This is a genomic window from Rhodohalobacter sp. 8-1, assembly GCF_038150125.1.
Lineage (GTDB): Bacteria > Bacteroidota > Rhodothermia > Balneolales > Balneolaceae > SW132.
The window spans coordinates 115,343-230,685 of record NZ_JBBVMF010000001.1 but is presented as its reverse complement, the minus strand read 5'-3'; the positions used below and the strand labels follow the sequence as shown (position 1 = coordinate 230,685).

General features: G+C 44.6%; 92 protein-coding genes and 1 pseudogene (1 of these 93 cut by a window edge). 50 read left to right on the top strand and 43 right to left on the bottom strand.

What is annotated here, in order from left to right; genetic code table 11:
* The 3 genes in view from AABW11_RS00995 to AABW11_RS00985 are tightly spaced (at most 12 nt apart) and all read right to left on the bottom strand, a layout consistent with a single transcriptional unit that may run on beyond the window.
* On the bottom strand, positions 1 to 1,689 hold the 5' portion of the coding sequence (locus AABW11_RS00995) for a transglycosylase domain-containing protein (protein ID WP_340102629.1). 651 nt of this gene lie to the left of the window's left edge; 1,689 of the gene's 2,340 nt are visible here — the first part of the coding sequence; it begins with the start codon at positions 1,687 to 1,689; the stop codon falls past the left edge of the window.
* Positions 1,686 to 2,459, bottom strand: a complete 774-nt coding sequence (locus AABW11_RS00990) for a UDP-2,3-diacylglucosamine diphosphatase (protein WP_340102628.1) — start codon at positions 2,457 to 2,459, stop codon at positions 1,686 to 1,688. Before AABW11_RS00990 ends, AABW11_RS00995 begins: the two co-directional genes overlap by 4 nt.
* A gap of 12 nt (positions 2,460 to 2,471) precedes the next feature.
* Positions 2,472 to 3,443 (bottom strand): polyprenyl synthetase family protein, encoded by a 972-nt coding sequence (locus tag AABW11_RS00985; RefSeq protein WP_340102627.1) that lies wholly within the window; start codon positions 3,441 to 3,443, stop codon positions 2,472 to 2,474.
* A gap of 175 nt (positions 3,444 to 3,618) precedes the next feature.
* Between AABW11_RS00985 and pfkA the strand changes: the two genes are divergently transcribed.
* The 15 genes from pfkA to AABW11_RS00915 all read left to right on the top strand — a co-directional run bounded on the left by pfkA (position 3,619) and on the right by AABW11_RS00915 (position 15,866).
* Positions 3,619 to 4,587, top strand: a complete 969-nt coding sequence (pfkA, locus tag AABW11_RS00980) for a 6-phosphofructokinase (RefSeq protein ID WP_340102626.1) — start codon at positions 3,619 to 3,621, stop codon at positions 4,585 to 4,587.
* 2 nt (positions 4,588 to 4,589) lie between these two features.
* Positions 4,590 to 5,876, top strand: a complete 1,287-nt coding sequence (locus tag AABW11_RS00975) for a glucose-6-phosphate isomerase (protein ID WP_340102625.1) — start codon at positions 4,590 to 4,592, stop codon at positions 5,874 to 5,876.
* Position 5,877: 1 nt separating this feature from the next.
* On the top strand, positions 5,878 to 6,519 hold the full coding sequence (locus AABW11_RS00970) for a deoxynucleoside kinase (RefSeq protein WP_340102624.1): 642 nt from the start codon (positions 5,878 to 5,880) through the stop codon (positions 6,517 to 6,519).
* A gap of 40 nt (positions 6,520 to 6,559) precedes the next feature.
* On the top strand, positions 6,560 to 7,084 hold the full coding sequence (locus tag AABW11_RS00965; RefSeq protein ID WP_340102623.1) for a YceD family protein: 525 nt from the start codon (positions 6,560 to 6,562) through the stop codon (positions 7,082 to 7,084).
* Positions 7,085 to 7,097: 13 nt separating this feature from the next.
* Positions 7,098 to 7,277, top strand: a complete 180-nt coding sequence (gene rpmF, locus AABW11_RS20055; RefSeq protein ID WP_445263726.1) for a 50S ribosomal protein L32 — start codon at positions 7,098 to 7,100, stop codon at positions 7,275 to 7,277.
* Between the two features lie 15 nt (positions 7,278 to 7,292).
* Positions 7,293 to 8,276, top strand: a complete 984-nt coding sequence (gene plsX / locus AABW11_RS00960; RefSeq protein WP_340102622.1) for a phosphate acyltransferase PlsX — start codon at positions 7,293 to 7,295, stop codon at positions 8,274 to 8,276.
* A gap of 9 nt (positions 8,277 to 8,285) precedes the next feature.
* Positions 8,286 to 9,275: a beta-ketoacyl-ACP synthase III gene (locus AABW11_RS00955; RefSeq protein ID WP_340102621.1), complete on the top strand. Its 990-nt coding sequence runs from the start codon at positions 8,286 to 8,288 to the stop codon at positions 9,273 to 9,275.
* Entirely contained in the window at positions 9,275 to 10,159 is an 885-nt protein-coding gene (gene fabD, locus AABW11_RS00950) for an ACP S-malonyltransferase (protein ID WP_340102620.1), read from the top strand. Before AABW11_RS00955 ends, fabD begins: the two co-directional genes overlap by 1 nt.
* Position 10,160: 1 nt before the next feature.
* Positions 10,161 to 10,904, top strand: coding sequence for a 3-oxoacyl-[acyl-carrier-protein] reductase (fabG, locus tag AABW11_RS00945; protein WP_340102619.1), 744 nt, complete (start codon positions 10,161 to 10,163; stop codon positions 10,902 to 10,904).
* 119 nt (positions 10,905 to 11,023) lie between these two features.
* Entirely contained in the window at positions 11,024 to 11,260 is a 237-nt protein-coding gene (locus AABW11_RS00940) for an acyl carrier protein (RefSeq protein WP_340102618.1), read from the top strand.
* A gap of 18 nt (positions 11,261 to 11,278) precedes the next feature.
* Positions 11,279 to 12,523 carry a beta-ketoacyl-ACP synthase II gene (gene fabF / locus AABW11_RS00935; RefSeq protein WP_340102617.1) on the top strand — a complete coding sequence of 415 codons (1,245 nt, stop codon included), beginning with the start codon at positions 11,279 to 11,281 and terminating at the stop codon, positions 12,521 to 12,523.
* Positions 12,524 to 12,526: 3 nt separating this feature from the next.
* Positions 12,527 to 13,303: a ribonuclease III gene (gene rnc / locus AABW11_RS00930; protein WP_340102616.1), complete on the top strand. Its 777-nt coding sequence runs from the start codon at positions 12,527 to 12,529 to the stop codon at positions 13,301 to 13,303.
* A gap of 42 nt (positions 13,304 to 13,345) precedes the next feature.
* Complete coding sequence (locus AABW11_RS00925) at positions 13,346 to 14,194, top strand: thymidylate synthase (protein ID WP_340102615.1); 849 nt, start codon at positions 13,346 to 13,348, stop codon at positions 14,192 to 14,194.
* Positions 14,191 to 14,670: a dihydrofolate reductase gene (locus AABW11_RS00920; protein ID WP_340102614.1), complete on the top strand. Its 480-nt coding sequence runs from the start codon at positions 14,191 to 14,193 to the stop codon at positions 14,668 to 14,670. Before AABW11_RS00925 ends, AABW11_RS00920 begins: the two co-directional genes overlap by 4 nt.
* 104 nt (positions 14,671 to 14,774) lie before the next feature.
* Positions 14,775 to 15,866 (top strand): response regulator, encoded by a 1,092-nt coding sequence (locus tag AABW11_RS00915; protein WP_340102612.1) that lies wholly within the window; start codon positions 14,775 to 14,777, stop codon positions 15,864 to 15,866.
* A gap of 915 nt (positions 15,867 to 16,781) precedes the next feature.
* On the opposite strand, the gene AABW11_RS00910 is transcribed toward AABW11_RS00915, so the two are convergent.
* The gene (locus AABW11_RS00910; RefSeq protein WP_340102611.1) at positions 16,782 to 18,035 is read right to left on the bottom strand and encodes an HD domain-containing protein; all 1,254 of its coding nucleotides are present in this window, start codon (positions 18,033 to 18,035) and stop codon (positions 16,782 to 16,784) included.
* Complete coding sequence (locus tag AABW11_RS00905) at positions 18,028 to 18,468, bottom strand: acyl-CoA thioesterase (protein ID WP_340102610.1); 441 nt, start codon at positions 18,466 to 18,468, stop codon at positions 18,028 to 18,030. The genes AABW11_RS00910 and AABW11_RS00905 overlap by 8 nt, the downstream gene beginning before the upstream one ends.
* Before the next feature lie 344 nt (positions 18,469 to 18,812).
* On the opposite strand from AABW11_RS00905, the gene AABW11_RS00900 reads away from it, so the two are divergent.
* Complete coding sequence (locus tag AABW11_RS00900) at positions 18,813 to 19,889, top strand: M20/M25/M40 family metallo-hydrolase (protein ID WP_340102609.1); 1,077 nt, start codon at positions 18,813 to 18,815, stop codon at positions 19,887 to 19,889.
* A 536-nt stretch (positions 19,890 to 20,425) separates the two neighbouring features.
* On the opposite strand, the gene AABW11_RS00895 is transcribed toward AABW11_RS00900, so the two are convergent.
* The 4 genes from AABW11_RS00895 to AABW11_RS00880 form a co-directional block, all read right to left on the bottom strand.
* Complete coding sequence (locus AABW11_RS00895) at positions 20,426 to 21,016, bottom strand: ECF-type sigma factor (RefSeq protein WP_340102608.1); 591 nt, start codon at positions 21,014 to 21,016, stop codon at positions 20,426 to 20,428.
* A gap of 102 nt (positions 21,017 to 21,118) precedes the next feature.
* Positions 21,119 to 22,129, bottom strand: coding sequence for a UDP-glucose 4-epimerase GalE (gene galE / locus AABW11_RS00890; RefSeq protein WP_340102607.1), 1,011 nt, complete (start codon positions 22,127 to 22,129; stop codon positions 21,119 to 21,121).
* A 69-nt stretch (positions 22,130 to 22,198) separates the two neighbouring features.
* A complete protein-coding gene (locus AABW11_RS00885) occupies positions 22,199 to 22,555 on the bottom strand; it encodes a taurine dioxygenase (RefSeq protein WP_340102606.1) in 357 nt (118 codons plus the stop codon).
* 3 nt (positions 22,556 to 22,558) lie between these two features.
* On the bottom strand, positions 22,559 to 22,930 hold the full coding sequence (locus AABW11_RS00880; protein WP_340102605.1) for an acyl-CoA thioesterase: 372 nt from the start codon (positions 22,928 to 22,930) through the stop codon (positions 22,559 to 22,561).
* 404 nt (positions 22,931 to 23,334) lie between these two features.
* Between AABW11_RS00880 and AABW11_RS00875 the strand changes: the two genes are divergently transcribed.
* Both AABW11_RS00875 and AABW11_RS00870 read left to right on the top strand, forming a co-directional pair.
* Positions 23,335 to 24,087, top strand: coding sequence for a ParA family protein (locus AABW11_RS00875; protein ID WP_340102604.1), 753 nt, complete (start codon positions 23,335 to 23,337; stop codon positions 24,085 to 24,087).
* Positions 24,088 to 24,462: a hypothetical protein gene (locus AABW11_RS00870; RefSeq protein ID WP_340102603.1), complete on the top strand. Its 375-nt coding sequence runs from the start codon at positions 24,088 to 24,090 to the stop codon at positions 24,460 to 24,462.
* Between the two features lie 24 nt (positions 24,463 to 24,486).
* On the opposite strand, the gene AABW11_RS00865 is transcribed toward AABW11_RS00870, so the two are convergent.
* The gene (locus AABW11_RS00865) at positions 24,487 to 25,833 is read right to left on the bottom strand and encodes a carboxypeptidase-like regulatory domain-containing protein (protein ID WP_340102602.1); all 1,347 of its coding nucleotides are present in this window, start codon (positions 25,831 to 25,833) and stop codon (positions 24,487 to 24,489) included.
* A 581-nt stretch (positions 25,834 to 26,414) separates the two neighbouring features.
* Here AABW11_RS00865 and AABW11_RS00860 point away from each other — a divergent pair.
* Genes AABW11_RS00860 through recD form a run of 3 tightly spaced genes read left to right on the top strand, consistent with a single transcriptional unit; the run spans position 26,415 to position 35,013 of the window.
* A complete protein-coding gene (locus tag AABW11_RS00860; RefSeq protein WP_340102601.1) occupies positions 26,415 to 29,570 on the top strand; it encodes an exodeoxyribonuclease V subunit gamma in 3,156 nt (1,051 codons plus the stop codon).
* Entirely contained in the window at positions 29,567 to 33,166 is a 3,600-nt protein-coding gene (gene recB / locus AABW11_RS00855) for an exodeoxyribonuclease V subunit beta (RefSeq protein ID WP_340102600.1), read from the top strand. The genes AABW11_RS00860 and recB overlap by 4 nt, the downstream gene beginning before the upstream one ends.
* Positions 33,163 to 35,013 (top strand): exodeoxyribonuclease V subunit alpha, encoded by a 1,851-nt coding sequence (recD, locus tag AABW11_RS00850; protein WP_340102599.1) that lies wholly within the window; start codon positions 33,163 to 33,165, stop codon positions 35,011 to 35,013. The genes recB and recD overlap by 4 nt, the downstream gene beginning before the upstream one ends.
* Before the next feature lie 140 nt (positions 35,014 to 35,153).
* Here recD and AABW11_RS00845 read toward each other — a convergent pair whose 3' ends face one another.
* The 13 genes from AABW11_RS00845 to AABW11_RS00785 all read right to left on the bottom strand — a co-directional run bounded on the left by AABW11_RS00845 (position 35,154) and on the right by AABW11_RS00785 (position 54,176).
* Complete coding sequence (locus tag AABW11_RS00845; RefSeq protein WP_340102598.1) at positions 35,154 to 36,221, bottom strand: SusE domain-containing protein; 1,068 nt, start codon at positions 36,219 to 36,221, stop codon at positions 35,154 to 35,156.
* 27 nt (positions 36,222 to 36,248) lie between these two features.
* Complete coding sequence (locus AABW11_RS00840; protein ID WP_340102597.1) at positions 36,249 to 38,192, bottom strand: RagB/SusD family nutrient uptake outer membrane protein; 1,944 nt, start codon at positions 38,190 to 38,192, stop codon at positions 36,249 to 36,251.
* A 26-nt stretch (positions 38,193 to 38,218) separates the two neighbouring features.
* Positions 38,219 to 41,242, bottom strand: a complete 3,024-nt coding sequence (locus AABW11_RS00835) for a SusC/RagA family TonB-linked outer membrane protein (RefSeq protein WP_340102596.1) — start codon at positions 41,240 to 41,242, stop codon at positions 38,219 to 38,221.
* Between the two features lie 537 nt (positions 41,243 to 41,779).
* Positions 41,780 to 42,745, bottom strand: a complete 966-nt coding sequence (locus tag AABW11_RS00830; RefSeq protein WP_340102595.1) for a threonine ammonia-lyase — start codon at positions 42,743 to 42,745, stop codon at positions 41,780 to 41,782.
* Positions 42,746 to 43,178: 433 nt separating this feature from the next.
* Positions 43,179 to 44,738, bottom strand: coding sequence for a DUF5723 family protein (locus AABW11_RS00825; RefSeq protein WP_340102594.1), 1,560 nt, complete (start codon positions 44,736 to 44,738; stop codon positions 43,179 to 43,181).
* Between the two features lie 23 nt (positions 44,739 to 44,761).
* Positions 44,762 to 47,011, bottom strand: coding sequence for a hypothetical protein (locus AABW11_RS00820; RefSeq protein ID WP_340102593.1), 2,250 nt, complete (start codon positions 47,009 to 47,011; stop codon positions 44,762 to 44,764).
* 717 nt (positions 47,012 to 47,728) lie between these two features.
* The gene (locus tag AABW11_RS00815; RefSeq protein ID WP_340102592.1) at positions 47,729 to 48,448 is read right to left on the bottom strand and encodes an SAM-dependent methyltransferase; all 720 of its coding nucleotides are present in this window, start codon (positions 48,446 to 48,448) and stop codon (positions 47,729 to 47,731) included.
* Positions 48,441 to 48,935: a hypothetical protein gene (locus AABW11_RS00810; protein ID WP_340102591.1), complete on the bottom strand. Its 495-nt coding sequence runs from the start codon at positions 48,933 to 48,935 to the stop codon at positions 48,441 to 48,443. The genes AABW11_RS00815 and AABW11_RS00810 overlap by 8 nt, the downstream gene beginning before the upstream one ends.
* 9 nt (positions 48,936 to 48,944) lie before the next feature.
* Positions 48,945 to 50,180, bottom strand: coding sequence for a hypothetical protein (locus AABW11_RS00805; RefSeq protein WP_340102590.1), 1,236 nt, complete (start codon positions 50,178 to 50,180; stop codon positions 48,945 to 48,947).
* An 8-nt stretch (positions 50,181 to 50,188) separates the two neighbouring features.
* Entirely contained in the window at positions 50,189 to 51,499 is a 1,311-nt protein-coding gene (locus AABW11_RS00800) for a type IX secretion system plug protein (protein WP_340102589.1), read from the bottom strand.
* Positions 51,480 to 52,310: a diaminopimelate epimerase gene (dapF, locus tag AABW11_RS00795; RefSeq protein ID WP_340102588.1), complete on the bottom strand. Its 831-nt coding sequence runs from the start codon at positions 52,308 to 52,310 to the stop codon at positions 51,480 to 51,482. Before dapF ends, AABW11_RS00800 begins: the two co-directional genes overlap by 20 nt.
* A gap of 1 nt (position 52,311) precedes the next feature.
* Positions 52,312 to 53,514 (bottom strand): DNA polymerase III subunit, encoded by a 1,203-nt coding sequence (locus AABW11_RS00790; protein ID WP_340102587.1) that lies wholly within the window; start codon positions 53,512 to 53,514, stop codon positions 52,312 to 52,314.
* On the bottom strand, positions 53,514 to 54,176 hold the full coding sequence (locus AABW11_RS00785; RefSeq protein ID WP_340102586.1) for a heme exporter protein CcmB: 663 nt from the start codon (positions 54,174 to 54,176) through the stop codon (positions 53,514 to 53,516). Before AABW11_RS00785 ends, AABW11_RS00790 begins: the two co-directional genes overlap by 1 nt.
* A 255-nt stretch (positions 54,177 to 54,431) precedes the next feature.
* Between AABW11_RS00785 and AABW11_RS00780 the strand changes: the two genes are divergently transcribed.
* The 6 genes from AABW11_RS00780 to AABW11_RS00755 all read left to right on the top strand — a co-directional run bounded on the left by AABW11_RS00780 (position 54,432) and on the right by AABW11_RS00755 (position 61,102).
* On the top strand, positions 54,432 to 54,902 hold the full coding sequence (locus AABW11_RS00780; protein WP_340102585.1) for a PTS sugar transporter subunit IIA: 471 nt from the start codon (positions 54,432 to 54,434) through the stop codon (positions 54,900 to 54,902).
* Positions 54,859 to 56,367 (top strand): D-alanyl-D-alanine carboxypeptidase/D-alanyl-D-alanine endopeptidase, encoded by a 1,509-nt coding sequence (gene dacB, locus AABW11_RS00775; protein WP_340102584.1) that lies wholly within the window; start codon positions 54,859 to 54,861, stop codon positions 56,365 to 56,367. The genes AABW11_RS00780 and dacB overlap by 44 nt, the downstream gene beginning before the upstream one ends.
* Before the next feature lie 9 nt (positions 56,368 to 56,376).
* Positions 56,377 to 57,753 (top strand): sigma-54-dependent transcriptional regulator, encoded by a 1,377-nt coding sequence (locus AABW11_RS00770; RefSeq protein WP_340102583.1) that lies wholly within the window; start codon positions 56,377 to 56,379, stop codon positions 57,751 to 57,753.
* Positions 57,754 to 57,761: 8 nt separating this feature from the next.
* Positions 57,762 to 58,652: a bifunctional methylenetetrahydrofolate dehydrogenase/methenyltetrahydrofolate cyclohydrolase FolD gene (folD, locus tag AABW11_RS00765; RefSeq protein WP_340102582.1), complete on the top strand. Its 891-nt coding sequence runs from the start codon at positions 57,762 to 57,764 to the stop codon at positions 58,650 to 58,652.
* A 163-nt stretch (positions 58,653 to 58,815) separates the two neighbouring features.
* Complete coding sequence (locus AABW11_RS00760) at positions 58,816 to 60,933, top strand: M3 family metallopeptidase (RefSeq protein WP_340102581.1); 2,118 nt, start codon at positions 58,816 to 58,818, stop codon at positions 60,931 to 60,933.
* A gap of 22 nt (positions 60,934 to 60,955) precedes the next feature.
* Positions 60,956 to 61,102 (top strand): hypothetical protein, encoded by a 147-nt coding sequence (locus AABW11_RS00755; RefSeq protein WP_340102580.1) that lies wholly within the window; start codon positions 60,956 to 60,958, stop codon positions 61,100 to 61,102.
* Between the two features lie 385 nt (positions 61,103 to 61,487).
* On the opposite strand, the gene AABW11_RS00750 is transcribed toward AABW11_RS00755, so the two are convergent.
* Positions 61,488 to 63,482, bottom strand: coding sequence for an alpha-ketoacid dehydrogenase subunit alpha/beta (locus tag AABW11_RS00750; protein ID WP_340102579.1), 1,995 nt, complete (start codon positions 63,480 to 63,482; stop codon positions 61,488 to 61,490).
* Between the two features lie 152 nt (positions 63,483 to 63,634).
* Here AABW11_RS00750 and speD point away from each other — a divergent pair, with 152 nt between their 5' ends.
* From speD to AABW11_RS00730, 4 genes are all read left to right on the top strand, one after another.
* Entirely contained in the window at positions 63,635 to 64,039 is a 405-nt protein-coding gene (gene speD / locus AABW11_RS00745) for an adenosylmethionine decarboxylase (RefSeq protein ID WP_340102578.1), read from the top strand.
* 18 nt (positions 64,040 to 64,057) lie between these two features.
* On the top strand, positions 64,058 to 64,534 hold the full coding sequence (locus AABW11_RS00740) for a pyruvoyl-dependent arginine decarboxylase (RefSeq protein WP_340102577.1): 477 nt from the start codon (positions 64,058 to 64,060) through the stop codon (positions 64,532 to 64,534).
* A 130-nt stretch (positions 64,535 to 64,664) separates the two neighbouring features.
* Positions 64,665 to 65,516, top strand: a complete 852-nt coding sequence (speE, locus tag AABW11_RS00735) for a polyamine aminopropyltransferase (protein ID WP_340102576.1) — start codon at positions 64,665 to 64,667, stop codon at positions 65,514 to 65,516.
* 79 nt (positions 65,517 to 65,595) lie between these two features.
* Positions 65,596 to 67,272 carry a BamA/TamA family outer membrane protein gene (locus AABW11_RS00730; RefSeq protein ID WP_340102575.1) on the top strand — a complete coding sequence of 559 codons (1,677 nt, stop codon included), beginning with the start codon at positions 65,596 to 65,598 and terminating at the stop codon, positions 67,270 to 67,272.
* Between the two features lie 493 nt (positions 67,273 to 67,765).
* On the opposite strand, the gene AABW11_RS00725 is transcribed toward AABW11_RS00730, so the two are convergent.
* The 14 genes and pseudogenes from AABW11_RS00725 to AABW11_RS00660 all read right to left on the bottom strand — a co-directional run bounded on the left by AABW11_RS00725 (position 67,766) and on the right by AABW11_RS00660 (position 85,984).
* Positions 67,766 to 68,893 (bottom strand): DUF445 family protein, encoded by a 1,128-nt coding sequence (locus AABW11_RS00725; protein WP_340102574.1) that lies wholly within the window; start codon positions 68,891 to 68,893, stop codon positions 67,766 to 67,768.
* Positions 68,894 to 69,189: 296 nt separating this feature from the next.
* Positions 69,190 to 69,642 (bottom strand): annotated as a pseudogene (gene tnpA / locus AABW11_RS00720) (IS200/IS605 family transposase).
* 298 nt (positions 69,643 to 69,940) lie between these two features.
* Positions 69,941 to 71,308 carry a DNA topoisomerase gene (locus tag AABW11_RS00715; protein WP_340102572.1) on the bottom strand — a complete coding sequence of 456 codons (1,368 nt, stop codon included), beginning with the start codon at positions 71,306 to 71,308 and terminating at the stop codon, positions 69,941 to 69,943.
* Entirely contained in the window at positions 71,305 to 71,775 is a 471-nt protein-coding gene (ybeY, locus tag AABW11_RS00710) for an rRNA maturation RNase YbeY (protein WP_340102571.1), read from the bottom strand. The genes AABW11_RS00715 and ybeY overlap by 4 nt, the downstream gene beginning before the upstream one ends.
* Positions 71,756 to 72,223 (bottom strand): hypothetical protein, encoded by a 468-nt coding sequence (locus AABW11_RS00705; protein WP_340102570.1) that lies wholly within the window; start codon positions 72,221 to 72,223, stop codon positions 71,756 to 71,758. Before AABW11_RS00705 ends, ybeY begins: the two co-directional genes overlap by 20 nt.
* 75 nt (positions 72,224 to 72,298) lie before the next feature.
* The gene (locus AABW11_RS00700; protein WP_340102569.1) at positions 72,299 to 75,295 is read right to left on the bottom strand and encodes a glycosyltransferase family 117 protein; all 2,997 of its coding nucleotides are present in this window, start codon (positions 75,293 to 75,295) and stop codon (positions 72,299 to 72,301) included.
* Positions 75,296 to 75,650: 355 nt separating this feature from the next.
* Positions 75,651 to 77,372: a gamma-glutamyltransferase gene (ggt, locus tag AABW11_RS00695; RefSeq protein ID WP_340102568.1), complete on the bottom strand. Its 1,722-nt coding sequence runs from the start codon at positions 77,370 to 77,372 to the stop codon at positions 75,651 to 75,653.
* Between the two features lie 253 nt (positions 77,373 to 77,625).
* On the bottom strand, positions 77,626 to 78,534 hold the full coding sequence (gene xerD / locus AABW11_RS00690) for a site-specific tyrosine recombinase XerD (RefSeq protein ID WP_340102567.1): 909 nt from the start codon (positions 78,532 to 78,534) through the stop codon (positions 77,626 to 77,628).
* Positions 78,534 to 81,023 carry an HD family phosphohydrolase gene (locus AABW11_RS00685; protein ID WP_340102566.1) on the bottom strand — a complete coding sequence of 830 codons (2,490 nt, stop codon included), beginning with the start codon at positions 81,021 to 81,023 and terminating at the stop codon, positions 78,534 to 78,536. The genes xerD and AABW11_RS00685 overlap by 1 nt, the downstream gene beginning before the upstream one ends.
* Positions 81,024 to 81,126: 103 nt before the next feature.
* On the bottom strand, positions 81,127 to 83,133 hold the full coding sequence (gene ligA / locus AABW11_RS00680) for an NAD-dependent DNA ligase LigA (protein ID WP_340102565.1): 2,007 nt from the start codon (positions 83,131 to 83,133) through the stop codon (positions 81,127 to 81,129).
* A 25-nt stretch (positions 83,134 to 83,158) separates the two neighbouring features.
* Positions 83,159 to 84,262 (bottom strand): helix-turn-helix domain-containing protein, encoded by a 1,104-nt coding sequence (locus AABW11_RS00675; RefSeq protein WP_340102564.1) that lies wholly within the window; start codon positions 84,260 to 84,262, stop codon positions 83,159 to 83,161.
* Positions 84,263 to 84,492: 230 nt separating this feature from the next.
* Positions 84,493 to 84,891, bottom strand: a complete 399-nt coding sequence (gene folK, locus AABW11_RS00670; RefSeq protein ID WP_340102563.1) for a 2-amino-4-hydroxy-6-hydroxymethyldihydropteridine diphosphokinase — start codon at positions 84,889 to 84,891, stop codon at positions 84,493 to 84,495.
* Positions 84,884 to 85,249, bottom strand: a complete 366-nt coding sequence (gene folB, locus AABW11_RS00665) for a dihydroneopterin aldolase (RefSeq protein ID WP_340102562.1) — start codon at positions 85,247 to 85,249, stop codon at positions 84,884 to 84,886. Before folB ends, folK begins: the two co-directional genes overlap by 8 nt.
* A gap of 21 nt (positions 85,250 to 85,270) precedes the next feature.
* Positions 85,271 to 85,984, bottom strand: coding sequence for an SDR family NAD(P)-dependent oxidoreductase (locus AABW11_RS00660; protein ID WP_340102561.1), 714 nt, complete (start codon positions 85,982 to 85,984; stop codon positions 85,271 to 85,273).
* 477 nt (positions 85,985 to 86,461) lie between these two features.
* On the opposite strand from AABW11_RS00660, the gene AABW11_RS00655 reads away from it, so the two are divergent.
* From AABW11_RS00655 to surE, 7 genes are all read left to right on the top strand, one after another.
* Positions 86,462 to 87,148, top strand: a complete 687-nt coding sequence (locus AABW11_RS00655) for a ComF family protein (RefSeq protein WP_340102560.1) — start codon at positions 86,462 to 86,464, stop codon at positions 87,146 to 87,148.
* A gap of 268 nt (positions 87,149 to 87,416) precedes the next feature.
* On the top strand, positions 87,417 to 88,055 hold the full coding sequence (locus AABW11_RS00650) for a hypothetical protein (protein ID WP_340102559.1): 639 nt from the start codon (positions 87,417 to 87,419) through the stop codon (positions 88,053 to 88,055).
* A complete protein-coding gene (locus AABW11_RS00645) occupies positions 88,052 to 88,675 on the top strand; it encodes a histidine phosphatase family protein (protein ID WP_340102558.1) in 624 nt (207 codons plus the stop codon). The genes AABW11_RS00650 and AABW11_RS00645 overlap by 4 nt, the downstream gene beginning before the upstream one ends.
* Positions 88,676 to 88,801: 126 nt before the next feature.
* Positions 88,802 to 89,491 (top strand): bifunctional demethylmenaquinone methyltransferase/2-methoxy-6-polyprenyl-1,4-benzoquinol methylase UbiE, encoded by a 690-nt coding sequence (gene ubiE / locus AABW11_RS00640; RefSeq protein ID WP_340102557.1) that lies wholly within the window; start codon positions 88,802 to 88,804, stop codon positions 89,489 to 89,491.
* Between the two features lie 142 nt (positions 89,492 to 89,633).
* Positions 89,634 to 90,074, top strand: a complete 441-nt coding sequence (gene fabZ / locus AABW11_RS00635; protein ID WP_340102556.1) for a 3-hydroxyacyl-ACP dehydratase FabZ — start codon at positions 89,634 to 89,636, stop codon at positions 90,072 to 90,074.
* Entirely contained in the window at positions 90,071 to 90,898 is an 828-nt protein-coding gene (gene panB, locus AABW11_RS00630; protein WP_340102555.1) for a 3-methyl-2-oxobutanoate hydroxymethyltransferase, read from the top strand. The genes fabZ and panB overlap by 4 nt, the downstream gene beginning before the upstream one ends.
* Positions 90,899 to 91,090: 192 nt before the next feature.
* Positions 91,091 to 91,855, top strand: a complete 765-nt coding sequence (gene surE, locus AABW11_RS00625; RefSeq protein WP_340102554.1) for a 5'/3'-nucleotidase SurE — start codon at positions 91,091 to 91,093, stop codon at positions 91,853 to 91,855.
* A 620-nt stretch (positions 91,856 to 92,475) separates the two neighbouring features.
* Here the strand turns inward: surE and AABW11_RS00620 are convergent.
* Together AABW11_RS00620 and AABW11_RS00615 are read right to left on the bottom strand one after the other, a co-directional pair.
* A complete protein-coding gene (locus AABW11_RS00620; RefSeq protein ID WP_340102553.1) occupies positions 92,476 to 93,333 on the bottom strand; it encodes an esterase/lipase family protein in 858 nt (285 codons plus the stop codon).
* 236 nt (positions 93,334 to 93,569) lie between these two features.
* Complete coding sequence (locus tag AABW11_RS00615; RefSeq protein ID WP_340102552.1) at positions 93,570 to 94,010, bottom strand: hypothetical protein; 441 nt, start codon at positions 94,008 to 94,010, stop codon at positions 93,570 to 93,572.
* Between the two features lie 252 nt (positions 94,011 to 94,262).
* On the opposite strand from AABW11_RS00615, the gene AABW11_RS00610 reads away from it, so the two are divergent.
* The 6 genes from AABW11_RS00610 (at position 94,263) to AABW11_RS00585 (ending at position 104,597) form a co-directional block, all read left to right on the top strand.
* Positions 94,263 to 95,408, top strand: a complete 1,146-nt coding sequence (locus tag AABW11_RS00610; protein ID WP_340102551.1) for a hypothetical protein — start codon at positions 94,263 to 94,265, stop codon at positions 95,406 to 95,408.
* An 866-nt stretch (positions 95,409 to 96,274) separates the two neighbouring features.
* Positions 96,275 to 98,716 (top strand): SLBB domain-containing protein, encoded by a 2,442-nt coding sequence (locus AABW11_RS00605; RefSeq protein WP_340102550.1) that lies wholly within the window; start codon positions 96,275 to 96,277, stop codon positions 98,714 to 98,716.
* Positions 98,717 to 99,583: 867 nt separating this feature from the next.
* Complete coding sequence (locus tag AABW11_RS00600) at positions 99,584 to 101,980, top strand: T9SS type A sorting domain-containing protein (RefSeq protein ID WP_340102549.1); 2,397 nt, start codon at positions 99,584 to 99,586, stop codon at positions 101,978 to 101,980.
* 185 nt (positions 101,981 to 102,165) lie between these two features.
* Positions 102,166 to 102,438 (top strand): four helix bundle protein, encoded by a 273-nt coding sequence (locus AABW11_RS00595; protein ID WP_340102548.1) that lies wholly within the window; start codon positions 102,166 to 102,168, stop codon positions 102,436 to 102,438.
* Between the two features lie 128 nt (positions 102,439 to 102,566).
* Complete coding sequence (locus AABW11_RS00590) at positions 102,567 to 102,767, top strand: four helix bundle protein (protein ID WP_340102547.1); 201 nt, start codon at positions 102,567 to 102,569, stop codon at positions 102,765 to 102,767.
* A 369-nt stretch (positions 102,768 to 103,136) separates the two neighbouring features.
* Entirely contained in the window at positions 103,137 to 104,597 is a 1,461-nt protein-coding gene (locus tag AABW11_RS00585; protein ID WP_340102546.1) for a glycoside hydrolase family 97 protein, read from the top strand.
* Positions 104,598 to 104,799: 202 nt separating this feature from the next.
* Here the strand turns inward: AABW11_RS00585 and AABW11_RS00580 are convergent, their stop codons facing one another.
* Complete coding sequence (locus tag AABW11_RS00580) at positions 104,800 to 105,456, bottom strand: HAD family hydrolase (protein ID WP_340102544.1); 657 nt, start codon at positions 105,454 to 105,456, stop codon at positions 104,800 to 104,802.
* A 459-nt stretch (positions 105,457 to 105,915) separates the two neighbouring features.
* Between AABW11_RS00580 and AABW11_RS00575 the strand changes: the two genes are divergently transcribed.
* From AABW11_RS00575 to AABW11_RS00550, 6 genes are all read left to right on the top strand, one after another.
* Complete coding sequence (locus AABW11_RS00575) at positions 105,916 to 108,897, top strand: PVC-type heme-binding CxxCH protein (RefSeq protein ID WP_340102543.1); 2,982 nt, start codon at positions 105,916 to 105,918, stop codon at positions 108,895 to 108,897.
* Positions 108,898 to 109,042: 145 nt separating this feature from the next.
* Positions 109,043 to 109,633, top strand: coding sequence for a plastocyanin/azurin family copper-binding protein (locus tag AABW11_RS00570; RefSeq protein ID WP_340102541.1), 591 nt, complete (start codon positions 109,043 to 109,045; stop codon positions 109,631 to 109,633).
* A gap of 29 nt (positions 109,634 to 109,662) precedes the next feature.
* Positions 109,663 to 110,511, top strand: coding sequence for a sugar phosphate isomerase/epimerase family protein (locus tag AABW11_RS00565; RefSeq protein ID WP_340102540.1), 849 nt, complete (start codon positions 109,663 to 109,665; stop codon positions 110,509 to 110,511).
* Between the two features lie 260 nt (positions 110,512 to 110,771).
* Entirely contained in the window at positions 110,772 to 111,899 is a 1,128-nt protein-coding gene (locus AABW11_RS00560) for a Gfo/Idh/MocA family protein (RefSeq protein ID WP_340102539.1), read from the top strand.
* A 340-nt stretch (positions 111,900 to 112,239) separates the two neighbouring features.
* Positions 112,240 to 112,449 (top strand): addiction module protein, encoded by a 210-nt coding sequence (locus tag AABW11_RS00555; RefSeq protein WP_340102538.1) that lies wholly within the window; start codon positions 112,240 to 112,242, stop codon positions 112,447 to 112,449.
* Positions 112,449 to 112,742 (top strand): type II toxin-antitoxin system RelE/ParE family toxin, encoded by a 294-nt coding sequence (locus AABW11_RS00550; protein WP_340102537.1) that lies wholly within the window; start codon positions 112,449 to 112,451, stop codon positions 112,740 to 112,742. The genes AABW11_RS00555 and AABW11_RS00550 overlap by 1 nt, the downstream gene beginning before the upstream one ends.
* A 132-nt stretch (positions 112,743 to 112,874) precedes the next feature.
* Here the strand turns inward: AABW11_RS00550 and AABW11_RS00545 are convergent, their stop codons facing one another.
* Both AABW11_RS00545 and eboC read right to left on the bottom strand, forming a co-directional pair.
* Positions 112,875 to 113,864: a Gfo/Idh/MocA family protein gene (locus tag AABW11_RS00545; RefSeq protein WP_340102536.1), complete on the bottom strand. Its 990-nt coding sequence runs from the start codon at positions 113,862 to 113,864 to the stop codon at positions 112,875 to 112,877.
* Between the two features lie 280 nt (positions 113,865 to 114,144).
* A complete protein-coding gene (gene eboC / locus AABW11_RS00540; RefSeq protein WP_340102535.1) occupies positions 114,145 to 115,059 on the bottom strand; it encodes a UbiA-like protein EboC in 915 nt (304 codons plus the stop codon).
* Positions 115,060 to 115,343: the final 284 nt, after the last annotated feature.

Sequence of the window (115,343 nt, the reverse complement as noted above, 5' to 3'; positions counted from 1 at the left end):
TTCTCTGATTTTTCGTGCCGCAGGAATCAAGTCTTTTGCCCTGTTTGTTCCCGGGGCCCCGGCGATTTCAGGAAGAAGTCTTACAGTTACATTATTGAGGCTGCGGGCGAGGGCATCTCGCAACGGGACCATTTCAGGTCCCGAGGGCACTGAGCTGTCTTTTGGATTCCATATCCGGCCGGATTGTTCAATAAAACTCGTGGGATACTTAGAAAATTTGTGGTAGGGCATGTACCCGTTATCCACGGCAATGGAATAAACAAAGGGTTTAAACGTAGATCCGGCTTGTCGGCGTGACTGGTACACGTGGTCATACTGTTTTTGGCCATAATCCAGGCCGCCTACCCAGGAAAGAACACTGCCGTTATTTGGATCGATGGCAACAAAGCTGCTTTGAAGTCTTGTTCGAGCGCGTTTCACCGAGTCAACATAGGCGGAATCGGCCGTGAGCTTTTCAAATACGACAGATTCCTGATCTGTATTATATTTGCTAAATCCGTTTTTGTAGCGGTCTGTTTCCCGCATAAACTCGCGCAAAAATGAAGGGTACTCCTCCCAGAAAAGGTCCATATATTCGCCATCCGGGCTTGTCCACTCTTGTTGAAACTCGACCTGGAATTCGGCTACATTTTCTTTAACGGCCTGTTCGGCGTGGCGCTGCATTCGCGAATCGATGGTGGTATAAATGGTTAGTCCGTCTGTATAGATATCGTACCCGTTTTCTTCTGTCCATTCCACAACTTTTTGCCGGACAAACTCGCCGAAATACCTGCTGTCGCGTCCTGAACGTGATGGTGGCTGGTAATTAAGTGCTACTTCTTCGGGTGATAAATTCTCATACATCTCATCGGTTATAAAATCACGCCGGAGCATTTGGCGAAGCACCACATTCCGTCGTTCTTTGGATCGCTCCGGGAAAAGTCTTGGGTTATAGGCGTGAGTTGCCCGCAGCATTCCCACCAGCATTGCCGCTTCGGGCACGGTAATATCATTGGCAGGCTTGTTAAAGTGTGTTTGCGATGCAGATTCAATTCCAAACGTACTATTGGCAAATTCTACAGTATTGAGGTACATCTCAATAATTTCCCGCTTGGTATAGTTTTGTTCAATTTGAATAGCGGTGAGCATCTCGCGGAGCTTTCGAGTTACCGAAACCTCTCGGCCGATTTTTTTATAGAGATTACGAGCAAGCTGCTGACTGATAGTTGAACCGCCTTGTAACCGTCCCTGGAGCCAGTAAACGGGCAGGCCAAGCAATCGTTTCATGTCAATTCCCCAGTGAGAATAGAATCGGTGATCTTCGGTAGCTACCAGTGCATCTACTATATTAGGAGAGATCTGCTCGATGGGGACATACGTTCTGTTTTCAGTAAAATACCTGTCCAGTACAACGCCATCCCGGCTTTTAACGACTGAGGCAATCGCTGTTTGCGGGTTTTCAAGTTCCTGTATAGACGGCAATCCCCGAGACAGATAGTACGTGTAACCAACTGCCATCAATAATAATATAGCAGCTGCTGATAGACCCCAGATTAAAAATTTCTTTCCGTTCGCCTGTTTTTCATCTGCAGGTGAACTATCCTGAGACTCCTCATCACGTTGCTTTTTGCGCTCAGCTAAAATCTTTTTTCGATAGACCGGGTCATTAAAGTATCGCTCGCGGTCAAAATTATTGGAATCGTTACTCATAAATTGGCAGCTTTTTTATAGCGGTGTTCAAATGGGTAGAGTGTTTTTTGTGTCGCATCCCACACAACGAGTTCTAACACGCCATTGTTGTAAATTGATACGGTTCTATCTTTAAAAAACGTCCCTAAATTAATATAAGTGCCATGCGTAAAATTAATGACACGGGGTTGATGGTCATGTCCCGAAATGACAATATTATAATCAGTTGTTTTCAGAAAATTGTCTGCCCAGTTATCTAAAACAGACGGATCGCAAAATGCCCTTCGTTTGCTATAGTCAGAAAAGGCTTTCATTACCCGCATACCTGCTTTAGGCGGCAGAATTGATTGATACAGCTTTACGAACATTTTGTTTCTCAATAAGCGATGCATCCATGGGCGAGGCAGGTTAAAGGTTTCATCTTTCAGCCCGTCGCCATGATGTAGAAACAACCGTTTACCATATAAAGAGAGATCAAAGAATTCGTTGCTTACGTTAAATCCAATCTCACTAAAATATCCATTTGTCCAGTTGTCGTGATTACCGGTGATGTAATTAACGGGCGCTACCTTTTTTGCATATCTGTGCAGGCAGTCCAGAACTTCCTGGCCCAACTGCGGCCGCCATGACGGGTATTCCATCCAATAGTCGAACAGATCTCCCAAAATGTGTATTTGAATATTCTGATCGGCGCAATGCTGAATAAGTGAAATAAGATCGCGCTGAACAATGCGATCTACATCGTCATCAAAAGCACCAATATGTACATCCGATAAGAAAAGGTGGCTCATTGTGCCGATTACTTATTTTTTGCGGTTTATGATATACGTAACAAGATTCTCAAAATCTTCGAGTCCGTTCTCAACAGGAAGCTCATGAAGTTGCGTCAGTGCTTTATCAGCAAATGCTTTCATGGAAATCGTTGCATTGTCGAGTCCGTTTTTATCGTGAACAAACTCGACAATTTTATTGATATCTTTATCGCTCTTCTTCCTCTTTTTCATAAGACGCCTGATTGATAATGTCTCAGTATAAGAGGCCTGTTCAAAAGCTTTGATTAGCGGAAGGGTAACTTTACGTTCCTGAATGTCGTTTCGCTTGGGTTTTCCAACATCATCGAGGCCATAATCAAATAGGTCATCTTTTATCTGAAATGCAATGCCAATATTCAGCCCGATCTGTTTCATAGCCGCGGAAATTTCCGGGTCATCGGTCGCTGCTGAAGCCCCGCACTCGCAACAAGCTGATATCAGACTCGCCGTCTTCTCCGAAATGATCTGAAAATACCGCTCTTCGGTCATATTGAACAGCTTTGCCGTTTTAAGCTGACGCAGCTCACCTTCACTCATTTCTTTTACGGCGTTTGAGAGTATCTGAAGCATGCTGTACTCCTCATTATCCAGGGCGATGAGCAGTCCTTTTGAGAGCAGGAAATCACCAAGGAGCACACCTGCTTTGTTCTTCCATAGTTTATTTATGCTCAGGAACCCGCGCCGTTTATCCGCCTCATCCACAACATCATCGTGAATAAGTGTAGCGGTGTGCAGCAGCTCAATCATGGTTGCTGCAATGTAGCTTCTGCGGTCAATCGGGCCAAACATCCGGGCACTCATAAACACAAGTGTAGGGCGGATCTCTTTACCTTTTTGGCGCAACAAATACCGCATGATCTTGTCGAGCAGATAGATATCCGTATCGGTTTGGTCCCTGAAAAAATCCCGGAATATCCGCAGGTCGTCTTGTATGGGGGTTGTAATATCGCTAAGTGAATTCAACGAATATATTTGTTCTAAAATTTAAGTCGGTTATTACCCGTCTGGGCGTAAAATGTAATCGATTGGAAGTTAATCAGATAATTTAATGATTGCAGACATTAAAAAGTTGCGATATGATGAATGTGTACTTAGTTTATCAGCTTATTTAATTTTACAACAAAATATCATAATTCCATTGAAAACAATAGGTGTTCTAACAAGTGGTGGTGATTCTCCTGGTATGAACGCTGCTTTTCGAGCGGTGGTTCGCACTGCATTTACTGAAGGATTTGAAATTGTGGCTTTCAGGCACGGATTTAAAGGCCTTATCGAAGGGAATTTTAAGAAAGTAGGGCCAACCGATGTATCCAATATTATTCAGCGTGGAGGAACAATATTAAAATCAGCGCGCTGCGACGAATTCCGCACTGAAGAAGGGCGGGCTAAAGCAGCTGAGGTGCTCAAGGATGAAGGAATTGAAAATCTTATTATTATTGGCGGCGATGGTTCTTTCCAGGGGGGCACACTCCTGGCAAATGAACACGATATTTCTGTCATTGGTATACCTGCAACAATTGATAACGATCTTGTGGGGTCTGATGAAACCATTGGATACGATACGGCCTTAAACACGGCTATGGACGCCATCGATAAAATCCGTGATACAGCCGATGCTCACGACCGTTTGTTCCTGGTTGAGGTGATGGGGCGTGATGCCGGATTCATCGCGCTGGAAACCGGTATCGCTGGTGGTGCCGAGCTTATTCTGTTGCCGGAATCTATGACGAATATTGATGAAGTTCGCTCCAGCTTGAACGATGTTCTGAAAGAACAGCGCAGAAGCAGCCTTGTTGTTGTAGCTGAAGGCGATGAGACCGGTGGCGCCCTGAAACTATCTGAAAAGCTTCGGGATGATTTTTCAAAATATGAGATGCGCGTTTGCATCCTTGGCCACGTACAGCGCGGAGGCGGCCCTACCGCACGAGACAGAGTTCTTGCCAGCAGACTGGGTGCGGCAGCCGTGAAAGCCATTAAAGACGGTCATAGTAAAGTTATGGTGGGAATCGTAAACAATCGCATTAAAATTACTCCCCTGAAAATGACGTTTGGTAAGCGAAAAGATATTAATTTTGAACTGCTTGAATTGTCAAAAACACTTCGATAAATATGATAGATGTAGATATTGACGGTACTAAAGAATTCATGTCAGACATAGAGCTTGAGCAGTCTGTATTAAATGCCAAAAAAGCTTTTCAGAAACTCAAAGAAGGAGCAGGTCCCGGCAGCGAATGGCTTGGGTGGCGACGGATTTTAAAAGCTCCCAATGACGCAGAGCTTGATAAAATTGAACAGCATGGTGCTGAAATCCGTAAAAATGCAGATATTTTCATCGTTTGTGGTATCGGGGGGTCTTATCAGGGAGCCCGGGCAATTATTGATGCACTGCAAAAGCCTTTTTCTGAATCTAAACCTGAAATCTACTTTGCGGGTCATCATCTGGGCGCTCGATATCATGAAGAACTAATTGATTATATCAGCCGTCCGAAGGAAGATGGAAGCCGTAAAAGTGTATACCTTAACGTGATATCAAAATCCGGATCCACACTTGAAACCGCTATTGCATTCCGGATGATCAGAAAGTGGATGCACGAGGTTTACGGAGACGAGGCTAAATCCAGGATTATCGCAACAACGGGTGCTGAAGGGGGGATCCTCAATAAAATTATTGAAGAGGAAGCATACTCGAAATACGTTATTCCTGACGATGTAGGCGGTCGTTTTTCCGTTATGACTCCGGTAGGACTCCTGCCCGTTGCAGTGAGTGGACTCGACATTAAGACACTATTTTATGGTGCAGTTGCTGAATTTGAAAGCAGGGAGAAGGAGGCCGGAAATATATTAGATTATGCAGCAGTTCGTCATCATCTCCATGAAAAAAATATCAAGCTTGATGTAATTAGTTCGTTTGAGCCGGAACTAAAAGAGTTCTGCAACTGGACTCAGCAATTGCTTGGTGAAAGTGAAGGAAAAGAGGGGAAGGGGTTATTTCCAGCTGTTGCATCTTACTCAACAGATTTACACAGTATCGGGCAGATGATACAGCAGGGCAGGCGCAATATAATGGAAACGATGATTACGGTTGAAAAACCTGTTTCTGATTTAAAGTTAACGCCATCAGAATCTAAAACGGACGGTTTGGATTACCTGGCCGGCAAGTCTCTTCACTATATTAATAAAAGTGCACAAGACGGAACGTTCCAGGCGCATTTAGAAGGTGGTGTGCCGGTGGTGAAAATTGGGCTTGGTAAACTTAATGAACAACAGCTTGGACGACTGATCTATTTCTATGAATTGTTAACAGGTATCTACGTTTACATGCTCAACGTAAATCCATTCAACCAGCCCGGCGTTGAAAATTATAAGAAGGCGATGTACAAACTTCTTGGAAAATAAGATGGCAGACATCACTACCGGAAACGGGCGGTACATTGCTGTAGCGGGAAATATTGGTGCCGGAAAATCTTCTCTTACTGGATTGCTGGCAAATAAATTCGGCTGGGATCCGCATTATGAATCAGTTGATAATAACCCCTATCTCTCAGATTTTTACGAGGATATGAGACGATGGAGTTTTAATCTTCAGATATATTTTCTTTCAAGCAGATTTCAGCACCAAAAAGAGATGCTCAGCAATAATACCGATATAATTCAGGATCGAACGATTTATGAAGATGTTGAGATTTTTGCCAAAAATTTACATAACATGAATTTGATGAGCGACAGAGATTTTAAAAATTACTCTGCTCTTTTTCATCAAATGAGCCACTATTTAAGGCCACCTGATTTATTGATTTACCTTCGGGCTGAAGTTCCCACTCTCGTTAAGCAGATTCAGCAGAGAGGCCGGGATTATGAGAACTCCATCCGGATTGACTATCTTGAAAAGCTGAATAAACTTTATGAAGATTGGATTGACCGTTATGGCCACGATAAACTCATTATCAATACGGATAACCTCGACTTTGTAAATAGTAATGAAGATTTAGGTAAGGTCATTGAGCTCATAGAACAGCGACTGTTTGGACTATTTAACTAATTGCTTTCGTAGGCTTAGTTCTGTATTTTAAGTGGCTATTGTGGATACGCAAAAATTAACATTCGACATACAAGAAATACCCGAAGGCCAGAGCCATAAAACAGCTCAACTACCGGAGGATTATTTCGACCTCAAAGATGGTGCCAGGCTGATTGAAGCTGACGTATCGATCTCTTTTTACAGAACAGATCACTTTGTAAAAGTATCTTTTGAGGTAAATAGTAAAGTGGAGTTAACTTGCGATCGCAGCCTTGATACATATATTGATACTATTGAAGGCTCTTTCGATATTCTTTTTGAACCCGGTGAGGTTGAAGAATCAGAAACAGTAAAGAGTGCCGTTCGGCAAATTCCTTCAAATGAATTGGTATTAGATATAGAGGAAGAGGTTAGAGATACAATAATTCTGAATATTCCGGCAAAAAAAATTCATCCGAGGTATTACGATGAAGAAGGAAAGCCTGAAGATTTTGGAGTTGCCCGATTTGGGGATATAGAAGACCCTGATGAAGAGCAAAAAATTGATCCCAGGTGGGAAGAACTTAAGAAACTAAAGAAGAAATAATACAACTTATTAAATGGCACATCCTAAGCGAAAGACATCCAAAGCACGCAAAAACAAACGTCGTGCACATCAAAGCCTGAATGATATTACATTGGCTGAGTGCTCCAATTGCGGAGCAATGCACAGGTATCACCATGTATGCATGGAATGTGGGTACTACAGAGGTCAGCAGGTAATACAAAAGTCTGAATAACATAAATTTAATTTCATGGTTATTGCTGTAGATGCAGTAGGGGGAGATCACTATCCCAAAAATCCAGTTTCAGGCGGTATTCAGGCACTCAATGAGATGCCAGAACTCAAGCTTTTGTTTGTTGGTCCGGAAAGCCTAATAAAAGAAGAGCTTGCCAGACATGAGTATGATTCGGCGCGTGTTGATATTCTTCACGCACCTGAAATCATATCTATGCAGGACTCTGCGTCAGCGGTACTGAAAGAGAAGAAAAATTCTTCCATTACACTTGGACTTCAGTCCCACAAAGCCGGCGATTGTCATGGATTTGTGAGCGCTGGACACACTGGTGCTCTTTTAACAGCTTCTACAGTGTTTCTCGGGAAAATTGAAGGCGTATATCGTCCTACAATTGCAGCAATATTTCCCACTATAAATGGCGTCAGGATTTTGATAGATGCCGGTGCAAATCTCACCCTGAAAGAGGAGATGTACTATCAGTTTGCCGTTATGGGAAAGATCTTTACCGAAGAGATTTTAAAAGTTGATAATCCCAAAATTGGCCTTCTTAATGTGGGTGAAGAGTCAGAAAAGGGCACAGAACTCTTGAAGGCTTCCTATCTGAAGTTAAAGGAACTGGATAATTTTGTAGGAAATATCGAAGGCAAAGATATACTTAATGCGAAAGCCGACGTCTTTCTTACAGATGGTTTTACCGGGAATATTCTGCTAAAATTTGGGGAATCCATTCCTGACGTGATGCAGAAAATGGTTAAGGAACAACTTGATCTCATATCTGCAGATTCTGACCTGCAAAAGCAGGTTTTTCAGATTCTTACTAAAGCCATGCACACGTTTGACTACGAGCAAATTGGCGGTGTGCCATTTTTAGGGGTCAATGGTGTCAGCTTCGTGGGGCATGGAAACAGCTCCGTTTTGGCCATTAAGAATATGATAAAAAGTGCGATGCAGTGTGTCGATCACGAAGTGAATAAAAAAATTAAAGCCTCTTTAAACTAATCCTATTTCATGTCCTCAGTTCATGCTAAGATTTCAGGTGTTGGTAAGTATTTGCCAGAATATGTACTTACCAATAAAGAACTTGAAACGATGGTTGATACCAACGACGAGTGGATCAAATCTCGGACAGGAATCTCTGAACGGAGAATTTTAAAAGGCGACAATTTAGGCACATCATATATGGCTGAACGTGCAGCCAATGCAGCTCTTGAAGATGCAGGCGTAGACGCCGACGAGATTGATGTGATTATTGTTGCCACTGTGACTCCGGACTATCTTTTTCCGGCAACTGCCTGCCTGGTACAAAAACGAATAGGGGCATCAAATGCCTATGCATTTGACTTATCGGCTGCATGTTCAGGATTTCTCTTTGCCCTCTCTACCGGTGGAAATTTTATTGAATCAGGCCGCGCAAAAAAAGTTCTTGTGATCGGAGCTGATAAAATGAGCTCCATTATTGATTATACCGATCGCACGACCTGTATACTTTTTGGCGATGCAGGTGCTGCCGTAGTTCTTGAAGAAACACAAGAAGAGACGGGCATCATTGATTATATTCATCACACTGAGGGCGATGAAGACTGTATGCTCTATCAGCCCGCGGGCGGAAGCGTTCGGCCAGCCACCAAGGAAACGGTTGAAAAAGATCTTCACTACATCCGCCAGGATGGACGGGCTGTGTTTAGAAAAGCAACTGAAGGAATGTCTGATGTGTCTCTCGAGATAATGAAGAAGAACGATCTTGCTCCCCAAGATGTCGCCTGGCTTGTACCCCATCAGGCCAACTTAAGAATTATTGACGCTACGGCTCGCCGCATGGGGATTGACAGAAATAAGGTGATGATCAATATTGATAAGTACGGAAACACAACCTCAGCGACGATTCCACTGTGCCTGGTAGATTGGAAAGATCAGTTGAATGAGGGCGATAATTTAGTACTTTCTGCCTTTGGCGGTGGTTTGACCTGGGGATCAATCTATTTAAAATGGGCAATGTAATGAAAGCATTTATTTTTCCGGGACAAGGCTCTCAGTCTGTTGGTATGGCTAAAGAGCACTTTGAGACCGACAGTGACATAAAACAACTTTTTCTCAAAGCGAATGATCAGCTTGGGTATAACCTGTCAGATATTATGTTTGAGGGCCCGACTGACAAGCTTATGCAGACAAAATATACGCAGCCAGCTATTTTTCTGCATTCAGTAGCACTCTTCATGCAAATGGACGAGGAGCCTGATGCAGTGGCCGGCCACAGCCTCGGCGAAATTTCGGCTCTTGTGGCCTCTTCCGTTATTGATTTTGAAACCGCTCTCGATCTTGTTAATCTGCGCGGAAATCTTATGCAGGAAGCCGGTGAGGTTCATCCCGGTGGAATGGCCGCTATCATTGGCATGGATGACGAGGTGGTGGATACTATCTGTGAGAAAGCAACGGCGGAGATTCAAAAACCTGTGGTAGCGGCTAACTATAACTGTCCGGGTCAACTTGTGATTTCCGGAGACGTTGATGCCGTTAAAAAAGCTGTTGATCTGGCAAAAGAAGAAGGGTGCCGTCTGGCTAAAATATTGCCTGTTAGCGGTGCATTTCATTCACCATTGATGAAACCTGCGCTTGAAGGGCTGCAAAAACGTCTGGAGGAGATTTCATTCAATGATCCTGAATGTCCTTTATACAGTAACGCCACAGCAGAACCTACGCAGGATGCTAACACAGTGAAAGAGAATCTGATTGCACAGCTAACCTCACCTGTAAAATGGACACAGACACTTCGCAATATGGGGAGCAACGGAATTACGGATTTTGTAGAGATTGGTCCCGGGAAAGTATTACAGGGACTCGTGAAACGCACCATTTCAAACGCAAATATATCAGGCCGTCAGTAATATGGATTTAAAAGGAAAAAACTGTTTAGTTACCGGTGGAAGCCGCGGAATTGGCCGCGTGATTGCAGAACATTTTGCCTCACTGGGAGCCAACGTCGCTATTACTTATTCAAGCTCTGCAGATGCTGCAAGAGCGGTGGTTGAGGCTATATCTGAGCATGATGTAAAAGGGAAGGAGTACCAGGCAGATGCAGTCGATTTTACCAAAGCTGAAGAGGTCATCGCCTCTGTTGTTGAAGAGTGGGGCTCGCTGGATGTGCTGGTCAATAATGCCGGTATCACGCGTGATAACTTAATCCTCCGAATGAATGAGCAACAGTGGGATGATGTGATTAACACTAATTTGAAGAGTGTATTTAATTATAGTAAAGCCGCGACAAAGCCGATGATGCGGGCCAAAGGAGGCTCAATAATTAATGTTGGTTCTGTGGTAGGTATATCAGGAAATGCCGGACAAAGCAATTATTCAGCCTCGAAAGCCGGGATTATCGGATTTACCAAATCTTTTGCCAAGGAACTTGCAAGCCGTAATATAAGGGCTAATGTTGTAGCACCCGGATATATTTTGACGGAAATGACCGGACAGCTTGATGAAAAAGTTTTAGAATCCATTGAAAAAGAAACACCACTGGGACGCGCAGGAGACCCTGAAGAAGTATCGAATATGGTGGTATTTTTAGCATCAGATCTTAGCAGCTACATTACAGGCGAGGTTATTCGCGTGGATGGCGGCATGGCAATGTAACGACCTTTTTATATATCTGATAATCAATAACGCAAAGCGTGTTATTTTTCGATTAGATGTTGTATTATAGCCACACAAATAATTTTCAATTAACACTAACTAATAAAACACAGATCGTAATGTCACAAGACGTAGAATCAAAAGTAAAAGCAATTATTGTAGATAAACTTGGCGTTGATGAATCAGAGGTAGTAACTGAGGCTAACTTTACTAACGACCTCGGCGCAGATTCTCTTGATACCGTTGAGTTGATCATGGAATTTGAAAAAGAATTTGATCTAAGTATCCCGGACGAGGATGCAGAAAACATTGCAACTGTAGGCGATGCAGTTACATATCTTCAAGAAAAATCATAAGCTGAATATTCAGATATAATGACTGGACGTAGAGTAGTTGTAACAGGTATCGGAGCTTTGACACCGGTAGGCGATACAGCCCCGGATTTTTGGAATGGGCTTGTCTCAGGAAAAAGCGGGGTCCGAACTATAGAGCACTTCGATACTACCGATTATCCTACAAAGTTTGCCGGGCAAATCGAAAATTACGACTCAAGTAATTATTTTGAGCGTAAAGAAGCCCGCAGGCTTGACAATGTTTCCCAGTACGGCCTCATAACTGCTGACGAAGCAATTGAGGACAGCGGTGTTGACCTGGAAAAAATCAACAAAGACAAAGTTGCCGTTATTGTTGGTACAGGTATAGGTGGGATGAAAACATTTTACGACCAGTCAGTGTCGCATCACGAGCATGGCCCTAGAGGGGTTAACCCATTCTTTATTCCAATGTTAATTCCCGATATGCCCGCTGGCCATATATCTATCAAATATGGATTTCGTGGCGCGAATTATTGTGCAGTTTCAGCCTGCGCAACCGGATCGCAAAACATTGGTCTTGCTTATGATACTATCAAGTATGGTCAGGCTGATATGGCGGTTTGCGGCGGTACTGAAGCACCTGTATGGCAGATAGGAGTGTCCGGATTTAGTTCAATGAAGGCACTTTCACGCCGTAATGATGAACCTGCAAAGGCATCCCGACCTTTTGATAAGGATCGGGATGGGTTTGTACTGGGCGAAGGTGCCGCTATGATGTTTATTGAATCTCTTGATTCGGCTATTGAACGGGGCGCTCGTATTTACGGAGAAATCGTAGGGTATGGTTTTTCTGCTGACGCTCATCATATTACTGCACCCGATCCTGATGGAAATGGTGTGACACTTGCTCTGAATGGAGCACTTGATATGGCGGGCATCAAGCCGGAGGACATCGATCACATCAATATGCATGGAACATCAACTCCTTTAGGGGATTTAGCTGAATCAAATACTATAAAAAAAGTATTTGGTGACCACGCTTATGAGATTAATCTGAACTCCACAAAATCAATGACAGGGCATATGCTGGGGGCGGCCGGGGCTGCGGAATCAATTGCCGCATTGCTTACGACCTATCACGGCATAATTCCTCCTACAATCAACCAGGAGACCCCGGACCCTGAGTGCGACCTGAACTACACACCTAACGAATCTGTAGCCAGAGACGTGAAGTATGCGATGAATAACGCATTTGGCTTTGGCGGCCATAATACTACTCTTATCTTTAAAAAATTCGATGATTAACAGATGCTGGGAAGATTAAAGAAGTGGTTTGCATCTTCAGAAGGTCAATTTCACGAATCATCTTCCCGCATTTCTAAACTCGAATCTTACCTTGGGTTCTCTATACCGGATGAGCACAGAGGTGTTTACCTGCGTGCCTTGCGTCACCGCTCAATCATTGACGGTAAAAAGGTACAGCCTCATGAGACGTACGAACGGCTTGAATTTCTTGGCGATGCAGTACTTGATCTTATCGTAACTGAGATTATTTTTGAACGATATCCGGTAGCCAACGAAGGTTTCTTAACGAAGCTTCGTGCCAAAATTGTCAGAGGAAAAACTCTTGCTCACCTCGCTAAAAAGATGAAAATCAACGAGGTGATGGAAATTGGTGAAAGGGCGTCTGGACAGGGAATAGATGTTTCAAAAAGCGTGCTGGCGGATCTGTTTGAAGCGATTGTTGCCGCGGTATATTTGACAAAAGGCTATCAATTTGCATATTCATTTGTTGAAGAACTGCTAATGACCCATATCGATTTGGAATCGATAGAACGTAAAGCTGATAATTATAAAAGCACTCTCATGGAGTATCTGCAGGGGCTTAATCAACCACTGCCGGAATATAAAGTGATTGATGAAGAGGGTCCGGCTCACGACAAAATTTTCACTGTCGGTGTATATCTTTCCGGTACATTTGAATCGCAGGGTAAAGGCAAAAGCAAAAAAGAAGCAGAGCAGATGGCTGCGGAAATCGCACTACAGAATCTGAGAGATCGAGAAGATCGAGAGGGTTCAGTTTGAGCTGAAGTGGCTGTAACATCAAAAAATTAATTCTATTTCTATATGAAACAGTATCTCGACTTGGTTGAAAATGTACTCACCAATGGTGTGAAAAAGGATAATCGAACGGGTACACCGACGATATCGTGTTTTGCCGAAAATTATAAGGTAGATTTGGCAGACGGATTTCCTCTTTTAACAACGAAGAAAGTTTATTTTCGGTCGGTTATTCTGGAACTACTTTGGTATCTGCGCGGAGAAGATCACATTCGATGGCTGCGTGACGAGAAAGACTGCCATATTTGGGATGCCTGGGCAGACAAAGATGGGTATGTGGGTCCGATTTATCCCACCCTCTGGCGAAGATTTCCAAATCTAAAGTCATCTGATGGGTTCTCTTACCCCGGAAAGGGAAGCAAAGAAAGTACGGAGTGGATGTATGATGAATTTGACCAGGTGCAGCGGGCGATAGATATGCTTAAAACAAATCCCAATAGCCGTCGGATTGTAGTAAGCGCCTGGCATCCGGGTGTGCTTGATGAAATGAGGCTTCCGCCTTGCCATGTAATGTACATTTTTAATGTTTCTGATGGAAAACTCAATTGTCATTTAACTCAGCGATCAGGTGATATAGCTCTTGGAATACCTTTTAACCTTGCCTGTTACTCGGCTCTGACTTCGACAATTGCACAAGAAACTAATTTGAAACCGGGAACTTTTGCTCATACAATTGTCGATGCGCATATTTATGAAAATCACATAGATGGTTTAAAAGAGCAGTTAAACCGGGAACCGCGGCCTTTACCACAGCTTGATATTGCAGATAAGCCGATAGACAAACTTCAGTTCGAAGATTTTTCTTTGAAAAACTATAATCCCCACGACCCAATAAAATTCCCGGTGGCTGTATGAGAATAGCCATAATAGCCGCCCACGATCCTAATTTAGTCATTGGCAAAGACGGAAGCTTACCATGGCATTATAAAGAAGACCTCTCGTTCTTCAAGAAAACGACCATGGGACATCCGCTGCTAATGGGGCGGATAGTGTTCGAGGAACTCAACGAAAAACCACTTCCCGGGCGAGAGGCTGTTGTTTTGTCGCGATCGAAATCGTATAGCCATGTCCCTACATTTACTACTATTTCGGATGCGCTGGATTATCTTAAAGATTTAGATAAAGAGAAGGTGTATGTGATTGGCGGCGGTGAGATTTACCGGCAGATGATGGATATGGCTGATGAACTTATTATTACAGAAATACATGAGTCATTCGAAGGAGATACTTTTTTTCCAGAATACAGAGACAAAATAGGTGATGTCTGGAAGGAAGTTTCGAGGGATGATTATAATAATTTATCCTTCGTAAAATATGAGAGAATAAAGTAGATAAGTCCTTTCTATCCTTTTAGTTATACAATTAAAAAAGACTAACTGAAAACACGTTTTAAAGCCTGTATGTTACGGAAAAATCACTCCGTAAATACAGAACTTTGGTTAGCGACATATTAAATTTTTTCTTATTAAATGAGATAGCACTGTATGGCTGGCCTGTCCAAATCATACTTATAGTTCTTGTTATTGCACTCTCACTAATACTGCTTTTCATTGTTCGCAAAAAGAATAAAACGGAAGATTTATATCTCACCCGAAGGGAACAGACAAACTTTCTAAAATCAATTCTGGATCACTCTGGCACAAGCAGTGCTATTATTGATTCGGAAGGTATAATTCGGTACGTAAATTTTGGATTTGAAGCCTTATTTAATCCAAATGAATTGCCGCTGATTGGAAAGAACATTAAAGACATACCTCAGCTAAACAAGCTTGAGAGATACTTCAATAAAGAGATGGCCTCAGTTGTACCTGTACAAGGACATGATGACGTTTCTTATATGGTCAAATATTTTACTGTAAAAGACAACGATCAACACATAATGGGGCGATTCTTGAAAATGTTACCGGATGTTCAAAACAGAGAAAATGCGCTGGATTATGATTTGTCTCATGAATTGAAGACTCCCCTGCACGCGGTTCTCGGTTTCTCTGAATTGCTTAAAAAGGATGACAACTTAACGTCTGAACAGGATAAGCTGCTGGATAAGATTATCTATCATTCAAAACAGCTGGACGACAAAATAAAGAGCATTGTGGGGTCTGAAGAAGAGTCTGCTGATGATGGTGATGAAATTTCATCACAAACAACCGGTAAAAAGATATTGGTAGTTGATGATGTCTCTATTAACAGGACTCTCCTAAAGCTGATGCTGAAGCGATATGGGCTTGATGTACAGGAAGCTTCAAATGGTGAGGCCGCACTGAATATCCTTGAGTCTTGGAAAGCAGACACAATTCTTATGGATTTAAGTATGCCTGTGATGGACGGCATAGAGACAGTTAAAGCAATCAGAGCTCAAAAAACCCAAAAAACGCAGCCGAAAATTATAGCAGTTACAGCGACCCAGCGGTATTCAAGAGGTGAGTTAAAAGATGTTGGATTCGACGACCTGATGCAAAAACCATTTAAAGAGGAAGATTTACTACCCCGCCTTGGAATCGAAATTGATGAAAACGAGTCAAATTAATATTCTATTCAAAAAGTTTGATCATAAATCGTTCGGGTCTATGATGATCGGTGTGGGTAATTTATTCTTATGATCTAATCACAATAGAGTAAAGTAGAGTAGAGCCAAAAAAATAGTAATTGAAGAATGCACCTTATTAGTACAGGACACCTTTGGCCTTGAAAGAATTGGCGGTCAAAGGAGCTGTAAGATATGCGGGGACCTTTTATCATATCGCTTCGCGTTCAAAAGATGAGCGGCGAGGAACCGGTTAACCATCAAGACGCGTGGCGGACCATTTATAAAGGTAGCAGTGAGATTGCGTGACCGCGTCTCCCGACAGCTGTCAGGATCACAGCCTTGATTTTTTCACCGCAGGTATCCCTTCGGGAGGTTCGGTTTGCCACGACTAGGGGCATCAGGCGAAATGAACAGAACTCTCTGTTGATCTGGATGCGTCAGTTAAAACTCAGATATAATTCACAGGAAACATTATGTCACCTAACGTATCAACTCAGACATTTGATCGATTATCAATATCAAGCAATCAAATCATAAGCTATTCATGTTTCCTTGATACTTTCCCTAGGGACAGGTGAACGGTCACCCCGCTAAAGCAGGACTAAAAGAAGAAAGTATCAAAAACCCGCGGCTAAAGATTTGCTCCGGCGGGCACATTTGATCACTTTGCCCCGTATAAGGGATCCCTTTGGGGCGATGCAAAAACGAAGGTCTGTATCGCTTTGTCACTGTAAATTATATTCGGCCGGTAAGTTTTTACACCCATCGCATGCGTGTTAGAATTTGCAGACACCACCTGCACAAATCAGAGGCCGGGTAGCTGAACAGCCTCAACACTTTTATCAGCAATTAATTACACGACCCATACAGATCAACATAGAGTCAATCTTTCTGAGACTCGTACAATAATCGGTATCAGGTTTTTACGCTTTTCAAATGCACGATGTAGGGTTTAACCACAGGTTGTGTTAAAGCGATGATATGTCTCGTATCGGCTGCTTTAGAAAACTCAACCGCTTTTTTTTTGCCTTCAAGAATCCATATGCTCTCACTCTCATACTTATAGGCTTCACTAAAACTCTTATCCACATCATAATAGTATGATGCCGAGAGGTCATCACTTGGCAAGCCATTTTTTTTCAGATGAGACTTGGTTTGCTTCTTCACGTTTTCAAGTTTAGCCGAAATATTTTTTTCGGACACAAATGTGGTTCTGTAGAGTTTACGCTGCAGAAAACGTGAGGATAGATCTCTAAGAATCGGATCGGATGACTCTGCCCAGCTTTTAATACTGATAAGCACATCATGATCGTCCAGCGCCATGTAATGAACCATCGTTGAATCAGATATTGATTTCAACGCGGATGGTTTTTTTGATAAAAAATACGCCAGGTGCCGGGAGGGTGTTTCTACTTTTTCACCACTATCTAACAGATATTCTACGCGTTTAAATATGTTTTTCAGTAAAGAATCGGCACTTAACACGGTTTTATGCAGATATACTTGCATGTACATTAGACGCCGAGACAGAATATAATTTTCAATTGCGTAGATACCCTTCTTTTCTATCACAACATTTCCATTAAAGACCCTCATTGTCTTTAATATCCTGTTAATACCAACGGAGCCTTCCGAAACACCCGTAAAGAAACTATCACGTTTCAGATAATCGAGGCGGTCAATATCGAGCTGGGAAGAGATAAGCTGATGGAGAAATTTCTTTGGATACTGATCAGTAAAAATTTGAATGGTTGTTTCTAGCTCTCCTTCAAACTGTTTATTGAGCTCTTGCATGATTTTCAAGCTCATCTGCTCATGCGTGAAATCGTCAATTAGTGTATGCTCAAGTGTATGAGAAAAAGGGCCATGCCCCACATCATGAAGTAAAATAGCGATGAGTGTTCCGCGAATTTCGGCATCACTTATTGTTGTGTCTTTTTCAATCAGATTTTTCAAAACTCGCTGACACAACTCAAGAGCGCCAAGTGCATGAGAAAAACGGGAGTGCTCCGCTGCGGGAAATACCAGGTATCCAAGTCCAAGTTGTCGTATTCGCCGAAGTCTCTGAACATATGGATGATCGATCAGGCGCAGAATGATACCTTTTGGAACGGTTATAAACCCGTGAATCGGATCACTGAAAATTTTGTACTGACTGCTTTTATCCATTTCTTGAACCTTTAAACAAATACCGCTCCGCGTTATCTATTTCAGGTAGTCGGGCTGGACGTTTACTGGACGTGTTGTACCATACACCTGTTGTTTTTGCGATTGCTTTTAATTTGTCGTTATTCGAGAATAGGGCCTGTATTCCAATAACGCTGCTATTACCTATTGATTCGAGCGAACTGCCAATAATCAGCGATTCTCCATATTCTACCGGATGAATGTACTTTAAGTCGAGATGGGCAAGCACAAAACTAAATCCTTGATTCATCGATTTTCTTAGTTCCGGAACAGCCTGAATAAAGCTAATCCTGGCTTCTTCGAAATAGGTGTTAAAAACTGCATTGTTTACGTGCTGCAGAGGATCAAGATCTCGGAAACGTATGTGAATGGATGTCTCGTGAAAGAAGTCATTTCGCTTGTAATTGTGCGTCATGTTCGAATATCAGGTTAAGTGAGTCCGGTGGAACATACAACTTTCTGGATTTAGATTTTAGTAGGCAAGACCATTAATCCGATAGCAAATTATCCGTTAATCATAAGTGGATTAATTCACCGACCCTCTGGGTCGGAATGGATAGAAGTCGCTCCGCCGGCTACGGTGGAACGACACTCCAGAATAAATTCCATTTGAATAAAAAGTTTGGGCTCTAAGTTAATACTTCGTGGGCTCCGCAATGAGGCAGTTTATTTTCGTAGTGAGTGCGATCGATATGCCTTCTCCATTGGTTATTGAAATCATTATATTAGACAAAAATTAATTAGCTCTAAAATAGTTTTATGTTTGATAATACCACCTCACAGTTCTTTGAAAAACTTCTTATCACCCCAAGTCCAACAGGTTATGAATCTGATGGCCAGAAAGTCTGGATGGAGTATATTTCTCAGTTTACTGATAAAGTTGAGTCTGATCCCTATGGCTCAGCCATTGCAAAACTAAATACGAGTGCAGATGTCATGACAGTTATGCTCGAGGCACATGCCGATGAGATCGGTATGGTTGTTCAGTATATTTCTGATGATGGATTTGTATATCTAAACAAGCTGGGCGGCAGTGACTCAACTATTGCCAGGGCCAAACGTGTATTTATTCATGGTAAGAATGGAAAAATTAGCGGAGTGACCGGCAATACGGCCATTCACCTTCAGGACAAGAAAAATGGTGGCGGCAAGGAACCATCATGGAAAGATATTTATGTAGATATTGGAGTTTCAAGCAGGGAAGAGGCACTTGAAGCCGTTCAAATTGGCGATCCTGTCACGTATTCTGATGATGTAGAATACCTGAATGATGATATTATTTCCGCACGAGCTCTTGATAACAGGATCGGAGGGTTTGCCATTGCGCAGGCGATGAAACAAATAAGTGAACAAAAGAAAAATCTGGCTGTAAATGTAATTGCTCTGAATTCTGTCCAGGAAGAAGTGGGCGGTTTCGGTGCACGGATGATGAGTTATCGGCATATGCCTGATGCAGCAATTGTAACGGATGTTACTCATGCCACCGACTCTCCGGGCATCGATCAAAAAGAACATGGGCAGATTAAGCTTGGCAGCGGTCCCACGGTACAGCATGGCGGAGCAAACCACCCCAAGCTGGTAGAGCTTATTGAAAAAGCTGCTGAAAGGAGTAAGATTGATGTTCAACACGAAGCCACAAGTGTTCGAACCGGTACGGATACCGATAGCATATTCTACCAGAGAACGGGAATACCCAGCGCACTGGTTTCAGTTCCGATCAGGTATATGCATTCACCCGTTGAAACAGCATCACTAAAGGATCTGCAGCAGCTTATCGATTTGATGGCGGAATCTGTGCTATCTATGGAGCCGGATCAAACGTTTAATGTACTCTAAATTGGACTATTTATTACTGAAGGGGATAGTAGTGCTAACTTCAGTTCGATTAAAAGGAGGAGATGCTACAAAAGGGCGCTGCATGAGGAATGCGGTATAGTAATTAATTTTTTAAAAAAACGTCAATTCGGAACTCCAGGAATCACCAAGAAATTGCAGAAATGACATATGCTTTGTGAACCTTAGAGTCCTTGAGTCTTGGTGGCCTGAACCGGTGTAGATTAGCTTAATTTTCGAAAATATTTAATCGTAAGTGGTTTAATTCCCCGACCCTCTGGGTCGGAAAGGATAAAAAGTCCCCCTTTGAAGGGGGAAGCGAACGGAGTGAGCTGGGGGATGACTTTCTGAGTTTCGAGGTGCCCTGAACTTGGTTCTGAAACATAACTGATCATCCCCCATTGCCCCCTTCAAAGGGGGACACTCTAAAATAAACTCTATTTAGACCAAAAAGTTATGAGTTCTAAGTTGATACCTCGCGGGCTCTGCCCCGAGGTAGTTCATTGGCCTTCAGCGATTTACAGAACTATAGTAGCAAATCAGCTGGCCTGAATCTCTTTTAATTTTATGAAAAGAAGAGTTTTGGCTTTTTTCCAGTCCCGGTTAACCGTGCTTTTTGAAACATCAAGTGCTTCAGCAACCTGCCGAATTGAGAGTCCACTGAAATATTTTAGCTGTACGATTTCGTAAAGCCGTTCATCAATTTTGCGAAGTTCATCGCAGGCTTGATTTAGCTCTAAAAACTGCTGTGCTTCTTCAATATTGAGCCGTTCATCCTGGAACTCAATTTTTACGGCTCCGTTACCTCGTTTATCAGCAAGCTTTTTGCGGGCATAGTCAACAAGAATTTGATGCATTGCCTTTGAAGCAAGTCTTAACAAGTGTTTTTTACTGTTGCATTCAAGATCTTCCTGGTTCAGCCATTTGATATAAACCTCATGCACAAGATCTGTGCGGTTAAGGGTGAGGTCATTTCTTTCCGAAGAAATTTGAATCGAAGCTATATCCTTGAGTTCATTATAGATCAGTGGGAAAAGTTTATTGTACGCCTCGGTCCCGTCACCATTGTCAAGATTGTTAAGAAGCTGCGTGACATCCTGCCCGCTTTTTGCTGTATCAATACTGGCCATATAAGTGATTTCTGATTTACATTAAGCTATACTTGTATGATACATTTTGTTGATTTCCCTTACAGAAAAAAATGAGATTCTAATATATTTTTCAAGCCGCGGTTAGTTATAGCCGTCCGGATTTTTTGTTTGCCATTTCCATGCATCCCGGCACATATCTTCGAGTGTTTTTTCCGTTTCCCAGCCGAGCCGTTTTTTGGCTTTAGACGCGTCGGCAAAGCAAATGGCTGCGTCGCCGGGACGTCTGTCTGTTAATTCATAGGGAATTTTTTTACCCGTAACTTTTTCAAAAGTTTTAATCACATCAAGCACACTTGAACCATTTCCGGTGCCAAGGTTGTAGGCTTCAGCTCCTGATTCCTGTTCAAGATGTTCCAGGGCTTTGAGATGGCCTTTGGCAAGATCTGTAACGTGAATATAATCTCTTACCCCGGTTCCGTCATGTGTAGGATAATCACTTCCAAACACCGAAAGACGTGCTCGTTTTCCTACAGCCACTTGTGTGACGTATGGCATCAGGTTATTGGGAATGCCCGTTGGATCTTCGCCAATCCTGCCGCTTTCATGAGCACCTACCGGGTTGAAGTATCGTAAAAGAGACACTTTCCAGTCTGAATCGGATCGGCATAAATCCCTGAATATATGCTCAATGGTCAGCTTTGTCTGGCCATAAGGATTGGTGGCAGATAATTCTGAATCTTCTGTTAAGGGCGATTCTGCCGGATTTCCATAAACCGTAGCAGAGGAGCTGAAGACCATTCGCTTAACATTGTGGTCGTTCATCACGTTACAGAGATTTATGGTGCCGGTTACATTATTTTCGTAGTAAAAGAGAGGTTTTTCAACAGACTCGCCAACAGCTTTCAGGCCTGCAAAATGAATAACTGAATCAATAGAATGTTCGCTAAAAAGCTTATCCATTCCATGAACATCAAGCAGATCTAACTCCCTGAAAGTGACGGACCGTCCGGTTAATTCTTCAACCCGTTCGAGCGCTGTAAGTTTGCTATTATAGAGATTGTCTAACACCACAACGTTGTGGCCTTCATTCAGAAGTTCAAGAATGGTGTGGCTTCCGATAAACCCCGCGCCGCCTGTGACAAGTATATTCATTTGTGTAGTTATTCGTTTTTGTCAGGATAAAATCAAACCGATGGCTTGATTAAACCGGTCTGGAATTAGTTATTTGTCAACCCGCTGATGGAGCTGATCTAAAATTTCTTCGCAATAGTCATCCATCTCTTTTACATATTGCTTCTTTTTTTCTCCCGGGTTGTCACTTTCCATCAATAATAGCTTTGATTTTTCGTAAATACTGAGAAGTGGATCAAGCTTCAGCATTTTAGCTACAGGCTTAATTTTGTGACCTGTTCTGCGAAGAGTATCAAGATCCTCTTCCATTAAATTTTTTCGAAAGTTTGATTTAAATTCAGAGAAGGAGATGACGGATGCGTCGCAAAATTCTTTTACATATGCATCATCGTTATACAACATATCTCTTATGATTTGAAAATCAATCGGTCCGTTTTTATCGCTCATATTCTAGTCGTTTGCTGGTTCTGTAATATTATGTGGAGATGGATTTCCTTCTTCATCCATATGTACAAATACAATTTTATCGATACTAATAATGGTTTGATGTGAGAACTTTTGCCGAACTACGCAGCGAACGGTAATGGATGATTTTCCAAACTTTACAGTTTCCATCCCTATTTCAATGATATCTCCAAGCTTAGCTGAACTGACAAAATCAATTTCGGACATAAACTTAGTGACAATGTTGCCCCTACCAAGCTGACAGGTCACATAAATGGCTGCCTCTTCATCAATCCAGGCTAAAACTGACCCGCCAAAAAGAGTGCCGTGTGCATTCAAATCCGTCGGTTTGATTAGCTTTCGGCTGAAGAATCTCATGGGTGGCAATTTTTCCGGCATTATGTATCAATTGATTTATGATGATATTTACATTGCCTGAAATCAAACGTTTCAGACCTCTTATTGCTGCCTAAGATATTGTAAATATGATTCACAGCATAACTCTTTTCTTAAATTAACAGCACGGCTTTACCTTTTTATTAGGAATTTATCAGATATAATAAATGGAAAGCCCCACACCTGTGACTTTCATTTGAAAACACCGGTAATTCCTAATGTTGAAGTGAAAATCAATTATAATTGAAGTTAATAGTCCATTTGGCCGATAAAATGATAACTGAAGATTAAGAGTGTCAAATATTAGAATTATTTAATAAACCTGTAACAAAGTCACTCTGAAATACTCCTGTTTATAGACCTTAAATAAAGCCTAACAGAATCTCATGAGAAAAATCGCATTTACCAATCAGAAAGGCGGCGTTGGAAAAACAACGACAACCATCAATACCGGGGCCGGTCTGAGTAAAATTGGCTTTAAAGTATTGCTCGTGGATATGGATCCGCAGGCAAACCTGACATATTCGCTGAAAATTCACTCCTCGAAAATGAAGCAGAATATTTATCATGTCCTCAAAGGCCAGATGTCTATTAAGGATGTGATAATGCCTCACAGCGAGTTTGATCTGCTGCCAGCCTCTATTGAATTATCGGGAGCTGAAATGGAGCTGGTTAATGAGCCGGCCCGCGAGCAAATTCTCCGTACAGCGTTAAAGGAAGTTGAAGATGAGTATGATTTTATCCTTCTCGACTGCCCGCCCAATCTTGGCCTGTTAACGCTTAATGCCTTCACCGCTGCAGATGAGCTTGTTATTGTGCTTCAGTCGGAGTACCTGGCGCTGCACGGGTTGTCTAAGCTTATGGATCTTATCAAGATCGTTCAGCAGCGGCTCAATCCCGGTCTGAAAGTAGAAGGAATTGTTTGTACGCTCTATGATAAACGAAAGAACCTGAACCGGGAAGTGGTTGGCCATATTAAAGAGCATTTTGGTTCGAAAGTATTTAATACTATCATCCGTGACAATATTGCGCTGGCAGAGGCACCCAGTCATCATAAAACAATTTTTGAGTATGACAGCCAGAGTTACGGTGCCGAAGATTACATGAATCTCGCAAAAGAGATCAGAAACGGATACTAAATGATGGGTATTAAAAAAAGTTTGGGATACTCACCACTGGGCGAGCCCAGGAGTGATGATTCACAATTCAACTTCGTAGCGGACAGGAAACCCGCCGGGTCAGAAAATGTCACTTCAATATTTAAAGATGCTGACACTTCCGGCGGTATGAAACTAGCAAGTTCATTTTCAGAAAAGGTTATCAAGCGGGCTGAAGCTGAAGCTAAAAATGAATCAAAAGCAGAAGCGGATCGTCCCGAGAAGAAAGTAGCCAGTTACTACCTCGAAAAAGAGACATTGAATAAGCTCAAACAGTGGGCCGATATTCACAACGTTTCATACTCCTCGGTCGTTGAACAGGCGATTCAGAACCATCTTTTATTTGTTGACGAGTAGTTTTATCGTCATGAATTTGACTCTTCAATTCGTCGATTGCCGAAAGGTAGTTATCGCTCGTCGGGCGAGATTATTCTCACCATATCGATCAACGATCCAGCTGTAGTACGGCATCTCTTGCGCATTCCGATATCGGTTGGCATACCTTTCAATTAAATTCAGCACAAGATTTCGGACAACCATGTCATCTGCATGGTGTTTAATCATTAGTTCAGCATAGTCAACGGCTTTATCTGAATAGTCCGATTGTTTTAAAAGTGTCAAGGCTGCATAAGAATTGAGTGTCCAGACGGGATTCCTGGGATCCACCGATTCTATTGCCTCCTGCAGTACCGAATCATCTACATTTAAAGGTTTCAAATCACGCCCGATTTTTTCTAAATACTCCGATCGTTTTAATTGCTGTTGTATCAATCCAATATATGAAATGAGCAGTGCTGATCGTTGATGCGGGTGCAGGTCCTGTTGCTGAAGTGCTTTGATTATTGATTCACGATCGGCAGCAAATTTTGTCGTTGATCGCCAATCGTAACTTTTATAGAGATATTCATTTAAAGCTTTAGTGGATATATCGGAGGCCTCAGAATCAGAAAGCGTGCGAAAGTTCATAATATTCGACTTTGTGAGTTGAAGTGGTTCAACCCAGAATTTATCAGTTGACCTGGCAAAATGTAAAAATGCACTCAGCGGCTCCTGCCAGTGCTGAAGGCCATCCGGTTTTTCATAGACATAGGGGAGAGGTTCATCAGGATGATATCGAAGCTCAATTGAGTCGGTTCCGGGAGTATTGTACAAAATGGCTTCAAAACTTTGCCCCCGAACAGCGTAATCATCAGCTCCGGGCAAAATATCTGATCCATTTGACAGGCCTTTGACCTGATATCGAATCGTATCTTTATCAGTTTTGATGAATGCGGAGATTGAACCGTCCTTGTTGGCTCGAAAACTCTCTCCGGTAAAGAAGTCGTAACCATTGAAGTTTCCATAGGCACGAGCCCATTTCAGAAACGTACGTTTGTCGAAATGTCGTCCACTATTATATTCAACGGGAACCAAGTGAATGGTCAGCTCAATCTGATCCTGATCATAAATCATAACCGGAATACTTACAGATCTGTGAAACACGCCCCGTACAGTGAGCTCATAAATGCCGGGGCTGCTGAAGTCAATCCGATATTTGCCATCTGATTCTGCTATTTGTTTCCCGGGAACATTAAAAATATCAGCAGGGCCGGTCGATGAAACATCTAAAGTAGCAATTGGCAATGACTCACCTGTAATACTTAGGATTGATCCGTGAATGACTGTTTGGGCGTAGCTGGTAAAGACGCCAAATGAAAATGAGAGGAGTAAGAGTGTGAAAGGTTTCATTTATAACCCAAGCAGCAGTTGATGTTTTTTCTAAGATGAATATATTTGACATAGTACTAATTGAGTAGTAATAATCAAAAAAACTTTCCCATAGTTAATCCTAAGTGGGTTAACTCCTTGACCCTTTGGGTTGGAAAAGGGACACTCCAGAATAAACCCTATATTGAAAAAAGTTATAACCTGAGTTCGATTATTAATTTCATTGAATGTGGTCAAAAAGTCCCCTCCTTTCTCAAGGAGGGGATTTCCCCGAAGGGATCCCTTTGGGAAGGGGTGGTTTTGCCTTGGCCATCCCTGGAATAACAGTATTTTTTGAGTCTAATTTGAGCTCGAAACCTAAAGCTACCACCCCCTGCCCCTCCTTACACAGGAGGGGAGTATTCTTGCCCCGATTTACAATCGAACTCAGGTTTATAGGTTCTAAATTGATGTATCATTTAGCTTTGCCCTGAGGTAGTTCATTAACATCAACCCCGGAAAAATTTATAGAAGGGGGTGACATTACGTGACACTTTAGTTTCATACTTTAGGAATGCTATTGAATTCAGTATCATCTGGCAACCTGAACAGAGACGCAGTTTATGATTCGTATCTATAGAAGTGACAATTTAACTACTCTTGCCTCGCACCTTGCACGTGATTTATCGACACACGTACCGGATGATCCGCTTGAAACAATGAGTGTGGTAGTGCCCAACAGGGATACGGCCCGATGGCTTAAACTTTGCCTTGCTGAAGAGAGCGGAATCGTAGCGAATATATCGTTCATTCTGCCGGCTGAATGGCAGTTTCAAATGATAAGAAAGCGGTACCCGAAGCTGCCGAAAGTATTGCCTGGTGATCCGGGACCACTTGCCTGGTCTATCTTTGATGTATTGATGGACGACACCGGCCGTAAACATTTTCCCAGGCCTGACCGATACGTTGAGATGCAGCCTTCGGAAATAAAGGAGCGGACAGTAATGCAGCTCTCGAAAAAAATAGCGTCGGTTTACGATCAGTATTTAGTCTACAGACCTGAGCTGATTTTAAAATGGCAGAGGTCGGATGATTTTGAGGATGCGGATGAAAAATGGCAGGCTGAGCTTTGGAAATTACTCGAAAAACGACGGCTCAGCCGGGAAAAAGGACTGGGATTTCCAAATAAAGCTGTGCTCATCAAGGAGGCAATCCAGGCTCTGAGAAACGAGAAAATCAGGACAGATCACAGCACGCTTTTTTTTAATACAGGTCTGCTCCCGGTGCCGGTTTTGCAAATGGCACAATGTGCGACAAAGACTCACGACCTAATCATTTATCAAACATCTTTGTCGAAAAAAGAAGAGGGCGAATGGAGGAATAATCTTTTAAAAGCATTCGGTGAGGAGGCTGCAGGAGTGGATATCCTCCTGGGAAAACTTGAAGGCACCGTCGTTGAAGATTTCAGTTCAGAACATTCAGGCGACTTTACACTGCATACCATTCAGGAATCCATCAAACTTGATAGGGAAATCAAAACGAAAGATGGGGGTGATATTTCCGGTATTGAAGTTCATTCTTGTCATACTCCGTTGCGGGAGATTGAGGTGTTGAAGCAGTTTTTGCTTCGACAATTCGAAAAAGACCCGAATCTTCATCCCGACGATATTCTTGTAGTGATGCCGGATATCGAGACGTACAAACCAGTAATTCACGCTGTATTCGGGACAGGCCAGGAGGATACACCAACAATACCATATCACGTAGATTTTCGGAGATCTGGCGAAGAAACAACGGCGCGTCCATTATTACAGCTTCTTGACCTTGCTGATTCCCGGTTTCAATTTTCAGACGTGATGGATTTCTTTTTGGACCCGGTTGTTCACCAGTCATTTGACATAACGGTTTCGGCAGCACAACGCCTGAAACGCTGGATGGATGAAAACAGAGTGATCTGGGGCCTGAGCGGGGCGCACCGGAAAGAGGAGGGACAGCCTGACATGAACTCCCAAACGTGGATGTCTGCTCTCGGGCGGGGATGGAGCGGGATCGTATTTGGTGAACAATCCGATCCGTTTGAAACCGATGCTTCGATTCGGTTCAATAATGTCCAGGGACAAGATATGGAGGAGGTTTGGGCCGGTTTTTCACATCTCATCACGCATTTCCAAGCGTTGAATCGATCTGTAAAAATGAACAGGACGACCGGAAAATGGTGTGATCTGGTGGAAAAAGAAATTGATTTCTTCTTTTCAGATGATACAGCAGTTGGCGAACAGAGAAAATTTATACACGAAGCCCTGGATACTTTTCGGGAAGAGGGTAAGATTTCGGGCTTCAACCGGGAGATTTCTTTTTCAATGTTTCGGTCTCACTTGCGAAGCATACTGGATCAGCAGTCGGCATCACCTGCTCATTTTACGCGCGGCGTCACGTTCAGTTCTATGGTGCCGGTCCGTTCAATTCCGGCAAAAATAATAGCACTTATTGGGCTTAATGAAGCCGAATTCCCGCGAAAAGTGAAGAATATTGATTTTGATTTGATGGCAAAAGATCCCAAGCCTTACGAAAGAAATCCAAAACACCAGGATCGAAGCCTGTTTCTTGAATCGATACTGGCAAGCGGGGCGGTCCACTACTGCAGTTATATTGGCCGCAGCCGTACGGACAACGAAGTTATTCCACCGTCACCAATTGTAAGTGAATGGCTGACGACGCTCTCCAAACTTTCCGGGAAACCTGTGAAAGATATCCTTATCGAGGAGCCACTGCACGGATTCTCAGCTGATAATTTTCAACGGGGAAGATCTTACTCATCAACAGGACATGAGATTGCCAATCAATTGATTCATAAAAAAGATGGAGTTTCTGGGTTGATTTCAAACAGGAACATTTCAGATATAAAAGAGAGTAACCAATTGACAATAAAGGATCTTACGAGATTTATCTCAAATCCATTGAAGATGTTTTTGAAGACTCACTTCAACCCTGAGCTGAATGGTTCAGAAGAACTGAAACATGAATTTTCTCTCGATTCACTTGAGAAGCATACACTGTTTGAGCGGATATTCGGATGGCGGTTACAGGAGCGATCAGAAAAGATCATCTCAGGATTGTTAACCGATGCGGGAGTCATTCCGGCGGGATGGCAAGGTGAGACAATGGTTCAAAATTTGATACAGTCTGTAGATACAGCCATAGAATCAGCCAGGGCGAGGGGATTCAAACCATCTATTGTCAATGTGGAGATTAATCTGGATTTGGCCGGCACGCTGCTTGAAGGTGAGATTTTATCATATTCGAGAGATCGCTTTCTGGATATCACAGCATCAAGTCAGTCGGGCGATAAGTTTCTAAGAAGCTGGATTAAACATCTTGCTGTCCAGTGCGCTAATACGTTTTCTGAGCAAGAGTCGATGTTTGTGTGTGACCTCAAAAAAGGGAGTCCCAAATGGTTTGCGTTCAAGCCTGTACCTGATCCGGGAGAGGAGTTAAACCATTTAGTCTCTCTTTACAGGCGCGGGCTTATGCAACCGCTTTACATGTTTCCGGGCGCTTCATACGAATATCAAAACTCACTATATAAAAATAGAGATGATGCAATATTCAGGGCAAAAAGATCATTTGAAGGATCAGATTTTACGCCTTACGCCGAGAATATGGACGGTTTAATTACTCTATTCCTGGGTGAAAATGCTACGTTCAGCGAGGCATATTTGGATCCTGACATGCAGGACGCCATTCAGGTGATGCTTGAGCACAGGGAGGAGCTGACATGAAGAATGAGCTAACTAATATTTTTGACCTTGAAGCTGCGCCCCGGGTACTTATAGAGGCAAGTGCCGGCACTGGAAAAACATACACGATTGTAGGAATCTATATTCGTCTTCTGATTGAGAAGAATTTACCTGTGGACCAGATTCTTACCGTTACATTTACCAAGAAGGCAACCGCAGAGCTACGTGAACGTGTTCTCGAAAGGCTACGGGCGTGCCTGATGGTGCTTGAGATAGGTGGGTTGCCTAAAGACAGCGATGACTTTCTCAGCGAAATTTTGAGCCGTTATAAAAATGATGTATCGGCAATCAAAAAACTTCGGGACGCTATTCAAAATTTCGATGACAGCCAGGTGTTTACCATTCACGGATTTTGCCAGAAAATATTGCAGGAAGAGGCGCTTGTTGCCGGAACGCCATTTGATATGTCCGTGAATCCATCAGATAACCTGTATGAAACGGCAGCTGAAGATTTTTGGCGCATATTTATTCAGGAGCATGGAAGCGATGACGCGGGGCGCTATCTCATCTCAAAACTGACAGGCATGGTGCCGACACCTGCTGAACTGGTTGGCAGTGGCGGCGTGAAGCCTCTGCTGGATAAGCGTTACGCACGGCCGGAGGGGAATATTCTGGAAGATCCCAAAGCGTACCTGGGCGAGTTAGTGGACTTGAAATCTGAGTTGGTGGGAGTCTGGCAATCTGAAAAAGATGACATTCTTGAGATCCTCAAAAATTGCAATGTAAAATCCTACCAGCAACATCTTAATTCCAGGCTGGAAAAACTGACCGACTTTTTAAATGATCAACATTTTAAATCAGACAAACCTGGTTCTCTGAGATATTTTACGTCTGATTATCTTTATGATGAAACGAATATCAGGAAGAATCATGACCCGGTGCCACGACATCGTTTCTTTGACAAATGCAGCGAGTACAGTGAATTGGTTGCAGATATTGGGCGTGTTGAAACCACGTTACTTCATGATGCATTTGTGGATATAAAACATCGCAGGGATGAGCTGTCAAAATCCAATGATTCATACAGTTACAATGATCTACTTATAAAAATTCGAGACTCATTATCCAATAAAAACAGAGGCGACGAACTTGCAGCCAAGTTAAAGGAGCGTTACCCGGTTGCCCTGGTTGATGAGTTCCAGGATACGGATCCCATTCAGTATGATATTTTTAGTTCAATCTATCCATCGCAGAATACGGACAGCAGCCTGATGATGATCGGGGATCCGAAACAGGCAATCTATGCATTCCGCGGCGCTGATTTGCATACCTATTTCCGGGCCCGGCATGAAGGGGTGGATGCCGAATATACGCTTAAACGAAATTACAGAAGCACAGTTCAATATATCAGCGCTATTAATTACCTTTTTGACGGTAATCAGCGTCCCTTTATAGAGGAAGATATTGAGTTTCTGGCATCTGTTCCGGGACGGCAGGATCACACAGACCCACTTATAATTTCTGATCAGCCGATGGCGCCGCTTCAGGTTGTGAGCAGGAGAGGTGTTGAATCAAGCAAAGATTCATCATGCGACTTCGTTTTTGCTGAAACCGTAATACGAATTTCAGATTTGCTGCGGCAATCCGAAAATGGAAATGCCAGGATTGGGGATGAGCCGGTCAGGGCGGGGGATATCGCTATCCTTGTCTCAAGAAACAAGGATGCATACGATCTTCAGCAGCGCTTGAAAACTGTGGGGATCGATTCAGTGACTAAAACCGATCAGAATATTTTTGAGACGCTTGAGGCGAGAAAAGTTGAGATGCTGATGAATGCAGTGCTTAACCCGGCAGATCACAGAATATTAAACGCGGCGCTTCTCACCGGAATGTTTGGTTTTGAACTTACAGAGCTCTACAGCGAGAGTGAGGATGAGGACAAGCGACAGGCACTCATCGAAGAGCTGTTTGATTTATCTGATATTTGGCGCAGAGAAGGGTTTTACTCTATGTTCTACCGGTTGGTTTATAGCGACCGCCGGCTCGTCCATTTTGCTTCCGTCAAGAATTCTGAACGCATCATCACGAACTTTTTTCATCTGGCAGATCTTTGTACAAAAGCTGAAAAAGAGAATCTATACAGCCCCGAAAAGCTCCATACATGGCTTCTGCGTCAAATGGAAAATACCGATGAGGAAGAGAAAGAACTCCAGCTCGAAAGCGACCAGCATCTCGTAAAAATTATGACAATCCACTCGAGCAAAGGACTGCAGTTTCCAATTGTATTTTGTCCTACGCTTTGGATGGGTTATGAGCCGTCCAGTTTTAAAAACACGATCAGGAAAATGGTGGAGTATCACACGGATGAAAGTGATGACCTGATCATTAATTATGATCGGCAAAAGTCTGATCAAAGAATTGATGCAGAGTTTGCATCAGACGTAGAATCCATTGCTGAAGATGTTCGCAAAACATACGTAGCTCTTACGCGGGCGCAGTATACTACGGTGGTTATGTGGGATTCATATACCTATTCCCACCTTTCAGGTTTAGGCGCATCATTGATTGGCAGACATGAAGTTATAGAATGTATCAAGAATAAAACTAAGGTACATGAAAAAAAAGGAATTGCTGATACTGAATTCATGAATCGATTTCGCGGCCTTGAAGAAGCGTCTGGTAAACGAATCAGCCTTGAGATTGTTGATGCTGCTGCAGATATAGGTGGTGATTCGATTGCCATAGATCAACCTGAGCGCCAACTTACGTTTCAGCCTTATGCCGGACGTGATTCATTGCCGGTTCAAAAACGGCTTGAAAGTTTTACGTCGCTGGCCGGCCACAGTTCTGAGCCGGGTGCTCCAGATTATGATCAGCTTCTTGACAATTTTTCGGCTCCGTTTGAAGATAATATTGAAGATGTGACACCAGGTGAGCTGACCATCTTTAACTTCCCAAAAGGGGCTACGGCAGGAACGGCAATTCATAAGCTTTTTGAACATGAATCTTTCGAATACAATCAAGCAAAAGTAGCAAACCATTCGGAAGCTGTGAAAGAAGTCCTGGAGGAATATAACTTTTCTGAAAAATGGTTACCGGTTCTTAAAAATATGCTTCGGGATGTGGCAGGTGCAGATATTCCGGGGTTTTGTTTAAATGATCTTTCAAGAAAAGATGAACTTCGCGAGATGGAGTTTCATTTTCCTGCATCTTCGGCTGATGGCGCCTCGCTGCTTCAGGTTATCCGAAATGAAACAGCTTCTGAAATTCCTGAAACTTCAGGAAAGCGGTACATGACAGGATTTATTGATCTCATTGCCAGACAGAATAATAAGTATATGATCCTCGATTATAAATCGAACTACCTGGGAGATTCGCCGGATGATTATATGCGAGATAACCTGAAGCCTGAGATCAAAGCTGCCTCGTATGATTTACAGTACCACCTGTACACGGTGGCGCTTGTCAAATACCTGAGATCAAAAATTAAAGATTTTGACTACGACGAACACTTTGCAGGTGTCGCCTATCTTTTTATCCGGGGAATGAAAGCCGGCAGCGACAATGGGATATGGTTTCACAAGCCGGAGAAAAATGTGATTATGCAACTGGAACACGCGCTAAGTAGACAATCATGACTAACAAAACTCCAACACTGTTCGATAACGTAGAATCCTGGCCAAACGCCGGAGAAGATTCGGTTGAAAAATTTCCCAAGCTTCTGGCGACCCGATTCGACCAAGAGTTGATTCGATTCATAGAAGAAGATCACGGCACAATTACCGCGGAAGAGAAATTGGCTGTGATTCTTAACGTTCAGTTTAGAACAGCAGGTCATGTTTGTCTGCCCGTTGACAGATCACTACGGGAGATGGGCGAGCTGCTCGATTTAGATTCATCGGTTATTAAGCAGCTCCCCGATCGGACACTGGATTTATCAGGCAGTTCCATAACCGGTAATCCCGGCCAAGAGACGCCTTTGGTACTGGAGGGAAAACGTCTCTATCAGCACCGCTATTTTAAAATGGAACAGGAGTTAAAGAGATGGATAGAAGAGACGAGCACCTCTGATGGGGTAGAGATGCCAGCCATCAAACATGAGTTGTTAAACGAGTTATTCGACGATGATGGGCCGGGCCTGAACTGGCAGAAAGTTGCGGTTATGCTTTCCGTGATCAAACCATTTATTATAATTTCCGGTGGGCCCGGCACGGGGAAAACGACCACGGTTGCCCGACTGCTTGTTTTACATCAGCGAAGCAGTCAGCGCCGCTTAAAGATCGCACTTGCAGCACCGACGGGTAAAGCGGCCGGCCGGATGGGGGAAGCGTTGAAAGCAGAGATGAAGCGCCTCAATCTGACGGATGAAGAGCTTCGTAACTATCCTGCCGAAGCTCAAACCATTCACCGTCTGCTGAGAGGCGTGGAAGAGAGAGGCTTGCTTCCGCCGGTTCGTGAAAAGAAACTGCCTTACGATATGATTATCATTGATGAGGCGTCGATGATTGATCTGTCGCTGATGTACAGGCTCATTAAACATCTGTCTCCTGAAACCCGGCTTGTTCTGCTGGGCGATAAAAACCAGCTTGCGTCAGTAGAGGCAGGCTCGGTATTTGCGGATCTCTGCGGTAAAAAAGAAAATGCATTCAGGCCCGAAACCATCGACCTGCTTGAACAGGCTAATCTTCAGCTACCAAAAGAACAATTCACCAAAGAGATGTCTGCAGCTCACGATTCTATCGTTTACCTGACAAAAAGCTATCGGTTTGATGCAGGGAGCGGTATTGGAACACTGGCAGACTCAGTAAAATCCGGCATCGAAAGTGTAAATATGGTTGATACTATTTTGCAGAAATTTGACGACATCGAGCACGTGACTTTCAGCTACTCAAAAGACGATTTCAATCAAATGATGCAGTCGATCACTCATAGGGTGAGCCGGGCCTCACAAATGTCTGATGTGGAAGAGCTGCTGGAATTCTGGAAACAAGAGATTTGGCTCACCGTGATCAGGCGCGGCCTGTCGGGATCAGACCGGCTCAACAAGCTTGCTGAACAAACTCTAGCTACCAAACGAACGGTTCGAATGAAGCAGGGGTGGTATAACGGGCGTCCAATTATTGTAACGCGGAATGATTACGATGTAGGCGTTTTCAACGGAGATTTTGGGGTATGCGTGCGGTCTAAAGAAGATGAGAACAGATACTTCGTATATGTGCAGTCGGGGACAGGTATTAAAAAGGTCCGTCCTGAACGGCTTCAGAACTACCGCCCCGCATTTTTCCTGACGGTCCACAAAAGCCAGGGATCTGAGTTTAACAGGATCAATCTGCTGATGCCAAAAGAAGATGTTCCCGTATTGTCCAAAGAGCTCTTATATACGGCTATTACACGGGCAAAACATATGTTTGTGCTGTATGGAAACAAGACCCTTTTTGTGAAAGGAGCGCATAAAAGTACTGAGCGGTTTTCGGGTTTATCCTGAAAAGAAGATGAGTTGTAAAGATTTGCTGTTTAACTGTCGAATTGATGAACTGTCGAACTGAAAAAAGATGAGTTCAATAAAAAAGCCTGTTTCCAGATGAGGGAACAGGCTTTTTTGATAAAGGTAAATACAGGCAACTATTAGTTGGCTTCCAAGGTATAGGAATAGGGAACTGTACTTAGATCAAGAGTTACGGTGTAGTTACCAGCTTCTTCAACTGATATATTTGCTCCACCTTGATCCAGAGTACCATTGCCGCCATCATCACCGTAATCGATATCGTTCCACGTGTTATTGGCGCGGAACTTAAACTCGCCGGCGGTAAGATCTGTCGTTACAGTCCAGACTTTTTCAGCCGGGTTGTAATCCATTTGAACGTCATCTCCTGCTGGTTCCCAGCCGACTGGTGTGGCAGCGCCAATCATACCCCATTGTGTTCTAAGGGTTGTGAACGTGAGATCATTCAGGTCTACATTAATTTTGTAGTAGCCTGCCTGGTCTATGACAAGGTTGGAACCACCCGGTTCAAGTGATCCGGCAGAACCACCCCAGTCTCCATCATCCCAGTTTCTTTCAGCCGTAAATTTATATTCGCTTCCGTCGTTTGCGAAGTAAACATAACCTTCATAGCGATCATCCTCTTCAACTGATGTGAGAGGGGGTGCATCGGCAGGTGACCAATCAGCTGTGTAACCACTTGCCGACTGATAACCACCTGGTACATAAATCTTAGGAAAATCAATTTCCACGGTGTAAGGAGTAAAAGCGAGCACGAATGTTTCGGATATTCTATCCTCAACATCATCGTTAATATGCGCCCGGATTCTCATATTAATTTCAGATTCAACACCTGATGGAACACCAGCTGCAATCAACCTGCTGTTTACTTCGCCAACCGTCATTGAGACGGAGGACTGATTTGTTTCAATCAGTGTAGAAGGATCCTCAAAGTTAGTGCCTTCCGGATCCATTTCAACGAAATAAGTAATTGCAGCAGGAAATCCGAAGTCCGGAGCTTCCCAGGCAAGATTTAGCAGAACTTCGTTTGCGTTTTCTTCACTAAGTTCGAAGCTTTCTCCCCCCTCATGAGATGTTAGAACAGGGGAGGACTCCATATCTGTACTTACGTTCGGACCCACAGAGTCTTCGCATGAATTGAAGACCAGCAGACCGAAAAGTGCAATTGTCGATAGAATTAATTTTTTCATGGCATTATACGTCATGTAAAGTTCTAATTAATATCCTGGATTCTGAGTCAGATTCAGGTTGGAGTTAATATCTGTTGAAGGAATAGGAAATATGTCGAAGGTTTCAGCAGTTGGAGCACCTTCCTGTGTTTCACCTTTCCATGACCATACATAGTCGCCGCCTGTAAACTGACCGAAACGGCGGAGGTCTGTTCTTCGGTGAGCTTCCCAGTGGAGTTCACGGGCCCGTTCATCTATAATAAAATCAAGATTAAGGTCACCCGTAGTGATATTTCCAGAGGCATCGCCATAGGCTCTTTCTCTCAGTTCATTTACCAAGTCTACGGCACGGTTGATGTCACCACCTGTTGCACCTCTAACTGTTGCCTCTGCATATATCAGGTATACGTCTGCAAGTCTGAACATTGGAAAATCGGTGTCCGCGAACTGCAGGTTTTTGCCGGGCTGGCCTGTGGAGGTCATATTACTCCATTTGGTAAGTGTATAGCCCTGGTTGAAATCCTGTACGGATTCAATTTCGAGCGACTGGCCATCTGTGAAGATATTAGTTCGGCTATCCGCAAATTCCGGTGCTGATGCCTCGATAAGTGTTACAGTATAAGTCATTGTATTCAGGTCTACCGTGATGTCATAGAGACCCGCATCGCCAATTACCAGATTTGATCCGTCCGGTACGAGAGTTCCATTTGCTCCTCCCCAATTGGCATTCCAGTTTCGCTCTGCCGTGAACTTGAACTCAGCACCGGCAATTGCAAAGTAAACTTGCCCGGTATAAACATTGTTCTGGTCGTCTGAGACGAGTGGTGGTGCTTCCGCAGGAGTCCAGTTAGTAGTGTAGCCGCTAGCAGCCTGGTAACCCCCGGGGACATATATCTCAGGATCTCCGTCGGGATTTTCAGTCGTTGTACCCAGAAACGGGTCAACCTTATTTTCATTCAGAATTTCTATAAAATCAGGCGTAACTCTGTGGCCGGCCCAGCCACCATCCATTCCAAAATCACCGGCGCTCATATTTCCACCTATTTGTGCGTGGATGATAAAGTTAGTTCCACCATATGTTTGCATATTATCTCCGTCAAAACGGATAGGAAAGATAATTTCACGACTTACTTCAGGCCGGTCATTGTCCGCCATAAACAGATGATCATAATTGTCGGCGAGCTGGTAGCCGCTTTGATCAATTACATTCTGCGCATAGGTAAGGGCCTCATCATAACGCTGAGTGCCTGTGTACACTTCTGAGTTTAGATAGAGTTTAGCAAGAAGTGTCCATGCGGCACCTCTGCTGGCCCGGCCGTACTCAACTGAACCTGCAGCCGGTAGTTCGTCTGCAACCGCAAGAAGTTCACTTTCAATATAGGCGAAGAGATCGTCTGCATTTGTGGGTTCGGGCTGGTAGGCACCAATTGGGTCTTCTTCCGTTACGAAAGGTATATTGCCGCCAAACATATCGAGCCCGTGCCAGTAACTCAGGGCTCGGAGAAACCGGGCTTCAGCTAAATACTGCTGAATAACGGCTTCATCACGCTGCTGAGCCTCTCTGATAAACTCGTTGGTAAGGGCTATTTCATAGTAAATACGACTATACATGCCCATCACAAAGTCATTGGATGAACCCCATGACTGGAAGTTAAAATCGGGAAGACCGGGATCGTTCCACGCAACAATGGCCTCTTCTGTTGGCAGTGTCTGATGTACCCAAAGCTGACGAATATAGCTCGAAAAACCTTCGTCAATGCCCTGAATATCGGCATTACCAGCCGGACCCTGCTGACCTGTTACAGAGAAACCGGCATAAAGTTTAGCCAGTACCTGCTCGAAATCATCGGGGGATTCATACACGTTTGCTGATGTGGTTATGTTATCATCAATCGGTGTCGTTGACAGGTCGCCTGTACACGAGACCGCGATTCCAAACACCATCGCCAGTAGGGCGAAGGCTGCTAATATTCTGAATTTTGTGTTCAACATAATCTTCATATTTAAAATGTTGTCAATTAAAAGTTGAGATTAAGTCCCAACAAGAATGTTCGTGGTCGTGGGTACAGGTTGTTGTCAATTCCGCCGAATACTTCGGGGTCTTGTCCACTATACTCTGTAAGTGTAAATACGTTCTGTACAGTTCCTGAAATTCTGAGTGATGATACCACATCCAGAAAGTTTTCAACGGTATATCCTATGCTTACATTATCCAGCCGGATAAAAGAAGCATCTTCCAGGTAGTGGTCAGACCGATACTGTGCATTCTGGAATGGTGCGTCGAAGATATACGATGTTGGGTTGGTCAGGAACCCTGTGGTATTGGTGATCTGGCTAAAAATCGCGTTGTTGGATGCAACGTTATTGTATACATAGTTGCCAACGTTTGCCCGGGCCGCAAAAGACGCGTCCCAGTTTTTATGCTCAAACCGTGATGAAATACCAAATGTCAGGTCCGGATTAGGACTTTCGAGACGGTATTTATCGTTGTCGTTGATAAGACCATCGCCATTTCTGTCGACATAAAGACCTTCGACAGGCAATCCTTCGTTGTTGTAAACCTGCTCAAAAACGAAGAATGAATTTCTCGGATGACCTACACTATGAACCTGGATGGTATTGCCAACACCACCGGCAATTCCACCGGTTTCGACGCCGATAAATGACGGATCGTCGACCGTGGTGAGTTTCGTAATCTCGTCCTGCGTATAGGTTGCATTAAATGAAACCTGCATGAACGTATTTTCTGTTGAAATAAGCCGGCCGGTTATATCAAACTCGAGTCCCTGAACTTCCAGGTTACCCACGTTAGACAGAATACGGTTAGTAAAGTTTGTTCCGGCAGGTACAGGTACAACATTCAGTAAATCCTCTGTCTCTCTGTAAAATGCTTCAACAGAACCAAAGAACCGTTCGTCGAGAATGCTGTAGTCAACACCAATATTATAGGTCGTTGTTTCTTCCCATTTCAAATCAACGTTATAGCCTTCAGGCCGAAGCGTTGTAATGAAACGGTTGCCAAACGAGTATCGTGCAGTGGGTTCACTGCTTGTATAAACGGGAAGGTAAGGATAGTTACCCTGGCCAATTCGCTGCTGACCTGTAACACCATAACCCAGCCGGAGCTTCAGTTCGCTTAGCCAGTCTGTGTCCTGAAGGAAATTCTCTTCATTCAGCTTCCAGGCAAGTGCAAATGATGGAAACAGCCCCCAGCGGTTATCTTCCGAGAATCGGGATGTTCCGTCATTTCTCAGTGTAGCCGTAAGGAGATATTTATCTTTGAACGAATAGTTGGCACGGCCAAAGAATGATACAATATAGTACTCAGTAGCATAGTTGGTATCGTTGAATACATCTACCGGATTACCGTCCAAATCTGTATTCGCACTACGTGAAAAGTTTGATCCCCGTTCCTCATGATGCTCCCAGGAATATCCAAGAGTCAAATCGAGATTACTGTCGTAGTCTTCCAGGTCTTTAGTATAGTTGAGGTAGAAATCGAGCAGCTCGTTCTCTTTACTCTGGGTGTAATCGGTGAGATTACCGCGAGCATTGTCGTCGCCCCCGCCTGTCCATGCAAAAGCTGCATTTTCAGGGACACGTACTTTACCTGAGCTGTTCAAAATGCCCAAAACATCCGTTCCAACATCCGAATAGTCAAAGCCTGCATTAAGGGTTGCCGTAATGTTTTCTGCAACAGGGAGATCGTAATCAAGTTTGATGTTACCCAGTGCACGGTGAACCGTTGATTCATCATTTCGCTGTTCAATAAGTGCGAGCGGATTTGCAGGGGCAATTGGAATCGGGCTTCCGTCACCGTCAAGCCATGTAAAATATCCACCAAACTGATTATTTCCTTCCACGTGTACCGGCTGAGTAGGATCGAAAGAAACAGCAGTTCCAATGGCACCGCCATCAGCAAACCTGTTGTTGATTCGAGAGCCGCGAAAGTTCAGTTCGGTTCTGAGCGAATTGTCTAAGAATGACGGGTTTAATGCTATTGAACCACTGATTCGATCATTGTACGATGTTTTTAGTACACCTTGATTTCCTGAGAACCCAAGAGATACACGATAGGGGATATTCTTATAGGAGTTCGTAACACTGATGTTATGATCCTGCGAGAATACATCCCGGAACACCTGGTCTTGCCAGTTAGTAGTATCTGATCCAAGATTACTGGCAACAGATTCACTAAACCGCTCATTTACGAGCGACTGAAATTCACCTGACCCAAGAACATCGACGCGATCATTGTTTGTTTGATATGCATAGCGCCCGGTGTAATTCACCTGAAGCGGCTGCCCTTGCTCACCTCGCTTTGTGGTAATCAAAACAACCCCGTTTGATGCCCTCGAGCCATAAATAGCTGTCGCTGACGCATCTTTTAGTACGGTAATAGACTCAATATCATTTGGGTTGATGGAGTTAAGCGGGTTTCTCATCCCTGAAATCCCACTTTCTTCGAGCGGAAGTCCGTCTACCACAAAAAGCGGGTTGTTACTTGCTGAAAGTGATGACCCGCCACGAATACGAATAGTAGCGCCGGCTCCCGGAGCACCGCTGTTTGATGTAACAGTTACACCGGCAGCTCGTCCCTGGAACAGTTCCTCAGGTGAGGTGATGGCTCCTTCATTGAAATCGCGGGAGCTAATTACATTTACCGATCCAGTGTTATCGCCGCGTTCCTGAACGCCGTACCCGATAACTACAAGTTCATCAAGTGCTTCTACATCACTCTGCATTTGCACGTTAATAGTTTCTCTTCCATTCACCGCTATTTCCTGGCGAATGAATCCAAGGTAGCTGAATATCAAAACGGCGTCTGGTTCAACGGTTATTGAATATTCACCATTTAAATTGGTTGCGGTTCCACGATCGGGCTGACCCTGAACCACGATATTGACACCGGGCAGTGTGTTACCGGTCTCGGCCTCCGTAACCGTTCCGCTTACAGTGATCTGTGACTGGGCAAATGCACTAACCGCAAATGCACTGAAGCCAAAGACCATGACTAACATCAGTATTAGTTTTCGTTTCATTTACTTTGAGTTTTGGTTATTCGTTTAAATGAAAATTATTAATCTGTCGAATTTCTTGTGGTTGAACCGTTAAAATGAAAGCGCTTACTCATCCCGTAAATTTAAAATAGGAAAAGGTATAGAAAAGGGCTTTTTTCTAACGATTCTCTATAAGTTAACAAATCATTATGAAAATGATGTAAACGCTTACATTATTTTAATTTAGGAGTAAAATACATTCGCCTGAAAAATTTCGTAACATATTAAAATGCTGATAATATTGTATTTACGATAATAAGTAAGGGGGCAGTCCCGGCGATTATCGTTATTTAAAAGAGTAAATTAAATAAATCAGTTTTGAGTTTTTTGAGAGCAGTTTTAGAAAGCTGTTTAAAACCAACTTTTCAAGCAAACTAAGTGACGTTTTTGTGATTCAAATATTTGCGCAATTACAGTTAATTATGTCATCATGTATTGTTGAAATACGTCTTCCGTTTTTAGAAAAACGGGATCAAAAACTGATTATTATTGAAGAGAAGATTTGGCAAACTAACTGAATCATTTTTGCCAGGGGAGATGGTCCAGGTCAACGTTGCCGCCGGTGAGGATGACTCCGACCTTCTGGCCGTCTATATTAATTTTCTTTTCAAGAATAGCAGCCACCGGAACGGAACATGATGTTTCGATGATAATATTCATGCGTTCCCAGATAGTGCGCATGGCAAGGATGATGGACTCATCACTTACCGTCAGTATATCGTCGACATTTTCTTTTATGATAGAAAAAGTCCGTTCACTGAGAGTCGTCCGCAAACCGTCTGCAACGGTCTGAGTGGTATCAAACTGTTGTAGTGTGCCCGATTTTAATGATTGGTACGCATCATCAGCCTTTTCCGGTTCTGTTCCAATAACCTGAATATTCGGCATCAGTTGCTTTGCCGTGATAGCCGTGCCGCTGATCAGGCCGCCGCCACCCACAGGAGCCATTATGATATCCAGACCGGGGTGATCCATGAGAAGTTCGTGGGCACAAGTGCCTTGTCCGGCAATAACTTGTTCATCATCGTAGGGATGAATAAAGTGGGCTCCAGTATCATCAATCACATCCCGGAGCGTTTCTTCTCTCGCTTTTTGGTTTGATTCGCAACGGATCACTTTTGCTCCGTAGCCTTTAACTGCATTCAGCTTCACAGTGGGGGAGTTTTCAGGCATCACCACATAGGCCGGTATTCCACGCATTTTAGCGGCAAGTGCCAGCGCCTGTCCATGGTTTCCTGATGAGTGGGTCGCAACTCCGGCAGAGGCATCACTTTCAGAGAGAGAGTAGACTGCATTACAGGCGCCGCGAAATTTGAAGGCACCCGCCCGCTGAAAATTTTCACATTTAAAATAAATCTCACCACCGGTTTGTTCATTCAAGGTCCGGGATGTTAATACCGGAGTATGGTTGGCGAATGGTGATATTCGGATTACTGCGGCTTCAACGTCTGTGTATGATGGTAATACTGGAGAATTATTGCCCATGATAATCTCTAAATTTTTTTGAAAATGAATCAATTTCTAAGATAATGATAATAAATCAGCGGGCGAAGTTTAATGAATTGTTGAAGTATCATACGCTTCAAGAATTATCTTTTGTAGACCGGCACTTCCAACCCGACAAAGAATTGTCGGGCTACTGAGCGGTCGTCTATTTAAGACTTGGGTAAGTTAACTGCAAACAAAGCACGTCCAATTTTCAAAACTAGTTTTGAATATGTTTATATACATATAATTGTCTGATATTTGCCGATCACAATCATTCAGTCCCGCAAGTAAAGTCCTCTTGGGGTATAGTACTTATGAAAAGCATGATCTTAAGGGGCCCTGCAAAACCTTAAAAAAATCCTTCCCCGAAATTATAGAGAAAGGATTTTTGTATCAGTTCAGCCCTCTAACGACAGTGCTATAAATTTGATTAAAAATGAATCACCAGGCCTGACCAGGCTGCCCCAAGCCCGCTGCCATAGGCTTCAGAATTTGGCGAAGCCGCTATTCCGGCACTGAATTCAAAGTTTCTGAATTCAAGGCCCGTTCCGGCGTGATAGGTCGCGCTGCTATGTCCGCCTGAGCGATAGCCAACGCGAAGCGGAATTCGGTTCAATAGTCTGTACTCTGTCCCGAGCGCCACATGCATCCGCTCGCTGTTTGTGCCGGTTGATGTGTAGCCTGTTCCAACATCCGCCATTATACTGAATTTACCCAGCAGGAGATGGGTTCCAATATTCAGCATCATGGGCAGTGGTTTGCTGAATTCCGAATGCTCCTTTGTAACCAGATTTCCATAAATCTCGCTGCCAATGCTGTCTTTAACAACTGACTCAAAATACTTGTTCTCGTCTCCGCCAAACTGTTGATCTATGATTTCGCTGTCGTATGCAATCCCTTCCCAGGTGAAATTGTCGGCAGCTGAAAAGCTTCGGGTACGATCGTTTATCTTTACAGAACCAACATCAGTAAGGGAGACCCCAAGTCGAATTTTTTTCTCGCCTTTGAAAATACCCAGGTTGAAAGCAGACAGGTGATCGATGTCCATCTCAAGCGTGGCACCAAAGTCAAAACCAAGGGATTGTCCTTTAAAGCTTGTGAAATCCTGCGCTGATGGATCGAGATAATCCCCGATTTTAGGATTCATTTGCTGTGATCTCATCTCATTAAATTCCGCGAGCTGATCCGACAGGTCTCCGGCTACTTCTATTGAGTAATTAAAATTATGCTCAAGCCGGCCATTTTGCTGGGATGATGCATCCTCAATCTGCAGCGAAGAATCGAGATTTAACCTGGCATAATTGACGCCCATCAACAGCTTAGGAGCGACACCCACATGAAGTTTGACATTTCGGCCAAAACCAAAGAGCTGATCCCGCTTAAGAATTGTTATGGCAAATCCGGCCGAGATTTCATTATAGACAAGAAATTCCTGGTTGGTATTGACGGCACGGGCTTCTGCAAAATGGTCTGCATCAAAACCGCGAAAAATCAGATCGGCGAGCCCGCGTGAGTAGCCTGAATTGCCAAGAATACGGGCACGGGAAGTGATGCTTACGCTCCAGTTGTTGTTCCTAACAGCAATGCCAAGCGGGACGATGCCAACATCCATATTCATACTCCTGACATCTGATGAGTTTTCACCAAACCACTGGTTAAGCATGTTATCCCGGGTTGCGCCTTCAATCACCCGGCCGGTTGTAAGGTAGTCGTTATAGGTCTTTATATTGACAAGACTTCCGCCAACATTTGAATAAATGCCGCCCGCAAGTCCAACCGTCACGGCGGGGCGCTTGCTGTGGTTAATCATCAGGTTAGCGGGATTTATGAAATTGGCGTGATAGAGATCCTGGTAGGCCGTTCCTCCACCGCCAAGCCCGATATTTTGCGCTGTCAGATGCCGGGATTGTGCTTTAACGAACTCCGGCGACATAAGCCAGAAGGTGCTGATAATGCAAAGTGTTGTGAGCAGAGTAAAAAGTGGTTTCATGTCTTTCATTTTAGGTTCCTCTCTCAATTAATTTTATTTCTGATGACAAAATTACCGCTCACGGAGATGCTGACATCATCTGTATTTCTGATTTTAACTTCTTCAGCATTTGAACTGTTGAGTCCGGCGGTTAATCGAACATCACGTGTTTTATTGAGCTGATCCAGCTGCTCGCGGTTGAGAGAGATAATGGTATAATCTTCGGCAGATGATGATGAAAAGCCATCACCACCGGTGCTGGCTGCCTTAAACTCAATTGGCAGACCACCGGAAAGTGGGAGAGAGGTAAGACTTGTTCCCGTGTCATCAAGCATTTCGAGCTGGAGATTTACACCAAGTGGTATATTGTTGATATATCTTATTTTAAGTGATCCTTCTTCGAGAAAAGAATCGTCATCCGGACCCGGAAGGTCACTCAGATCAGCTGACGTGGTATCGGTAAACGTAGCCAGCTCTGCACGAAGAGCAAGTGGTATATTAACCGCAATGGATGGTTTAAATTGAACCGGATTTGTAATACGGCCGGTGTCGCCTTTTTTGTTAATGTCGGCCAGGCCAACAAATCGGATCGATACGGGAAGCCGATTGAAAAATTCAGAGATGTTTGAATTATTCCTATCAAAGGTTTTCGAGAAAATATCCTCAGGATTTCCGCTGCCCTCGATGTCAAATTTGATCAGAGACTCTTTTGGTATGGGGGTGCCGTTCATTATAAGCTTTTCGGAACTGTCACCGGCAAGCACTTCTGTTTCCGTTCCGGGCATACCACTTAGGAAAAATTCATTTCCGTTAGCGTCTGTTCCCAGGAAAGCCGCAATCACAGATGTTGAAATGTTTACGTTGGTTTGATAGATGACATTCAGACTTGCCTGAGTAAATTCGATGCCTTCAACTCGTCGCGAAATCTCATCAATACCGTCGATGTTGATGACTTCAGCTTCAAGATCATTCATGATCTCGGCTGTGGCACCATCTGACGCCACATCCATATTGAGCAGCACCTGCCGGTTTTGAACGATACCGAACACTTCTCTAACGACAAGATCCCGGAGTCCTACCTGGGCATTCACCTCATCGGAGGAATTAATGATTCGTGAATCTGATCCATCTGACTGCTGGGTGTCTTCAGTGATGGCAAATATGTTATAGTTGATGGTGTTGTTTGTTGCATAAATCCGGATATCATCAAGCGAAACAGACCTTGATGTGGGAGTGGTCGTATTGCGCTGAATTTTGCTATCACCGCTAAAGTGTATCACAAGTGAATCTTCAGCAGCATACGGCGGAAGCCTCAGGGCGGGAAAGGAGATTTGCAGATCTTCAATATCTACATCAATTGAATTAATGATTTCATCGACAAGCAGTTCGCCTGATGCAAATTCTGCATAATGCTGCTGGTCTGTAAACAGAAATTCATTTTCCGAAAAAGCAGTATTGCCTGATGTGTGAAATTCCTGTGCCGGAATAATGGCATCAACTTGCGTAGCAATCAGGTTTTCCCCTTCAACACTCTGAACAATTAAATCGCCGGGATCAGCTTTCATTAGCTGGCTGCTCCAGGCAATAGTTACATTTACGTTAATGTCCCTAAGGTCAACGGCAGCATCAACCTGGCTTTCATCAACAAGTTCAATTCCTTCCATTCGCGTGCTGCCATGTTCAAAATTACTGACTGATACGATACCCAGTGACTTCGTTTCGCTGAATAGTTCTAATGTAAGATCGTCCAAATCAAAGCCAAGTTCGTTCCGAAAGGTGAAGACGATAGACCCGCTTTTAATTTGTGCACTCACAAAATAGTCGGTACTCAAATCTATATTTACAGGAAACGGAGATTCAGCACCGGGAATAGGATCGCCCGCTTGTAAAAGTGATGGTTGTCCTGTGAGGTCTTCAAACCCAGCCTGACCTACATTTCCGCTGCCATTTTGTGATGAGAAACTGCTCAGTTCAATTTCACCAACCTCAGTACTGATGGCTGTTGGGGCTACTTCAATTGCCGGTATCGCATTTTCGATATCACCAAAATCAAACGACTCTTCACGGGAAATGGTGATAAAATTTTCGCCGTCGATAGACAGCAGATCATTCAGGTCTGCGCTTGACGTATCAATCAGTGCATTTGAACCGCCAAAGAACTGGAAGTTACTTTCTGCAATAAAGGGCGTATCTATTTTACTGGATAAGATAAAGTCAGGGCTTTCAGGCGCTTCGCACTGTGTTAAAGCAGTTATAGCAATCACTGAAAATAGCAGTAGATGTAGTTTTTTCATGGCCAATTTATATGTCAGTTGTCCTGAGATAGACTTTATTATTGAAGAGAACGTAGTCCCGTTATAGCTAAATCATTGCTGTTTAATCTGGTAGACAGCTTTTTGTATTATCGGTCTGAGAAGAGAAGTATTAAATAATTTTAATATTTGATAGAGTGAGCAAATTGAATCGAAGAATTGGCCACAGAGGTCACAATGGTACAACCTGGAGTGGGGGATCCCGGCTCAAGGACGGGATGACTTATGGTTCGAACCCGCGATCCCGAACATCGTCATCGCGGACTCCGATCCGCGATCTCCCGTTTTTGCATGGCGAAGAATTGGCCAGAGAATGTATTGATCGCTCAGGCAGGAATGGGAGATCCCGGCTCAGGGCCGGGATGACTCATGGTTCGAACCCGTGATCCCGAACATCGTCATCGCGGACTCCGATCCGCGATCTCCCGTTTTTGTATCCAGGAAAGAAGTTGCCACTGGCAGAATCGATGGTTCGAACTGAAATGGGAGATCCCGGCTCAGGGCCGGGATGACTCATGGTTCGAACCCGTGATCCCGAACATCGTCATCGCGGACTCCGATCCGCGATCTCCCGTTTTTGTATCCAGGAAAGAAGTTGCCACTGGCAGAATCGATGGTTCGAACTGAAATGGGAGATCCCGGCTCAGGGCCGGGATGACAGTAGATAGTTTGGCGCTCTTTTCTGAAGCCAGTTATTAATTAACTCGCAGAGAGTAAAAAGAGGCAGGGCTTTTTTTGGAGGTCTGGAGTGGGGCTGTTTTTCCATTCCATGATGCGGCGGGTTTTCAGAAACTGGTCATCAGCCGTAAGGTTGCACGCGATACAAAGTTTTGACGACGGCCGGCATGTTTGAAGCAGCTGCTCAAGCAATGACATGTTTCGATGGGGCGTCTCCATAAAAATCTGCGTTTGTGATGAGGAAGCAGATTCACGTTCCAGTTCCTGGATTCGTTTTTGGCGTTCGCTATCATTTATAGGCAGGTAGCCATGAAAAGCAAAAGACTGGCCGTTCATCCCGGACCCCATCAGCGCTAATAAAATAGAGGACGGGCCTACAAGCGGCTGAACGCTGTACCCATTTTGATGGGCAAGATTTACAAATTTTGCACCGGGATCAGCCACGCCGGGGGCGCCGGCCTCAGACATCAACCCAACATTACCATCTTTCAGAAGCTGCAGAAAACTAATGATTTCGTGATCCGGTGTTTTTTTATTCAGTACGCGAAACGTCTGTTTGTAGTCCGGCGTTGGATGGTTAACCCACTGAAGAAAACTCTGGGCGGTCTGCATTTTTTCAACAACAAACGTGTTAACCGTCCGGATAATATTAAGCGTATGCTCCGGTAGAACGAGGTTCTCTTTGCGTCGTGCGATCGGTGTAGGAATCAGGTAAAGGGTATTCGGGGATGAATCAGGCATTAACTGTATCTAAGCGTTCAATTTCGAGTGTATCCTCGCCGTGACGAAGTCGTCTGATGGCAAATCGGCTTGCGAAGCCAGATACAATGAGTGTAAAGATTAATCCAAGAGATGAAACCGCCATATTTACAAGGACAACAGATTTTTGCAGCTCGTAGACAGTCAGCATTACAATTGGCTTAAATGATTCGGCCAGGTAGCGGATAGGGATTTGCTCAGATTCCATAATTACCTGGGCCATCTGAACAGGCAAGGCAAGTTGTTCGGTTACGGTATTGCCATCTCTGGTGGTGAAGCGGAGGATTACATAGCCATTTGTTTGTGCGGCAATTTGTTTTACATCAAACTCCAGAACATCGGCCACATAGCTTTCGCCTTCGGTATAGGTTTTCTCAATTCCGTAATAGATCAGAACCTGGTAGCTACCCTGGAACAGGAAGTAGGCGGGAAGAAGCCAAATCAAAAAAATGAAATAATATTTATTCATCGAACTAAATTAGGGGGTTATGTGGGGTGATGACGCCTGCCGGTGAGACGACTCCACCTCTTTCATCTGCTCTATCATGGCAGGATCAAAAATGAGGCGCTGCTGGAAATCCTGGTGCATGTGATTACTTGACATATGAAACCAAAACGCTATTTGAATACGATCGAAAAATACGGCTTGAACAGTCGTATCGCCGGTATACCTGGAAGTGCCAAAATCGATCCCGTTTAACAGTCCCATACGATTATCGTAGATGGCGCCATAATCAGTGAAATCGCGGCGGATACCCGATTGTCTTTCCATTGGCCATCTCATCCAATCCTTTACCCGCTGGCTAACGCCGGGTGAAATCAGCTCATCTCTAACCATCTTTTCCAGGAGGTCGGTCATTTCAGATGCTGTAGTTTTTGGAAATAGTGCAAGGGCATCGCGTTCCTGCATAAACGTATTGCCCAGGCGATTGTCCTCCATGTATGAAAGAGTGTTCTCGCGAAATTCCGGATCATTCAAAAAATTATCGGCGCGATCAATAACGGAATCACGATAGTCGATTGGCTCCTTAACAAGCTCCAGATCGTAAATATTTTCAGCCTCCATATCACGAATGCCCGGGGATATCGTAAGATAAAGGCCGGAGTAGGGCAGCGGCATGTCTGTATTATTGAGTGACAGTGTGTCTGCCAAAGCCGTCCATCTGTCCTGTCCAATGTGCCACCAAAGCTTATCGGCCAGTGAAAGTGCATTAAACTCTGCAAGAAGCTGCAATGTGTTATCAAGCGATAATTCATCATTGTCGTTTAACCAACCGCGTTCCGATGCAGCAGTGTAGCTTATTTCATGCTCAGACCGGTTCACACCCGGGAGAAGGTGATCTGTGACCTCACTCCAGCTTACGGGCATATCAGGTGATGCAGCACCCGATTCAATCATTTCCGCAGCAGCAACAAGAATGAAAAAGTTAGCCGTGGTTCCCATCGGACGTTTTACATGCTCCATAAAACGAATCGTGGAATCGGGCGTTTCAATCACGCTGCTGACTATAGATACATGATCCGGATTTTGGTCGATATAGTTCGATAGTCCACGCAGGGAATAAGTCTCCTCAACCCACTGGCTACCTTCAACCATTGCGTCCCGGTTATCATAAAACGTGTTAAATGCGTCCCAGTTGAAAGCCAGGATGGCACCAAATATCACCACAGCCGTGACAAAGAACGCGGCAAAAAATTTAAATACTCTTGCCATAAAATTAATCAGTTGTTTTTGAAAAAGTTATTTGTTTGAAGCAGCCGGTAGTAAAATCGATCTGGGTCGCGGTAGTAGACCAGCGCATGATACTCTTGCCGGCTTCGGGTAAAGGAATCATCCAGGGCGAGATCTTTTATCTCGTTATTTTGAACGACAACGTATTTGTATGCGTAAGTGCCGGTTTTTATGATTCCGTTTGTACGCCATCGGTCGGTGTCCTGATGGTATTTTAATCGATAATCAGATCTTAAAGACCAGTTTGTAAAGTCTCCAACGAGATAAATGTCTGAATCATTGTTTAATTGACGATCGGTATCAAATCTGAAATGGACATTTCCGTACCGTGCACTTAATGATGTATTCGCCCCGCTTAGATTTGACAATGGCGTTTGATTACGATTTGCGGTAAAACCTTGCACATCTTCAAATAAAACGACTCGCGGAGGTATTTCTGACGGGTCATATTCAAGGATTTGCGGATCTTGCTGGGTAAGGTCGGTAAGTGAGAGTAACTGAAATTCATAATCACCTACAAACGAATTATTCCGAGTGACTTCAAACCGAACCTCTCCCGGTGTAGATGTATCCAGCTCACCGGCCTCTTTAGCACGTCCCCAAAACTGATTCTGGACGTAATAAAATTCCAGATCAAACTGGGGTGTGGCTATAAATTCCGGAGTTTCAAATATGCTTTCCGGATTGTGAGAAACTCTGCCTTCCTCTCTTGGCACGATAACTGTTTCAACCTGTGAAATAATACCTCCCTGGTTTTCGCTAACAAAAAAGGGCATTGAAAAAAGCAGGTTTCCGGAGTCGGCATCTTCAACCTGCAGCATGTAGTTGCCGCTGACCAGAAACTCAATATTCTCATTTGGAAACTCGTACTGGTAATTCCTGTAATCCGGCCGTTCAGTCCGGCTTACACGCCCAAACGGCAGCATCAGGTTAAAATATCCTTCTTTATAGAAGTCTTCCGCCAAGCTTGAGCGGCTCCAGTCGGGATTATGATGGGTGAAAGAAATAGATAGCTGGCGCGATTCAAATTCAAGAAGATCAAATGACAGGCGAAGCTTTTGTGAACTGTTAAGCTGTATGATCGGGGCCGACAGGTTGTTTCCGGAACGATGCAGTTTTACCGAATATACGATGTCGCTTGCATTCACCTGACCGGGAACTGTAAACTGATTTTCGAGTGGCGTGTAGGATTTTTTATTGTTTGTTTCTGAACTACTGGAGTTCCGTGATGTCCCACACTGAAGTAAAGCCAGCGACGCAAAAAGTAGAAACAAAAATTGCTTAGAGGTAGAAATGGCCATCAAATACAAATGCGGTTGGACCTTCAAGTTTAATAGAGGAATAATGTCCTGAATGCTCTGAAAACGAAAAATGGACGGTAAGCGTGCCTCCTTTTACATTTATTTGATAGTGATAGTTACCCCCGCCGGCATCCTGCATATGATGCCATGCAATACCGGACGCAATAGCACCGGTTCCGCAGGCAAGCGTTAACTGTTCCACGCCCCGTTCATATGTTTGAAGGGAAAGAGATTCGGGCTTGGTACCTGAAATAAAGTTTACATTTGTACCTGCTGGTTTAAATTCATTATGGTAGCGCAGCTCACGTCCCTTTTCAACAAGATCAGTTTCTTCAGCAAGCATGTCTTCTGAAACCGGGCATACAATGTGCTCGGTGTTAGTGTAAACATTCAGAAGTTCGGTGCCTTCCACAATTTGTTTATAAACTTCTGTCTTGAGAGGAAAGTGAATTATGGCTGAATTTGTCTGCGTTTCGGCACGATAAACTTTGTCGTGAACTCTGAAACTAAACGTGGACGGCGCGCCAAGGGTAACGGCATAGTTTGCGAAGCAGCGCGCCCCGTTTCCGCACATACCGGCATCGCTGCCATCGGGGTTTTTGTAGGTCATCACAAGATCAGCTTCTTTTGTACGATCGTAATGAAGAGCGATTACACCATCAGACCCAACGCCGAACTTCCGGTTGGAAAGCCTTGGCGTCAGTTCTTCAATCTGTTCATTCGAAAGATTGAGTGTTCGGTTATCGAAAAGAATAAAGTCGTTCCCGGCTCCGTGCATTTTTACGAAAGGGAAAGATTGCAGGTTTATCATACTAAGTGTCACTGTATGCCGGCAGATGTTTCCAGGCAGTTTCTGAGGTGATCAATGGCTCAATTCCCCGCATCAGGTTTCCATACCTAAATGCAAGGGCCGTAAAGATAAGCTTAAATTGTACATTATGATAGAAGAGTCCTTTTAAATCCTGCAGCTCCTCAATCATTCGTTCAAGCTTAGCTTCACCCAAACCCTCACAGAATTTTTTGATCACATCAAGCTGGTCAATGTTTGTGATGAGTGTTTTATTGCCGGTTTCCCGGTAGATCATTATATCTCGCAGAAGTTGCTCCAGAGTATTCGACAGGGCAATTTGACTTTCAAGATTCAAATCTGACTGCCAGCCTTCGATCAGCTGAACGAGGGAGTGTGCGTCCTGCGTGTAAGCGTACCGAAGAAAGTCGACCGTCTGTTTTCTTGTCTGTTGGAGTGTTTCCAGATCAAGAAAACGGCATAGGGAGTAATTCCCGCCGGAAATACGGGCTAAAAATTCAGCGTCTTCTTTATTGTATCCATCATATTCTATCAGGCCGTCCCGCACCTCATCATGCGATAAAGGTGACAACCGAATTTGCTGGCAACGCGACATTATTGTAGGCAGAAGCTGGTCGGTTTTATCAGCTGTGAGAATGAACATCACCTCGCCGGAGGGCTCTTCAAGAAGTTTCAGAAATGCGTTTGCCGCCTCTTTCCGCATAGTATCAATGCCGGTCAGTATCATGATGGTTCGTCTGCCTTCATTCGGTTTCAGAACGGTTTTTGGACGAATCTCTTCACGATAGTAATCAATGAAATAGAAGGCGCGTTTATTTTTTGAACTGCCATCTTTACCCAGTTCCGGGCGCAGTGAAAAATCAACGATCTCATAGGGATCTTTGGTAAGAATTTTTTGACGCTCGGTCAGTTCCGATATATTTGCTGAGGTAGGCAGCGGGATAAACAGGTGGATATCAGGGTGGGAAAACCAGCTTGATTTCTTGCTTTTAGCTGTTCCCTTCAGGTCAGTCAGATTGTCCACTCCATTGATCGCCTCCGCCATCATAAGTGCAAATGCCGTTTTCCCGGAACCAGCTGGCCCGGTAAGCAGGTAGGCGTGGCTCAGCCGGTCAGATGTAAATATTCGTTTGGTTTGATCGAGTGCGTGGGCCTGCCCCACAATCCTGCGATCGCCAAGCTGAACTTGTTCATCTATAATGTCCATTAGTCCTCCCAAATAAAATCAAATAATAAAACGCCGGCGGTAATCGTAACGCCACAGTATCCAATCAGGGCGGTTAGGTCGTCAAGAGCATCTGGCGTGGCGCCTTCGATGAGTGCACTTTTTGTGACGGATGTTAAAATAAGCAACAGCGGCACCAATAGCGGAATGCATAACACAGAAAAAATTGAACCCTTGCGGTCGGCTTTTGCAATCATAGCTGAGGTTAGGGTTGTAACCGCAGCCAGCCCCGCCGACCCAAATAGTATTGCGGCCACAAAATATGGGAAACTGACAATCGACATGTTCATCATAAACAGGTAGAAAAAGAATGTGAAAATATGCAGTATCAACAAGAACAGGAAGTTGTAAAGAATTTTTCCGGTGAAAATATCCGTGGGCTGAGCATGTAGTTTTAGCAGATCCCATGTTTTTTTATCTGCTTCCTGTAAAAAAGAACGCATCATGCCGGTCATGGCGGCAAAGAGAATGATGATCCATACCAGGCCGCTTTTCGGTGTTGGGTTCATCTGATCTGCACGCAGTGTGAATAAAATTAGCAGAAGAGAGGCGCCCGTGAATGCGAGAAGTGTGTTTAACGCATAGCGCGTGCGAAGCTCGATCGCTATCTCTTTTTTAAGAATTGTAAATGCCGGTTTTACCATCTGCCAGTTTGATATTTAGTAACCTGTAAGGTATGGAAAAAGAGCAGGAGGGACGCAACGGTTTTTTATTGTTTTTGGTAATCAGAAGTTGTGTCTGCACACATCCCTATTCTCCCCGCTGTCAAACTCGAAATAGTATCATTAACAATCGTTGCCCGCATTTTTTGTGGGACCGAAAAATTGCGTATCATGCAAAAATTGACAAATTAAAAAGTAAGCAATCTACTTTGCTACATTCGTTATTTAGCAGAATTTATGGATATTAGCACACTATTAGACAGGTCAACAATTGCCAAAGGGCTTGAGGTTGCTGATAAGAAGGAACTTATCAACAGTGTCGTTGATCTACTCGAGCCTAAAGTGAATAAAGAACAGCTGGAAAAAATTCGTCAGTCTGTGTTTGACCGTGAAGAGATTATGTCGACCGGGGTTGGCAAACAGCTTGCAATTCCACACGGTAAATGTGATTCCATCAGTGAAACCCTTGCAAGTTTTGCCGTTCTCGATGAGAGCGTAGAATTTGATTCCATCGATAATCTACCTGTTAAAATGGTCTTTTTGCTCGTTGGTCCTGAAGATAGATCGAATCAACATATCAAGCTATTGAGCAGAATATCACGGCTCATGAACAGTTCTACATTTCGTAACAAACTACTTGAGTGTGAAAACCCCGATGAGATTTTTGAGACATTTAAAACTGAAGAGAAAGAATATTTCGGGAATTAGAATGATCAGCTCGTGTAGCAACGCAGTGAAAGTCCTGGTCTTTGGGCTGATTCTGTTTCCTTGTCTCAATCTCACCGCTGACGGGCAAGACAGATCTCCTATTCGTGATATTATAGAGAATAGCGCTGCCTCATCTTCATTCTGGTCATTCCAGGTACGCAACTCCTCTGGTGATATTTTGGATGCGTATAACGGGGACTTCCTGATCCGTCCCGCATCAAACCTTAAGCTGGTAACCTCAGCTGCCTACCTCGATCAGCTTGGCCCGGATTTTCAGTTTGAAACCAACTTGTACGGCTCGGGTGAACAAAGCGGAAACCGTTGGAATGGCGATCTCTATATTCGCGGTGCGGGTGATCCATCAATTAACGGCGAGGCATACGAAGATCCGATGTTTCTTTTCCAGCACTGGTTTTCAAAGCTCGACTCCATGGGCGTTGAAGTTATTGATGGCAACATCATTGGACATCACGGATATTTTGATGACGTACCGTATCCGCGCGGCTGGGAGTGGGATGACCTGAGCTATTATTATGCGCCCGAAATTAGTGCACTCTCTTTTAATCAGAACGTGGTTGACCTGGAGGTCAGGGCAGATGGTGATCCCGGATCAAAGCCGAGTATCACATGGTTTCCGTTTGAAACGCCTTACGTTCAGTTTATCAATGAACAACGGATCACGCCGGCAAGTACATCGTTTGATGAATCCTACCGGAGGGAACTTGGCAGCAATACCATCTACCTGAGAAGTACGTTGCCGGAGGGGCATTACGAGACCGAACCGCTGAGCGTGCATAACCCGTCACTTTATTTTATTGATACATTTAAGCGGTATCTTCAGCTGATGGGCATCAGGGTTGAGGGGCAGTTGCTGCTGTCTGATGAACCTATTGCGTGGAATGATGGCGGGTTCACGGAGCTTCATAGCCATCGCTCGCAGCCGCTTCATACCATGATAGATCGGCTTAACAGGGAGAGTGATAATTTATACGCCGAAATGCTGCTGAAAACGCTGGTTGCTGAACGATACGGCGTGCCTGGTTCAACTGAACTTGGTTTGGAGCTGGTGAAAGGATTTATGAATACCCACGGGTTTGATACAACCGCTGTAGAACTTCGCGATGCATCCGGCATGGCACCGGCCACACTGCTGAAAACATCCGACCTGAACCGTTTTTTGGTTGATATGCAACAGAAACCTTATTTTGATATTTACTATAACAGCTTGTCGATAGCCGGCCGCAATGGTACGCTTCAATACCGATTCTATAATAGTAATATCGCCAGCAACTTTTTCGGGAAAACCGGATTTATGTCGGGAGTTCGTTCCATTAGTGGTTACCTTAATACCGCTGGCGGTGAGCGTCTGGTAGTAACCATCGCCACAAATAATTATACCGTTCGAACGGCGGTTGTTGACAGAATTCATCAGCAAATTCTGGACTATCTTTATTCACGGTACTGAGCCGACTCTATGCCCGGAAAATCAAATCCAACCATTCTTGTAACTGACGACGAAAAGAGTATCCGCAATAGTTTGCGTGAGATTCTTGAGTTCGAGAATTATACAGTTTTAGAAGCCGAAGGCGGGGAAAACGCCTTACGTCAGGTTCAATCAAATACTGTTGATCTGATGATCCTGGACATCAAAATGAAAGGGATGGACGGGATTGAAGTGCTTGAAAAAGTGAAGGACATTAAACCAGGACTGCCGGTGATCATGATCAGTGGTCACGGTACTATTAAGATTGCCGTTGAGGCTACAAAAATTGGCGCATTCGATTTTATTGAAAAGCCACCAGATCTGAACCGCTTACTCATTAGTGTTCGTAATGCACTCTCTCGCAACGAATTGATTGAAGAGAACAGGCGTATAAGAACGGAACTGAATAATGTTACGGAGATGGTAGGTCAGAGCGCTGCGATCAGCCGCATCAAAAAGACGATTGAAAAAGTAGCACCCAGTACCAGCCGTGTACTTATAACCGGCGAAAACGGAACGGGGAAAGAGCTTGTGGCGCGATGGATTCATGAAAAAAGTCCCCGCGCATCAAAGTCATTTGTAGATGTGAACTGTGCCGCGATTCCGACTGATCTGCTCGAAAGCGAGCTGTTCGGCCATGAAAAAGGTGCATTTACAGGGGCTTCTGAACAGCGCATAGGAAAGTTCGAACAGGCGAGCGGCGGCACGCTTTTTCTGGATGAAATTGGAGATATGAGCCTCGATGCGCAATCAAAAGTATTGCGCGTTTTGCAAGAAAACCAGGTGACCCGCGTGGGCGGAAGCAAACGAATTGATGTGGATGTACGACTTCTTTCGGCAACTAACAGAGATCTCGAAAAAGAGATCCGAGAGAACCGGTTTCGCGAGGATCTGTTTCACAGGATAAACGTGATTCCCATTCATGTGCCGCCGCTTCGGGAAAGAAAAGAAGACATCCCTGTGTTAGCCAAATGGTTTTTGTCGCGGCTGTCACAGAAAGATATTATTTATGCCGGGAAATCCTTTTCAAATGATGCTCTTGATGAAATGAAAGAGTTAAGCTGGCCAGGAAATATTCGTCAGCTGCAAAATGCTGTTGAACGCATGGCGCTGCTGTCTGATGGGGATGAAATTACACGTGATGATGTGATCCGCCTCGCTACAATGACAGGCAGCGATAACGGCGGACTTGACGAGCTTCTGGAGCAGTCGCTCACGTTTCAGGAGTACAAAGAGAAAGCCGAGCGCTATTACCTGATCAAGAAACTGGAAGACCACGATTGGAATGTGTCCGCAACTGCTGATGCGATCGATATTCAGCGGAGCCACATCTATAATAAAATGAAAAAATACGATATAGAACGATAATCACGCTTATGACTTCACAAATTATTGACGGAAAAAAAGTTGCTAAATTAACACGCGACCAGATCCGGGAGGATGTTGAAAACTGGGTCAGCCAGGGAAACAGGGCGCCGTTTCTGCAGGTGCTTCAAATAGGAACTGATCCGGCTTCCTCAACTTATATTCGCGCTAAAACAAGAGCATGCGCTGACGTAGGTATCGAAACGGGAACAAAACATTTGCCGGATACGATGTCGGCGAAAGATCTTAAGCATGAGATCCATAAAATTAACACAGATGATTCGGTGGATGGCATCCTTGTTCAGCTCCCGCTGCCGTCGCACTTGTCATCTCACGATGTAATTGAAAGCATTGATTACCGGAAAGATGTGGACGGGTTTCACCCGATGAATGTCGGGCGGCTGGCTGTTGATCAGCCAACATTTAAATCGTGTACCCCGGCGGGAATTTTAGAGCTGTTTAAACATTACAGTATCCAGGTGAAAAGTAAGCATGCGGTGGTTGTTGGGGCGAGTAATATTGTGGGTTCACCGATGGCCATTATGCTCTCCCGCGAAAATTCGTCAGGCAAAGCTACCACCACAATTTGCCACAAATACACAAAGGATATCACTCGCCACACCATTGATGCAGATATCCTGATTGTTGCTGCCGGTCAGCCCGGTTTGATTAAAGCCGAGATGGTGAAAGAGGGCGTTGTCATCATTGATGTTGGCATCAATCGCGTGGCTGATGAAACCACAGAAAAAGGGTACAAGCTTGTTGGCGATTGTGACTTTGAAGGACTCAGGGAAAAAGCGAGCTGGATTACCCCGGTGCCGGGCGGCGTGGGGCCAATGACGGTAGCCATGCTGATGAAAAACACGCTTCTTGCAGCTAAGAAATCGATTTATCCCGATTAATAAAACTTTGAATGAAACATTATTACCCTCCTGAACCGAGATTTTGTGCTATTGGAATCACGTTGGTAAAGCCTGATGGCTTATTTCGACTTTCGACTCAATTTTTATACAGGAAATAAAGCCATTATAAGTCCACCATTTTAATCAATCAAGCATTTTTACAATGAACAGAACTCTAATTTTTATCACACTGCTCACCGCTATCTTAGCGGTTGCCTGCAGCCAACCAAACACTATGAGCAATAACCCGTTTTTTGAAGAAAGTACGCTTCCATTTGAAGCCCCCGATTTCACAGAAATTACCAATGATCATTATGTACCTGCATTTGAAAGAGGAATAGAAGAGCATCTGGCAGAAATTGAGGAGATCGCATCGAACTCTGAGGAACCAACGTTCGAAAATACAATCGTGGCGATGGAGAGATCCGGCCAGCTGCTGAACAGGGCACAATCAGTTTTTTACAGCCTCACATCAGCCCACACGAATGAAGAGATACAAGCCATTCAAAGTGAGTTTGCGCCGCGATTTGCCGCTCACAGCGATGATATCCTTTTAAATGGCGATCTGTTCGCCCGGGTTGATGATCTCTATCAAAAAAGAGAATCGCTCGATCTTGATGCCGAAGCGATGAAACTTCTGGAAGACACCCATCTCGATTTTGTACGTGCCGGTGCCAGGCTGACAGATGAGGAGCAATCGCGAATGCGTGAAATCAATGAGCGCGTATCATCGCTAACGACAGAGTTCCAGGAACTTCTCCTTGAAATGACCCGCGAACGCGTGGTTGTGGTTGAAGACGAAGAAATGCTTGACGGCCTCAGTCAAAATCGGATTGCATCAGCCCGGGCAGCAGCTGAAAGCCGGGGACATGAAGACAGCTACGTACTAACCATCAACAATACAACGCGGCATCCGCTGCTGGCATCTTTGAATAATCGGGATCTGAGAAAGCGGCTGTGGGAAGCGTCTGCATACCGGGGAATTGGCCAGGATGGTGGCATTGATACGCGTCCGATCGTACTGGAACTCGCTGATTTGCGGGCTGAGCGCGCCTCTCTTTTGGGATATGATACATACGCCGATTATGCTATCGATCCACAAACAGCAGGAACACCAGATGCTGTACTAAATATGTTGTCCGATCTTATCCCAGCAGTAAATGAAAATGTAAAGGCGGAATCAGAGCTCATCACAGAAATGATGCTGCGTGATGGGGTCAATGATGAGCTGCAGCCTTGGGACTGGGAGTACTACGCCGAGAAAGTGCGGGCAGATAAATACGCGTTTGATGAGGAGGAAGTCAGGACGTATTTCGAGCTCGATAACGTGCTGAAAAACGGCGTTTTTTATGCGATGGAGCAGCTTTATGGGATCACATTTGAGGAGCGTGATGATATTCCCGTATATCATCCTGATGTGCGTGTATTTACGGTTTATGACCACAATGGATCTGAACTCGGCCTGTTTTACGGCGACTATTTTTCCAGGGATTCCAAACGTGGCGGTGCCTGGATGAATTCGTTTGTTCAGCAATCAGAATTGCTCAATAATAAACCTGTAGTAATGAATGTTTTAAACATCACACCGCCGGCCGAGGGAGATCCAGCTCTCATCACATTCGACAATGTTACGACGATGTTCCATGAAATGGGCCATGCGGTTCACGGGCTATTTTCTGATGTCACCTATCCGTCGCTCTCCGGCACCTCCGTACCAAGAGACTTTGTAGAATTCCCGTCTACCTTTGAGGAAGACTGGGCAATTTTGCCGGAAGTCCTTGAGAATTACGCCATTCATCACGAATCAGGTGAGCGGATTCCGCAAGAGCTGCTTGATAAGCTCGTGGATGCCCGTGAGCACAACCAGGGATTTGATACCTACGAATACCTTGGCGCAACACTCGTGGATATGGAATGGCATCTGCTGAACACAGGGAATATTCCTGATGACGTGATTGAATATGAAGACCGTTCACTTGCAAAACACAACCTTGATAACCCTGTAATTCCGCCGAGATATAAATCGCCATACTTTTCCCATGTATTTTCAGGCGGATATTCAGCGAATTATTACGCTTATATCTGGAGTGAAATTTTAGCAGCAGATGCATTTGCATATATGAGAGAACAGGGCGGGCTCACCCGCGAAAACGGCGATCGCTACAGAGAGCATATTCTCTCAAAAGGCGGCAGCCGCGATGCGATGGAGCTTTATGAAGAGTACAGAGGCCAGGAACCGGATGTGTCGAATTTGTTGAAAAGAAGAGGATTGGCGGAGTGATACCGATCCGGTTGTTGATCAATTGCTTGGATTAATATCAATCAAAGCGGGAGCATCGATCTACGTAGATCAAACGTGCCCGTTCGACAGGTTTGGGATTGATGTGGAAGTGATGCGTGAACTATATGGGCCGGGATTGTTATCAACAATCGTCGTCGCAATTTATTAATAGACTGATTCATAGCAATCGAAGCAGGAGCTTCGATCTACGTGGATAGATGCCTCATCTCAAGATTAAATAGTTCTACACCTCTGACCACGTCGAACACGCCCCTGACGCGTCGCTAAACGCTTTGGTGTCTGTCCCCGCTCAAGCGGGGATTTCAATCGATATGCCTTTTACCCATTATCTTGCATAGATTATAGGGATTGTAACAACACTACTTTACAATTATTTGTAAAGGACGTTTTATAATCGAACCAAGGTTCTCATATATATTCTATTGAAAGTTAAAAATGTAAATCCCCTCTTGAGAGGGGAAATGGACTTGAAAACGGCGGTACGCCGATTTTCAAGCCGAGGGGTGTGTTACTTAGGTCAAAGATAAAAATTTTTAATACCCCAACAACCGCTCCAGTTTTTCTTCGAGCCTGTAATTGGCCAAATACCCTTTCTCGAGTTCTTTACTGAAGGGGATAGGGGTGTGGATGGACGAGCAGCGGATGACTGGTGCGTCAAGATGTTCAAAAAAGCGCCCCGAGATTCCAGCGGCGATTTCGCTCATCGGTCCTAATACCTCAGAAGCTTCTTCAAGAAGAAGAACGCGGTTTGTCTTTTTGATGGAGGTTTCAATTGCAGCCCAGTCAATAGGCGCGAGTGACCGTAAATCGATGATTTCGAGATTGGCCTTTTTATTGGACTGCCGATCGGCAAAATCCAGTGCCCAGTGAACGCCCATTCCAAATGTGATGATCGTTGCATCTGAGCCTTCTTTCACTACTCGTGCCGACTCAAGTTCTACAATTTTACAACGATCGGGCGTCACCTCCTTTATGCTTCGGTAAAGTTTTTTATGTTCAAAAAAGATGACTGGGTTTGGATCGTAGAGTGTGCTGTAGAGCATATCCTGAAAATCTTCAACTGACGACGGGACTAGAACCCTGAGTCCGGGCAGGCCCATAAACCAGCTTTCGGGTGACTGCGAATGAAAGGGACCGGCACCCACACCTGCACCATGTGGCGCGCGAATGGTAATATTCAGATCCGGCATCCAGCGGTAGCTTCCTTTCGAGAGATTATTGACGATCTGGTTAAACCCGCAAGAAATAAAATCGGCAAACTGCATTTCCACCACCGGTTTGAATCCCTCCATGGCAAGACCAATGGCAGCTCCGATGGCCCCGGATTCGATAATGGGGGTATTTCGAATTCTGTCTTTACCGTATCGCTCATAAAACCCTTCCGAAACTTTAAACACACCGCCATACTCGGCAACATCCTGTCCTAAAAGCAGGAAGGTCTCATCTTCATCAAAAGCCTGTTTATGCGCCAAATGTATGGCGTCCACGGGTCGCTTCTCTGATGTTTTATCAGATTTCACGCCATTTCTTGAAGGAGGGGTTTTAAATGGCTTGAGTCCGGCTCGTTTTCGCTCAGCAGCTTCATCAAACACAGGATCGTCTGCCTTCAGTGCTTTTTTAAGATCAGGTTCAAATGTTTTACCGACCTCTGTCTTTATAGCCTCGAGCTCGTCTGAATCTTTAATGTAGGATTCTGATTTCAGCCACTCCTCAAACTGTCGAACAGGATCCTTCGGTGACCACTGCTCAAACTCTTCATCTTCGACATAAAATGTACCTGATGCCTCTTCGTGTCCGCGCATACGGAAGGTCTTCGCTTCAACCAACACCGGTTTACCCTGTAAAGCAAGGTTACGCGCTTTCTTGATGGAGTCCGCTACTTCAAAATAATCATTTCCCTCAATCAGCATTCCCTCGAGGCCGTACCCTTTGGCGCGGTCAACAAGATGGTCGCAGGCGTATTGCTCAGATACCGGTGTCGATAATCCGTACCCGTTATTCTCAATAACAAATATGACCGGGAGTTTCCATACGCCGGCGAGATTGAGTGCTTCATGAAAATCTCCTTCACTTGTGGCACCATCACCGCAAAAACTGACGGCTATTTGATTGTTGTCCCGAAGTTTATATGCCAGGGCGATACCATCAGCGACAGGCATGGTTGCCGCAAGGTGAGAGATCATCCCGAAAATTTTACGCTCCGGTATTCCAAAATGAAACGATCTGTCGCGTCCGCCCGTAAATCCATCCGCTTTACCCAAAAGCTGACAAAACAGGGGGTAGAAGGGAACACCCCGCGTGGTGAAGACGCCAAGATTACGATGCATGGGCAACAGGTAGTCATTATCGTCAATCGATGAGGCCACACCCACGGATATTGCCTCCTGACCAATGCCCGAAAACCACTTACTGATTTTATTCTGTCGCAGAAGGTTTAGCATGCGCTCTTCGATTAACCTGGGCAGTAATAACGCGCGGTATGTTAGAAGAGCGTTCGATTTGGAAATTTTTTTTTCTGATGATATCATAAACCCAAAATTTCTGCGTATTTTTAATGTTTTGAATTTTATTACTTCAAAAAATGCTTATTGTTTGACTTATAAGTGACAGAATATAATCGCTATTTGTCAATAACAACTCTCCAATAATACTTATTTATTACTGTTAACTAAATTACAACATGGAAGCACTTGGCCGACAAATTCTCGTAGAATTTTACGATTGCAAAGAATCTACCATAAATGATGTTGAATACATCGAATCATCTCTCATCAAGGCAACTGAAGCATCAAATGCTACGATCATCTCTCATAATTTTCACAAGTTTAGCCCCTATGGCGTAAGCGGTGTAGTTGTGATCGCAGAGTCTCACGTAGCAATTCATACCTGGCCTGAGTATAACTACGCCGCTGTTGATATTTTCACATGCGGCGATACAATAGATCCCTGGATCATACAGGAGCATTTGAAGGAGTATTTTGAGTCGAAGAACGTTTCAAGTATGGAAATGAAACGCGGTCTTTTCAAAGTACCCAATGGCCAGCGGTTACTATTCAAACCGGCTGCATCAGAACAAAATAATTAAATAGAATATTTATCTGCTATGATGGTAAAGACCCCTAATACTTATAGCCTTGTGCGTGGAGCATCCGAAGGCCGCACACGTCTGAATGCGTTTGATAAAGCCCTGCTTCAGGCAGGGGTGGGCGACACAAATTTAATGAGAATGAGCAGTATTCTTCCTCCCGCCGCCGAGGAAGTGTCTGTCGATTCTATCCAGTTTCCAAAAGGCGGACTGGTTCCGCTTGCTTACGCCACAATTGATGGTAACACGCCCGGCCGCTTGATTTCCGCTGCAATAGCCGTAGGTATTCCTGAAGATGACAGGGAACCCGGCGTAATCATGGAATTCGAAGATCACGCAAATCTTGATAACGTTGAGGAGATTGTGCGGCAAATGGTTGTAGATGGTTTTGAGTACCGTAACCGCAAACTCAAAGAGATTAAATCCTTCGGGATTGAGCACAAAATAGAAACCTGTGGCGCAGTATTTGCAGCAGCCGTTTTATGGTACAAATAACAAACCTGACAGCGTGCTTGAGCGTTTTTCGAAGGTTCCTGTCAGCGTTTAACGTACTTAATTTTGAACCCGGACACCATCAGGAATCTCTTAAAAAAAATGACTGCTGACTCACTGAACACTGTATATCATGCCTCTTCAATACAACGAATTCTATAACAAACAAACTGGCCTGACCATCGGCCTGAAAAAACTTCTCTTTTCTGAACAATCCGAATACCAGCTGGTGGAAGTGTATGAGACCGACACCTGGGGAAACCTGATGACCATCGACGGGATGGTGATGCTGAGTGAGCGTGATGAATTTGTTTACCACGAGATGTTAACCCACGTGGGCCTCTTTACCCACCCCGAGCCAAAAAGAGTGCTCATCATCGGCGGAGGGGACGGCGGTACGGCCCGGGAAGTGATGAAACACCCGACCGTTGAGCATGTGGACATGGTTGAGATTGATAAGACCGTTGTGGATGCATCAAAACAATTCATGCCGGCAGTGGGCGATTTTGAGAATCCCAAATTAAACGTGTTGTACGAAGACGGTATCGCCTTCATCAAAAACGTAACAGATCCTTACGATGTCGTAATAATTGACGGCTCCGACCCGGTGGGACCTGCAGAAGGATTGTTTGAAAAGGATTTCTTTGAGCTCTGCTATAAAGCACTTGCCGAAGACGGAGTTTTAACCGCTCAAACCGAGAGTCCGTGGGTGGAGTCGTATCATTCCAGTATGAAAAAAGTGTTTCATGCCATTAATGATCTTTTTCCGGTATCTAAAATGTATCTGAGTTTTATCCCGTTGTACCCGGCGGGGATGTGGTCGATGGCATGTGCCTCAAAATCTGAAAATCCTTTAAGCGACAGCGTCACAGAACGCATCAAAAAGGGAATCGATCATATCAAGCCACTAAAATATTATAACGCCGACCTGCATAAAGGGTCGTTTGCGCTTCCAAATTTTGTATCTGATGTGATAGCGCGATAGACCTGGATTAGTTGGGACGGCTCAGCATCACATCATGCATGACGCGATTAAAATTTTTGTGATTCTGTTCTGCCTGCTTATGCCAACCTTTCTTTTCGCGCAGACCCGGGATATCAACGTCTATTCTACACAAACAGATCGTGCATTTGATTTGCCAAATAATGTTCGAACCGCCAATAGAGGAGGCCGGGATTCTACGGTATTTATTGCTCTAACAAAACAATGGCTGGCTAACCAGGCGTATCTTGATGCATCAGTAGATTCTGTTTCAACCACATCTGAATCTATTGATATTTATGTCCGGGAAGGATGCAGGTACACACTTGGAGATTTGTCAATCAAAGTCTCTGGACATAATGAAACGCCGGATAGGATTGCCGATTTCAACAGTTCAAAGTATATCGGACGTCTGTTTACGGAATCGATTGTTCAGGACATATCGAATGATCGGCTATCTGATTACGAAGCACAAGGCTTCTACCTTTCAGAATTCAGAATTTCAGCCATCACAAAAGATAGCAGTGACTGCCAGGTTAATCTTAAAGTTAACATTGTACCGGGTGATAAGATTAGGGTCGATGGCGTTCGTTTTACCGGCGTCCAGAGAAATTCTGTAGTTTATATCAGGCGTGTTTCAGGTATTGCAGATGGAGAGTTGCTGACCCCGTCGCTGATGGAGCGCGGCCGTCAGAACCTGGTGAATTCCGGACTGTTTGAAGATGTATCGGACGGAGAGCTTGTTTTTGTGGATGGAACACCGTTTTTGCTCTATGATGTAAGCGAACAACAGCTCAATTTTTTTGACGGTTTGATCGGCTACCAGCCTGATCCGACAGGTTCGGCAACGATTGCCGGGTATGGAGATATACTTTTGCGAAACAGTATTGCCAATGGCAACGTGCTCGACCTCAGGTATGAGCAGCTTCAGCCACTGGTTTCTAAACTAAATCTATCGGCAGAACAGCACTATCTCGGTGGCCTGCCGCTTCATATCGGGGGCGGACTGAAATTTACGCAGCAGGATTCATCGTACCTTGTCAGGGATTTTACGCTGAGAGGAGGGTACCGTATCTTTTCCGGGTTTGAGATTACAGGCACCCTTAGGGCTGAGCGTAGTTCGGTGGCAGAGTCAGACGCAGCAACGGTTGCTATTGATTCCAGGGCAAACTTTTATGGCGTAGGCTTCCATCTCCGTAATATCAATCGATACCGAGTGCCGACCCGTGGGTTTGAAGGGCGGATAATTCTTGAACGAGGTCGTCGGTTTATTAACGATGAACGATATCAGTCAGACACCGGGCGATCGTTTAGTCAGACTATATTGCGTTCAATGGCTCGTGGTTATATCCTGCTGGGCAGCAGGCAGGTATTAGCTCCACAGGTGAATGCTATGTTTCTGGAAAGCCCTCACTACATTATTACTGATCTGTTTCGGTTTGGCGGGGCGAATTCACTACGCGGATTTCGGGAAGACCAGTTTAGGGGGAGTTCTGTGATTTGGGGCGAATTGGAAGGCAGGTATATGCTTGAACGTAACTCTTATATCTTCCTCTTTGGCGCATATGGTTTTTACGAGAGGCCGCAGTTGATAAACGAAGAGAGTGACGCTCTGGCCATCAAAGACACGCTGACCTCATTGGGATTCGGCCTGGCATTTGAGTCTCCTTTAGGAATTATTAAATTTTCGTATGCCGTTTCTCCAAATGAAGATCTTGCGAATGGAAACGTTCATGTTGGGATCAGGGCCGGGCTGTGATGAGGTGAAAAATTTAGACTTAATCAATCTATGTCTTATTGATTGTGAGAGGGTTATACGAAACTTTCTGTGACTGACTCATCGCATTAGTTTATTTGAGTCATCCCGGCCTCCGAGCCGGGATCTCCCATACTCAAACAACACTAAAATACTGCCAATGGTTTACTCAACCACTGGCATAAATGGGAGATCCCGCATCGTGGTGCGGGATGACGCCTTTTAATCATAAGTGGTTTAATTCCCCGACCCTCTGGGTCTGAAAAAGATTAAAGTCCCCCTTGGAAGGGGGAAAGCGAACAGAGTGAGCAGGGGGATGACTATCGTAACCAAAAAATGGGCTGAACTTGAATCACAAGCACAAACCATCATCCCCCATTGCCCCCTTCAAAGGGGGACACTTCATAATAAAATCCATAGTTAACAAAATTTATGGGTTCTAAGGTGATACCTCGTGGGCTCTGCCCCGAGGTAGTTCATTTAACTGGCATTTGCCTCAATTTGAATCTGAATACCGCTGCTGAAATGTCATCATCAGGTGATCGGCCGAAAAAATCAGGATGGTCAGGAATCCGATCACGCTTAGGCTGAACAGAGGCTGCCAGATCACAAAACCGCCAATCGTGCCGAGAACCGCGCCAAGATATTGAATCGTAAGCAAATGTTCGTTCGTTACGCCTTTGATGAGTTTTTCCAGCTTTGTTTCGTCGTAAGCCCGAAGATTTTCTTCTACAATCTGCTTTACATTTAACCTGTGTATCAGTTTATCGAGAATGTCTGTAATTACGGCGTCAATCGCTTCACCGCTGTCTTCAAGCAGACCGGGTATTTTATTCAGATAAATATCAAGGTGTTCAAATTCGGATGAAATTCGATCGGGTAAATTCTTTAGAGCCTCATTAACAAGATCTCCAACCTGCCGTCCACGGATAAGCGTATATGCTTTCAATGCAGCCCGGTCGATCGGATTGTTTTTTATTGACTGTTCCACTTCATCTTCAACAGCTTCGGTTACGCTGCTGCGGAATTGAGGGTCAGTGACAAGCTGCCTGAGTATTGACTGAAGCCAGAGTTTCAGATCTCTTCGGAACGCTTCGTCTTGAGTGCCTTCACCAATCGACGAGAGAGCTCTTTTTCTGTAATGAGATACGGACTCTGACTGGGCCAGCTTTTTCCGTATCAGCTCCGGGTTTATGAGATCGCTCGAAACTGAATGAGAGAGCCGAACAGCGATTCGGTCTTTATGGGCCGGGATGAGGCCATGCCCCAATAAAGGCCGTTTTTTCAGCGGGTGAAAGAGCATCATGATGGCGATGCGATTGGTGAGGAAACCGATCAAACCACTGACGGATAGAATCCGGAAAAGACCCGTAAATTCAAGGGTAAAGCCCCAGAATGTGAGCGTGATGCCGCTGAAGTCCCAATAAAATGAAAACGCAAACAGCAGAGCCAGCAGCCATGGAATAGGGCGCAGAAAGGTCAAAATACCTGATTTTTCTGCAGCAGGCGGACTCACGTCCCGACCGTTCTCATCATCTGCGGGAAGATCAACACGAATGTACGTCTTGATTATTTCGAGCAGCGATTTATGAGGCTGGCCGTTTGAAGGTTCAGATGATGTCATTGATTGCAATATTTATCACTAATGGTTTAATATCCTGATCCTATAAGAGGAGGGAGGCACTTCAGACTTCAGAATAAATTATTCAATATTGATTTCTATGGGATCTATAATTCATATATAACTGTCATCAGCTTTGTATATCTATTCCATTTCAAAGAAGTTGAATCATAATGTAATTTCACTTTTTTTGCGCACATCAGCTCCAAAGGAGCGCCGGTCAATAGCATCGTGCAGCGCACGATGACATGTTAAATAAGCCTATCCGGCAGCCCCAACGTGGGCGTAGTCCAGACAGATCAGTCCCACACATATCGTTCATCAAAATCAATGCCGTATTGATTTAAAAATTTTCTGTACTCATCCTTAAAACTCATCTTTTGATGGTGTTTGTGCTGATTTTTTATGTATTCAATCACGGTATCCACTTGGTTCGGGGATACAGAGAAAATCCCCTATCCATCCTGCCAATAGAAGCCAGCATATCGTGTATCGATAGTTTTGACCCACTTGGATGACCCTTGCTTAACTTGCTGAATTAATGTCATCTGAGCAATCTTTCTTGACAGCAGGCACAATAGATGAATGTGATTTTTACGTCCTCCAACCTGGACGGGACTACACTCCAGATCTTTACAGATTCCACCTATATAATTGTAAAGATCGGTTTCGATCTGGTCGTTAATCAAATTTTTTCTGTGCTTTGTACTGAATATGATATGTGTGTAAACTTTTGATAGTGATTGTGGCATGGCAAGATTTTGTTTGGATGACGCCCCTTCAGGGCTTTTTTTTAACTGGCATTTCAGCCATAGCGCGCTGCACTATGTTATTGACGTAGCTCCTTTGGGGCAAGTAAGATCATTATAGTAAAAAACCAGTTATTTCCGATCATGTTCTACACAAAACTAACAGAGCAAAATGGCCCTTTTTTTATTACCACATAAATCAAAATAGAACAGAATAAACGCCATATTGAAAAAAGTTATAGATTTAAAGTGGATACTTTGACGGCTTTGAATTTAAAAAGTTCATTTTCACCAATCAGTGCTAAGACGATAAAATCTGACGTATTGTTTCGTCAGAAAGTGTTGGATGATCAGCCACGGTACGCAATTTAGTTAAGATTACTGAAAACGTAGGCCGTGGTTTCACCGCAGAAGTAAGATCAGGACCGGGATAAACTCTGTCTTGTTCATCTACCGTTATTTTTTCCGATTTGATCGCTTCATCAATAAAATGACCAAATCCGGATGGACGCAGTACGCCCAGCTTGCAAAGTTGATAACACAGTTCGGACACCGATAAATACGGGTAAACCGTTATTCGTGAATTGTTCATTGGTGACGGAGTCATAAATAGCGCGCCACTCTTCTCATGCTGAAAGGTTGCTTCTGACTGCTTAGGCATCTTAATACATGAAAGAGTTTTGCTGTAGATCAACCGATAGACTTTGCCAATGTCTGATGGCATGTGAGTCAATACCCAGTCCGGTGAAAGATCAAGGGTCACCGGCCGGATTGCATCATGTGCTTCGTTCGCCGGTGTTTCATTACGCAGTGAAACGGGCTTGAATGAATTGAGACTGCGTTTTGTGGTCCACTTTTGCTGAAGTTCGAGCCACGTGCCAGGGAAAAAGGATCGATTACCTGTTCTGGGATACGTAATAAGTGCCTCGCCTGTGACTGGATTCTTTGCTTCAAAAGTTTTCTGCAAAAGAGCCTGTGCCGCTGAGAAAGAACCGGAACCCCACGATCGGTGGATATGAGCGACGACCTCAAAGGTTGAGAGTGGCGAATGATGAATCCACCCGGTTTCGGATGATCGTACCAGCTTTATATGTTGTCCCCTGAGTGTCATTTCCAATGGTCGATTGCTGCGCAGTACCTGACCGCTGTCAGTTGTAAAATCAGTTATCCAAATTGCCTCTTCTAACAGAGCAAGCAATCCGGCAGATTTCATGGAAACTTGAGGGAATACATCAAACCAAATGCTGCGAATTTTAAACCGGTTTTCCAGCCGTTTGTGAAGTGTAGAGAAATCGATATTGGATGCATCACGAATCAATTGTGAAATTGCGCTGCGGCTGATGGACCTGAGATGCCCGCGGAGGATTCGTTCAGTTTTAAGCTCTTTGTGGATGGTCCATGCGATAAAATCTCCGGATGGATCGCTGTCTGTGGCTACTACAATCTTGACAGCAGACTTGGCTTCTCTTCGGAGCTCATTTCGAAGATCCAGTTTATCAGGCACTGCTTTTTTACCGAGTATTCCTTTCGCAGCATTATATTGCGGTTTCCATAAAAATCCTTCTGTTGCAAATACAAATATATGATCAGGTGCTATATCCTGTAGACGTGCGGCAAGGGTAGGGGACTCCACAATCAGCAGCGTATATTCAGCAGCCGCTTCACTCAATGAAAAAGAGTTTGCAGATAGTAATCTTCGCGTGATGTCATCACCGCTTTATCATCGTCGGTTTGATCATCATATCCCGCCAAATGGAGCATTCCATGAATAGCTACCCTAAGAAATTCAACTTCCGGGGTTGTGTCGAACTCTTCACTTTGTTCGGCAATGCGTGGGGCACAACAGTAAAGCGTACCCTCAATTGCCTGGTCAGACTCGTCATCATCCAGCCTGAAACTGATGATATCGGTTACATAACTGCGATCGAGATATGTTGAATTGATATCTACAATTCCGGCTTCACCGGTAAATACGAATTCAATCGAATGGAACTGTACTGACTCACCTTTCTCGATGGATTCGAGGAGTGAAAGAAGGTCAGATTCCTGAAAGGGAAGGGTGTGTCCCGATGGATTAAAAACCTCCAGTTTTGACGGGGAATCGCCGGCTTCCGGTTCAGGAAATGTCGTCATCATCGAACGTGAAATTATCCATACCTTCGGTCTCGGTGAGCGAGAGTGCCACGCCGCACATCATAAGATCTTCCGGCAGTTCGGTGAAATCACCTGTCAGTACTTCATCGCCAACATTGGCATAAAGACTGCAACCGGCTGCTTCTTCGATGATCAAGCCAGAGGTGAGACCTTTCTGCTTTCCAAAAAAAGTGACCTGTTTCAGCATTTTGCTGGCAATAAAATTTGTGCAGTTATGAAGCTGCATAAATGTGCCTCCGCAGTAAACAGAAACCATATTCATACGTTTATCGTCAATTTCGAGCCCGAGATGAATCTCCAGGGCCAGCTTTCGATTTTCCTCTTTATTATAGAGTTCGAAGCGAAAAAGATCATCGCCGATCGGCTTTGGTTTTACGCCAAGTACGTCTGCAATTTCTGCTACATTTTCATTCGTAAAGTCGTGAATCATACCGGTTTTTCAAGGTTATTCGCGTGTGCCGTTTATTAATTGCGATAAGCCAATATAAGGGGACCACATGAAAGATTAAATTCCAAGGCCAAATCTGCTCACTTCATTTTGAGCGGCTTCAGCGCTGTCTGGAAGCTGCAAACGGCCTTGAGTAATGCTGTTGACATCTGCTGCCAAAGCCTCTGCAATTTCCTGTTCGTTACTTTGATAAAATATGTGCTGCAATATTGTGAGCCTGCTTACGGAGAAACTCACTTCCTGTATCAGGTTTTCCCTTTGTCTTGAGACCCTATTCAACTGTTGCTGATAGGTTTGATACATTCCCATATTTGCATTGGCCCGGGCCCGCTGGGCACTTTCATCAAGCTCAGAAACTTCCTGCTCGAGAACATTCAGTTCTTTGATATCGTAGGTAAGGATATGTTTCAGACGCCCCGCAATATGTTGAGAAAGATCCACCGCAGATTGGTTTTCATCTACCCTGAGGTAGCGATAGGCGTAGAGTACCGGTATCGTCCAGTCGTTTTCGATTGTTCTGAACGGAATTTTTTCTTCACCAAACTTAAGCCATTTGGCAGCTTCTTCCGGTTCGCCCTGTCTGATATATGTGTCAGCTAACTGCGTGAATCCATATCGGTAATTACTTAGCATGCGCCGGATATTTTCATCAAAGTAAACATCGGGATTGTTCCACTCAGTAAACTTAAAGTTGCTCAGCCGTTCCGCATGAACGTCCGGATCAATGTAGCCAAATTGGCCTGTATTGGTTCGTTTTTTGGGTACAACCCTGAACGCTTTCCCTTCAAACTGGAAATAATCCTGCAGTCCAAGCTGGCCGTCAGAGGCCACGGTATTTGCAAAATAAATTGGTCTCAGCCACTTATTTTCTCTGAGCATTTCAAGAACGATAACATCTTGTGCCTGGAGATAGAACCGTTCATTTCCCTGCTGATCTCTTCCTGCAGATCGTCCCTGGTAGAACCATGATACCTCATCATCAAGCTCTTCTACAGGCAGAGAGTAGGGTGTTGCCATTTGTATCTGATTTTCCAGCGTAGGAGTAACCTGTTCGCCGATTTCTTCAAGTGCCCGACCGGCATATACCCGGTTAAGCAGCTGCTTGTCAACCGGGATCGTAATTTGCTCGGGATCGTAAATCTCAAAATTTGATGTGAGCTGCACGATCTCTTCATCCGTCAGGCTTATAGGCAGGGGTAATGATTCGTGCGTCTTACGGTCGCGCATCTGTTTGATGTACCACTCGGTGTTGAGAAGACTCAGGTTTACTACCCTTACATCGGTGCGGACACCTTCCACTTCCTGGATGTACCAGAGCGGAAATGTATCATTATCGCCGTTGGTAAAGATAAGCGCATTTTCTTCTACTGAATTGAGCAGGTTGTAGGCGTAATCCCGTGCCACATACCGGCCGCTTCTGTCATTACTGTGAAAGTTTTGATAGCCCATCCACACGGGAACAGCAGCCATCATTAAAGCCATCGCTCCGTAAGACATAATCTTCTGATCGGAAACGGCTTTTTTGATGAGCTCAATTAGTGCGGTTGCACCGATTCCAATCCAAATCGAGAATGCAAAAAATGATCCGGCATAGGCATAATCTCGTTCGCGCGGCTCATACGGCGTTTGATTGAGGTAAAAAATAATGGCGAGTCCTGTTAGAAAAAACAAGGCAAGCACACTAAGCCCGTGTTTCCAGTCTTTTTGAAAGTGATAGATCATCCCGATCAAACCAAGAATAAGCGGGAGGAAAAAGTAATAGGAGTTCGCCGGGTTATCCTGGTGGCGGCTGTCGGTAAAACCGGCGTACCAGCTGGCGTCCTGAATATCCGAATCCCGGCCAACAAAGTTCCAGTTGAAATAGCGCAGGTACATATGGTTGACCTGGTAGCTCCAAAAGAAATCCCAGTCACTGTCGAAATTGCTGTAGTACTGCAGATGACGGCCTTGCCCGGAATGGCGTCGGGGAAAAAGCGACTCTTCACTTCTGTCGATATTTCCGGTTCTGTTGTTGTATGTGTACCCCGTGAGGAGGGGGGTCGTTCCGTACTGGTCACGGCTCAAATATTTTACAAAGTCAGTCAGTGCCGAGGGATCATTTTCATCGATAGGCGGTTCTGCCTGCGATCGTATCATGATGAGTGCGTAGCTTGAGTAGCCGATCATGATCATCATGTAGCTGAGAAGAATAAGGTTCAGATACCGCTTGCCTTTTTTTTGAGTGTAGTAAACGCCATAAATGAGTGCGCCCAGTATAATGGCGATGTAAGTCACAGGTCCGATCAAACCATATGTAGCATCAGAAATCTGGTTAGCAACATTCGGAAGATTGATGATGGTGACCGGGTAAATGGTTAAAAACCCAGCAATGGACGCGCCAACGGCAACCGAGAAAGTCTTAAAGGAGAATTCATATACCCTGAAATAAATGATCAGCGCTATGAAAAAGATGGCCAAAAGATTGAGCAGGTGGACACCAATACCAATACCAAAAATATAGGAAATTAATATGATCCAGCGTTCCGAGTAATCGTTCTCATATTCATTTGACCAGCGAAGGATAGCCCACACAACGAACGCGGTGAGCATTGTAGACGAAGCATACATCTCGGCTTCAACTGCATTAAACCAGTGAGTGTGGCTGAACATGAGCGTAAAAGCTCCCAGCATGGCACCACCGTAAGCCCCGATTTTATCGGACATGTCTGCCTCATCAAGCGGGCCGCGAAACATTTCAATCAGCCTGATTGTGATCAGGTAAAGCAACATAATAGTGAATGCTGATGCCACCACGCTGATCATATTGATGCTCCAGGCAACATACTCAGTAGGCATAAACATCGAAAACAAGCGGCCAACGAGCGCAAAAAATGGTGACCCGGGCGGGTGAGCAACCTGCAGTGTATGCGAGACGGCAATGTATTCAGACGGATCCCAAAACGGAGCTGTGGGGGATACGGTAATCGTGTATACTATAAATGCTGTTATCCAGGAGATAAGAGCAAAAAAGATGTTGCGTGTTCGGTGCTGCTCAAAGATAGATGCAATATCCATTTAAATACTGTAATTAAAATTTCAGGGTCGATTGAAAATCGTATGATCAGGAATCATAACGATCGGGTTCAATTGATGTTTCCACTCTTGGAAGAGATTGAGCAAAAGATACCTAATCAGTTATTGAATGCACAATAAAAATAATGGTGCAAAGTGTTCTTAACCTGAATTCGATTTAAAAAAATAAAATTGACGGCCAATTATCTAATTCAGCACCATTTGTGTCATGCCACGCCTTGGCGTGGTATCTTCTGCCTATGTCAAGATGGGAGATCCCGCATCAAGCGCGGGATGACGCTCTTAATAGATTGGCTCACATATAATTAATTAATAATTAAGAATTGAACTCAGGTTCTTAATAACCGGCAACAGACCCGTGGCCTCTGGGATCAGCCGCAGCAGTTCGATTTTGATCGTCATCGATAACTATAATGTGCGTCCTCGCAAGAGTAGATACAATACGAAGTGTGTGGCCTTTTTGTCTGAGGTTCTGTTGAACATCGTCCGGCATCGTAAATCGTTCTATCACAATATGGTCCGGCAGCCATTGGTGATGGAACCTCGGGGATGATATCGCCTGTGCAGCATTCATTCCATACAGCAACACATTTAATATATCCTGTAGCACTGCTGTGATAATAGTTGGACCGCCACTTCCGCCTGCTACCATTTTCAGGTCACCATTAATAGTGACAATAGTGGGGCTCATACTGCTAAGCATTCGCTTGTCTGGTTCAACTTTGTTCGCTTCGGCCCCAATAAGTCCGTACATGTTTGGAACTCCGGGTTTGGCTGAAAAATCGTCCATCTCATTGTTGAGCAGGAATCCCGCTCCGCCAACCGTTACATGGCTACCGTAAGATCCGTTTAGGGTTGTAGTGATGGCAACTGCATTTCCATCCGCATCCACTACGGAAAAATGGGTGGTTTCATCGCTTTCAGAAAACCCCGGAATTTGCCCGTGATTAATCTCGCTGCTGGGCGTTGCGGATTGGGGATCAAAGTCTGAAAACCGCTCTTCAGCGTAACGTCCTGAGAGCAACGTTTCTATCGGCATCGACACAAAATCGGGATCTCCGAGAAAATAATTGCGATCGGCAAATGACCGGCGGAAGGCTTCGCTCAGCAGATGGATATATTCAGAGGAATTTACGCCAACGGAATCAGCTGTGACGCCGTTAATCATTGAAATAACCTGGCTCATCACCACACCACCGCTGCTTGGGGGCGGCATCATGAATAGCTCATAGCTGTTGAACTGTGCACGAATGGGGGCGCGCCACACGCTTTCGTAATTCCTGAGATCCCGGAGCGTCATTCGCCCGCCCTGTCGCTGTTGTTCATCAATAATCAGCCGGGCGGTGTACCCTGAGTAGAATCCATCACGCCCGCGCCGGGCAATGCGTTCGAATGTGTCTGCCAAATCCAGCTGAATAAGAATATCACTCGCTACCCAGCGCGATCCATCTTGTTTGATAAAAATCTTTTCTGAGGCCTCAAAATTTAAAAATTGGTCGCGGTTCTGGTTGAGGCTCTCGGCGTGAGAGTGGGTTAAGCGAAATCCTTCGCGGGCTAAACGAATAGCTGGCTCAAGGATCACTTCAAGCGGCAAGGTTCCATGCCGCTCAAGGGCACTGATCATTCCATCCACAGTTCCCGGAACGCCTGAAGCAAGCCCGCCGGTCCGGCTCAGTTCAGGAACATAGGTTCCGCTTTCATCCAGAAACATATCTTCAGTTGCCCTTGAAGGCGCTTTCTCTCTGAAATCGAGTGCTTTGATCTCCCCATTTGCCAGGCGAAGCATCATAAATCCCCCGCCCCCGATATTGCCGGCTCTTGGCAGCGTTACTGCAAGCGCAAACTGCACGGCAATGGCCGCATCAATCGCGTTACCACCTTTTTGAAAGGTCTCGATGCCGGCTTGAGTTGCGTAGTTGTCAGCTGATGTTATTGTGGCTTCCGCATACGGGATCGGGTCGGCTACCTGCGAATATGATATCAATGCTGCAGGCAGGTAAAAAATTATGAATAAAATCAGAAATGAGGGGAGTAGCTTAGATTTTAATGAATGAACCATGAGCAAGAATATGGTGGTATATGATAGGTTAACGGAAGTGTTAATAACCTGAGTTTGATTCTTAACGTTTTTCTGAAACTCCCCCTTAAAAAAGGGGGACTGAGGGGGATGTTCATCAGAAATATATAAAATCCATTGAACACCCCTCTAAATCTCCCCTTGGTAGGGGAGACTTCTACTTCGATATTTGGAAAAAGCTATTAATCGAATTGAGATTAATAGTAAAAGTTCCAAAAGTGTTCCCGTTTTTTCATCAGGCACGCGGATGAAATTCTTTGTGTACCTGGTGCAATAGAGAGCGGTCTACATGCGTGTATATTTCGGTTGTCATGATGGAACTATGCCCCAGCATCTCTTGAACCGCACGTAAATCGGCGCCGCCTTCCAGCAGATGTGTTGCAAAAGAATGCCGGAAAATGTGCGGATATACGTTTTTTTCAATCTCTGCTCTCTCAGCATATTTGTTCACAATATTCCAAATGCTCATACGGCTGAGGGGACCACCGCGCTGGTTTAAAAAAAGTTTGTTATCAGACTTTGAGCGATCTTTTTTGCTCATAAACTGGCCTCTTACAGCTTCAATATAGTGTTCGATTGACTTTTGAGCATGCTCTCCAACAGGAACCAATCGTTCTTTGTTGCCTTTGCCGATAACACGGATAAACCCAATTTCAAAGAACAGGTTATCCAGTTCCAGGCCGGTGAGTTCGCTAACGCGCATTCCGGTTGCGTAAAGAGTTTCAAGAATGGCTGCATCCCGAATGCCAGCATGGGTTGTTCGGTCGGCCATTTCAATAATAGATAAGACCTCGTCGGCTGTCAGTACTTCCGGAAGTTTTTCAGCTTTTTTTGGCAGGTCCACGAGTTCTGCCGGATTTGCCTCCGCAAATTTTTCAACGACCGCAAATTCGTGAAAACTGCGGATGCTGGAGATATTCCTTGCGATAGTAGAAGGGGAGAGTTCAAGTTCCGCCAGGTCGTCCAGGAAGTTTTCAATATGTTGAAGTGTTACGCCGCCCAAATCAGATAGCCGGCACTCACGGGCAAGAAACGAGAGATACCGCCTCAGATCGTTTTCGTAAGATAGAGTGGAGTTCTCCGCAAGGCCTTTCTCCACCTTCACGAACTGCATATACCGTTTAAGCTCCCGGTCAAAAACCATCAGGAATCGGACTGTTTTTGATCTTCCTCATCTTGCTTCTTATCAGCACCGTCAGCCTCAGCCTTATCCTCGTCTTTATTCTCAGTCTGACTTGGATTTTCATTATCACGTCGCCGGTCACCCGGTATGCTGGTCCCTGCTGCTCCCATATTTCTCTCTTTTTTACGGGCCATTTTTTTAGATTTTAATTCATCATCATCGGGATACTCCACTCTGCTGTGATACACTCCTACAAGAATGCTAAGAAAGGTCTCTTTTATGATCTGAATATGACGAAACGTAAGCGGACAGTTATTCAGCTGACCTTCACTGATATGATCCTCCGTTATACGATCGATCAGCGTCTCTAGCTTATTGTAATTTGGATTTTTCATAGCGCGGGATGCGGCTTCCACACTATCAGCGAGAAGCAGAATTCCCTGCTCTTTGGTAAACGGCCGGGGCCCGTCGTATCTGAAATCCTCTTCCGGTATTTCCGCCTCTTTTTCCGCATTTTTTTGCGCTTTCCCGTAAAAGAACCGGATCAGGCTTGTGCCGTGGTGCGTTCTGATGAAATCTACAACCAACTCAGGAATATTATTTTTACGGGCCATCTTCACGCCGTCGCTGACATGCGCTTTGATGATGAGAGCACTCATTTTTGCCTTCAGCTTATCATGGTCGTTTCCTTTACTTTGATTCTCAATAAAGTAGCTGGGCTTAACCATCTTCCCTATATCGTGATACATGGCGCCTACACGGCATAGAAGAGCGTTTGCCTCGATCGCAGAAGCGGCTGCTTCAGCAAGGTTTGCAACCTGGAGACTATGATGGAACGAGCCCGGCGCTTTATTCATCAGATCTTTCATCAGCGGCTGGTTTGTATCACTGAGTTCCAGCAGTGTAAAATCTGTAGTAACTTTGAAAGTCTTTTCAAAAATAAGAATCAACGGGTAGGTAAACAGTATAAAAATAGAATTTATAGCCACAGAAATTGTCGTATCCAGGAACTGGTCCCATCCGGCAAACCGGGCGAGAGCAAACCCGCCGAAGACGAGTATGTAGCTTATAAAAACTATAAATGGAGTAGATAAAAAGAACTGCGAACGATTTTTAATATCACGGACAGAGAAAATACCAAGGCTGCACGCGGTAATTGTGGCCACCAGGTATTCAAAGTTATTATCATGAATAAGCGCTGTAATAATGGCAAGTGTAAGTGTTGCCATTAAACCCACACGGGAGTCGAAAATAATAGTGAGAATAATGGGAGCAATTGCAATAGGGATAACCAGGCTGCTAACATCTTCAAAGTGATATACAACGGCGCTTGCAACGATTAAAAGTGTTAAAGTTAGAAACACTAACAGAAAACTCGACACATCATTAAAGATCTTCTTTCGGTAAAGGTACAGGTAGTAGAGAAACAGAATAGTGACCAGGATGACCACAAGAGATTCACCAACCCGCCGTATGGTTCGCTCAAACTCCGTTGCTGTTGTTGAACGCGCCTGGGCGAGACTTCTCAGTTTATTCGCCTTTTCAGGTGTAACAATATCGCCGCGACGGATAATGACCTCGCCACTGGTCACAACTCCCTTCGTTCGGGAGATCGATTCGAGATTTTCATTTAGAGCCGCCTTGGTGTCCTCTTCGCTATAAATCCAGTTGGGTTGCAGAACACGGTCGAGAATCTGCATGGCAACTTGCGCCACATCTGTACCAAATTGTGTTTGAAGTTGCTGTTCTGCATACTCCATCGCCTCATAATAATCGCGCACACGGTTCAGTGGCACTGTTCTTTGGGTAATGTCCCTCAGGTTTCGAACAGTAATTTCGTCTCCTTCAATCTCTTGTTTATCAATATCAATAATACCGGTGTTATAAAGCTGAGTGATGAGGCGGTCGAGCACAGACCTGATATCTTCAAGAATCGATTGTCCCTCAGCCTGTGTGTCAAGGCGCAGATCGGCATAGCTGTTCAGCAGTACATTCCAGTTTTCATCTGAAAAATTTATTGATAATAAATTTTTCTCCTGTTCAAACCGAATGCTGTCGTTGGCCGCAGATGGCTCATCATTCATTTTAGCACGCTGCCACTGCACAAATGTATCTATAACAGGCTGCAGACTTCTGTAAGTTGAATCCAGCGCTGCTTGTGTGGAGTTACGGACAGAGTGATCGATATGAAAAATCGGGGGTGTCTGGCGGCGAATTTCCTCTCGCTCTTCTTCAAGCTCCGCTTCCGACTTCATGAGTGAAAATGTGTAAGGCGCCGTTAAGTCATCGGCCCTCCAGGGTTCACCTACTGAATAATTTGCGATGGGCTGGTAAATAACTTCCGGCAGAGAGTATAAAACGATCCCCAAAAAGCCAATTATAATGAGCACGCGATAAATGATTTTTCGCTTCTCCTCAGCCTCAAGCTCTTCTTTTCTCTTCTTCTCGCCGATGTTGGGAGCACCTTCTGCCTTCTTTCTTCCCAAACCTAACGTTTCAAGTATTTTCATCAAATGTGAAATAAGTGAACAATTCAACTAATGGTGTTATAGCAACGTTTGCTGAACAGGTAATGATACCAAAATATTTGGCTCAATATTGAATCCATTGCAATTATTCAGTCCGGCGGTTCACCATCTCGTTAAACGTTGATTCATCTATGACTGGAATGCCCAGCTTTTCGGCCTTTGTGAGCTTGCTTCCGGCTGATTCCCCCGCTAACAGAAAATCTGTATTGCTGCTGACAGATGACGTTGTCTTACCGCCGTGCTTTTCAATCCATTCAGTAGCCTCTTTACGGGTTAGCGAGGGTAGTGATCCTGTGAGCACAAATACCTTACCGTCAAGCTTACTTGATTGCTGCTCATTCTCTGTTGCTTCAAATTGAAGCCCGGCCTCTATCATGTCGTTAAGAATCTCGAGGTTGCTCGGAATTTTGAAGAAGGATGTAACAGAATCCGCAATTTTGGGGCCGATTGAATCGACTTCTTCCAGGTCTTCACTGCTTGCTTTCATCAATTTATCGAGCGAAGAATAAGCCGATGCCAGGTCTTTAGCGACTGTTTTTCCAACAAATCGTATCCCCATAGCATATAATACCCGGTGAAAAGGCTGCAGTTTACTGGCCTGAATCGCATCAACAAGATTTTGCGCACTTTTTTCGGCCATTCTTTCGAGAGGCAGTATATCAGCCGTTGTCAGTTTGTAGAGGTCGGCATACGATGAGATCAATCCCGCATCCACCAGCTGGTCAACAACCGCATCACCCATGCCTTCGATGTCCATCGCGTCGCGAGATGCAAAGTGGATGATCCGTTCGCGAATCTGGGGCGGACACTCCTGGTTAATACAGCGCCACTTAACCTCGCCCTCAAATTTCACAAGCGGTTCACCACAGGCCGGGCAGTTTTCTGGCATTTTAAAAAGGGAGGGCCGGTTTTCCCGGGCTGGATTCACAACCGATAGAACCTGGGGAATGATTTCACCGGCTTTTTCAACAACCACGGTATCTCCCGGGCGGATATCCTTACGATGAATTTCATCTTCGTTGTGAAGAGAGGCTCGCTTGACGGTGGTTCCCGCAAGTACCACGGCTTTCAATTCTGCCACGGGCGTAATACTGCCAAGCCTGCCTACCTGGAGCGTGATAGATTCCAGGATTGTCGTTGCCTGGTCTGCCTCAAATTTATACGAAATTGCCCAGCGCGGTGCTTTTGATGTGGTGCCAAGCTGCTCTCTGAATTTCTCTTCGTTAACTTTAATAACAACACCGTCGGTGGCGTAGGGCAGTTCATGTCTCAGATCATCCCACTTTTCGATGATATCGAGAACCTCGTCGATAGTGCGGCACACTTCAAAATGCTCGCAAACGGGAAAACCAAGATCCCGAAGCAGCTCCATCTTGGATTTCTGTGTTCGTTCTACGTCGGAGTTTTCTAAAATAAGATCAAAAATGAACATGCGAATGGGGCGGCGCGCTACTTCTCGCGGATCCTGCATTTTAAGGGATCCTGCCGTGCTGTTTCGTGGATTTGCAAATGGCTGTAGTCCATTCTCTTCGCGATATTCATTCAGCCTGACAAACGCTTCCTTTTCCATGTACGCCTCGCCCCGGACTTCCAGCACGGATGGAGCGTTGTCACTTAAACTGAGTGGCACATCGCCAATGGTTCGAATGTTTTGTGTGATATCATCCCCTCGTTCACCGTCACCGCGGGTAGCGCCAAGCTTAAGGGTGTAATCCTCATACCGGAGCCGGACAGCGGCACCATCAAACTTCAGCTCTACGGCATATGTAAACGATTCCTCAGGAATTCTGTCCCGCACCCGGCGATCAAAATCACGAAGATCGTCTGAATTGTAGGTGTTATCGAGGCTAAGCAGCGGAACAGGATGTTCAACAGTTGGGAACTGGGATGTGGGCTGACCGCCAACACGCCGGGTTGGGCTGTTGTCTGTTTGCAGGCTGTGTTCTTCTTCAAGCTCCCGAAGCTCTTTTAACGCTTCATCAAACTCGCGATCGCTTATAAACGGTTTTGCTTCATCGTAGTAAGCACGGTTGGCCCGTTCCAGCAGATCACGAAGTTCTGCGACGCGATCGTGCACTTTTTGAGTAGTCATGGTCAGTAAAAAGGTCTGATTCTGTTTAAAATGAGGGGCGATCTATTAGAGTGTCGGGTTCGGCTACATTTTCTGGCAGCTCGAAAGGCACCGGTGATGCCCAGCGGGGATCAGAATCAAATATACTCCGCGTCAGTTCCACTGCATTTTCTTCGGGATTGTAATATTGTCCACGAAAATTTTCGATACGGTGACCGTTCATGAACATCAGCATATTGGAATAACTGCCGGCTACCCGAATGGTATCGGCAAATTCAAAATTAAATGCCGTGCCCTGCTCCAGCCAATAAGGATCAATACGAGGTTTTAGATCACTCCAGACGCGAACGGGGTCGAGCCGGCCGGTTGCAGCATATAGAGTCAGGTAAAGCGTATCGCTCAGGGCTACTTCAGTTACATCGGTCGTGTCTTCCGTGATATCCTCAGAGAGGTCAAGGGTTAAGTCCTGGTTTCTTGCCGGCTCTTCTATATCAGTTGTGGGGGGCGCAACCGGGACTTGCTCATCAGATGAGAAAAAACCAAACTGAGAGATGAGTACTGCTGCAGCAACAATCAGGATGATAATCAGGCCCGCACTTATCATCCAGACTGGAGGTTGGGTACGTCGCTTCTTAAAATCTTTTCCCAGTCCCGCCCAGTCGATGGATCGTACATCCGGGGGTGAGGACCGGTGAGCGGGGCCGCGCTTCTTCGATGATGATCCTGATGATTTGGAAGAGTCTGATGTGGATTTTTTTTCATCTCCTCCGGCAAATGTAAATGAGGGTGACCGTTTCTTCTTTTTACCTTTTGACGGACGCGTCTCTTCATCAGAAGAGGATTCTGTTTCTTGTTCCGGTTTATCACTTTTGAGCTCGGGGAAATTTTGCAGCAGCAGATCCGTATAATTTCCAAGCTCTTCCTGGTCGAGAGCCCTCGATAGCAGGTCAATATCCAGTTTCAGCGCGCGGCCATAGGTCCTGACAAAACTACGGATATACGTATTGATCTCTTTAGATTCACTAAAAATAGTTCCGTCTTCAATCGACCGAATTGTGTCTGCCGGCAGCTTGGTGGCGTTTTGAATATCTTCAACTGAAAAACCTAAATGTTTACGAATTGACTGAAGGTCACGTCCTAAGGATGGCATGCGCAGATTTTTTTGTGATAATAAGAAGTAACAAATCTAATTAAATATAAGCCTATCTAAAAGTTACAGATAATATCTAATATCCTGAATAATTGATTATCATAAAAAGAGCTTATACACTGATATCTTACCAAGAAACTATTTTTCTCAGCATTGCGAAGGTGAAATTGCAACGGAACTGTGCGCCGGATGATGAACTATTCGAAGCAGGCTCATGATTTTATAAGTCTTTACCCATTTTCCCGGTGAAAGGTGAAATCAGGCAGTACCTGCCGAATAGATTGTCTTAAAAAATCCCGCTCAAATACATCATTATCGATAATCCGGCCATTGTACACCACAAGATCCAGGTCAATCCGGCGGGGACCGTCTTTCCGGCCTTTTCGTTCTCGGCCAAGATTTTGCTCAATTTCTTTCAACTTAGTTATAATGTCCGTCTCCCCGGAAGCCGTCTCAATGAGCACCGCACCATTTAAAAAGTTGGGTTGATTTTTAAAACCTAAAGGTTCGGTATAAATAAACCGGGATTTTTTGACTAATGAGAATGATTTTGTGATATAATTGAGCGCATCCGTGACATTTTCCTGGGGATTGATGTTTGATCCTATTGCGATGACGGCCCTATTCATCGTAATCGGATCGCCTGACGATTAGGTTGTCGCAAAAGCGCAGGGCGTGGGGTTTTTCAACCGTAACATGTGTTTTCTTTATTCCTTTTAACGAACTTATCATATCGAAAAGTGTATCGGCCAGTGTTTCGATAAGAAAGTAATTTGAGTTTTCGACGAACTTCAGCACGTTCTTGGTAATCTCTTTGTAATCGACGGCATTTTTTATATCGTCATCTTCAATTGCTGTGGCCGCATCGTAGGCGAATTGTATCGAAATTACAATATCTTGCTTTTTCGTGCGCTCCCAATCATTAATGCCGAGGATAGCCCGCACACGCATATTTTTAATTTCAATTTCAGTCAATTTTTCTTCCATGCTCTTTTTTTTGTCGAATACTTAGATATTTAAATGTTCCCCGCCATCCACAGTAATAACTTCTCCGGTAATAAATGGATTCTCTACTAAAAGCTTAAGTGCCTGTACAAGGTGTTCAAGATCACCCCGTTTTTGCAATGGAATGCCTTTAGCCATTTCTTCAAGATAGTCGTCCGATTTATCTTCCGGGGGTAAAATAAGACCGGGAGCAATTCCATTTACCCGAATATCCGGAGCAAGATGTGTCGCCGACAGGTATGTAAAATCTTCGAGGCTCTTTTTAGTCAACAGATAGTCTAAGTGCTTTGTTTTGTACTGCTTAATCTTGGTATCCAGCATATTGATAATCAAGCCTTTCCGGCACTGGCTGGCAAACTGTTTTGTTAGGATATACGGCGCCTTGAAATTAACGGTATAGAGATCATCAAGGAGTGTTGATCCCACTGTTTCAAAATTTGATTCTATAAAATTTGATGCATTGTTGATTAAAATTTCAAGGTCTCCTTCATGGCAGCAGTCAGCAATATATTGTGTTACCTGCTCTTCCTTTTTAAAATTAGCCTGCTTCAGAATACAGGTCTGTCCCATTTTTTCTATGAGTGTAGCGGTATCTTCAGCTTTTTCTTTTGATGTGTTATAGTGAAGAAAAATATTATAATCCATTTTCGCCAAAGCCAGGGCAAAGGATTTTCCAATACGATCTGCGGCGCCGGTGATAAGAGCAAATTTTGCCATGCAATTTTAAAGATTGAGAAATTAATAGTAAAAATCACTTCGAAAATCATTTAAATATGGCGTTCTGCCATTTTTGGCTGGCCGGTATCTTCACAGACTCAGCCTAAAAAGCTAAACGATCCTCATTAACGGTATAATTCCCGCTTAAAGGCCATCTTCAAATGAACTACCTCTTGGCAGAGCTCACGAGGTATCAACTCGGAACCTATAACTTTTTATTCAAGATAGAGTTCATTCTGGAGTATCCCACTTTGATAGTCAGTCCTGCAATCATGAAAAAAGTATTTGAAAATTATCGTCGGGAATACCAAATTGAAAGTGACAGTTTCTTAACCTGAGTTGAATTCTAAATCTTAATAAAAGCGCATTAAGAGTCCTCTCCTTGTTCATGTTTGCGAAGGAGGGAGTTTCTTTGTCATTTTAGAATCGATCTGAGGTTTTTAAAGAGTGTGAGAGAGATAGAGAGGAAAAATAATTATGAAAAAATATATCAAACCGCTAATTGAACCTGTCGCTGATTTAGTGTTTCCGCCTGTTTGTGCCTGTTGCGGAGACCGCGTGATGGTTCGGCTGAATATGATTTGTGATGAATGCCTGACCTCAAGATTTGAAAGGGCAACCAATAACAGTGATGAAATCCTTCCTGAGTCTGTAAGTTTTCGGCACTCGCTATGGCTGTTTGATAAGTACGGATATCTGCAGGATCTGCTTCATAAATTAAAATACGATCATTGCACCGGTATTGGAGAACAGCTCGGGCGTGAAGCCGGCCGGTCCCTGAGGTCAGCTGCAGAAATTCAAAATATTGATAAATGGCGGCTGGCTGCAGTTCCGCTTCATAAAAAAAGGTACCGTAAACGCGGGTATAATCAGTCAATGGAAATTGCAAGGGGAGTTGCTGCTGCTACCGGTATCGATTTGCTTACAGAAGGTTACATTAAGCGATTGAAGAATACGAAAACTCAAACCGGATTGAATAGTGATGAACGCACTTCAAATATTTCTGGTGCATTTGAAGTAACTCAGCCCTCAGCCGTTCAGAATTGTAATATTTTGATTGTTGATGATGTGTTTACCACAGGAGCAACAACTTTTGAGCTGGCACAAATCATAAACAACCTGTCAGGGCAACATTGCGGCATCCTCACAATTGCAAAGGCTTGATTCTGTAATTATGCAGGAATTGGCTTATCTTTACCAGGATTGTTTACCAGGAAATTTTGGTGTGAACAAGGCAAAGGAAGAAAAGCGACGAATTGGAGCCAACGGTATCTTGATTAAGCATTTATTCTTTTAAATGCAGCTCAGATCAAAATTTCGCCGTTTTTTGATAACTTCAGCTTGAGTTACTATAAATTTAATGCATAAACACTATTAATAGTATCTTACGTTATACATTACTTAAGTTCGTGAATCATTCGGGTTGAAGGCTATGTTTGGAAACAGATCTCACAAAGTTAATATTTTAGAATCCCCTATATCGACGATATCATCATCGGGCCATTGGTTTTTTGCTACCCGGGAAACGGTAGAGGAATACGTGCCCGGTATTTTGGAGAAATACAGTTTTGAGGAACTGATAAGAAAATCTATCACGTGGATCAACAGTGCTGATTCCCTTGGAATGATACTCTACTTTATACTTGCATACACGGTAAATCCATGGATTGCTGCCGGGTTGGCCCTTTCATTTCACGTATGGTGGTACTTTAATAAAAGTGCGTTTGTATCTGTTTCCCTTACCCCGTTGCTATCATTTTTAAATCATGAGTTTGTCCAGTTGTTAATAGCCGGGGTTGCACTAAGCTTTATGGGTATGAACGGAATGTATCTGGCATTTGGTTTTGGTATCCTGTTTTTCTTCCTCTTCAAAATTGGCATCATGCGCCGCTTGTGGGATAAAATGGATAAGATCTGGCGTGATGGTAATCTGCCATTGAATGATCGTGTTCTGAAAATGCTGCTCGTTCGTTATTCAATCAAAGAAAATATTCCACCCGGCGACGTTCAGCGCCTTGAAGATCACGTGCAGCAGGCTGTTATCAATTTTAATACCAAAACAAAGAAATGAAGTATACGCGTCTTTTCCTGGTACGACATGGAGAAACTGACTATAACAAAAAAGGAATGATGCAGGGGAGAGGCATTGATGCGCCGTTAAATGACACCGGTCATCAACAGGCTCAGCTGGTTGCAAAAAGCCTTGAACCCGAAGGCCCTGAAGTGATCGTCTCCAGCGGTATGATTCGCGCCATTGAAACGGCCCGGCCGTTGTCTGAGAAACTCTCCAAGCCAATACACTCATTCAGTGAACTGGACGAAATGAATTTTGGCGATTTAGAAGGACAAAAATCCACTAATATTCAAAAAGAATTGAAACACTTGCACGATACATGGTCGAGTGGTGATGTAAATGTACCGATTCCAGGCGGCGAATCTCCCGCTGAAGTGTATGATAGAGCCGATGGACGAATAAGGAATTTGTTAAATGAAGACGGCAATCAAACGCGGGTGTTTTTTCTTCACGGTCGCCTGATCCGAATTCTACTTTCAAAATGGCTGGGGTATGGCTTGCAAAATATGCACAAAATTGAGCATCAAAACGGCGCAATCAACCACATTCTCAAGAATCACTTGAGTTTTAATGTGGTGTACCTGAATAAAACAGATCACCTTGCGGAACTTCTGTGACCGCTATTTTGATAGCTTTGTTAAGATAGTTTTTGAATGGAAGTTAAATTAGTAGGGTTATTCAACCCTAACTAGACAGAACAATTGTCACAATTATTTTCCGGAATTATTAAATGAGTATAACGTATGAGTGAGAAAGTTCGACACATGTTTGCCGATATAGCCGATGATTATGATCGCATCAACAGTATTCTTTCGTTTGGAGTGCACAATGCATGGCGAAAGAAAACTGTACAGATGAGTCGCGCTAAACAAGGAGACCACGTACTTGATTGTGCTACCGGTACCGGCGATCTGGCATTTGAATTTAAGAAAAAAGTAGGCCACTCAGGCTTTGTGAAAGGGACCGACTTTTGCAAAGAGATGATTGAACACGCCCCCGCAAAAGCCGATAAAAAGCAACTCGTTGTAGAATTTGAAGTGGCCGACGCTATGGACTTGCCTTATGACGATGATAGCTTTGATGTTGCCAGTATTGCCTTCGGAATTCGCAATGTAGATGATCCGCTGAAGTGCCTTAAAGAGATGGCACGTGTCGTGAAACCAGGCGGAACAGTTGTTGTTCTTGAATTCGGTCAGCCAGATGGAGTCGTGAAATATCCCTATCAGTTTTACAGTAAATATGTGATGCCTACTGTGGGAGGCTGGATCAGCGGAAACCGTGATGCATACACCTACCTGCCGGAAACAAGTGCCAAATTCCCGGCGGGACAGGCATTTATTGATTTGATGGATGAATCTGGTATGTTTTTCCAAAAAGAGGCGGAAAGCCTTACCGGTGGAATTGCCTATGTGTATGTGGGTACCGTGAAATAATTACTATATTGTGCTCCTTGATGTTAACTTTGTTTCCCGGTAAGTGTCGCTTATCGGCCAAATAAAAGAAGTATTGATTATCAGCAATACACAGTAGCGATATCACTGACACATACATCTGTAAAAACCACGGTACGTTTACATGAATATTCAGGAAATAAAAAATTACATACCCCATCGATATCCATTTCTGCTTGTAGATAGAGTCATTGAACTCGAAGAAAAGCGAATCGTTACTTTAAAAAATGTAACGGTCAATGAAGAGTTTTTTAACGGCCATTTCCCGGGTCAGCCAATCATGCCGGGAGTGCTACAGGTTGAGGCGATGGCTCAGAGCGGATGCCTGATGCTGATGAACAGCAGCCTTATTGAAAATCCCGACGAGGTGCTCATTGTGTTTACCGGCATTAATAACGCAAAATTTCGGAAGTCCGTGGTGCCGGGCGATCAGCTTATGATGGAGATCGAACTTGCTAACCACAGGCGCAATTTTGTGAACATGAAAGGCAAGGCCACGGTTGACGGGAAAGTTGTTTGTGAACTCGACGCCTCATCGGCAATTGTACCCCGGGAGAATTCATGAGCAGTCAAAAACGATCAGATCGTCAGGATAAAGTGACGACTCAGACTGTTGTTCAAATGAAGCAGCAGAACGAGAAGATCAGCATGCTGACGGCTTATGACTACACGATGGCAGGCATTGTTGATTCAGCCGGCATTGACGTCATTCTCGTGGGGGATTCCGCCAGTAATGTAATGGCCGGTTTTGATACGACAGTTCCAATGACCCTTGATCACATGATCTACCATACATCGTGTGTGGTTCGCGGAGTGGAGCGGGCGCTGGTCATTGCCGATCTGCCCTTCATGAGCTATCAGGTGACGCCAAAAGAAGCACTGATCAGCGCCGGGCGAATGATGAAAGAGGCCGGAGCCCATGCTGTTAAACTCGAGGGCGGTAAAACGATATCAAAAACGGTTAAAAAAATTGTTGATGCGGGAATCCCTGTGATGGGGCACCTTGGTCTTACGCCGCAAAGCATCTACAAATTTGGCACATACAAGGTACGTGCCAAAGAAGAAGAGGAGGCAGAGCAGCTACTCGAAGACGCTAAAAAGCTTGAAAAGGCAGGTGTCTTTTCAATCGTTCTGGAGAAAATTCCATCACCCTTAGCCGAAAAAGTAACGGCTGAACTGTCAATTCCAACAATTGGTATTGGTGCTGGTCCGCACTGTGATGGCCAAGTGCTTGTGACACACGACATGCTGGGACTAAATAAAGATTTCAGTCCGCGGTTTTTGCGGCGGTATGCCGATCTTCACAGTGAAATGACGGGCGCTGTAAAGCAATATATTAGCGATGTTAAAGAGAGCGATTTCCCTAATGAAAATGAACGATATAATTAATCTTAGTCTATTGGAGTTATTGTAGATGATGGCTAATGTTTGTCATGCCGGACCCCGATCCGGCATCTCCATAATTTATTTAAGACCAATTCTATGCAGTGATTGGAGATCCCGGCTCAAAGGCCGGGATGACTATAATTAATATTCATTCTCTACATAATCCCTTTAAAACTTAAAAAATATATATTCTGAATGACGGCTAAGAAGCAACCTCTGATACTTGTTTGTAATGATGATGGTATTTTTTCAAACGGAATAAAAGCACTGGCAGATACGGCCTCAGAATTCGGGGAGGTTCAGGTTGTGGCCCCAGACCGCCAGCAGAGCGCGGTGGGTCATGCTATTACAGTTACTACTCCATTGCGTGCTCAGGAGTTTACGTTCGATGGGCGTTTTAAAGGGAAGTCTGTCAACGGCACCCCGGCCGACTGCATTAAGCTGGCTCATAATCAGCTTTTGGACCGCAAACCGGACCTTGTGGTGAGCGGGATTAATCACGGTAGTAACGCAGGAATCAATATTATCTACTCCGGAACTGTAAGCGCCGCAACGGAAGGCACCGTCCTGGGGTACCCATCCATTGCATTTTCGTGTACCGATTTTGATGAGGATGCAGATCTGTCAGGATGCAAGGAAGTTGCCCGAAAAGTGATCCGATTCGTATTGGAAAATGGTCTGGAAAAAGGGGTGACCCTTAATGTGAATGCACCGTCCGGTCCTTTAAAAGGAATTAAATGGGCACACCAGGCCAAGAGCCGGTATGTTGAGGAGTTCGAAGGCCGCGTCGATCCCAATAACCGCGACTATTACTGGATGACCGGCAAATTTGAGCTTCTCGAAAAAACCGGCGGAACCGATATTGAGGCACTGGATGACGGGTACGCGTCATTAACACCCATCCAATACGACCTCACTGCCAGAGATCTGCTTGAAAGAATGAAAGATGTGGAGCTTTAAAGGCAGGTACTTTGGTACAGTTTTTCTAAACCTCAACCTTCTCCGAAGAGGCAGTGATTTCTGATGCCCTCTCAAAATTACTTAAGGCTGAGGTTCTATATTGCAATCCTCCTAAACCTCAACCTATTTCGAAAAAGCAATCTCATTCCTATTGCACACAGAATTACTAAAGGCTGAGGTTCTCTATTTCAGATTTACTAAACCTTAACCTTTTCTGAAATGGCAGCGAATTCTGATGCCTTCTCATAATTTACTCAAGGCTGAGGCTCTATGTTGCAACCCTTCTAAACCTCAACCTTCTCCGCAAAGGCAGCGGCTTCTGTTGCCCAATCGAAACTACTGAAGGCTATGGTTCTCCGTTTCAACCCTCCTCAACCTTCTCTGAAAGGGAGGCGAATTTTGATGTCCTCTCAAGATTACTAAAGGCTGAGGCTCTTTGTTCAAGCTTTCCTCAACCTCAACCTTATCCGCAATGGCAGCGGCTTCTATTGCCCACTCGAAACTCCTTAAGGCTGAGGCTCTTTGTTACAACTCTCCTAAACCTCAACCTCTTCTGAAAAGGCAGCGAATTCAAAAGCCCACTCGAAACTCCTTAAGGCTGAGGTTCTCCGTTTCAATCCCTACAACCCCTTCTCCCGAAGATTCTCCACCAAGTCCAGCCAAAAGTGTTCTACATATTTTTTTCGCTCCCTGCTGACCTGCAGATCCAGCTGTTCCATGTGGCTGAGGGGCGCGGTTTGAAGATGTTTTCCCCATGCGGAACTTTCGACAGATACAAAGGAATCATTCAGGCCTTCCTGCTTGTAGATGTGCATGTTCTGGTAGCGATAGATTGGGTTTAGCGGATGATTGGTCCCCCGCCCGACTGCAGCGCTGAATGAGAAGTAGGAGACTTCTTTGTGATCCGGTACCGCCGGGTTAAATTCGTTTATTACATAATCTCTTGTGAGCTGTTCAACAGCTGCTACGGCGTTGCTTTTTGCATTAGGAAAGATACTTTCCCCAAACCAATCGAAGACTTCCCCGAGTTTTTCACGGAGCAATCCGGGAGTGGTGAGTACAAGCTCAGCCAGGCTTGTTCCCCTGTGAGGCGTGGCAATCGTTGTTAACGACGCTACTGAATCTGCAATATTGAGTTTAGAGATAGCGTACCGCATATCCAATCCGCCCATACTGTGGCCAACGACATTGAATTTTTTATATCCATACTGTTCCTGGAGCTGTTCAATTTTTTCCGCCCACTGCTCAGCCCGGGTAGATATTGTGGCATAAGGCACGATGTTGGGTGCAAATGCATGAATTCCATGACTCCGAAGCGTCATGCAGGGTTCGTGAATAGGAGCGGGGCGAACCAACCCTGCAATTCCGCCGTAGCCGTGACACATAAACACCGGGTATTGAAGTTGCAGAATTTCAGGCTGGGGGAAATCAAGCAGCTCAAATTTTTTCAGAAATTTTTGTGGTTCGATAAATTTCATGAGACAGGTAACTTTATCATAAGTGGTTTATTTCTCGACCCTCTTGGTCGGAAAAAGATAGAATTCTTAGTCACGAGGTGACCTGAACTTGGTTCTGAAACAGAACTGATCATCCCCCATTGCCCCCTTTAAAGGGGGACACTCCAAAATAAGCTTTGTATTGGTCAAAAAGTTATTGGTTTTTAGTTGATACCTTGTAGGATCGGACCTAAGTCAGTTCATTGCAAATTCAGAGGTTAGTCGGGCAATCTCGGGATAGGGGACGATTGTAGCGCCAGATCCGGATCTGTTTCAAGAGTGATCGTTCTAAAGACGGTGTTATTGTAAAGTACGTTGAGAATTAAATCTCTTTCAGGAAATTGAACGGCACCATATAGTGATACATCCAGAGGCGACACCCGTGCGCTCAGGTGATGGTGAAACGTCGTTTTTGAAAAACCAGGCGGAACATGAATTCTGTAATTCTTTCGCTGAAACAACGAATCATGCCTTACCGTCTGAATTCGAATGTGTTCTGCCGGTACCCTGAAATCATATGTCGTTTGAGCAAGCAGTGAATCAAGCTGTGCCGGCGAATGAAGGATTGGTTCTGGTCCCGGTTCAACTTGAACATGAAGTGTGGCAGCCATCAGGCAGCACACAAACAGTAGTAATGTAATCCATCCTTTTTTACTCATTGGATTGGCTTCTTAAAATGGTTTTTTAGAACAACAACCGATGCATTATCAGCAAAATAATTAAACAATGTGTGTTGTATTGATTATACTTGCGACGTAAATAATGGCTTAAATCTGGGTTCGAATTCAAACAACTTTTGGGCAACCACTTCCGGCCCCTCCTTACACAGGAGGGGAGAGCATTATCCCTTAACTATAGTCGAGCTCAGATTTGTTAGTCGCATCTTTAAATGTAAGAATTGCTGAACTCTGATGGCATACAGATTTGAAAAGATTACTGACAATGAAGGCGTTGAGCTGTTTCATTCATTTCAGGCTAAACTCTATAAAGATACGCCTGCTTGGATTCCTCCTTTCAGGTTTGAAATAGAGAAAATTTTTGATCCCGATAAAAATTCTTTTTTTAAGACAGGGGAGTGCGAACGGTTTCTCATGTTTGATGAGGCTAATCAACCGGTTGCCCGATTTGCGCTGATGAACCAGCCTAAACGCGATGCGGTTCTGGATCCGACAATGGGTGGGATTGGATTTTTGGAACTTGTGAATGATCAGCAGGTGATGAATGGCGTCATTGAATTTGCATCCGGCTGGCATCAACAAAGAGGGTACAATGCATTTCGGGGTCCCATCAATTTTGGTGAAAATGACAACTTCTGGGGACTACTCGTTGAGAATTTTGATGAGGAGCCCATCTACGGCATGCACTATCATCACGCCTATTACAAAGAGTTGGTAGAAGCGTCAGGCGCGGAGAAACTGGATGATCACTGGAGCTACCGGCGAGATTTTGATCAGCCGCTGCCTGAACGGCTCGTGAAGATTACCGACAGGATAGAAGATCGGCTGAATGTGGAGATTCGTCCCGTCAATTTTAAAAACCCGGAAAAAGATGCCGAAGCGATCCGAAATATCTACAACCGCGCCTGGGCCGACCAGGATATTGTAGATCGGGAACACGAGTTCACGGAGCTGACCCGCGAGACGGTGATGGAGATGGTGAATCAAATGAAGCGCATCGTCATAAACGACAGTGTTCTTATTGCATCGATTGATGGCGTTCCGGCCTCGTTTGTGGTTTCTATTCCCGATCTGAACCAGGTATCAAAAAAAACCGGCGGACGAATGCACTGGTGGCAGATTCCGCGACTTTTTCTGCTTAAACGAAGGGCATGCCGCCTCCGGACCCTCGTATTTGGAACGCTGCCGGAGTATCGCAAAAAAGGCCTCGAAGCGCTCGTCTTCATTCGTGGTATCCAAATGACCAAAGCCGCCTGCCCATCTCTCGAATACCTTGAAGGCGCATGGGTCAGCGAAAAAAACTGGCTCATGCAGCGCAGCCTCGAAGCACTGGGCTGCTATCATCATAAGACGCATCGAACGTATAAGTGGGAGTGTTGAGTTGGGGCTGAGGTTCTCTGTATCAACTTCACTTAGCCTTAACCTTCTCCTTGAAGTCGCGAAATGCGGCGATCTGACTGAAGTTACTTAAGGTTGAGGTTCTTCGTGTCAGCACTTCTCAACCTCAACCTTCACCTTTTAGTAACGAAATGCGGCGACCTAGCCGTAATTACTAAAGGCTGAGGTTCTCTGTATCAACATCCCTCAACCTCAACCTTCTTAAAAAAGTCACGTTATTCGGCGGCCAGATCGAAGTTACTCAAGGTTGAGGTTCTCAGTTTCGAAATCCCCAACCTTAACCTTCTCCGTGAAGTCACGATATTTGGCGACACATACAAAACTACTAAAGGTTGAGGGTCTTCGTTTCGACTTCACTAAGCCTCAACCTTCTTTGAAAAGTCACGTTATTCGGCGGCCTGATCGAAGTTACTTAAGGTTGAGGTTCTCCGTTTCGAAATCCCCAGCCTTAACCTTTTTCGTGAAGTCACGATATGTGGCGACACATACAAAACTACTAAAGGCTGAGGTTCTCTGTAACAACATCCATCAGCCTCAGCCTGCTTCGAAAAGGCAGCCAATTCCGCGACAACGACAGAGCTACTAAAGGTTTAGGTTCTCTGTAACAACATCCCTCAGCCTCAACCTGCTTCGAAAAGGCAGTCAATTCCGCGACAAAGACAGGGCGACTAAAGGCTAAGGCTCTCTGTAACAACCACCGAAGCCTCAACCTTTCACTGATTGGCACGATATTTGACAAACTTTTAGTAGTTTTTCAAAGAATGATTATTCAGTACAAAACACATTCGTTAAATCTTTTTAATTTTCTATCTTTGGGACTACAAAATTTTCCATCAAACAATTGTTACATGAAATTTATTCGGCTATCAGGAGTATTTGCTGCCCTATTTTGCCTGTTATTTACAATTCAGCTCAATGCTCAAAATCTCGGCGGAATCGATTTTGCATCGGTCAATGTCGACGATCTCTCGGATGCACAAATTCGGCAGGTCTGGGAGCGGGCGCAGGAAGAAAACCTCGGCGTTCAGGAAATTAGTGCTCTTGCACAGAGCCGCGGCATGCCGGCAGCCGAGGTATCAAAACTGCAATCCCGCCTAAACCAGGTAAGATCTCAAACGGATTCCGATGTGTCAGAAACGCAAACGGGCAGCCTTCGCCAGGTAGAAACGATGACTGAGGGAGGGGACGATATGGTCCGGACATCGGCAGTTGAACAGCCGGACCGCCAGCTTCGTGTATTTGGTTCAAACCTGTTCAGGGACCGGTCCATCACGTTTGAACCTTCATTCAATATTCCAACGCCCATCGATTATACACTTGGTGTGGGTGATGAAATCGTGATTAATATCTGGGGAGCGGCAGAGGCTAATTATGATCTGACCATCACGCCGGAAGGAGTCGTTCGAATTCCCAGTCTTGGCCCTATTCAGCTGTCCGGTCTCAGTATCCAGGATGCACGCGACAGAATTTTAAGCCGCCTGCAGGATATTTATTCCGGTCTCCGGCCAAATAATCCGCAAAATGCCACCACCTATGCGGATGTGTCCCTGGGAAATGTGCGAAGTATTAAGGTGACCATTCTCGGTGAAGTGAATCAACCCGGAACCTACACGATCTCATCCCTTGCAACAGTGTTCAATGCGCTGTATGCATCCGGTGGACCAACGAATTCAGGTACATTCCGGGACATTCAGATTATTCGAGGCAATGAGATTGCCGCCACGCTCGATATTTATGACTTCTTGGTATATGGAGATCAGTGCGATAATATCCGACTACGAGACCAGGATATCATCAAAATTGATCCGTACATCAGCAGAGTAGAGCTGAGGGGAGAGGTAAAGCAACCTGCTGTTTTTGAAATGACGGAAGACGAAACACTCGCCGACCTCATTGAATATGCCAGTGGTTTTACAGATCGTGCATTTACACGGCGATTGGTTCTCCGGCGAAACACAGACATTCAGCGAAGCATATCGGATGTCAGATGGCCCGAGGGTGCTGACCTTGTTTTGCGCAGCGGTGATGAAATTCGGGTGGGTGAGCTGCTGGACCGGTATGAAAACCGTGTGTCGATCCGAGGCGCTGTTTTTCGCGAAGGAGAATATGAGCTGGATGAAGACATGATGCTAACTGATTTGATTGAGAAAGCCTCCGGGTTACGGGAAGATGCGTACATGCAGCGCGGCGTGATTTTCAGAACCCAGGACGATCTCACAGTCCGAACGCTTGCATTTTCTGTAGCTGATGTGATGAACGGTGTATCGGATGATATTACCCTCAGGCGAGATGATATCGTTCAAATATCATCACTCTTTGATCTGCGTGAAGAGTATACCATCCAGGTGAGCGGGGCGGTCAATGAGGGCGGAGAGTTTGCCTATGTTGAGAATCTAACGATTAGTGACGCCATTTATCTTGCTGATGGATTCCGGGAATCAGCGGCCCCATATAGAATTGAACTCAGCCGCCGCCTGACGGGTGAAGACCGGTTCACAAAAGGAAATCAGCTTGCCGAAAGGTTTAGTTTCGACATTGATGAGAACCTGGAATTTGATACCGGAGACGAAGACTTTAAGCTACAGCCGTTTGACCAGATATTGGTTAGAACCATGCCAAATTACAGGGCTCAACAATCCGTGCAGATCCAGGGAGAAGTTAATTTTCCCGGCAGCTATGTGCTCGACAGCCGTGATGCCCGAATCAGCGACTTGATAGAGTGGGCCGGTGGTATGTCGGAGTTTGCGTATCCGGAAGGAGCTTCTTTATCGAGAGATCCAAATGGAGACGAACAGACACTCCGAGAATTAGAGTCTCTGGATGAAGAAATTCAATTAAATAGGCGGGGTAGCTCGAAGGTAGGAATTCGTCTGGTTGACATCATGAGAAACCCCGGCAGTGCTGATGACCTCAAACTTGAGCCGGGTGATGTCCTGGAGATTCCCGCTGAGCTTCAGACAGTCAGAGTAGAAGGCGAAGTTCTGTTTCCGGTTCAGGTTCGGTATGAAGACGGGTTATCTCTTCGTGACGCCGTGGATAAAGCCGGCGGCTACACCGATCAAGCATTAAAAAAGAGGGCGTACGTGGTGTATGCCAATGGGGAAGTGGATCGGTCGAAACGCTTTCTATTCTTTAGAAACAACCCTCCAATAGAACCCGGGGCCACAATTGTTATTCCAACAAAAGAGGAAGCAGCAGAAATGAGTCCCCAAGAACGAATTGCCATCTATTCTACCATTATCTCCATGGCGGCTATTGTGACGAATACCATTTTCCAGATTCGTCGGTGATCTTCCCGCATTTCAGACCTGACAGAGTATCCGACAGCATTCGAAGGATTCCTGCCAAAGTCTGAATGTATTATTTTCAGGCATAAATCAGAAATAGAACCGTGATTGAGAGAATGAGAGGCTGAGAGAAGGAGGGATTGAGTGATAGACTGTCTGCCAAAGTCATGGCTCCAAACTCCGATATAAAATTTTCTGAACAGTCTCAAGATTGGTCCAAAAACCATCACCAACTCACTCCATCACCTCATCTCTCCCTCCAGAAAAAAAGGGTGTGTTCCGTGTCCTTGACCGGAATTCGAAATTGCTTCCTTAGCTCTATTCCCATCGACACACCCCTCGGTCTGAAAATCTGCTTCGCATTTTTCAGATCCTTTTCCCCTCTCAGAGAGGGGATTTCGTTGCTTTAAAACTTATAGAGTTTGATACCCAGAATCGGCAGAAATCTCTATAAATCCCATCTGGAGGGGTGAAAAAAATTCGATAACAAATTTCGATACAGTTAAACGTTCAAGACCAGTAGGTTTATTTCGAAGCTCCCCTCCATGCCGAGTCCCGTCAGGGCGAGGCAGGGAGGGGCCGGGGTAGGGTCAGAAACTCAGGGGTGTGTTCCGTGAAGCTTTGTTCAGAAATCGAAATCTTGTCTCTCTTCCTCACTCCAACCTGCGCCAAGGCTTCGGCAGGCAAGCCCTCACTCATTATCATCCTTCTCACGATTCCTTGCTTCGCATTCCCCAAAAAAAAAATAAAAAAAGTCTGTAAGGCAAACGCCTCAAATTGCTCATACAGGTAATCACCCTGAATAAACAGAACAGGGTATCAGGAGTAAAGCTTCACTTCACCATACATTCAAAACATAACAAGAGACCTATGAAAACTATAAAACCACCGATACTACAATTCCATCTCATACTTATTTTAATTTTAATCATGGCAAGTACACAGGCCAGGTCACAAACAGTCGGTATACAGGCTGACCTGTCGGCAGCTGAACTGATTTCAGGAGAAGATGTAACGCTTACATTTTCGACGGATACGCCGTCTGATATATACTTCTTTTCTGCAGAAATCGAGTACGATCCTGATCAGCTGGAATTCCTGACTGCGTCACCTGCCGGCGCCATGTTGCCAGATGGAGAAATTATCTTTAATTCCATCTCGCCGGGCGTTTATGGAATTTCGGTCACGCGTACTGACCCATTAGCGGCACTAACAGCAGACGACCTCTTGCAGGTTACATTCACCGTGAATCAATATCCGGTAGCCGGGGAGGGGGAGATCTCCTATTCGAACATCAACTTTGCCGATTCCCAGGGAATGGGTATCGATTTCACCACTCCTGCGGATGCGGAATACACAGTTAAGAAAACGGTTGTTGATCTGAACATAAGAACGCCGGGAGCTATCACCGTAACAGAAGGTGAATCCTTTGAGGCAACCGGCGAGATTTTCGCCACAGGCATCACTTTTGATGATGAGAACACCGATACACTGAATGTCTGGGTTGGCGTAAATGAAGACAATTCGGATCCCTCAACATGGGGCCCGGAAAAATGGGAGCTTATGACGTTCGTCGAGCAGTCTGATACAGACTATTTCACCTATAGCGGAGAAATTGCTTTTCAGCGTCCGGTTGGGACCTACTACATCGCGCTCAGGAGTGAAATCGTAAACTCAAACGAGTATTCTTTCGGCGGTATTGGCGGCTTTTGGGATGCATCTACAAACCCGTCTGCCACGCTTGATATCCAGCAGCAGGGTCAGTACCAGTATACGGTAGCTGAATGGACGTTCAACAATGATTTGTACATCCCCGACCGCGCTACCTACCCGAATCAAACCAATCAACTTGAGCTAAATGGAGCCAGTATAAACGGGTTTACAAGCAGTGCCGCCAACTCAAACGGCTGGGATCAATTCACTGAAGGAGCAAACTACTGGCAGGTTATGATAAATACAGAAGGCCTCGAAGATCTGAAGCTGTCATCAGACCAGAGCGGAGGAAGCAGTACGGGACCGAGGGACTTCCAGGTTCAGCACAGTACGGATGGAACCAGCTGGACTAACCTGGCCGGAGGTACGATCATTGTTGACAGCATCGGGCAGGAAAGCATCAATCAGCTGCCACTGCCGGCTTCACTCGAGGATGAACCAGCCGTGTATATCCGATGGCTTCAAACCTCTGATGTTCGGGTTGATGGAAAAACGGATAACGACATCAGTAGCGGCGGAACCAGTAGAATTGATGATATTCTCATTACCGGTCAGGCCATTACGCCCACACGGGTAGATGTATGGCCCGGAGATGCGAATAACGACGATACTGTTAATGAGCAAGATGTACTTGAGCTTGCAACATACTGGCTGTCTGAAGGGCCGCCGGCGATCTACCCATCTATACAGTTTGAGGCACGAGAAGTGGAAGAGTGGATTCCCGCGATTGTAACTCCAGTTGATGCCAATGGTGACGGACGGGTCGATCAAAACGATCTGCAACCTATTGGCCTTCACTTTGATGATTCCGTCCCGGCCCTTAAGATGGCTGAAAATCAACTGGCACCTCTTGCAAATCTGGAGATTAAACCTCTCAAAGCCGGTCAGGCGACAGATATTTACGTCACTGCAAATGAACCGGTTGATATTTCCGGGATAGCGTTCAGGGCTGACATCCAGGGGTTGGATGATGAGTACTGGAGCATCACGGAAGTGACCCCGTTTGACTGGGGAGAGGAGTGGGAACAAGAAAACAGGCTCCTGCAGTTTAAGAAACATAAAGAAGGCATCTTCGCCGCCGCAGTTGTCCACAAAGGAGCGGTAGAGCCGAAAACGTCCTTAAACCTGGTCCGGCTGAGAGTTCACGCAGAGCAGGCCTGGCAACATTCCGGTACTGTACGCCTGCTCCGCGGATCTGTAACGGCTAATGGACAAACATCGGATCTCAATGATGTGGAACTCACTTCGGAAACGGCTGTATCGGTTGAACCTGCGGTCAATGAACATCCCGTTCGAACCGAACTCTTGTCGAACTATCCGAATCCATTCAACCCGGTGACCACAATTCCGTTTACACTATCTGAACCGGGAGCTGCCCAAATTGAGGTCTTCGACGCCATTGGACGAAAAGTAGCGTCAGTGACGTATGATACCCGTCCCGCCGGAAGCTACATCTACCAGTTTGACGCCTCAGCGTTGTCAAGTGGTTTGTATCTTTACCGGCTGAAAGCAAATGGGGTGGTGCAGACGAGGAAGATGCTGCTATTGAAATGATTGAGGGAGTGAGGGAGTGAAGGAGAGAGTGGGAGAAGGAGTGAATTAGTTTGACAAACTTCTCCCCATCACTCCCTCACTCAGTCTTCCACTTTCTCCCTCACCCACTCTCTCCATCTCAAATCTACGGTTTTTGCAGAAACGTAGATATTTTAAATCTGAAAGAAAAAGTTTTGGGTAATGGAATGAGGATACGGTCACACAGAGAGCTTGATGTATATCAAATGTCATTTAATGCATCCATGAATTTATTTGAACTGTCTAAGTCGTTTCCGCGGGAGGAGCAGTACTCGCTGACAGACCAAGTACGCAGATCATCGCGATCGGTAGCCGTGAATATCTCAGAAGCATTCAGAAAAAGGAAATATCCGGAACCCGGATTATTCACCAAGAAATTTTATTGTGAGCAAGGCGTAGTGGAAAAAGCGACGGAAGGGTACCATTGGTACCTTGAGTAAGCTTTTTTCACTGCAACGAAGCTTACAAAAAAATTACGCTGACTTAAATGGCATACTATTTTGGGCTATCACTTTATTTGTGTGAAAAAATGTTACCTAAAACCCAATTTTTAAAGTTATAACTATTTGTGAATAATTCGGGTAAAGCGTTTGTTTCGAACCTATCCGATGCTGAAGCAGAAGCCGCAGAAACACAAACATGGCTGGATTTCTCACTTAAATGCGGATACATCGAACTGAAAACACATAAAAAATTAGATCGGGAGTACGATCATATCATTGGAAAACTGGTTAACATGGCAAGCCATCCGGAGAAATGGTCTTTTTGAGAAGGAGATAGGTGGGAGAGAGTGAGAGAGTGAAAAACTCTAATAAATATAGAGAATTTATTCAGTTTTTTTTGCTTTTTGATTAGTCTGTTGACAAATTTCTCTCCGTCTCTCCGTCTCTCCGTCTCTCCGTCTCTCCGTCTCTCCGTCTCTCCGTCTCTCCGTCTCTCCGTCTCTCCGTCTCTCCGTCTCTCCGTCATTTAGCGATTCCCTCTCACGAAAAAAACGCTGACATGGAGGGTAGACTTTTAGACTCGAATTTAAAGACCTGGCAGAGTATCCGACTGCTTTTGGAGGATTCCTGCAAGAGTCTGCTTTATTTCTTAGAGAGGAGCTTGGTTGATGTACTGCTAAGCGTGGCTGACGCCTATGACGGTTATGAATACAGGATGGTCGGAAACCAATCCATCCTACGAAGAATATTATGAAATCGGGATTGATGTAGGAAGGCCCTCCACGCTGGGTGTGGGCTGGTCGTATCCGGCCCTATTTCAAATCGCTGATAACGACTGGTTGCTAATTATTGAATCGGGTATGGACGGTAGTTACCCCGGAACCCGGTTGCGCACGGTTTCTGAGGATGGAGTCTACCAGGTTGGCTATCCGGCAGATGAAGAAGTGGTGACCGGCAGAATTCGCGGACCCTTATTTGAAACACCGTGGCAATCTCCCTGGCGTGTGATAGCGATCGGAGATTTGGAGGCAATTGTTGAATCAACACTCGGAACCGATCTTGCAAAACCAACAGAATATAAGGAAACGTCATATATCGATGCAGGCAGGGCCTCATGGAGCTGGGTAAAGCTGAAAGATGCCTCTGTCAATTACGACCGCCAAGTTGAGTTTATTGATTACGCAGCCGACATGGAATGGGAGTATACGCTGATTGATGTGAACTGGTATGAGACAATCGGCTACGATCGTATTCAGGAGCTTGTGAATTACGCGGATGACAAGGGAGTTGGCATCTGGATATGGTACAATTCATCTGGTGACTGGAATAGCTCACCCTACACGCCAAAAAGTGCGCTGCTGACGGAAGCAGACCGCCGCGAGGAATTAAGCCGGCTACAGAAAATTGGTATTCGCGGCATCAAGGTCGATTTCTTTCCGGGGGATGGGCAGTCGGCACTGCAATATTATATCGACATTTTAGAGGATGCTCACAACTACCAGTTGATGGTAAATACCCACGGGTCAACGCTGCCTCGGGGCTGGCACCGAACTTATCCTAACCTGATGACGATGGAGTCTGTTCGCGGGTTCGAATTCAAAACCTTCGAGCAGGCCAATCAGAATGAAGCACCGTCGCACGCTACAGTTTTGCCGTTCACAAGAAACGTATTCGACCCGATGGACTACACGCCCATGAGCCTCGATGAGATACCCGGTATCGACAGGGTCACGACATCAGTGCAGGAACTGGCGCATCCCATTATTTTTCTCTCGGGTGTTCAGCATTTTGCCGAAACGGCGGAAGGTATGGAGAGGGTTCCGCAATACATCAAGGAAACCATCAAACAAATTCCGGCAGCCTTGGATGAAACACAATTTGTTGACGGGTATCCCGGTGAATTTGTGATCATTGCCCGTCGGTCGGGTACCATCTGGTTTTTGGCCGGAATCAATGGGGAAGAAGAAAGTAAAACTGTAGAATTTGAACTGCCTTTCCTGAGTGGCTCAGCAGAAGGCACAATCATAACTGACGGAAAAGAGCCGATGACATTTAGCCATGATACTTTCACTCATTCACCCGGCGACTACCACACCGTGATGATGAAGCCCAACGGTGGATTTGTGATAACTTTTAAGATATCAGATAAAAGATAGGAGATAATGGTTTTTCGATGACCAAAAGCTGAAAAGTCAATCCGGCCGTCGAGGCGGGTTCTTCCGCTCTCGTTTCAGATTAAAGTTCTGATAGCACATCATTATGCTCAATGTTAAATTGAGAATATAATATTCCCCTCCTTCGGTAAGTAGGGGCAAGGGGTGGCTGTAAGCTTGCTTTTTCTGATGCAGAGAAATACGTCTAATCTATCAACTCCAGCAGCTCATCCAAATCAATCTCGCTGAAGTTTTCATAGGTTGCCACGCAATCACCAAGCTCTTCGGATGTATGAGTAGAGGTAATGCCCACCACATGTGCACCGGCCCGCCTGCCCGCTTCAACACCGGCAAGGGAATCTTCAAACACGATGCACTGCGATGGAGGGAGGTTCAGTGATTTCGCAGCTTTCAGATAAACTTCAGGTTCCGGCTTACCCAGATTTACGTGAGATGAATCCAGAATGGTTTTAAAATGTGATCTAATATTTAACGCGTCAAGGATATAATCAGCATTGGCCCCGGGGGCTGATGTGGCCAATACGCATGGAATCGATTTCTCTTTCAACTGATCCAGAAATGAGACAATGCCGTCTATCATTGCCGAGGAGGGATCAAACCGCTCTCTGAACATCGCTTCTTTTTCATCAGCGTAGGATGCTAGTGTATCGCCTGTAATATCGCCAAAAAGTTCAGGAATCCATTCTTTATTGGTGCGTCCAAAAATATTATTACGAAGGAATTCATCGGAGACATCACGGTCGTATTTCTCGCAAAACTCTATTATGGTTTCTTCATGAGCCGGGTTGCTATGGACAATCACACCGTCCATGTCGAAAATTGCGCCGATAGATGTAGACATACGATTCTAACTATATAAGATTTTAGATATTAATAGGTCAATATAAGATGAGGCTAAAGCAGTAGAAAACAGAAGTGTGGATAACAAATTAGTTACGATTTTTAATATAGCAGTTGTTGCATCTGTTCAGCTATTTAACTATTTACTAAGTGTTACATATACACTTTATTATGATACATCAATTATCGGATTTTTTAAGGTGTAAAGCTGACTTTTTTTGTTTTTTGATGCAAGCGCTTCGAACAGGTTATCAGAGCTTTCAGGGCTGTTTACTTTAAGAATCGTCATGCATTCAAAATTAAAATATTAGTCAAATTGCGTGTGTAATGTTTATATACAGAAAGTATACAAACCGGGTATAAAGTAATGCCTGGTCATACTTTGTTTTAACCCTGAATCACAGAAAACAGAAGCGTTCAGGACTTACTCATTTAACATCCCAATTTATCCATGATACAAATGATCAGATCTACTCTTTTTCAAACAAGCGGTGCGCTGCTTTTTATGCTGCTGTTTGTGGTGTCTTGTGCAACACAGCAATCGACGAGCGAGCCTCAGCAAGCCCCACAGAGCACCGATGCCTCTTCACAGATGGAATCAGCAACGGACGACCGAAGCCAGCTTGATATTTTATTTCTCGGTGATACCGGGCATCACAGGCCGGATATCAGAGTGAATGATTTAACGCCATACCTGGCTGAAAGAGGTATTTATCTGCATCATACAGAGCATCAAAGTGATCTGAACCTGGAGAATCTCAATAAATATGATGCGTTGATGATTTATGGCAACAGAACCGGACTCCCCAAGCAGCAAGAAACGGACTTATTAACGTATGTAAATAATGGGGGCGGAATTATCGCTATTCACTCAGCATCCGCTTCTTTTAATGACTCCGATGCGTTTGTCAATCTTATTGGCGGAGCTTTTAAAGCACACGGAAGTGGCACATTTTCAGTAGAGCATCAAAACCCCAATCACCCTGTGCTGCAGGGAGTTCCTGAATTTGAAAGCTGGGATGAAACGTATGTACACATGAAGCACAATCCCGATAAAGAAGTGCTATCTGTTAGGGTTGAAGGCGATCATGAAGAACCATGGACATGGGTTCGCAATCAGGGCGATGGCCGCGTATTTTACACCGCATGGGGACACGATGAGCGCACATGGCAAAAAGAAGGTTTTAAGAAATTAATAGAACGCGCCACACGATGGACGTCTGGCGACTGGGCCCTCGACGCTGATTTCACACCTCCTACTTTCACATTCGGAGAAGGAAAATTACCATACTATCCTGCAGGTGAGCCTTGGGGAACTGTGGGCGAGCCCATTACAAAAATTCAGAATCCACTTACTCCTGAAGAGTCACGGGATCATGTACTTGTAACACCTGAATTTGAGGTCCAGCTGTTTGCTTCAGAGGATATGGTGATAAATCCAATTGATCTCGACTGGGATGAAAAAGGACGACTTTGGGTTACCGAAACTGTCGATTACCCTAATAAATTTGTAGAAGGTCGTAGGGGTAACGACCGTATTAAAATTCTTGAGGACACTGACGGAGATGGAAAAGCCGATAAGACGACTATCTTTGCCGATAGCCTCAACATTCCTACAAGTCTGGTACTTCACAAAGATGGCGTGATTATTTCACAAGCACCTGATTTCATTTACATCAGTGATACCGATGGCGATGATGTTGCTGATAAGCAAGAAGTACTTTTCACCGGCTGGGGAACATTTGATACGCATGCCGGGCCGAGTAACCTTCGTTATGGGTTCGATAACCAGATTTGGGGAACCGTGGGTTATTCCGCATTTGACGGCACCGTAAATGGTGAGCAAATCCGATTTAGCAGCGGATTTTATCGTTTTCAGCCTGATGGATCAAGCCTCGAATATGTGTCGAACACCACAAATAATACATGGGGCCTTGGTTTTAATGAAGAAGGCCAGGTTTTTGGCTCAACCGCCAACCGTGATGTTCCTCTTCATAGTGTTGTTCCCAATAGATTTTATAACAGCGTTCGGGGTTTGGGACGAAATCCACGCATTCGTATGATCGCCAATTCTAACTTAATATATCCACTGCTTGATGAGGTACGACAGGTTGATCAGCACGGACGATACACAGCCGGCTCCGGATTCCATATGTACACGGCACGGGATTTTCCTGAAACATACTGGAACAAGCGTGCATTTGTAGCCGCTCCCACTGGGCACCTTTTAGGAGAATTCATTATTGAGAAAGACGGAAGTTCATACTCTGCTTTTAATAATCGGAATATGATGGCAAGCCAGGATGAATGGTTTTCACCCATTCAGTCTAAAGTAGGGCCGGACGGTGCACTTTGGGTTTTGGACTGGTATAACCTTGTTATTCAGCATAATCCTACGCCTGAAGGCTACGAAACGGGCGAAGGAAATGCATATCTGAACGATCTGCGGGATAGAGATCATGCCCGTATTTACCGAATTGTTCATAAAGATGCTGATCACTCCCAGGATATGAATCTTGATGGTGCAACTCCTGATGAGATGGTAGAAGCACTTACCCACGATAATATGTTTTGGAGACTCACATCTCAGCGTCTGCTTGTAGAACGTGGCGAACAGGATGTGGTTCCTGCTTTGATTGAACTTGTTGAGAACGAAACTGTAGATGAATTAGGTCTCAATCCCGGTGCACTTCACGCGTTGTGGACTCTTCACGGAATAGGAGCACTCGACGGAAGCAATACTGAAGCTTTGGCAGCGGCACAAGCTGCATTATATCATCCGGCGTCTGCTGTTAAGCGTGCCGCGCTCATGACACTGCCACGTGATGAAACATCACTTGAGCACATCATGAAAGCAGATTATCTGCCTAACCCAATGGTTCCGGGCAACATGGATTATTCTATGCCAACGCAGGTAACCATTTCCGCAGATGCACATGTTCGTCTGGCCGCACTCCTTGCAGTAGCTGAAATGCCGGCATCGGAACAAGTAGGACAGTCTGTTGCAGAGATGATCTCACTTGAAAGCACTGCTAATGACCAGTGGATGCGGGATGCAGCAGTTGCTGCCGCAGCTAAAAATGACGTGAGTTTCTTCTCGCATGTCATGACTCAGCAAATTAGCCCCAGAGCCGACAGCACCCATAAAGCAAACGTGAGCTCGTCAATTCAGGCAGTGGCTGGTCACTATGCACTTGGTGACTCACCGGAAGAGCACCTGCCTGATTTTCTCATGGCACTTGAAGAAGCTGACCCTGTCATTGGCGTTGGGTTTTTAACAGGAGTTGCCGAGCAATGGCCTGATGATCATTCACCGTCATTCAGCAGCAACATTTCGTCTCAGTTGAGTCAGCTGCGAGGAAAGCTTTCTGAAGATTATGATGAAGCTCTCGATTTACTTTCTGAAAAGATGGGGGCACCTGAAGTGTTTGGAAGTCGGTAGAATCGGTCTAAAAGGAAACAAATGATGCTAATAAGTGTATATAAGGTAATTACTTAAGGCGACACCTTCCTGTGCAATTTCACAGGAAGGTTATCGTTTTTTAGTCTCACCTATATTCATAAAAAGATTTACCAATTAAGAAATAATGAAAAATAACACACTTATTATTAGGTACTTGACACAAAGTAGTTCACTACTGTTGATAGCCTTTTCAATAGTCGGACTTTTAAACATCGATGAGAGCAAAACCAATATTTTAGAATTCAAGGCTGACATGTATGAACATCCGTTGCCGGCAACTGATGTAAATGATAGCGGGTCGGAAAAATTGATTGACAACCAGGAATCAGTTTTTGTTGCTGATGGTGATACAGCGGTGGTAAAATCGTTTGGAACTGATCTTAGTTATGATGTAACAGAAATACGGGCAAAAGCCGGTTCAACGATTACCATCAGGTACGAAAATACCAGCGATATGCCTCATAATATCGTATTTGTTAATAGCAGAGACGATATTCAGCCTGTAGGAGTAGCGGGCATTCGCGCGCGTGATACGGGCTATGTTCCAATGAGTGATGATATGCAAGAGCGAATATTTGCTTATACAGATCTTGCAAAACCCGGAACAACTGTTCATGTGACGCTTACCGTGCCCGACCCCGGAACATATCCTTATATCTGTTCCTATCCTGGTCACTTTACAATGATGCAGGGCGACCTGATCGCGGAAGAATAATTGAAACTTCTTAAACAAAACTAAACTTTATGAAATTTGGCGTTAGTCTGTGGTTATGGACGTCACCGGTAACAAATGATATCATTGCTGAATACGCTCCTAAAATTGCCGGGCTCGGCTTTGATACGGTAGAAATTCCTCTTGAGGATCCAAATGCACTCGATTGTGATGCCGCACGAAAGGTCGTTGAAGACAATGGATTAGCGCTAACGACCTGTGCGGCGATGGGGGGAGGGCGTGATCTCATTCACCCTGATGAAAACGTAAGACAAGAAGGGATGACCTATATGAAGGATTCTCTTGATGCGGCTGAGAAATTGGGATCTGAGCTTTTTGTAGGACCACTGGCTTCGGAGGTAGGCAGACTATGGAAATCAGATGAGGAACAGCGCAGCAAAGAAGAAGAGCTTCTTGTAACCCAGCTGAACGAACTAGCAGAATACGCAGCAGAAAAAAATGTAACGATCTGCCTTGAAGCACTCAACAGATTTGAAACAAGTTTTTTGAATCTCACAAGCCAGGTTACAGATATTATCAGAAGGGTTGATCATCCCAACTGTAAAGTGATGATTGACCTTTTTCATGCTGGAATTGAAGAGAAGGATCTGGGTGATTCCATCCGCACTGCCGGCAAAGATCTGTATCATTTCCAGGTAGCTGAAAATGATCGCGGAACACCCGGAACAGGTCAGTTCGACTGGGATGGAATTGCCAAAGCTCTTGATGAAATTGGCTATGACCGTCATATAATTATTGAAACCTTTACACCCGATAATGAACTTCTTGCAAAAGCAGCGGCTATCTGGCGTCCACTGGCTGAAAGTCCGGATCAGCTCGCGAAAGACGGGTTGGCTTTCATAAAGAAGCTGCTGGGTTAAGGCTGTTTAAATTTCAGCTTTGAGACTACTCAGCAAGTATTAGCCTGTATAAAATATTTTTGGGGTCATGCCGCACTCAGAATCGGCATCTCCCGATTATTTCTTGTAGAATATTTTTGAATCTGGGAGATCCTATACCAACGCGTGGGATGATTAAAAAAAAGTATAAATACCTGAAGACTCGATTCTGATACAAATGGATCAGACATAGTACATTCATTCTTAGACAATTAAACTACTAACTACAAACGACAACGATTATGGCGAATGATAAAGTAAATGTGGCACTTTTAGGTTTGGGCTTTGGAGCCGAATTTATTCCAATTTATCAGAGACATCCGAATGCGAATATGTATGCTATTTGTCAGCGTACGGAGGAAGAACTGAACAAAATTGGTGATCAATTTGAAATTGATACACGTTATACTTCGTACGAAGAAATGTTGAAAGACCCGAAAGTTGATGCGGTTCACATCAATACGCCTATCCAGCTGCACGCCGAGCATACACTGATGGCACTTCGGGCAGGGAAACATGTTGCCTGTACAGTACCCATGGCAACAACCATTGAAGACTGCAAGGAAATTGTAGAATTAGTTAAAGAGACCGGCCTGAAATATACCATGGCTGAGACGGTGGTATACAGCCGGGAGTTTCTTTTTGTGAAAGAGATGTACGATAACGGTGAACTTGGAGATATTCAGTACCTGCAGGCAAGTCATCCACAGGATATGGAAGGGTGGCCGGAATATTGGGAGCGGATGAAGCCTATGCACTATGCAACACACGTGGTTAGTCCCGTTCTGGGCCTGATGAACAAATCAGCCGAGTATGTATCCTGTTTCGGATCGGGTCAAATCAGCGAAGATCTGGCTGAAAAATCCGGCTGTCCCTTTGCGGTCGAAACGGCCCACATCAAGCTGAAGGATTCAAATGTATCAGCCCATATTTACCGGTCACTATTTGATACGGCGCGCCAGTACCGCGAAAGTTTTGATGCCTACGGAACGAAGAAATCATTTGAATGGCCTCTGATTGAGGGGGAAGATCCGGTAATCCATACGGCTAAAAAGCCTGAGCCTGAAATTCCTGAGCGTGTAGAAGTGCCCGATTATGGTCACCGACTGCCAGAAGAGATACAAGGATTTACCCAAGCCGGTGTATACGATGCCGAAGATTCTGCTCACCTTTCATTTATTCAAGGTGGCGGACATGGTGGTTCACATCCGCATCTGGCTCATGAATTTGTCACGAGCATCGTTGAAGATCGTGACCCATATCCAAATGCAGTGCAGTCAGCCAACTGGACATGTGTAGGATTGCTGGCACATGAATCAGCCATGAACGGTGGTGAAATCAAAAAACTGCCGGAATTCACACTTTCCTAAAAAAAAGCCCTCGTGGCTTGTGTTAGATGTAGCATGCCCCGGTTACAGAACGGTGACCGGGGCTTTGTATTTGTGGGTGTTGTTAACAGTTGAAGAAGAAATCTCATCCCAAATACGTTACATCGCTACGTCCTTACATCATAAGAATCGTTAAATCAATCTTTCGGTGGTTTTACATTGACTATAAATCCATATGAATTAGCTATTTGATAATTCCGAAAGATCGTTATTGAAAGATTTTTGTAGTTTCTAATATTTACTTATCTCAGTTTAGAATATAGTGACAAACTATCATTGCCGATAATTTTGTAAATTCGATGGTTAATAAAACAATAGTGTTATGAAAAAACTTACTCTACAAATTGAAGATGATAATTTCGAATCCTTTATGGAGATTTTAAAGGAGCTAAATTATGTTACAATTACTGAATCTGAAGAGATACCACAATGGCAAAAAGAAGAAGTTCAAGAGAGACTCAAAAAGATTAAAGAGGGACAGATGAAATCGCGTTCATGGGAAAAAGCTCGTAAAGAAATTTTTGAGTTTTGATGACATACAGCGTTTCCATTTCAAGTGCTGCAGAGGACGATTTACGAAAAGCCTTCCTCTGGTATAAAGAAAAGGGAGTTAATTTAGCAAAAGACTTTGTAAGAGAGACAGATGAGACCATTGATGAAGTCCAAATTCATCCATTGCACTCACAAGTGAAATACGGTAATGTGCGTGTTAGATACATGGAAAAGTTTCCATATGGTTTCCATTACCAAATAAAAGGCTCAAAAATTTTAATTATTTCAGTCTTTCATACATCACGTAATCCCGATATATGGGAGAAACGTTGAAGAATAAAGTGATAATATAGCATTGATTTTCAAAATTATAGAGGATTTTGCAAACGAACGGTTTCACAAAATCCTCTTCTGTCCATTTTAGATTGTATTAAATATATTATTGAACGGTTTGGATGTAAAAAATCACAACTCAACTACCTTACCCGACTTCCCACTCTCAAACACAGCATCAATTACCTTCATATTGGCAACGGCATCCTCCAGCGGGGTAGGAACGGCTGTATTATTTATGATTGATCTGCAAAATGCATCAGCCTGAAGCTTGTACTGATCAACAGCCGGAATCTCATGAGTTTCCCTGTTGCCGTTTTTGGTCAGGTAAAAATTGACGGGCTTGTCAGCCGGAGTGTTAAAAGGAATCACTATCTCAATCATTCCGTCTGTGCCAAATATGAGCACTCGCTGATAATTCTGCATCTGGGTTGAACATGTAAAGGTAGCTGTTCTGTCACCAAACGTAAGTATTCCTGAAGCCTTGCGATCTACACCAAAATTGGGATCGATATCAATCTCTCCATAGACGGAATCAGGCTCTTTACCGAAAATGATTCGCGAGAGTGAAATGCAATAGCAACCAATATCCATCAGGCCGCCGCCTCCCATGTTGGGTCGGTTTCGGATGTTTTCCGGGTCGTCATTATAATATGAGAAAACGGACTGAATCGACTGAATAGCTCCGATCTCGTGATTTTTTACCATATTTCGAGCGACTGTCCATTGCGGATGAAACCGGTACATAAACGCTTCCATCACTTTGAGATCAGGAAACTCTTTGGTTTTTTGAAGGAGCGACTCGGCTTCCTTGCTATCCAATGCAACCGGTTTTTCACACAAAACATGTTTGCCTGCTTCCAAAGCTTTAATAGTCCAGGGTACATGGAGATGATTAGGTAATGGGTTATAAATGGCGTCAATCTTGTCGTCTGCAAGCAGTTCTTCATAACTTCCATGGCTAACCGGTATGTTTAGCTCTTCAGCTGCTTTCTCCGCTTTTGCCAAATCCCTCGAGGCAATAGCATAAACAGTGCCGGTATCACTAGCCTGAATGGCCGGAATAAGATATTTAACACCAATTTTTGCTGTACTGATAATTCCCCATTTGATCGACTTCATGGTCTGATTGTGGTTTTTGAGTTTGCTTTATATGATTCGACACTCTATTTCAATATAGTAAAAGTGATTAAAGAAGAGGGGATAATCATCGGATGAATTCACTTCATCCGATGAATCGCCAGGGTAATAAATTGCCTAAATGCACGAGTGTTGATTGATGCAGACAAGACATGTTTCGCAGGTGTTTTTGAGTGCAAGTCTGTTTCTAAACATGCCATGTCTTGCTGACTATGGTCCTTAACAACTCACCTGATGACGGGGAGTCTCAGGGTGAGGGGACTCAGGTAACAGCAAAAAGTTTTGAAAACCAGTAGGAGAGGGGAAGAAGGGCGAGGACAATCAGCCCGGCAATGATGCCGAGAAATCCGGCTGCAAGGGCACTGTTAAGAATGATGAGAGAGAGCACACCACGTTTCACTGCTTTTTTGATGGTAATGGGAGCCGGGTCACCAGCAGCGGCTGTAAACGCTGGAATCACCATCGCTCCAAATAACAGTGCGAACGGTGTAGCTGTCACAAGATCATATCCCGGTAACAGAAATAGAAGGAGGAGTGTCATTGTAATACACACAACCGCAGCGGCTGCCATGTATCCTGTAGCTTTACCGCCGCCGTGAACTTCACCGCGGCTGATCAGTGTAATGGCTCCAATGTAGATGATGGGGATGACCGCCAAAAACCAAAGGCCGGCGAGAGATGCCGGCAGGAGTGAGGCACCAAGTAACAGATTTCCGCCGCGACAGCTTCCCATCACGAGAGGACCAAACACTGCGTGGTGTTTGGCGGCTGCATCATAAATAAGCGCAGAAATTGCAACACCGGTGGCGATTAGTCCGGCAGTGTAATTCACCCAGAAAGCCGACAGAATCCCAATGACGAATAATAAAATACCGATGAGCGTAGCATGAGACTTAGATATTCTTCCGCTTGGGATTGCCCGTTCCGGGCGTTCTTTCGCATCGAGATCAGCATCAAACACGTCATTGAACACAATGCCGCCGCCGTAGAGGCCAAATGTAGATAACAGCAGCCAGAAGAGATCCGGATCAGCTGGGAACCCGTTTCCGTTGTAAGAGCCCATTATAGCTACAGCCGCTGCCGCACCTGCCAGGATGTCGGCAAAGGCAGTGATAATATTAGCAGGACGCATCAATTCTAAAGATGCGCGGATAGTAACGGTTAAATTAGATTTCAATGTGTAGATTCATTAGGACCTGACAGCATCACGGTGCTTTTCCGTGTTCTGTAAGCGTCTGGGTTTAAGGCTTTTGGTAGTTAATACATTTCAAGATTTTATTGTGGAGTTAGATTCCGGGCCACCAAAAGATATGGCATGTCTAATGGCTTAACGCTTTGCCTGACTGTGAGATTTTATTAGGTGCTTCAAAGTTGATCGTAATCCTGGATGTACGAGATATGCTATGTCTCAATCTGCCCTGAAAATTTAGTCGTCACAACGCTGACAGATCCGGTGGGTGC

Coding starts and splice junctions, on each gene's coding strand:
- AABW11_RS00990 (WP_340102628.1), bottom strand. CDS start 2,459: ATGAGCCACCTTTTCTTATCGGATGTACATATTGGTGCTTTTGATGAC.
- AABW11_RS00975 (WP_340102625.1), top strand. CDS start 4,590: ATGATAGATGTAGATATTGACGGTACTAAAGAATTCATGTCAGACATA.
- AABW11_RS00970 (WP_340102624.1), top strand. CDS start 5,878: ATGGCAGACATCACTACCGGAAACGGGCGGTACATTGCTGTAGCGGGA.
- rpmF (WP_445263726.1), top strand. CDS start 7,098: ATGGCACATCCTAAGCGAAAGACATCCAAAGCACGCAAAAACAAACGT.
- plsX (WP_340102622.1), top strand. CDS start 7,293: ATGGTTATTGCTGTAGATGCAGTAGGGGGAGATCACTATCCCAAAAAT.
- AABW11_RS00955 (WP_340102621.1), top strand. CDS start 8,286: ATGTCCTCAGTTCATGCTAAGATTTCAGGTGTTGGTAAGTATTTGCCA.
- fabD (WP_340102620.1), top strand. CDS start 9,275: ATGAAAGCATTTATTTTTCCGGGACAAGGCTCTCAGTCTGTTGGTATG.
- fabG (WP_340102619.1), top strand. CDS start 10,161: ATGGATTTAAAAGGAAAAAACTGTTTAGTTACCGGTGGAAGCCGCGGA.
- AABW11_RS00940 (WP_340102618.1), top strand. CDS start 11,024: ATGTCACAAGACGTAGAATCAAAAGTAAAAGCAATTATTGTAGATAAA.
- fabF (WP_340102617.1), top strand. CDS start 11,279: ATGACTGGACGTAGAGTAGTTGTAACAGGTATCGGAGCTTTGACACCG.
- rnc (WP_340102616.1), top strand. CDS start 12,527: ATGCTGGGAAGATTAAAGAAGTGGTTTGCATCTTCAGAAGGTCAATTT.
- AABW11_RS00925 (WP_340102615.1), top strand. CDS start 13,346: ATGAAACAGTATCTCGACTTGGTTGAAAATGTACTCACCAATGGTGTG.
- AABW11_RS00920 (WP_340102614.1), top strand. CDS start 14,191: ATGAGAATAGCCATAATAGCCGCCCACGATCCTAATTTAGTCATTGGC.
- AABW11_RS00910 (WP_340102611.1), bottom strand. CDS start 18,035: ATGGATAAAAGCAGTCAGTACAAAATTTTCAGTGATCCGATTCACGGG.
- AABW11_RS00905 (WP_340102610.1), bottom strand. CDS start 18,468: ATGACGCACAATTACAAGCGAAATGACTTCTTTCACGAGACATCCATT.
- AABW11_RS00900 (WP_340102609.1), top strand. CDS start 18,813: ATGTTTGATAATACCACCTCACAGTTCTTTGAAAAACTTCTTATCACC.
- AABW11_RS00895 (WP_340102608.1), bottom strand. CDS start 21,016: ATGGCCAGTATTGATACAGCAAAAAGCGGGCAGGATGTCACGCAGCTT.
- galE (WP_340102607.1), bottom strand. CDS start 22,129: ATGAATATACTTGTCACAGGCGGCGCGGGGTTTATCGGAAGCCACACC.
- AABW11_RS00885 (WP_340102606.1), bottom strand. CDS start 22,555: ATGAGCGATAAAAACGGACCGATTGATTTTCAAATCATAAGAGATATG.
- AABW11_RS00880 (WP_340102605.1), bottom strand. CDS start 22,930: ATGAGATTCTTCAGCCGAAAGCTAATCAAACCGACGGATTTGAATGCA.
- AABW11_RS00875 (WP_340102604.1), top strand. CDS start 23,335: ATGAGAAAAATCGCATTTACCAATCAGAAAGGCGGCGTTGGAAAAACA.
- AABW11_RS00870 (WP_340102603.1), top strand. CDS start 24,088: ATGATGGGTATTAAAAAAAGTTTGGGATACTCACCACTGGGCGAGCCC.
- AABW11_RS00865 (WP_340102602.1), bottom strand. CDS start 25,833: ATGAAACCTTTCACACTCTTACTCCTCTCATTTTCATTTGGCGTCTTT.
- AABW11_RS00860 (WP_340102601.1), top strand. CDS start 26,415: ATGATTCGTATCTATAGAAGTGACAATTTAACTACTCTTGCCTCGCAC.
- recB (WP_340102600.1), top strand. CDS start 29,567: ATGAAGAATGAGCTAACTAATATTTTTGACCTTGAAGCTGCGCCCCGG.
- recD (WP_340102599.1), top strand. CDS start 33,163: ATGACTAACAAAACTCCAACACTGTTCGATAACGTAGAATCCTGGCCA.
- AABW11_RS00845 (WP_340102598.1), bottom strand. CDS start 36,221: ATGAAAAAATTAATTCTATCGACAATTGCACTTTTCGGTCTGCTGGTC.
- AABW11_RS00840 (WP_340102597.1), bottom strand. CDS start 38,192: ATGTTGAACACAAAATTCAGAATATTAGCAGCCTTCGCCCTACTGGCG.
- AABW11_RS00835 (WP_340102596.1), bottom strand. CDS start 41,242: ATGAAACGAAAACTAATACTGATGTTAGTCATGGTCTTTGGCTTCAGT.
- AABW11_RS00830 (WP_340102595.1), bottom strand. CDS start 42,745: ATGGGCAATAATTCTCCAGTATTACCATCATACACAGACGTTGAAGCC.
- AABW11_RS00825 (WP_340102594.1), bottom strand. CDS start 44,738: ATGAAACCACTTTTTACTCTGCTCACAACACTTTGCATTATCAGCACC.
- AABW11_RS00820 (WP_340102593.1), bottom strand. CDS start 47,011: ATGAAAAAACTACATCTACTGCTATTTTCAGTGATTGCTATAACTGCT.
- AABW11_RS00815 (WP_340102592.1), bottom strand. CDS start 48,448: ATGCCTGATTCATCCCCGAATACCCTTTACCTGATTCCTACACCGATC.
- AABW11_RS00810 (WP_340102591.1), bottom strand. CDS start 48,935: ATGAATAAATATTATTTCATTTTTTTGATTTGGCTTCTTCCCGCCTAC.
- AABW11_RS00805 (WP_340102590.1), bottom strand. CDS start 50,180: ATGGCAAGAGTATTTAAATTTTTTGCCGCGTTCTTTGTCACGGCTGTG.
- AABW11_RS00800 (WP_340102589.1), bottom strand. CDS start 51,499: ATGGCCATTTCTACCTCTAAGCAATTTTTGTTTCTACTTTTTGCGTCG.
- dapF (WP_340102588.1), bottom strand. CDS start 52,310: ATGATAAACCTGCAATCTTTCCCTTTCGTAAAAATGCACGGAGCCGGG.
- AABW11_RS00790 (WP_340102587.1), bottom strand. CDS start 53,514: ATGGACATTATAGATGAACAAGTTCAGCTTGGCGATCGCAGGATTGTG.
- AABW11_RS00785 (WP_340102586.1), bottom strand. CDS start 54,176: ATGGTAAAACCGGCATTTACAATTCTTAAAAAAGAGATAGCGATCGAG.
- AABW11_RS00780 (WP_340102585.1), top strand. CDS start 54,432: ATGGATATTAGCACACTATTAGACAGGTCAACAATTGCCAAAGGGCTT.
- AABW11_RS00770 (WP_340102583.1), top strand. CDS start 56,377: ATGCCCGGAAAATCAAATCCAACCATTCTTGTAACTGACGACGAAAAG.
- folD (WP_340102582.1), top strand. CDS start 57,762: ATGACTTCACAAATTATTGACGGAAAAAAAGTTGCTAAATTAACACGC.
- AABW11_RS00760 (WP_340102581.1), top strand. CDS start 58,816: ATGAACAGAACTCTAATTTTTATCACACTGCTCACCGCTATCTTAGCG.
- AABW11_RS00750 (WP_340102579.1), bottom strand. CDS start 63,482: ATGATATCATCAGAAAAAAAAATTTCCAAATCGAACGCTCTTCTAACA.
- speD (WP_340102578.1), top strand. CDS start 63,635: ATGGAAGCACTTGGCCGACAAATTCTCGTAGAATTTTACGATTGCAAA.
- AABW11_RS00740 (WP_340102577.1), top strand. CDS start 64,058: ATGATGGTAAAGACCCCTAATACTTATAGCCTTGTGCGTGGAGCATCC.
- speE (WP_340102576.1), top strand. CDS start 64,665: ATGCCTCTTCAATACAACGAATTCTATAACAAACAAACTGGCCTGACC.
- AABW11_RS00730 (WP_340102575.1), top strand. CDS start 65,596: ATGCCAACCTTTCTTTTCGCGCAGACCCGGGATATCAACGTCTATTCT.
- AABW11_RS00725 (WP_340102574.1), bottom strand. CDS start 68,893: ATGACATCATCTGAACCTTCAAACGGCCAGCCTCATAAATCGCTGCTC.
- ybeY (WP_340102571.1), bottom strand. CDS start 71,775: ATGATGACGACATTTCCTGAACCGGAAGCCGGCGATTCCCCGTCAAAA.
- AABW11_RS00705 (WP_340102570.1), bottom strand. CDS start 72,223: ATGATTCACGACTTTACGAATGAAAATGTAGCAGAAATTGCAGACGTA.
- AABW11_RS00700 (WP_340102569.1), bottom strand. CDS start 75,295: ATGGATATTGCATCTATCTTTGAGCAGCACCGAACACGCAACATCTTT.
- ggt (WP_340102568.1), bottom strand. CDS start 77,372: ATGGTTCATTCATTAAAATCTAAGCTACTCCCCTCATTTCTGATTTTA.
- xerD (WP_340102567.1), bottom strand. CDS start 78,534: ATGGTTTTTGACCGGGAGCTTAAACGGTATATGCAGTTCGTGAAGGTG.
- AABW11_RS00685 (WP_340102566.1), bottom strand. CDS start 81,023: ATGAAAATACTTGAAACGTTAGGTTTGGGAAGAAAGAAGGCAGAAGGT.
- ligA (WP_340102565.1), bottom strand. CDS start 83,133: ATGACTACTCAAAAAGTGCACGATCGCGTCGCAGAACTTCGTGATCTG.
- AABW11_RS00675 (WP_340102564.1), bottom strand. CDS start 84,262: ATGCCATCCTTAGGACGTGACCTTCAGTCAATTCGTAAACATTTAGGT.
- folK (WP_340102563.1), bottom strand. CDS start 84,891: ATGAATAGGGCCGTCATCGCAATAGGATCAAACATCAATCCCCAGGAA.
- folB (WP_340102562.1), bottom strand. CDS start 85,249: ATGGAAGAAAAATTGACTGAAATTGAAATTAAAAATATGCGTGTGCGG.
- AABW11_RS00660 (WP_340102561.1), bottom strand. CDS start 85,984: ATGGCAAAATTTGCTCTTATCACCGGCGCCGCAGATCGTATTGGAAAA.
- AABW11_RS00655 (WP_340102560.1), top strand. CDS start 86,462: ATGAAAAAATATATCAAACCGCTAATTGAACCTGTCGCTGATTTAGTG.
- AABW11_RS00650 (WP_340102559.1), top strand. CDS start 87,417: ATGTTTGGAAACAGATCTCACAAAGTTAATATTTTAGAATCCCCTATA.
- AABW11_RS00645 (WP_340102558.1), top strand. CDS start 88,052: ATGAAGTATACGCGTCTTTTCCTGGTACGACATGGAGAAACTGACTAT.
- ubiE (WP_340102557.1), top strand. CDS start 88,802: ATGAGTGAGAAAGTTCGACACATGTTTGCCGATATAGCCGATGATTAT.
- fabZ (WP_340102556.1), top strand. CDS start 89,634: ATGAATATTCAGGAAATAAAAAATTACATACCCCATCGATATCCATTT.
- panB (WP_340102555.1), top strand. CDS start 90,071: ATGAGCAGTCAAAAACGATCAGATCGTCAGGATAAAGTGACGACTCAG.
- surE (WP_340102554.1), top strand. CDS start 91,091: ATGACGGCTAAGAAGCAACCTCTGATACTTGTTTGTAATGATGATGGT.
- AABW11_RS00620 (WP_340102553.1), bottom strand. CDS start 93,333: ATGAAATTTATCGAACCACAAAAATTTCTGAAAAAATTTGAGCTGCTT.
- AABW11_RS00615 (WP_340102552.1), bottom strand. CDS start 94,010: ATGAGTAAAAAAGGATGGATTACATTACTACTGTTTGTGTGCTGCCTG.
- AABW11_RS00610 (WP_340102551.1), top strand. CDS start 94,263: ATGGCATACAGATTTGAAAAGATTACTGACAATGAAGGCGTTGAGCTG.
- AABW11_RS00605 (WP_340102550.1), top strand. CDS start 96,275: ATGAAATTTATTCGGCTATCAGGAGTATTTGCTGCCCTATTTTGCCTG.
- AABW11_RS00600 (WP_340102549.1), top strand. CDS start 99,584: ATGAAAACTATAAAACCACCGATACTACAATTCCATCTCATACTTATT.
- AABW11_RS00595 (WP_340102548.1), top strand. CDS start 102,166: ATGAGGATACGGTCACACAGAGAGCTTGATGTATATCAAATGTCATTT.
- AABW11_RS00585 (WP_340102546.1), top strand. CDS start 103,137: ATGACGGTTATGAATACAGGATGGTCGGAAACCAATCCATCCTACGAA.
- AABW11_RS00580 (WP_340102544.1), bottom strand. CDS start 105,456: ATGTCTACATCTATCGGCGCAATTTTCGACATGGACGGTGTGATTGTC.
- AABW11_RS00575 (WP_340102543.1), top strand. CDS start 105,916: ATGATCAGATCTACTCTTTTTCAAACAAGCGGTGCGCTGCTTTTTATG.
- AABW11_RS00570 (WP_340102541.1), top strand. CDS start 109,043: ATGAAAAATAACACACTTATTATTAGGTACTTGACACAAAGTAGTTCA.
- AABW11_RS00565 (WP_340102540.1), top strand. CDS start 109,663: ATGAAATTTGGCGTTAGTCTGTGGTTATGGACGTCACCGGTAACAAAT.
- AABW11_RS00560 (WP_340102539.1), top strand. CDS start 110,772: ATGGCGAATGATAAAGTAAATGTGGCACTTTTAGGTTTGGGCTTTGGA.
- AABW11_RS00555 (WP_340102538.1), top strand. CDS start 112,240: ATGAAAAAACTTACTCTACAAATTGAAGATGATAATTTCGAATCCTTT.
- AABW11_RS00550 (WP_340102537.1), top strand. CDS start 112,449: ATGACATACAGCGTTTCCATTTCAAGTGCTGCAGAGGACGATTTACGA.
- AABW11_RS00545 (WP_340102536.1), bottom strand. CDS start 113,864: ATGAAGTCGATCAAATGGGGAATTATCAGTACAGCAAAAATTGGTGTT.